Below are 115,343 nucleotides of genomic sequence, written 5' to 3'. Positions count from 1 at the left end.
GCGGTCGCCGCCGGGCTGGTGCCCGCCGCGCTGGGCTCGGACGGGGCCGGTTCGGTGCGGATCCCGGCAGCCTGGACCCATCTGGTGGGCATCAAGCCGCAGCGCGGCCGCATCTCCACCTGGCCGCGCGGCGAGTCCTTCCAGGGCATCACCGTCAACGGCACCCTGGCCCGCACCGTGGCCGACGCGGCCCTGCTGCTGGACGCCGCGAGCGGCAACCACGACCTGGACCCGCACCGGCCCCCGGCGATCGATCTGTCGGCAGCCGTCGGACGCGACCCCGGGCGGCTGCGCGTCGCGCTCTCCCTCAAGCCGCCCTTCACCGCCGTCCCCGCCCGGCTGCTGCCCGAGGTGCGCACCCGGGTCACCGAACTCGCCGAGCGGCTCGCCCGCCTGGGGCACACGGTGGAGGAGGCCGACCCGCCGTACGGGCAGATCGGGCTGACGTTCGTGCCGCGTGCCACGGCCGGGATCGCCGAGCGGGTGGGCGAGGCGCCCTTCCCGGCGCTGCTGGACCGGCGCACCCGGGAGGCGGCCCGGCTGGGCCGGCTGCTCGGCGGGGCGCCGCTGCGCGTGGCACGCCGGGCGGAGGCCGTGCTGCACCGCCGTATCGGCTCCTTCTTCGACGCCTACGACGTGGTCCTGGCGCCCACGACGGCCGCTCCTCCGCCCCGTATCGGAGCCCTGCTGGAACTCAGCGGCTTCGCCACCGACCGGGCTATGATCGCGGCCTGTCCCTATGCCTGGCCGTGGAACGTGCTGGGCTGGCCGGGGATCAACGTCCCCGCCGGGTTCACGCCGGACGGACTGCCCGTCGGGGCGCAGTTGCTGGGCCCGGCGCACAGCGAACCGCTCCTGGCGCAGGTGGCCGCGCAGTTGGAGGCGGAGCTGCGCTGGCAGGACCGGTGGCCCTCGCCGCCCGTCACGGCGGACGCCGCGGCCGCGTAGCCGTATCGAAGATGCTGGTCTCAGCCTTTCGCTGCGGACGGCCACGAGGACAGTCGCCCCGAAGCGGACCGCGGCGTCGACGACCGGCAGCCCCGGGGGCCGCGGTTCTTCCAGGGCGTGCCGCGGGCGCCGGCCCACCGTCGCCGACCTCGATGTGTACGAGGCTCACGCGGCGCGTCCGGCCCTGAGATGGAGACCGGTCTCCGACCGGGGTCGTACGGCTCCGGCGGTGGTCGGGACCGTGGAAGGACGCGGGGTCCGGGGCCGCGACCGTAGCGTCCCGGGCATGAAGAAGCTGACACGGGCGGCCGCCGCCGCCCTTCTCGCCGGCGCGGTCACGTTACCGGCCGCCACCACCGTCATGGCCGCGCCGCCCCTTCCGCGCACCGCCGCGACCGTCCCGGACCGGCCGGCCGAACGCGTGCGGCTGCCGACCCCCACCGGCCCTCGAGCGGTGGGGAGTTCCGTCCTCCATCTCGTGGACCACGCGCGCCCCGATCCCTGGGTGCCCGAGGCCGACGGCCGGGAACTCATGGTCACCCTGCACTATCCCGCCTCCGTCCGGCACGCGCGGGGACGCCCCGCCCCGTACGCCACCCGGGAGGAGGCCCGGCTGCTGCTGAAGGACCTGCCGGTCGAAGGGCCGGTGGTGCGGCAGGTGGCGCGGGCCCGTACGCACAGCGAGGTGAACGTACGCCCTGCTCCGGGACGGCACCCGCTGGTGGTGCTCTCGCCCGGCTTCGGCCTGCCGCGGTTCACCCTCACCAGCCTCGCCGTGGACCTCGCCTCCCGCGGCTACGTCGTCGCCTCTGTCGACCACGCCTACGAGTCGTCCGGTACGTCGGTGCCGGGCGGACGCACCCTGACCTGCGTCGCCTGCGCCGTTCTGGAGGAGGACGACGGGGCCGACGGCAGCCTGGTCACCCGGGCGCGGGCCGCCGACACCCGCTTCGTCCTGGACCGGCTGACCGGCTCCCGGCCCGCCTGGCGGTACGCGTCCTCCATCGACCGGACACGGATCGGCATGGCCGGCCACTCGATCGGCGGTGCGAGCGCCCTCGGCGCCATGTCCGCCGACCGGCGCATCGACGCCGGAGTGAACATGGACGGCACCTTCTGGGACACCGTGCCCGCCGACGGACTCGACGGACGCCCCTTCCTCCTGCTGGGCACCGACGAGTTCCACCGGCCGGGCGGTGAGGACACCTCCTGGGACACCACCTGGACGGCTCTGCACGGTGAGAAGCACTGGCTGACCGTCGACGGCGCCGACCACCTCGGCTTCTCCGACGCGCCCGTGCTCCTCCACCACCTGGGCCTGCCCGGTGGTGACCTCCCGGCCGACCGCGCGGTGGCCGTCACCCGCGCGTACGTCGCCGCCTTCTTCGACGAGCACCTACGAGGCAGGAACCAGCCGCTCCTCGACGGCCCGGACCCGGCCCACCCGGAGGTGCGGTTCCACCGTCCCTGAGGGGCGGGCCTGTTCACCAGCTCCCGGTGAAGAAACGGGCGAGTGCCTGGGGCGAGTTCGCCGCGTTGGCAGCGTTGGAGAAGGCGAGGACGAGCGCGACGGCCGCCCAGAGTGCTGAGACGGCGGCGCCCGTCCTCGGCGCGTGCTTCGACTGCCCGTCCGAGGCCCTCGACCGTTTCCACAGCACGATGCTCGTGCCGACCAGGACGCAGGTGATCACGCCGGCCATCACGGCCAGGACGGCGTGGTAGACGGCGAACTCCCTGACCATGAAGGCGAGAACCGGAGACTCCCCCGAATGCGGTGGGGCGTCTGCCTGTTGCCGGACCTCGGCGAGGGTGGCGGCGAGTTCGCCCTCCGCGCCACCGGTCGTCAGCATGGGGAGCAACGAGGCGTAAGGGGCCACCGCGCCCTGCACGTTGGCCATCAGCGCCACCAGGGCGAAGAGTCCGAGCATCCCCACCGCGCCGTGGCACAGCCCTCGGCGGAGGCGGGCGGACCGCTTACCGGGCCGCTGCCGGAAGTGCCGCCACAGGACGACACCCAACGCCACGGTCACCACGAGGAGCAGTGCGGAGATCCCGGCCTTGACCAGGTGGAAGCGGAACCAGAAGGCGACCGTGGTCTCCAGTCGAGGCGGCAGGTCCTGGCTGCCGGACTGCCAGTGGAGGACGAATCCGCGGCGGAAGGAGTCACCGACGTTCGCCGTGCTGACGGACGTCCGGGCCAGGGCGTCGGGGACGAGGAAGAAGGAGACGAGGACCGCCCCGGCCGCAGCGACCAGGGAGCTGACCTGTCGCCGGGGTGAAGCAGTCATCCGGGTGACGGGGGCGAGGCGTCTCATGCAGGGCTCTCAAGTCTGTCGGAAGGCAGCGTCTTCCCGCGGTGGTCGCGGACCGGGTTCTCACCCGGAAGTCTGTCTCCCGATGCCCCGGCTGTCGCTGCGGCCGGCCTCAGTCCGGAAGGTGGGGATGTCCCCACCACCGTCCTGTCCCCGTGCGGTGGAGGTGGCGTGTGGCCGGGGTCGTGCGGAGCAGGCGTCCTCGCGGTTGGCGGGTACCCGGGTGACCAGGTGATCGGGCGGCCTCTAGGGTGCCCCTGTGAGCATGTTCACCGACGACAACGTCCCCGGCCGCCACGGCCCTTCCGCCACCGTCCGGGCCGACCCGCGCAGGAGCGGCCCGGTGCGCACGGAGTACTCCCCCGCCCACGACGGTGACCCGGACCCCGGCGAGATCGTCTGGACGTGGGTGCCGTACGAGGAGAACGACGGCCGCGGCAAGGACCGCCCGGTCCTGGTCGTCGCGCGGGAGGCGGCGGGGACGTTCCTCGCCGTGCAGCTGTCCAGCAAGCGGCACGACGACGACCGGGAGTGGGTGCCGATCGGCAGCGGCCCCTGGGACCGGTCCGGCCGGGACTCGTGGGTGGACGTCGACCGGGTGCTGCGCCTGCACGAGGAGGGGATGCGCCGGGAGGCCTGCGCCCTGGACCGCATGCGCTTCAACCTCGTCAGACGCCGCCTGCAGGAGCGCTACGGCTGGAGCTGACCTCCTGCCGCCCGCCTGACGCCCTGTCGTGCGACGAGAGCTGCCGTGGCTCCCTGAAGCACGGGCTCTGCGCAGCACGGGCTCCCCGCGCTTCAGGCGCCGGCTGTGGGAACGGCGAGGCCGAACTCCCGCTCGAAGGCGGTCCGGACCGCGGCGCCGGGGGTGCGGTCGAGGATGCCGAGGACGACGTGGTCGAAGGTGGCCGCGAAGCGGCCGCCGGGGCCCAGGAGGCCGTGGAACGCCGCCGCCACCCGCGCCGGGTCGTTGCGGAACACGCCGCAGCCCCAGGCGCCGAGGACGAGCCGCGGGTAGCCGTGTGCGGCGGCCGTCTCCAGGACGCGTTCCGCCCGCACCGCCAGCGCGTGCGGCAGCTCGGCCGCCCGCTGCGGTGCCGTGCGCAGCACCACGCCCGCGTTGGGCGCGGGAGAGGTCAGGAAGCCGGCTGTGTACGGCTCCTCCAGCAGCCGGCCCCGGTCGTCGCGGAAGACCGGCACACCGGGTGAGTGGATGACCCGGTCGGTGTAGAAGGGGTCGCGGTGGGCGCGGTGGTGGTCGTAGAAGCCGCGGGCCCGCAGCAGGCAGGTGTACAGGGCCGAGGCCCGGCACAGCGCCTCCTCCTGCGCCTGGGCGCCGTTCAGATAGCCGCCGCCCGGGTTGCGGGCCGAGGCGAAGTTCAGGACCGCCACGGGCCCGCCCAGCCGGCGGGCGGCCTCCAGGCTGCTCTCCCCGGTGACCTCGATGCGCGTCCGCGTCACCCGGACGGCGGGTACGGGAACGGGTTCCGGCCCGTACAGGCGCGTGCCCTCCCGGGCCGCCGCCACCTGCTCGGCGATCCGCACCTCGCGTCCGCCGGGCGTCCGGTAGCCGCCCGCCGCGACGATCCGCTCGGTCTCCTGGGCCACACCGCGCAGGCGCGCGCTCACGCCGCGACCCCCGTACGCGGCGTGACCGCGCGCCGCGCGGCCGTTCTTGTCGTGCTCACGCAGGCATGGTGGTCGATGCCCGGACCGCCGCGCAACGGAGTTTTCCCCGGCCGGAGAACCCCGGAGGAAGCGCGGGGGATCGCCGGACCGCCGGTGGTGACCGATCACTGACGTCCCGGTTTGCCCCCTTGTGGTGAGCGGGACGACCGTCTTGGGTGGGACGAGCCGTCCGGTCCGGGCGCCGAAGTACCCGGACCGGTGGCATGGTGGAATCTCAGGAGGATCCCGACATGTCCGATTCGGTAAGTGGCTGTACCCGGCCACGCACCTCATTGTCCGAAGCCGAGGTCGAGGCACTGGTCCGCGGCATCTGCTTCAAGACCGGCCCGCCCCGCCGCCTCGGCGTCGAGGTGGAATGGCTCGTCCACGAGCTGCGCGACCCGCAGCTCCCCGTCACCCACGAACGACTCGCGGCGGCCCACGCGGCCGTACGGACCCTGCCGCTGCGATCGGCGCTCACGGTCGAACCCGGCGGCCAGCTGGAGCTCAGCTCGCCGCCCGCCACCTCGTTGACCGAGTGCGTCGACACCGTCTCCGCCGATCTGGACGCCGTCCGCGCGGTCCTGCGGCAGGACAGCCTCACCCTCGTCGGCCTCGGCCAGGACCCCTGGCACGCACCCCGCCGGTTCCTGCGCGAACCGCGCTACGACGCCATGGAGACCAGCCTGGACCGCACCGGCCCGGCCGGCCGGGACATGATGTGCAGCTCCGCCTCCGTACAGGTGTGCCTGGACGCCGGCCACGAGGAGCCGGGGCCCCTCGGCCACGTGCGGCGCTGGTGGCTGGCCCACCACCTGGGCGCGGTCCTGGTGGCGGCGTTCGCCAACTCCCCGCTCGCCGGTCACCGCCCGACCGGCTGGCTGTCCACGCGCCAGCTCACCTGGACGCGGATCGGTGCCGGCCGGGCGGGCGGACCGCCCCTGGACGCCGACCCGCGCGGCGCCTGGACGCGCCACGTCCTGGACTCCCCCGTGATGTGCGTACGCGGCGACCGGACGCCCTGGGAGGTCCCCGAGGGGCTCACGTTCCGTGAGTGGCTGCGCAACCGCGCCCCCAGGCCGCCCACCCGGGAGGACCTCGACTACCACCTGACGACGCTGTTCCCGCCGGTCAGGCCACGCGGCCACCTGGAACTGCGCATGATCGACGCCCAGCCGGGCGACGACGGCTGGATCGTTCCGCTGGCCGTGACGGCGGCGCTGTTCGACGACCCGGAGGCCGCCGAGACCGCCTACCGGGCGGTGAAGCCGCTGGCCGAGCGCACCCTGGGGCTGGCCGCGCCGGACAATCCGCTCTGGCGCGAGGCGGCTCGCTCCGCCCTGGCCGATCCGGAGCTGCGCGAGACGGCCGTGGTCTGCTTCACGGCCGCGCTGGAGGCCCTGCCCCGCCTCGGCGCCTCCCCGGAGGTCGTCGAGGCCGTCACGGCCTTCCTGGACCGTTACGTCGTCCTGGGCCGCTGCCCCGCCGACGACCTGCTCGACCGACAGCGCGCCGCGGACGGCCGCACCCACGGGAAGGACCCGCGCTCATGACCGACACCCGTCCCGAGGCCGCTGCGGACGCCCCGGCCGCGGACCCGGAGGCGCTGCGCGAGCGCGCCGTCGCCGCGCTCGTCCTGGCCCGTGACCGCACGACCCTGCTGACCAGTTGCGTCGAGGAGCCCGACCTGACCGCGCAGCACTCCCCGCTGATGTCGCCGCTGGTGTGGGACCTCGCGCACATCGGCAACCAGGAGGAGCAGTGGCTGCTGCGGGCCGTCGCCGGGCAGGAGGCGATACGCCCGGAGATCGACAGCCTCTACGACGCCTTCGAGCACCCGCGGGCCGAACGGCCCAAGCTGCCCCTGCTGGCGCCCGCCGAGGCCCGTGCCTACGCGGCGGACGTACGCGGCCGGGCCCTGGACGTGCTGGAGCGGGCCGCCTTCGACGGGACCCGGCTGACGGAGGCCGGTTTCGCCTTCGGAATGATCGCCCAGCACGAACAGCAGCACGACGAGACCATGCTGATCACCCATCAGCTCAGGAAGGGCCCGCAGGCGCTGACGGCGCCCGACCCGGAACCGGTGCCGCTGTTCACCGGGCCGCCCGAAGTCCTGGTGCCCGGCGGCCCGTTCACCATGGGCACCTCCGGCGAACCGTGGGCCCTGGACAACGAACGCCCCGCGCACCGGCGCGAGGTGGCCGCCTTCCACATCGACACCACCCCCGTGACGAACGCCGCATACCGGGCGTTCATCGAGGACGGCGGGTACGACGACCCGCGCTGGTGGACGCCCGAGGGCTGGGCGCACATCCGCGGGCAGGGCATCCGCGCCCCGCTGTACTGGCGGCGCGACGGCGCTCAGTGGCTGCGGCGCCGCTTCGGCGTCACCGAGGTGGTCCCGCCGGACGAGCCCGTGCTGCACGTGTGCTGGTACGAGGCCGACGCCTACGCGCGCTGGGCGGGACGCCGGCTGCCCACGGAGGCCGAGTGGGAGAAGGCCGCCCGGCACGACCCGGCCGGCGACCGCTCGATGCGCTACCCGTGGGGCGACGCCGACCCCGGCCCCGAGCACGCCAACCTCGGCCAGCGGCACCTGCGCCCGGCACCCGCCGGGAGCTACCCGGCCGGTGAGTCGCCGCTCGGCGTACGGCAGTTGATCGGCGACGTGTGGGAGTGGACGGCGAGCGACTTCCTGCCGTACCCCGGGTTCCGGGCGTTCCCCTACAAGGAGTACTCCGAGGTCTTCTTCGGCCCGGGCCACAAGGTGCTGCGCGGCGGTTCGTTCGCCGTGGACCCGGTGGCCTGCCGGGGCACGTTCCGCAACTGGGACTACCCGATCCGGCGGCAGATCTTCTCCGGCTTCCGCACCGCCCGCTCCGCGGAGGGGAACTGATGTGCCGTCACCTGGCCTACGTGGGGCCGGGCGAGCCGCTGGGCCGGCTGCTGGTGGAGCCCCCGCACGGGCTGTACCGGCAGTCGTGGGCGCCCCGGCACCAACGCCACGGGACGGTCAACGCCGACGGCTTCGGCGTCGGCTGGTACGCCCAGGGCGACCCGGTGCCGGCCCGGTACCGCCGCGCCGGGCCGATCTGGGCGGATCTGTCGTTCGCTGACCTGGCCCGGGTCGTGACGACCGAGGGGCTGCTCGCGGCGGTGCGCGACGCGACGCTGTCCGGCGCGGACGCCGAGGCCGCGGCGGCGCCGTTCGCGGCGGGGACCTGGCTGTTCAGCCACAACGGGGCGGTCAGGGGCTGGCCCGGCACGCTGGCGGCCCTGTCCCGGACGCTGCCGGACGAGGACCTGCTGTCCCTGGAGGCCCGCAACGACTCGGCTCTCGTCTGGGCGCTGGTGCTGGCCCGGCTGCGCGGCGGCGACGAGGACGGACAGGCCCTGGCCGACACCGTCCTGGAGGTCGCCGCCGCGGCCCCCGGCTCCCGGCTCAACCTGCTGATGACCAACGGCGACACCATCACGGCGACCGCCTGGGGCGACACGCTGTGGTATCTCACCCTGCCCGGCGGCGGCACGGTCGTGGCCTCCGAGCCCTACGACGACGATCCGCACTGGCAGGAGGTCCCCGACCGCACCCTGCTCGCGGCGAGCCGCACGGACGTGCTGCTCACGCCGCTGAAAGAACCGGCCGACACCTTCGCGCCCACTCCCGAGGAGTCCCGCACGTGAGCCCGTTCCACCTGACCCGCACCCTGCCCGAGGACGCCACCGACGCCGCGTTGCGCGCCGACGTCCGGCGGGGGCTGACCGGTTCCCCCAAGACGCTGCCGCCGAAGTGGTTCTACGACGCCCACGGCAGCGACCTGTTCGAGGAGATCACCGCACTGCCCGAGTACTACCCGACCCGCGCCGAACGGGAGATCCTCCTGGCACGCTCCGGCGACATCGCCGCGGCGAGCGGGGCCCGCACGCTGGTCGAGCTGGGGTCCGGTTCCTCCGAGAAGACCCGGCACCTGCTCGACTCCCTGACGGAGCTGCGCAGTTACGTACCCGTCGACGTCAGCGGCAGTGCGCTCGACCAGGCCGGGCGGGCGCTCGCCGCCGAGCGGCCGGACCTGGACGTGCACGCGCTGATCGCCGACTTCACCGGAGAGCTGACCCTGCCGGACACGCCGGGGCCGCGGCTGGTGGCGTTCCTCGGCGGCACGATCGGCAACCTCCTGCCCGCCGAGCGCGCCGCGTTCCTGGCGTCCGTGCGGGCCATGCTCGCGCCGGGCGACGCCCTGCTGCTCGGCACGGACCTGGTCAAGGACGAGGAGGTGCTGGTCCGGGCGTACGACGACGCGGCCGGGGTGACGGCGGCGTTCAACAAGAACGTCCTGACGGTGATCAACCGGGAGCTCGGCGCCGACTTCGACCTCGCCGGGTTCGACCACGTGGCCCGGTGGGACCCCGGGCGGGAGTGGATCGAGATGCGGCTGCGGTCCCGTTCGGAGCAGACCGTGAAGGTGCCGGCGCTCGGCCTCGCGGTGGACTTCGCGGCGGGCGAGGAGCTGCGTACCGAGGTGTCCGCGAAGTTCCGGCAGGAGGGCGTGCGCGGCGAACTGTCCGCCGCCGGGCTGGACCTGACCCACTGGTGGACCGACGGCGAGGGGCGGTTCGCGCTGTCCCTGAGCACGGCCCGCTGACCCCACCGATGCTCCGGGGCGGCGGCGACGGCGCGGGACGACGTCTCGCGCTTCGCCGCCGCGTGGGGCACGGTGGAGTGACGCGTGGCACATCCGTCACTGGAAGAGGAGCAGCGGCATGTCGCACCACACCTACCGGGTCACCGAGATCGTCGGCACCTCGCACGAAGGCGTCGACCAGGCCATCCGCAACGGCGTCGAGCGGGCGTCGCAGACCCTGCGCAACCTGGACTGGTTCGAGGTGACCCAGGTGCGCGGTCAGCTCGAGGACGGGCAGATCGCGCACTGGCAGGTGGGCCTCAAGGTGGGCTTCCGCCTGGAGGGCGCGGAGTAGGCCGCCGTCCGGGCGGGCACGGGCGCTCCCGCGGCTGCCGTCAGGTGCGCCCCTCCCGCTCCTGGGCCGCCTTCATCTCGGCGGAGCGGGCCGCCCAGTCGGCCCGCAGGACGGTGAAGCCGGCTCGCCGGGCGTCCTCGCAGACCAGTTCGTCGTCGTCGACGAGTACGCGGACCTCGCGGGTGCGGGCCAGCCGTCGCAGGGTCTGCAGCTTGGTGAACCGGGCCGGCCTGCGGTCGGCGTCCCCGCGCATGTGGAGCCGCCCCTCGGGCAGCCCCTGGGCGGCCAGCCAGTCGAGCGTGTCCTGCCGGCAGCGCTCGGGCCGCCCGGTGAGGTAGACGATCTCGCACTGGCGCACGTACTCCGCGACCAGCGCGATGCCCTCCATGAGCGGCCCGTCCTGCGGCGCCGCCGAGAAGAAGCCGTCCCAGTCCTTGGGGCGGCTCTCCAGGAAGTGCTGCCGGTGCGCGGTGTCGGCGAGGGTGTTGTCCAGGTCGAACACGGCCAGGGGGGCCTTGCGGGGGTCGTCGCTCACACGCCCACCTTAGGACTCCGGTCGGCGGGCGCACACCGGGACCCGCTTCGGGCCCCTTCTGCCGGGGAGACGGCTTCCAGGTGGCGTCCCGGCCGCCCGTCCGGCCGGGCGGGCCACGAGGAGGGGGCCCGCAGCCGGGAATGCCGGGGGCCCGGCTGCGTTGACACCGGTGTGAGCTCCCTGATCGCCTCGGCCCGCTTCTCCGTCCTGGACCGCTCCCGCACCCGGGAGGGGCACACCCACCCCGAGGCGCTGCGGGACACCGTGCGGTTCGCGCGCGAGCTGGAACGGCTCGGTTACCACCGGTTCTGGGTGTCGGAGCACCACGGCGTGCCCGGGGTCGCCGGATCGGCGCCGACCGTCCTGGCCGCGGCCGTCGCGGGCGCCACCCGGACCATCCGGGTCGGCACCGGCGGGGTGATGCTGCCCAACCACCGGCCCCTGGTCGTCGCCGAGCAGTTCGGGGTGCTGGAATCGCTGTACCCCGGGCGGATCGACATGGGCCTCGGCCGCTCCGTCGGCTTCACGGACGGGGTGCGCAGGGCACTGGGCCGCGACAAGGGCGACGCCGAGGACTTCGAAGCGCAGGTGCGGGAGCTGCTCGGCTGGTTCGAGGGCACCTCCCCGACGGGGGTGCACGCCCGCCCGGCCGAAGGGCTGGCCGTGCCGCCGTTCGTCCTGGCCATGGGTGAGGGCGCCGCCGTCGCCGCCCGGCTCGGACTGCCCCTGGTGATCGGGGACCTGCGCAACCGGGACAAGATGCGGCGCGGCATCGACCACTACCGCACCCACTTCCGCCCCTCCCGCTGGGCGGCGGAGCCCTACGTGGTCGTCTCCGGGACGGTGGCCGTGGCCGCGACCCCCGAGGAGGCCCGGCGGCTGCTGGTGCCCGAGGCCTGGTCGATGGCGTACTCCCGCACGCACGGCACCTTCCCGCCCCTGCCGCCCGCCGAGCGCGTCGAGGCGCTCACCATGACCGCCAAGGAGCGCGGCCTGTACGAGTCCGGCCTGACCGGTCAGCTCGCCGGCACGCAGGAGCAGGTCGCGGACGGACTGGAGTCGGTGCTGAAGGAGACCGGCGCCCAGGAGGTCCTGGTCACCACCAGCACCCACGACCGCGACGCCCTGCTGGACTCCTACCGGCGGCTGGCCGCGATCACCTCGGGCTAGAGTCGCGAGCATGCACGACCCCGACCGCCCCCACGTCCCCCACGACCCGTACGTCCGTGTGCGGGGAGCACGCGAGCACAATCTGCGGGGGGTGGACGTGGACATCCCGCGGGACGTGCTGGCCGTGTTCACCGGTGTGTCCGGCTCGGGGAAGTCGTCGCTGGCGTTCGGCACGATCTACGCGGAGGCGCAGCGCCGGTACTTCGAGTCGGTCGCCCCGTACGCGCGCCGGCTGATCCACCAGGTGGGCGCGCCGAAGGTCGCGGAGATCACCGGCCTGCCGCCGGCCGTCTCGCTCCAGCAGCGCCGCGCCGCCCCCACCTCGCGCTCCTCGGTCGGCACCGTCACCAACCTCTCCAACTCCCTGCGCATGCTGTTCTCCCGCGCCGGCACCTACCCGCCCGGGGCCGAGCGGCTCGACTCCGACGCGTTCTCGCCCAACACGGCCGCCGGCGCCTGCCCGGAGTGCCACGGCCTGGGGCGGGTGCACCGGACGAGCGAGGACCTGCTCGTCCCCGACCCGTCGCTGTCGATCCGTGAGGGCGCGATCGCCGCCTGGCCGGGCGCCTGGCAGGGCAAGAACTTGCGGGACATCCTCGACGCGCTCGGCCACGACGTGGACCGGCCGTGGCGGGAGCTGCCCGCGCAGGCCCGGCGGTGGATCCTGTTCACGGACGAGCAGCCGGTGGTGACGGTGCACCCGGTCCGGGACGCCGACCGCATCCAACGGCCGTACCAGGGCACGTACATGAGCGCCCACCGGTACGTGATGAAGACCTTCTCGGACTCCAGGAGCCAGGCCCTGCGGGCGAAGGCCGAGCGGTTCCTGACCAGTGCGCCCTGCCCGGCCTGCGGCGGGAGCCGGCTGCGGCCCGAGGCGCTGGCGGTGACGGTCGGCGGGCGGACCATCGCCGATTTGGCGGCCCTGCCCCTGGTGGAACTGGCCGCCGGACTCGACGCGCGTTCCGAGGCGGGCAAGGTCCTCACCGACGACCTGCGCTCCCGGATCGCGCCGGTCGTCGAACTCGGCCTCGGCTACCTCAGCCTCGACCGGGCCACCCCGACCCTGTCCGCCGGCGAGCTGCAACGCCTGCGCCTGGCCACCCAGTTGCGCTCCGGCCTGTTCGGTGTCGTGTACGTCCTCGACGAGCCGTCGGCCGGGCTGCACCCGGCCGACACCGAGGCGCTGATCACCGTGCTGGAACGGCTGAAGGCCGCCGGGAACTCGGTGTTCGTGGTGGAGCACCACCTCGACGTCGTACGGGGCGCCGACTGGCTGGTGGACGTCGGCCCGCAGGCGGGCGAGCACGGCGGGCGGGTCCTGCACAGCGGTCCCGTCGCCGGTCTGGCCGCCGTGGCGGAGTCGGCGACGGCCCGCTACCTCTTCGACCGCTCCCCCGTTCCCACCCGGCCGGCCCGCACCCCGAACGGCCGGCTGACGGTCGGGCCGGTCACCCGGCACAACCTGCGCGGCGTGACCGCCGAGTTCCCCCTCGGCGCGTTCACCGCCGTCACCGGTGTGTCCGGCTCGGGCAAGTCCACCCTCATCGGTGAGATCACCGAGGACACCGAGGGAGTGGGCCGGCTGGTGTCGGTCGACCAGAAGCCGATCGGGCGCACCCCGCGCTCCAACCTCGCCACCTACACCGGCCTGTTCGACGTGGTGCGCAAGGTGTTCGCGGCCACCGACGAGGCGCGGGCACGGGGGTACGGCGTCGGCCGGTTCTCCTTCAACGTCGCGGGCGGGCGCTGCGAGACCTGCCAGGGCGAGGGGTTCGTCAGCGTGGAACTGCTCTTCCTGCCCAGCACGTACGCGCCCTGCCCGGACTGCGGCGGCGCCCGGTACAACCCGTCGACCCTCGACGTGACGTACCGGGGACGGAACATCGCGCAGGTGCTGGATCTGACGGTGGAGAGCGCCGCGGAGTTCTTCGCGGACACCCCGGCCGTGGCCAGGAGTCTGGGCACCCTGCTCGACGTGGGGCTGGGCTATCTGCGCCTCGGGCAGCCCGCGACCGAGCTGTCCGGCGGCGAGGCGCAGCGCATCAAGCTGGCGAGCGAACTCCAGCGCGGCAGGCGCGGCCACACGCTCTACCTGCTCGACGAGCCCACGACGGGTCTGCACCCGGCCGATGTGGACGTCCTGATGCGCCAGTTGCACGGTCTGGTCGACGCCGGGAACACCGTGATCGTCGTGGAGCACGACATGTCCGTCGTGGCGGGCGCGGACTGGGTGGTCGACCTGGGGCCGGGCGGCGGCGACGCGGGCGGCCGGGTGGTGGCGGCCGGACCGCCGTCGCAGGTGGCGGCCGCGCCGGACAGCCGGACCGCCCCGTACCTGTCCCGCACGCTGTCGGGCACCCCCTAGCCGGGGTGGTGCTCACCCCCTGCGCGACAGCCGGGGTGGTGCTCACCCCCTACGCGACGAGCACCGCGTGTGTCCCGGCCGGTGCCGGCGCGGGGCGCTGTTGCGCCGCGCGGGCGAGTGCGCGGCGGTCGGGGGCGCCGCCCGGGGGGATCACGGGCCGCACCTCGACCTCCGCGACCAGGCCGCGGGAGGTCAGCACCCGCCACACGGAGGCGATCAGCGTGTCGTCGCCGACGAACGCCGGGGCGGTGCACGCCGTTGCGGGGCCGAGCCGGTAGGCGATCCGTACCGGCTGGACGGGCACCCCGGCGTCCAGGGCCGCCTGGAAGACGGCCCGGCGGAAGGGGCCCTGGGCCCGGCCGCACCAGGTGCTGCCCTCGGGGAAGGCCGCGACCGCGGCGCCCTCGCGCAGCGCGCCGGCGATGCGGGCGACGGTGTCCGGCAGGGCGCGCAGCCGGTCCCGGTCGATGAACAGGGTGCCGCCGCGCGCGGCCAGCGCACCGGCGAGGGGCCAGCGGCGCACCTCCGTCTTGGCCAGCATCCGGGCGGGGCGGACCGCGGCCAGCAGCGGGACGTCCAGCCAGGAGATGTGGTTGGCGACCAGCAACAGCCCTCCGGCGGGCGCGGGGCCGCCGGTGATACGGACCCGTACCCCCGCGGCCCGCACGATCCACCGGCACCACCGCCGCACGGCGGACCCCGGCACCCGCGCGCCGAGCGGGGACAGCGCGAGACCGGCCAGGAGCAGCAGGACGACGCCGGTCAGCCGCAGCACGGCGCGCGGGACGGCCCGGACGGCCGCCGGCGTGCTCTCCACACAGGCCCGGGGCGAGCAGGGCGCGGTGGGCAGCCAGGCGCTCGTCACGCGGGGACGAGGGACAGGAAGTGCTTCAGATACCGGGGGTTGACCCGGCTCATCGGCAGCAGCACGTACAGGTCGGCCACGCCGAAGTCCGGGTCGTGGGCGGGCGCGCCGCACACCCAGGCGCCCAGACGCAGGTATCCGCGCAGCAGGGCGGGGAGTTCGACCCGGGCGGCCGGGGCGGGACCGGGTGTCCAGGGCAGCAGCGGACGGACCCGCAGCTCGGGCGGCGACAGGTGCCCGTTGCTCACCCGGTCCCAGGCGGCGGAGGCGAGGGCGCCGCCGTCGGCCAGCGGGACGGAGCAGCACCCGGCGAGCCACTCGTGGCCCCGGTCGGCCATGTAGCGGGCGATGCCGGCCCAGATGAGCCCGATGACGGCGCCGTCGCGGTGGTCCGGGTGGACGCAGGAGCGGCCCACCTCGACGAGCTGCGCCCGTATGCCGTCCAGTGCGGAGAGGTCGAACTCGCCCTCGGAGTACAGCCGCCCGGCGACGGCCGCGCGCTCCGGCGGCAGCAGCCGGTAGGTGCCGACGACCTGCCCGGTGGCCTCCTCGCGCACGAGCAGATGGTCGCAGTAGGCGTCGAACGCGTCGGCGTCCAGGCCGGGTTGCGGGCCGGAGAGCAGCGCGCCCAGCTCCCCGGCGAAGACGTCGTGCCGCAGCCGCTGGGCGGCGCGCACGTCGTCCTCGGTCCGGGCGAGACGGACGGTGTAGCGGGCGGGGGCCGTGGGCTGGGCGGGGCGTTCGACGGTCAGTGCGCCGGTCATGGCTTCTCCTGGTCACGGGCCGGGGGGCGGCGGGCGGTGCCGCCGTTCCCTGTTGTCCCGAGGCAGGCTGACCGCCGCGTGTCGCGGGCGGGGAGCGGGGATGTGGGGTTGCTGAACGGCTCACCTCCGCGGGCGGGGCCCGGATGGCCCAGCCGGACACGCGCGCGCCCGCCGCCGGGGCGAGAGTGGGGCACATGACCGAACCCGATGGCCGGAAGCGGCGCGGCCGTTCGGAGCCGCCCGCCGGGCGCCGGCCGGCCGTGCGCGGTGCCGGGGACGCCGCCCGGCGTGCCGCCGCGGCGCTGACCGAGCTGATCGGCCGGCCTCTCGAAGGAGTATCCGCCGTGCGTCCCGGCGAGGACGACGGCTGGATCGTCGACGTCGACGTGCTGGAACTGGCGCGCGTTCCGGACACCACCAGTCTGCTGGCGACGTACCGGGTGGAGCTGAACCGGGCGGGTGAGCTGGTGCAGTACCGCCGGGTCGCGCGCTACTGGCGCGGCGCCCAGAGCCGGTGACGGTCGGTGACCGTGCGTCGCGCACGGGGGCCGCAAGGACCGCCGCACGACCGTCCCCGGTAGCGAGACGGGACCGGGATGAGCACCCTTCCCGGTCCCGCCCGTCCGCACCTGCCGGCGAACGTTCACTGTGCCCCTGGTCGGGGGCGCGGGGACCGCGCGACCGGCCGCGGCCCACCCGCGGCCGGTCGCGCGGTTCCCCGCCACGGCCCTACCGCTTCACCTTCCGCGCGGCCCGCAGCCACTCCTTGTTCATGCTGGTGATGGACATGAGCGGAATGCCCTTGGGACAGGCGGTGGCGCACTCCCCGGCGAGGGTGCAGCCCCCGAACCCCTCCTCGTCCATCTGCTCCACCATGTCCAGCACCCGCGTCTCCCGCTCGGGCGCCCCCTGCGGCAGCACGTTGAGATGGTTGATCTTGGCGGAGGTGAACAGCATGGCCGCGCCGTTGGGGCAGGCCGCCACGCACGCCCCGCAGCCGATGCACTCGGCGTGCTCGAAGGCGAGGTCGGCGTCGGGCTTGGGCACGGGCGTGGCGTGCGCCTCGGGTGCCGAGCCGGTCGGCGCGGTGATGTAGCCGCCGGCCTGGATGACGCGGTCGAGGGCCGACCGGTCCACGACCAGGTCCTTGATCACCGGGAAGGCGGAGGCCCGCCACGGCTCGACGTCGATGGTGTCGCCGTCCCGGAAGGACCGCATGTGCAGCTGGCAGGTGGTGGTCCGCTCGGGTCCGTGCGCGTCGCCGTTGATGACGAGCGAGCACGCGCCGCAGATGCCCTCGCGGCAGTCGTGGTCGAAGGCGACGGGGTCCTCGCCCTCGACGATGAGCTGCTCGTTGAGCGTGTCGAGCATCTCCAGGAAGGACATGTCAGGTGAGATGCCGTCCACCTCGTACGTGGACATCGTGCCGTCGGCGTCGGCGTTCTTCTGCCGCCAGACGCGCAGGGTGAGCTTCATGCGTAGCTCCGCTGGGTGGGGTGGACGTACTCGAAGACCAGGTCTTCCTTGTGCAGGACCGGTGCCTCGCCGGTGCCGGTGAACTCCCAGGCGGCCGCGTACGCGAACTCCTCGTCCCGGCGGGCGGCCTCGCCGTCCGGTGTCTGGGACTCCTCGCGGAAGTGGCCGCCGCAGGACTCCGCGCGGTGCAGGGCGTCGAGGCACATCAGCTCGGCCAGTTCCAGGTAGTCGACGATGCGGTTGGCCTTCTCCAGCGACTGGTTGAACTCCTCGCCGGTGCCGGGGACCGTGATGCGCCGCCAGAACTCCTCGCGGATCTGCGGAATGCGCTCCAGGGCCTTGCGCAGGCCCGCGTCGCTGCGCGCCATGCCGCAGAACTCCCACATGAGTTCGCCCAGTTCGCGGTGGAAGGAGTCGGGGGTGCGGTCGCCGCCGACGGACAGCAGCAGGTTCAGCCGGTCCTGGGTCTCGGCCAGTGCCTCCTGGACGACGGGGTGTTCGTCGTCCACCGCGTCGTGGTGGGGGTTGCGGGCCAGGTAGTCGTTGATGGTCGCCGGCAGCACGAAGTAGCCGTCGGCCAGGCCCTGCATCAGGGCGGAGGCGCCGAGCCGGTTGGCCCCGTGGTCGGAGAAGTTGGCCTCGCCGATGGCGAACAGCCCGGGGACCGTGGTCTGCAGGTCGTAGTCGACCCACAGTCCGCCCATCGTGTAGTGCACGGCCGGGTAGATCCGCATGGGCACCCGGTACGGATCCTCGTCGGTGATCCGCTGGTACATGTCGAAGAGGTTGCCGTACTTGGCCTCGACGGCCTTGCGGCCCATGCGGGCGATGGCGTCGGCGAAGTCGAGGTAGACGCCCTGCCCGCCGGGGCCGACGCCGCGTCCCTCGTCGCACACGTTCTTCGCGGCGCGGGAGGCGATGTCGCGCGGTACGAGGTTGCCGAAGGACGGGTAGATGCGCTCCAGGTAGTAGTCGCGCTCGTCCTCGGGGATCTCGGCCGGGGGCCGGTCGTCGCCCTTGGCCTTCGGCACCCAGATGCGGCCGTCGTTGCGCAGCGACTCGCTCATCAGCGTCAGCTTGGACTGGTGGTCGCCGGTGCGCGGGATGCAGGTGGGGTGGATCTGCGTGAAGCAGGGGTTGGCGAAGAGGGCGCCGCGGCGGTGGGCCCGCCAGATGGCGGTGGCGTTGGAGTTCATGGCGTTCGTCGACAGGTAGAAGACGTTGCCGTAGCCGCCGGAGGCCAGCACCACCGCGTCCGCGAAGTAGGTGTCGATCTTCCCGGTGATCAGGTCCCGGGCCACGATGCCGCGCGCCCGCCCGTCGACGACGATCAGGTCGAGCATCTCGGTGCGGGGGTGCATCTCGACGTTGCCGGCGGCGATCTGCCGGCTGAGGGCCTGGTACGCGCCGAGGAGGAGCTGCTGGCCCGTCTGGCCGCGGGCGTAGAAGGTGCGGGACACCTGCACACCGCCGAAGGAGCGGGTGTCGAGCAGTCCGCCGTACTCGCGGGCGAAGGGCACGCCCTGGGCGACGCACTGGTCGATGATCTCGACCGAGATCTGGGCGAGGCGGTGCACGTTGGACTCGCGGGCCCGGAAGTCGCCGCCCTTGACGGTGTCGTAGAACAGCCGGTGGACGGAGTCGCCGTCGTTGCGGTAGTTCTTCGCGGCGTTGATGCCGCCCTGCGCGGCGATGGAGTGGGCGCGGCGGGGCGAGTCCTGGTAGCAGAACTGGACGACGTGGTAGCCCTGTTCGGCGAGGGTGGCCCCGGCGGAGCCGCCGGCGAGACCGGTGCCCACGACGATCACGGTGTGCTTGCGCCGGTTGGCGGGGTTGACCAGCCGGGCCTCGAAGCGGCGCTTGTCCCAGCGTTCGTGGACGGGGCCGGACGGGGCCTTGGTGTCGGTGACCGGCTCCCCGGTCGTGTAGTCGGCGTAGGAAGTCATGTTCAGCTCACCACTCCGGTCATGACGCCCACGGGGACGGCGACGAAGCCGGCCGTGAGCAGCAGCGCGAGGACGTTGGCAGCGGTCTTCAGGGCGCGGTCGCGGGTGCGGCTGCCGGCACCGAGGGTCTGTGCGGCGCTCCAGAAGCCGTGCCGGACGTGCAGGCCGAGCGCGAGCATCGCGACGATGTAGACGACGTTGCCGTACCAGGTGGAGAAGGTGTCCACGACGTTCTGGTACGGGCGGCCCTCCTGGAAACCGCCGGTGTGCACGGTGCCGGTGGTCAGGTCGAGGATGTGCCAGACGATGAACAGGCCGAGGATGACGCCGCCCCAGCGCATGGTCCTGGTCGCGTAGCTCGCCCGCGCCTTCTTGTGCACGTACTTGCTGGGCCGTGCCCTGATGTCGCGGCGGCTGAGCTGGTATGCCGCGGTGGCGTGGGCGAAGACGGCGATCACCAGCACGATCCGCACGAGCCACAGCGTCCACTCGTAGTGCATGAACGGCTCCCCCACGACGCGCAGCCAGTGCGCGTAGTGGTTGAACTCTCCCGCCCCGAAGAAGATCTTCAGGTTCCCGATCATGTGGACGACCAGGTAGAGGAGCATGATCAGACCACTGACCGCCATCACGGTCTTCTTGCCGACGGTGGAGTCCCACACCGTGCGTGCGAAGGACGGCCGTCGGTCCGTCCGCGTTGCCAGAGCCATGGAACAGCACGCTACGGACCCGCGGGCGATCGGTCCAAGACATGGTCCGCCTTGAATCCATAGCGTGGGTCTATCGTAGGAGCATGCAGTTCCAGCAGCTCCAGTACTTCGTGGCCGTCGCGGAGACCCGGCACTTCACGCGCGCGGCCGATCTGGTCCACGTGGCGCAGCCGTCGCTGTCGCAGCAGATCAAGGCCCTGGAGCGGGAGCTGGGCGCGGATCTGTTCCTGCGGGCGCGGGGCAACATCACGCTGACGGACGCCGGTGAGGCGCTGCTGCCGCTGGCCCGGCGCATCCTCGCCGACGCGGACACGGCCCGGCACGAGGTGCAGGAGCTGGTGCAGCTGCGCCGGGGCCGGGTCCGGCTCGGGGCCACGCCGAGCCTGTGCACGGGTCTGCTCCCGGACGTGCTGCGGGCCTTCCACGACCGCTACCCCGGCATCCGGCTGCTGATCGAGGAGGGCGGCTCGCACGACCTGGTGCGGGAGCTGGCCCGGGGCGCGCTGGACCTGGCGCTGGTCGTGCTGCCCCTGCCCACGCCCTCCCCCGCCCTGACCACGGTGGAACTGCTGCGCGAGGACCTGGTGGTGGTCTCCTCACCGGACACGCCCGGGCCCGCGCGGGGCCGGCGCACCGTGCGCATCGCCGACCTGGAGGGCGAGCGTCTTGTGATGTTCCGGCACGGCTACGACCTGCGCGAACTGACCGTGGCCGCGTGCCGCGCCGAGGGCTTCGAGCCGGACTTCGCGGTGGAGGGCGGCGAGATGGACGCGGTCCTGGGCTTCGTCCGGGCCGGGCTCGGCGCCGCGGTGGTGCCCCGGATGGTGGCGGCCCGCTCCGGTGGCGGCCTCAGGGTGACCCCGCTGGCCCGGCCGGGCCTGCACCGGACGATCGCGCTCGCCCACCGCAGCGACGTGGCCCCGCCGCGGGCGGCACGGGAACTGCAGCGGATGCTCCTGGAACGCTGAGCCGGGGGTGCCCGGGAGCGCCGTGGTGCCGAACGCCGTGAGGGGGTGCGGGACCGTCGTGGTCGTGCGCGCGGTTCCCCGCGCCTCCGACGCGCGGTGCCCGCGCCCCCCCGGGGGCGTTCAGCCCGTCGCGTCCACCAGAGCCAGCTGGTGCAGCCGCTCCGGCGGGCCCGGGCGGGCGTAGTACCAGCCCTGGGCCGTGTCGCAGCCGAGGACGCGGAGCTGCTCGGCCTGGGCTCCCGTCTCCACCCCCTCCACCGTCACCGCGAGGTCCAGGCTGTGCGCCAGCGAGACGATCCCCTCGACGATCTTGAGGTCGACGGGGTCCGCGGGGAACTGCTGCATGCTCTGCGTGAAGGACCGGTCCAGCTTCAGGATGCTGACCGGCAGGCGGCGGAGGTTGGCGAGGTTGGAGTACCCCGTACCGAAGTCGTCCAGGGCGATGTCGACGCCCATCTCGGCCAGCCGCCGCAGCGGCTTCAGCAGGTCGTCGTCCGCCCCGATGAGCGCCGACTCGGTGACCTCCAGGCAGAGCGCGTCCGGGGCGACACCGGTGCGCTCCAGGATGTCGACGGTGTCCTGCACCAGCGCCGGGTGGGTCAGCTGGCACGGCGAGAGGTTGACGTTGATCCGCAGCGGCCCGGCGTCCTCGCCGCCGTGCAGCTCCCGCCACTCCCGAGCCTGCCGCACCGACTGCTCCAGCACCCAGCGCCCCAGCGGCACGATCAGCCCGGTGTGCTCGGCGAGCGGGATGAACCGGTCCGGCCCGAGCACCCCGTGCTGCGGGTGCAGCCAGCGCACCAGCGCCTCCGCGCCCCGCACGCTGCCGTCGCCGAGGTGCACCAGCGGCTGGTACTCGATGAAGAACTCGCCGCGCTCCAGCGCCGTCGGGAGTGCCGTGGTCAGCCCGTGCCGGGTGATGGCACGGGCATCGGCCTCCGGGTCGGCCAGCTCCCAGCGGTTGCCGCCCGCCGACTTGGCCCGGTACATGGTGATGTCCGCGCTGCGCAGCACCTCCGCCGGGCTGCGCTCGCCGGCCGGGCCCTCGACGACGCCGATGCTGCCCCGCACGGTCAGCTCGCGGCCGTCGACACTGATCGGCGCGAGGAGCGCGTTCATGATGCGCCCGGCGAGTTCGTCGACCTCGCGCTGGGTGTCGGGGCCGGTGGTGAGGGCGACGAACTCGTCTCCGCCGAGCCGCGCCACCATCTCGCCGGGAGCCGTGACGCAGGACTGCAGCCGGTCGGCGACCTCCACCAGGAGCCGGTCGCCCGCGGCGTGCCCGAGGCTGTCGTTGACGGTCTTGAACCCGTCCAGGTCGAGGTAGCACAGCCCGAACCGCTGGCCCGCCCCGGCGCCCAGTGCCTTCTCCAGGCGCTCGAAGAAGAACGTGCGGTTCGGCAGCCCGGTCAGCGCGTCGTGCGTCGCCTCGTAGCGCAGCCGCAGGTTCAGCAGCCGGCGCTCGGTGGTGTCCTCCATGAGGGCGAGCTGGTACTGAGGGCTGCCGTCGGCGTCGCGCAGCAGGGAGACCGTCAGGTTGGTCCACAGCACCGTGCCGTCGGGGCGGTAGAACGCCTTCTCCAGGTGGTAGTGCTCCCGTTCGCCGCGGACGAGTTCGTCGTACAGGCGCCAGGTCTGCGGGGCGTCGTCGGGGTGGGTCCACTCCTTGACGCTGCGGGTGCGCAGGGCGTGCTCGGAGACGCCGAACATGCGCAGCAGCGCGCCGTTGACCTGGAGGATGTTCCCGTCGAGGTCGGCGATGCCGATGCCTATGGCCGCGCCCTCGAACACGGCGCGGAACCGTGCCTCGCTCGCGTGCAGGGCCTGCGCCACCACGCCCTGCGCCTCCAGGGCCGCCTGGGCGATGGACTCCTGCTCGGCCAGGGTCCGTTCGCGCAGGGCCCGCGCGAAGCCCGCCGCCATCGCGTGCTGCAGCCGGGAGCACCGGGCCCGCAGGTCCTCCTGGTCGCCGTCGCCGCCGCAGTACAGGACCAGGTAGGCGTCCACGCAGTCCAGGGTGCGACTGAGCGCCTCGGGGTCGGTGCAGTGCGCGTGCACGAGCTCCGCGCCGACGTTGCGGCCCGCCTCCGCGTTGAAGGCCCGGGCCCGCAGGGCCTCGCTCAACGTCCGCGCCAGCGGCAGCAGGTGCGCCTCGAACTCGGTCCGGGTCGACGACGTCGAGGTGACGGGAAAGACCGCTCGGCTCCAGATCGTCGCGAACCGGCGGAGTCTGTCCTCCGGCCCGTCCGGTTCCGCGGTCACGCCGTACGCCCCACGCCCGCGAACCCGGAGAACGCGTACGGATCCTCGTCCTCCGGTGCGGTGTCGGGCCGCCAGCGCGGCATCGCCACCAGTCCGGGTTCCACCATGTCGTACCCCTCGAAGAACCGCGCGATCTCCTCGCGCGAGCGCATGATCAGCGGGTTGCGGATGTCCTCGTACACGTCCACCGCGCCCCCGGCCCGCTCCGGCGGCAACGGGACCCCCTCGTAGGAGGCGTGGGTGAGCACGAGCATGCTGCCGGGCGCGAGCGCCTCGGTCAGTTCGCGCACCGACCCGTACGGGTCGTCCTCGTCCTCCACGAAGTGCAGTATGGCAACGAGGAGCAGTGCCACTGGCCGATTCAGGTCGATCAGCCGCTCCACCTCGGTACTGCGCAGGATCTCCTGCGGCTTGAGGAGGTCCGCGGCGACGACGCCCGCGTCCTCGTTGCCCTCCAGGACCGCCTGGCTGTGCGCCACGGCCACCGGGTCGTGGTCGACGTACACCACGCGGGCGCCCGGGCGGGCGGCCTGTGCCACCTCGTGCACGTTGCCGAAGGTGGGGATGCCGGAGCCGATGTCCAGGAACTGGTCGATGCCCTCGGCGGCCGCGTGGCGCACGGCACGGCGCATGAACGCCCGGTTCGCCTGCATGATCTTGGGGAGCCCCGGCATGAACTCCATGGCCCTGCGGGCCGCTTCCCGGTCGACCTCGAAGTTGTGTGATCCGCCCAGGTAGTAGTCGTACATCCGGGAGACGCTGGGCACCGAGATGTCGATGCTCCGTGGGGCCCAGGCGGGACGCTCCATCTATCTCTCCAAGGCGTAGGCGATCCGGTGTTCGAGCAGAGGCTACTGATCGCCCGCCAATGGAGCGACCCGAAACGGAAATTGACCATCCGTTCCCGGTCACTGCCTGCGGCACGTGCCGAATTGATACCCGTCCGCATGCCCCGCGAACATATGACGCTCCGCGCCCGGAGGATCCCCCGGCACGGCAAAAGGGTCCGCCTCTCCGTGGGGTACGGAGAGGCGGACCGGGTCGGCGCTCCGGGTGGACGACGAGCAACCCTGGGGAGGTCTCGCTACTTCGCCGGGGCGCCGACCGGCTTTCCGTCGGGCCGGACGGCGTACCAGGTGCCGCCCACGCCCTGGCCGTTGGTGTCACCGGGTGCCTTGTCCCCGGCGAAGGTGTAGATCGGCGAGCAGTTGATCGTCTGCTGCTCGCCCTTGCCGTCGGCCCGGTCGAAGATCATGTAGCCCTTCTTCTGGATGCCCTTGGTGTCGGCGAAGTCGACGGGCTCCACGAGCGGCCACTTCTCCAGGCACGCGCCCTCGCAGTTCGACACGGGCTTGGGCCAGGCCTCGTCCTTCATGAAGCGGTAGACGGTCATGCCGTTCTTGTCGACGACGATCTCGCCGAGCTTGGTGTCCTTGCGGGTGGACAGGCCGGCCAGGTCGCTGCCCCCGGTCCCGCCGCCCTGCGCCTTCTTGCCGTCGGGCGCGAGGGCGTACCACTTGCCGCCCACGCCCTGGCCCTTGACGTCACCCGCGTTGACGTCCTTGGCGTAGCGGTAGGCGGGCCAGCCGCCGACCGTGAGCTGCTTGGTGCCGTCGGCCCGGGTGACCGAGCCCAGCAGCGACTTGGCGATGCCCTCGCCGGCCTCGGCGTCGTCCGCCGGGACGGGCGGCCACGTCTTGGCGCAGTCGCCGTCGCAGTTCGACTTGGGCGGCTGGTCGGCGTCCTGGTCGAAGCGGTACAGGGTGAGGCCGAGGCTGTCGGTGACGACCTTGCCGATCTCGTCGGCGGTGGAGACCGACAGCTTGCCGGCGGGGTTCGACAGGCCGGACGGGCTCGGCGCGGCGGGCTGAGGGCTCGCACTGCCGCCCGCACCGGCGCCGATGCTCCCGTAGTCTCCGGGCGCGGCCGTGGCGCCCACGTTCTGGCTGGCCGCCGGTGGGCTGTCCTGACCGCACGCCGTCGTCAGCGCCAGGACCGCCGCGGCGCTCGCCACGAGTGAGGCGCTCCGCCAGGAGGTCTTCATCGTCAACTCCCCATTATCACAAGGGTGTTGCAGCGCCCTGCTGCGCCGCCGCACGGCCATGAATACGCACGGGGGCAGCGGGTGTGTTCAACGCGGGGCGGAAAATCTTTCCCCGGCCCGCGGAAGCCCCCGCGCACGCACACCTGTGCGCTCGGGACGCCGAACGGGCGACGGCCGATCAAACCGATGCCCCGCGGATGTCCTCCTTTCGGGGCAATCCCCTTGCGCCCCGGCGCGTCCCGGCGGCACAGGGCTCATGATCTTCGACGTGCATGGATCCCTCTCGAACCAACCCGCCCTCGCCGCACGGGCCTTGGCGGTGGTGACGCTGACCTGGACGCTCGTGGGCGCACCGGCCGGCGTGGCGGAGGCAGACGCCTGCGCGTACGCCTCGACGGGACCGGACGGCGTCGAGGCGGTGGCGATCGCCGGCAGCTGGACCTGGCCGTGTCCCCCACCGACCCCGCCCCCGCCGCCTCCTCCCCCTCCCACCTGCGAACCGACGCCCACACCCACGCCGACGCCCCCTCCGCCGAAGCCGACCCCCACCCCGACGCCGAGCCCCACCCCGCCGCCGTCGCCGAAGCCGCCCCCGCCGCCGCCTCCCCCGCCCCCGAAGCCCACGGCGAAGCCAAAACCGCCGCCCGCGCCCGCGCCGCGCCCGGAGGCGCCACCGCCCCGGCCGGCCCCGCGACCGGTGCCGCCACCACCCGCTCCCCCGGCGCCGGCCCCGTCGGCCACCCCGGCCCCGGCTCCGTCCGCGGCGCCGGTGCACTACCCGCGCTACCGCGCCGCCCCGCCGCGGCCCCGGCCCGCGAACGGCGCCATGTCGCCGCTCACCTTCGTCCTGCTCGTCACGGTGCCCGCGGTGGTCGCCGTCGCCGCGCTCCGCGCGCGCTGATCCCGAACCCTGGAGGCACCCCTTGCCGGAATGGCTTGTTCTCACCCTCGCGATGCTGGCCGCCGGTGCCGTGGTGGTCGTCATCACCCTCGTACGGCACCGCAGGGTTGCCGAGGACGAGGATCCCAACGAGACCCCGGACGTCATCGAGTACATGACGATGTGGATCGGCGTGGTCTACGCCATCGTCCTGGGACTGGCGATCGCCGGTGTCTGGGAGGGCCGCAGTGCCGCCCAGGACCACGTCCAGGCCGAGGCGACCGCACTGCACGAGATCTCGGAGCGCGTGCGGGTCTACCCGCCCGACGAGCGCGACCGCATCCGGGAGGACGTCCAGGCCTATGTCAGCCACGTCGTCACCACGGAGTGGGACGCCATGGCCGACCGGGGCGAGGTCACCGAGCGCGGCGACGAGCTCTTCGCGCGGATCCGCCAGGACGTCACGGACTACGAACCGGCGACGGACTTCGAGGCGCAGGCCTACCAGCCGCTGGTCGACCAGGTGACCGCGGCCAGCCAGGCCCGGATCTCCCGGGCGGAGTCGACCGGGGAGACGATGCCGGGCGTGGTGTGGTTCGGGCTGGTCGCCGGAGCCGTCGTCACCATCGGGATGATCTTCGTCCTGCAGATCCGCAGAACGGCGCGCGAGCTGATCCTCGCCGGGCTGTTCTCGGCGCTGATCGCCTTCCTGCTGTTCCTGATCTGGGACTTCGACAGCCCGTACAGCAGGGGCGTCGCGGCCTCGGCGGAACCCTTCCTCAACCTCTTCCCGGGGGCGGGGGGCTGACGGCTCCTCCCCCACCACGGGCACCGGCCGGGGGGCGCGCGACACGCCGCCGCCGTCCCCCGGCCGTACGCGCGCAGTTCCCCCGTGCGGCCCACACCGTTCCCCCGTTCGCACTACGGGGATCGCGCACCCGTCCGTGTCTTCCTAGCGTTTCGGGCATCGAGGTGCAGGTGTGACGTGAGCGGAACCGGTCCGCGGCTGCGCTTCGAGGACCCGGAGGGAACACCATGCGCGCGATACACGTCGCTTCGGCCGTACTGCTGGGCGCCGGCGCCCTGACCTCCTGCATGCCTCCCGCGGACGCGGCCATGCGGCCCGACTTCCGCTTCGGCGTGGAGCCGTCGGTGGTCGAACCCGGCGGCCGGGTCACCGTCTACGTCGAGCGCAACCACGCCTGCCGGGGGGAGGCGGCGGTCAACTCGCCGGTCTTCGACCTGGTGACCATCCCGCGGCACGAGTCGCGGGCCAGGGCCGTGGTCGACCGGGACGCCAGGCCCGGCGCGATCTACGACGTGGAGTTCGCGTGCGACGAGTCGAGCGGTACGGCGCGCCTGACCATCGCCGGGGGCCGTCCGACGCACCACCCCACCGATCACCCGACCCACCACACACGCCACCCGAAGGGTGTGCACGCGGGTGAGGGCGGCACCATCGCCGGGGTCGACGTCGGGAACATCGGCCTGGGGGCGGCGCTCATCGCCGGATCGCTGGGTGTCGCCCACCACTTCTCGCGCCGGCGCACGGACGAGGACGCGGGCTGAGCGAGGTGCGCGTGCCGCGCAGATCGCCGCCCCGGGGCCTCCCGGCGAGGGGGGCCCGGGGCGGCGACCGTTCACGTGCGCGCCTCGTGGCGGGGACGGACGCCGAGGCGTCAGGCGTGCCGCTCGGCCCGGCGGCGCATCCAGAAGACACCGCCGCCGACGACCGCCGCGGCCACCAGGCCGCCGCCGATGGCCATGTCGGTCGGGGTGGCACCGGTGGTGCTGCTGCCGCCGATGCCGCCGCGGACGCCGCCGATGACGGTGAAGGCCTGCGGCTTGGTCAGCGTCCGGCCGTTGCAGGTGACGGTGATGTCGTACGAGCCGGGGCGGGCGTTGCTGTTGATGATGGCGGTGCCCCGCGCGGTGTCGCTGCCGCCGCCGGTGCCCCGTCCGTCCCCGTTGCCGCCGGTGCCCCGTCCGTCCCCGTTGCCGCCGGTGCCCCGCCCGTCCCCGTTGCCGCCGGTGCCGTGCCCGTCCCCGTTGCCGCCGGTGCCCCGCCCGTCCCCGTTGCCGCCGGTGCCCCGCCCGTCCTCGTTGCCACCGCCGCTCCGGTCGCTCTCGCTGCCCTTGCCGCCGTGGTGGACGGGCGACAGCCGGGTCGGTGCGAACGCGTTGGACGTCGCCGTACCGCCGTTGCGGCAGCCGTCGACGGTGATGGTCAGCTGCCCGCCCCGGGCGATGACGCCGGGCAGGGCGACGATGTTGCTGGGGGTGTCCCACGCCATGGCCGCGGGAGCCGACAGACCGAGGGCGGCCACTGCCGCGCCGGCCACCGCCAGAGCACGAGTGTTACGCATGTGATCCTCCGCGGAAGACGCCCCGGGACCCGTTCCCCGGTAGATCGGCGAGAAAGCGCCTCCCAGAAAGACAGTCAGTTGCCGCGCCCCGAGCCGCATTTCGGGAATGGTCCGTCCTGGTGAGCGAAGGTGCGGCCGGACCACCGCGCCGGGGGACATCACCGCAGGTCACAGCCGGTCGGAAATTATCTCGCCGCGGCAACTCGGATGGCTCACCTCAGCGTGCCGAGGCGCCTGCCGCGCCGCGGGGCCACCCGTTCGCCGTCGCCCCGTCGCCGGTTTCCGGCGCGGCACTTAGCGTGCTGGATATGCGCGATTGACCCGGCGACGGCCGCGTCGAGAGGGGATGGCCCATGTCTGCGTCCGAGCTGGCCGCGGCGGAAGAGGAGGCCCGGCGGAAGAAGCGCGCCCCGTGGGGCGTGATAGCGCTTGTTCTGCTCACCGGCCTCGCGCTCATTCGGAATGGTTCGGGAGAGTTCGACCAGGGGCCGCCCCAGCCGGCCACGGCGGCCGCCGCCGACACCCGGGTGCCCGGTGACACCTTCGCCGGGACCGTGAAGCCCCTGCCCTACGCCGTCCCGGCCCGGGTCGCGATCCCGGCCATCCAGGTCGACGCGCCGATCATCCCGGTGGGTCTGGACGCCGACGGCTGGGTCGGCGCGCCCCCGCCCGAGGACCCCAACCTGGCCGGCTGGTTCACCGGCGCCGTCACCCCCGGCGAGAAGGGCACGGCGGTCGTCGTCGGCCATGTCGACAACCAGCAGGGTCCCGCCGTGTTCTACGGGCTGGGGGCGCTGAAGCAGGGCAACCGCGTCGAGATCGCCCGGCAGGACGGCAGGACGGCCGTGTTCGAGATCTACGGCGTCGAGGTGTTCGCCAAGGACGACTTCCCCGGCGACCGGGTCTACGGCTCCAAGGGCGCCGCCGAACTGCGGGTCATCACCTGCGGGGGCGGCTTCACCGAGCAGGACGGCTACGCGGGCAACGTCGTGGCCTTCGCCCGCATGGTCGAGGTGCGCTGAGCGCACCCGGCCGGGCGGGAGAAGGCCCCGTGGTGTCAGGCGTAGTGCCGCCGCGGCACGGTGACGTGGTAGCCGGAGTCGAGCAGTTCGGGCAGGTAGCGCCGCAGGGCGCGGACGCTCTGGGAACGGTCGCCCCCGGCGTCGTGGGAGAGCACCACGACGCCGGGGGCGGCGCCCTTCTCGACGCGCTCGACGATGGAGGGGGTGCCGGGGGTGGTCCAGTCGAGCGTGTCGACGGTCCAGGCGAGCGGTTCCATGCCGAGGTCGGCGCCGAGCTGGAAGGCGGCGCGGTTCCAGGCGCCGTAGGGGGCGCGGAACCACTCGGGGCGGTCCCCGCAGGCGTTCGCGATGACGTCGCTGGTGCGTTCCATCTCGGAGCGGATCTGCCGGCGGGTGAGTCCGGTCAGCAGGGGGTGGGACCAGGTGTGGTTGCCGACGACGTGCCCCTCGTCGCTCATCCGCGCGAGCAGCTTCTTGTTGTCCACGGCCATCTCGCCGCACACGAAGAACATCGCGCGCACGTCGTACTCGGCGAGGGTGTCCAGGATGTGGGGGGTGTAGCGCGGGTCGGGGCCGTCGTCGAAGGTCAGCACCATGGTGCGGCCGCGTCCGGACACGCGGAGCATCGGTTCGCGGCGTACCAGGGTCCGGCGGGGCGCGGCGCGCGGGGGGCCGTAGCCGGTGAGCGGCTGGAGGCGGTACGCGGAGGAGTTGGGGGGACGGCGGGCCGGGGGCCCCGCGGCCGGGGCGGCCCCGGTGGGCGGGTCCCCGGTGACCGCCGTGAACACCCCGGCGGTGGCGGCCGCTCCCACGGCTCCGGCGCCCGCGATCAACGCCCGGCGCCGGGTGAGCAGCCGGGAGAGCAACTGATCCTTCTTCATGACGTATCAGTCGCCCGGGCGAAGGCCGACGCACCTGCGCAACACCGGTGTGGCGGCACGGTTTCACCCGTCCGGCCCACGCAGTCGGGTCAGCGCCGGCGCACCAGGGGGAAGGGCAGGGTCTCGCGGATCGTGAGGCCGGTGAGGAACATGACGAGCCGGTCGACGCCGATGCCGAGTCCGCCGGTGGGCGGCATCGCGTACTCCAGGGCGTCGAGGAAGTCCTCGTCGAGCTCCATGGCCTCGGGGTCGCCGCCGGCGGCGAGCAGCGACTGGGCGGTGAGCCGGCGGCGCTGTTCGACCGGGTCGGTGAGTTCCGAGTAGGCGGTGCCGAGTTCCGTGCCGAAGGCGACCAGGTCCCAGCGTTCGGCCAGGCGCGGGTCGGTGCGGTGCTGCCGCGTCAGCGGGGAGACCTCGGTCGGGAAGTCCTTGTAGAAGGTGGGCAGCCCGGTCCGCTCCTCCACCAGCCGCTCGTACATCTCCAGGACGATGTCGCCGTGGCCGTCGTCGGCGACGTACGGCACCCCGGCGCCGTCGCACAGGCGCTTGAGGGACTCGACGCCGGTGCCGGGGTGGATCTCCTCGCCGAGGGCCTCGCTGACGGCGCCGTAGACGGTCTTGACGGGCCAGGGGCCGGAGATGTCGTACTCCTGGCCGTCCTTGCGGGCGACGGGTCGGCCGAAGGCGGCGGTGGCGGCCTCCTGGATCAGCTCGCGCACGAGGTCGAGCATCACGTCGTAGTCGGCGTACGCCTGGTAGGCCTCCAGGATGGTGAACTCGGGGTTGTGCTTGTAGTCCGTGCCCTCGTTGCGGAAGGTGCGGCCCATCTCGAAGACCTTCTCCATGCCGCCCACGCACAGCCGCTTGAGGTACAGCTCGGGGGCGATGCGCAGGTAGAGGTCGAGGTCGTAGGCGTTGATGTGGGTGGTGAAGGGGCGGGCGTTGGCGCCGCCGTGGATCTGCTGGAGCACCGGTGTCTCGACCTCGAGGTAGCCGCGTGCCAGCAGGCCCTGGCGCACGGCCTGGACGGCGGTGGAGCGGGCGCGGACCACGTCGCGGGCGGCGGGGCTGGCGGCGAGGTCCAAGTAGCGCATGCGGACCTTGGCCTCGGGGTCGGCCAGGCCCCGGCGCTTGTCGGGCAGCGGGCGCAGGCACTTGCCGGTGAGCTGCCAGGAGGTGACGAAGACGGTCGGTTCGCCGCGGTCGCTGACGCCGGCGTGGCCGGTGGCGGTGATGTGGTCGCCGATGTCGGTGTCGGCGGTGAAGCGGTCCAGCGCGGGGCCGGAGCGGTCGCGGGTGAGGGCGAGCTGGTGGTCGCCGGACCAGTCGCGCAGGACGGCGAAGACGATGCCGCCGAAGTCGCGGACCAGCATGATGCGCCCGGCGACGGTGACGTCCCGGCCCGGCTCCACCTCGGCGAGGGTGTGGGTGCGGGCGGGGATGTCCACCGGGTAGGGGTCGGTGCCGTCGGCGCGCAGCCGGTCGAGCTTGCGGTGGCGGACGCGGACCTGGTCGGGCAGGGCGTCCTGGGGGTCGGCGGGCCCGGTCCCGTCCCCTCCGTCGAGACCGAGCGCCGCCAGCGACGGCAGCCCTTCGGTCGTGGAGGGCCGCTGCCCGTTCCTCGGGTGCCCCTTTCCCCACAGCTTGCGCATCGACGGTACGGAGACGAACCCCTCGGCGATGCCGGAGGCGAGGCCGACCTTCGCGAGGGAGGCGGCCTCCGCGTAGCACAGGAAGCGGGGGTACCACTCGGGGCGGTACTTGGCGTTGGAGCGGTACAGGGCCTCCAGCTGCCACCACTTGGAGAAGAACAGCAGCAGTCTGCGCCACAGGCGGAGCACCGGTCCGGCCCCGATGCGGGCGCCCTCCTCGAACACCGAGCGGAACACGGCGAAGTTCAGGGAGACCTTGCGCACGCCCAGCTTGGGGGCGGCGGCGCACAGTTCGGCCACCATGAACTCCATGACCCCGTTGGGGGCCTCCCGGTCACGGCGCATCAGGTCCAGGGAGACCCCGTCCCTGCCCCAGGGGACGAAGGACTGGATGGCGAGGAGGCGCCCGTGCTCGTCCATCGCCTCGGCGAGCAGGCAGTCGCCGTCGGCGGGGTCGCCGAGGCGGTCCAGGGCCATGGAGAAGCCGCGCTCGGTCTCGGTGTCGCGCCAGGCGTCGGCCCGTTCGACGAGCTGCCGCATCTCCTCCTCGGTGAGGGTGGAGTGGCGGCGCACGCGGCAGGTGACGCCGAGGCGGCGGACGCGGTTGACGGCCTGGCGGGTGACGCGCATGTCGCGGCCGTCGAGGTCGAAGTCGAGGACGTGCAGGATCGCCTCGTCACCGAGTTGCAGGGCGCCGAGCCCGGCGCGGACGAAGGCCCGGGCGCCCTCCTCGGAGGCGCCCATGACGGCCGGGACCCAGGCGTGGCGGCGGGCCACGTCCTGCCAGGCGGCGATCGCGTGCGGCCAGGCCTCCCGGTCGCCCACCGGGTCGCCGCTGGCCAGGCACACGCCGGCCTCGACCCGGTAGGTGACGGCGGCCTTGCCGCTGGGTGAGAAGACGACGGCCTTGTCGCGGCGGGTGGCGAAGTAACCGAGGGAGTCCTGGTCGCCGTAGCGGGCGAGGAGGGCGCGGATGCGGGCCTCCTCGTCGTCGTGCAGGGCGGCTTCCAGGCGCTGGGAGCGGAACAGGGTGGCGGCCGCGTTCAGCAGGGCGAGCGCGCCGAACAGGCCGAGGAAGAAGTACAGGGCGTGCGGTGGGCGGCCGTCGAAGCTCCCGGCGGGGACGAGTCCGCCGCAGACGCGGTTCGCGGCCCACGCCAGCCGCTGCCCGCTGGGCAGGGTCCCGGGGAAGGCCTCCACCAGGCCCCAGCCGACGAGGATCGCCACGACGAGGCCGGCGACCAGGACGGCGAGGGCCCGGCGGACGGCGGCGCGGCGGGAGGCGGCGTAGAACTCGCGGCGGGCGACGATCAGCAGGACGAGGGCCAGGCCGCACACCACGAAGGAGGGGACGGACTCGGCGAACTCGCCGACGGCCATGCCGAGGACGTCGGTGAGGACCAGCAGGCCGAGGTAGACCACCACCAGCCACCAGGCGACCTTCTTGCGCGCCCCGGTGGCGGCGGCGAGCAGGAAGAGGAAGACCGCGTAGGCGAGGTTGGCGCTGACCGGGACGAGCAGCAGGTCCAAGAAGTGCACCAGGGGGCGCAGCGCGGTGCGCAGCGGCGGGATGACGGCGAGCAGGGCGCACAGCAGGCCGAGTGCGCCGAAGCAGACCGCGAAGCCCTGGGGTACCCGGGTGAGGAAGCCGTGGGCCCGGTGGGGCGGGCGTATCGGACCGGTGGTGTCCTCGGCCGTCCCGGTGTCCGCGATGACGCTCATGCCTTCGACTGTAGGAACACCCGGGCGACCTCGCCCCTCGAGAGCGGTGCGTGCCTCGGCGCGGCTCCCGCCTGCCGGTGCCGGGTACGCCCTTCGATAGCCTCCCCCCGTGACGGAACAGCAGCACTTCTCTCGGTTCGAGCGGGGCACGGACGGGCCGAAGGTGATCGTGGTCGGGGTGGACGGCTCCGACTCCTCCCTGCGGGCCGCCGCCTACGCCGGTGGTCTGGCGCGGCGGCAGAACGCGCTGCTCGCGGTGGTGTACGTGCAGCCGGTGCTGGCGGCGGGGGCCGCGCTCGGCGCGCCGGTGGCGGAGACGACCGACGAGATCGCCGAGGAGCTGGTGGCGCACATCCGGGAGGCCGCCGAACGACTCAAGGGGATATTCGAGGTCCGGTGGGAGTTCCACACCTTCCGCGGCGATCCGTACAACGGTCTGGTGAAGGCGGCCGACGAGCTGAAGGCGGACGCCGTGGTGGTGGGCGCCTCGGAGCAGGCGGGCCACCGCATCGTGGGCTCGGTGGCGGTCCGCCTGGTGAAGGCGGGACGCTGGCCGGTGACGGTGGTGCCGTAGAACCCGCTCGGGGGATCCGCCCGTGCGTGGTGTCTTCCGTCGGGCGTCGTGCTGGGCCATCATGATCCGCCGTCAGCCGATTGCCACGCGCGAAGAGGTGAGGCACATGGCCGGGATCCGGATGGGTGAAGGGATTCTCCGCCGCAAACCGATCGAGCGGATCGAGGAGACGGAGGCCGGCGCGGGGCCGCAACTGGAGCGGTCGCTGGGGCTGTGGCAGCTGACCGCCATCGGGGTCGGCGGGATCATCGGCGCGGGCATCTTCACGCTGGCCGGCACGGTGGCCAACGGCACGGCGGGCCCGGCCGTCCTGGTGTCGTTCCTCATCGCGGGCGTCGCCAGCGCGGCGGCCGCCCTGTCCTACGCGGAGTTCGCCGGGCTGATCCCGAAGGCCGGTTCGGCGTACACCTACGGTTACGCGGTGCTCGGCGAGCTGGCGGGCTGGTTCATCGGGTGGGACCTGCTGCTGGAGTACACGGCGATCGTGGCGGTGGTCGCCATCGGCATCTCCGGCTACTTCAGCTTCCTGGTGGGCGAGATGGGCGCGGACCTGCCCGCGTGGATGCTGGGGGCGCCCGGGACCGGGGACGGGCACCGGGTCGACCTGTTCGCGGCGCTGCTGTGCCTGCTGATCGCGTACCTCCTCACGCTCGGCATCCGGAACGCGGCCCGGTTCGAGACGGTCGTGGTGGTGCTGAAGGTCCTGGTGGTCCTGCTGGTGATCGGGGTCGGCGTCTTCCACATCGACACGGCCAACTACGACCCGTTCTTCCCCTACGGCGTGGGCGGGGCGTTCACCGGCGCGGCCACGGTGTTCTTCGCGGTGTTCGGCTACGACGCGATGTCGACGGCGGCGGAGGAGTCCAAGGACGCGCAGCGGCACATGCCGAAGGCGATCATCTACTCGCTGGTGATCTCGATGGTGCTGTACGTGGCGGCGTGCCTGGTCCTGACCGGCATGCAGAACTACCAGGACATCGACCCGGAGAGCGGCTTCTCGACGGCGTTCAAGTCGGTCGGGCTGAGCGGGCTGGCGGACGTCATCGCGGTGGGCGCGATCATCGGCATCCTCACGGTGATGTTCACGTTCATGCTGGGCGTCACCCGGGTCTGGTTCTCGATGTCGCGGGACGGGCTGCTGCCGAAGTGGTTCGCGAAGACGGACCCCAAGCGCCACGTGCCCACGCGCGTCACCTGGATCGTCGGGGTCGCCTCGGCCGCCATCGCCGGGTTCCTGCCGATCGGCGAGGCGGCCGAGCTGACCAACATCGGCATCCTGCTGGCGTTCGTGGTGGTGTGCGCGGCGGTGATCGTGCTGCGGTACCGGCAGCCCGAGCTGCCGCGCAGCTTCCGCACGCCGTGGATGCCGGTCGTGCCGGCGGTGGGCATCGTGTTCTCGATCTGGCTGATCACGTTCCTGCAGTGGCAGACCTGGGTGCGGTTCGCCGTCTGGTTCGCGGTCGGTCTGGTGATCTACTTCGGCTACTCCTACCGGCGCTCCGAGCTGGCGAGGACGGCGGCGGACCGGACGGAAGGCTCCTAGGCGGCCTCAGCCGCCCATCACCAGTCCGTCCCCGGCGGCGCCGCGGCTGAGGGCGACGTCCCGGATGCGGTCGCGGACGGCGCGGACGTCGGCGCCCTGGGCCAGTGCCCGGTTGAGGTTCACGACCCGGCCGGCGTCGACGTCGAAGAGCTGCGGGACGAACTCCGCCTTGGTCACCTCCCAGCGGCCGCCGGGGGTGGCGGGCGGGGCGAAGGTGAAGCGGCCGAGGGTGGACTGGTTGCCGCGGGGGTCGGGGGTGCCGTCGGGCCCGGTCATCTCGCCGGCGATCTGGTCGCCCATGCCGTAGACCACCCAGGTGCCGTTGACCTTCTCGTAGGCCTGCGGGACGTGGGCGTGGGTGCCGAGGATCAGGTCGATGGCGGGGCGGTTCCCGCTGCGGGCCGCGGTGAGGCTCCGGGCGAGGGCCACCTGCCGCTCGTCGGGCGCGTCCTGCCACTCGGTGCCCCAGTGCATCGACACGACGACCACGTCGGCGCCCGCGGACCGCGCGGCCCGGGCGTCCTCGATGATCTTCGCCTCGTCGATGAGGTTCACGGCCCAGGGCTGCCCGGGCGGCAGGGGCCGGCCGTTGGTGTCGTAGCTGTAGGCGAGGTGGGCGACCTCGGCCGGGCCGGCCTGCAGGACGGTGACCGTGCCGGCCTCCTGCTCGGAGCGGGCGGATCCGGCGTGCCGCACGCCCGCGCTGTCGAGGGCGTCGAGGGTGCGCCGGATGCCGTCGGCACCGTCGTCGAGGCTGTGGTTGGAGGCGGTGGAGCAGCCGTCGTAGCCCGTGGCGGCGAGGGCCGGGGCCACCTCGGGCGGCGACTTGAAGGCCGGGTAGCCGGTGTAGGCGCCGTTCTCGCCGTAGACCGTCTCCATGTGGCACAGGGCGAGGTCGGCGCGGGAGACGACGGGGCGGATGCCGGACAGCATCGGCCGGAAGTCGTAGCCGGTGCCGCCCGCGTCGAAGCGGGCCCGGTCGATGATCGAGTCGTGCGGCAGGACGTCGCCGGAGGCGACGAGGGTGAAGCCGCGGGGTCCGGCGGCCGGGGCCGGGCGCCCGGAACGGGGCGGTTCGTGGTCGCGGGCCTGGCAGGCGGCGCCTGCGGCGAGGACGACGGTCAGGAGGAGGGCCACCTGTCTACTGCGTGCGAGCATCCATTCACCCCACTGTGGGCGTTGTGGTCGTATTTACACACCATCAGGAAAGAAGGCCCGGGGCGTCCCAGGTGGCTGCGACACGCTCACCGGCCCCTCGGGCACCCGCATGGCCGGGCGGCCCGACCGTTCGTCGAACCGTTCGTCGACGCGATCGACCGTCCGCCGCACAGCGCGGTACGTGCCCTGTGCCCCTGCCGCGCCCTGCGGTGGCATACGGCCATGACGGCCGGAACCACGCTCACGAACGGGACGACGACCGCCGAGCACGAGCTCGCCGCACTCCAGCGCGAGCACGGCAGGCCCCTCTTCGCACTCCTGCTCCGGCTCTGCGACGGGGACCGCCAGCGCGCGGAGGACCTGCTCCAGGAGACGCTGGTGCGCGCCTGGCAGCACCCCGAGGCCCTGCGCGCCGACGACTTCGACTCCGTGCGGCCCTGGCTGATGACCGTCGGGCGGCGGCTCGCGATCGACGCCCGGCGCGCCCGGCAGGCCCGCCCGCCCGAGGTCGGCGACGCGGTGCTGGAGCACGCGCGGGTCGGCTCCGACCACGCCGAGCGGGCCGCCGCGACGCTCGACGTCCGGCGCGCTGTGAAGACCCTCACTCCCGAGCACCGTGAAGTCCTGGTGCTCGTGTACTTCCAGGGGGCGAGTGTGGCGGAAGCGGCGGCGGCCCTAGGCATCCCGCCCGGTACCGTGAAGTCCCGCGCGTACTACGCGCTGCGCGCCCTTCGCCGGGTGCTTCCGGGATACGCCGCCGACCTGCGGTGAAACCGGCCGCTGAGTCAAACCTCCGTAAAGCGCCTTGCTGAGGACCCCGGTTGAGCAGTCGGGTGTTCTCATCCGTGTTCCGGACGGGGCCGACCGCGCCCCGGGATCCCGGTGTCGGGCGACGCGCAGGTACCGGAGGAAGGCAGGAAGGGATGCTGGACAGAGGTCACGAGAGCACGGACGGCGGCGAGGACGAACTGACCGTCCCCATGGCGTGGTTGTACGCCGAGTACATCGCCGACGAGCTGCTGCGGACGGGCGACCTGATGCCGCCGACGTCCTTCGAGTTCCGCGCCGGACGCGACGCCCTGGCGCTGACCGTCTTCCTCTCCGACACCGACGGGGAGCTGTCCGGCATCCGGGTCGTCACCCAGCTGGAGACGTGGCTGTCCCTGACCGCCTACGACCAGCCGTGGCAGGAGTGGGTGCGCGAGCGTCTGGACGAGCTGGCCGCCGGCGCCGCCCGCACGGGGCGGCCCGCGCCGGACCTGGAACTGGCGCAGGAGGCCTGGCGCTGGCTGCAGGAGACGGAGCTGCTCGCTCCCGATCTGAACGCCGTGCCGGGCGGTGCTCCGGTGACCGGGGAGGACGACGGACCGAAGGTCTGGACGCCCGCCTGGCAGCTCGGGCTGCCCCTGGGGCACCTGGCGATCCACCTGTTCTGAGAATTCCGCGGCCCGGACCAATCCGCGGGCCCCAGGGCTCCGAATCCTTTGGTTGCGATTGTGTCACCGGCTTGAGTGATTCCGCCGCCTGGTCCGTACCGGTGGGAGCAAGGAGTAACCCCACCCGCACCCAACGGCACGAGGATTCGGCATGAGGTCCCTGGAAAGGCATCGCGACGTCGGCGCCTACGCGCTCGGCGTGCTGGACGAGGCGGAGGCCTTCCGCTTCGAGGACCACCTCATGGAGTGCCCTCGGTGCGCCGCAGAGGTGACGGAATTCGGCCCGGTCACACGGCAGATGATGCTGTACCGGCGGGCCACGCCGCGGTTCGTGCACCCGATGGCCCAGCCCGGCCCGCAGCTGCTGGACCGGCTGCTGGCCGAGGTGGCGACCCGCCGCCGGACCGGCCGCAGGCGCGTGCTGTTCGCGCTGGCCGCGTCGGTGGCGTTCGCGGTGTCGGTGCCGGGCGTCGCGATGATGGCCCAGGGCAGCGACGAGGGCCCCCGGACGGTGGCGGCCACCGACACGCGCACGGGGGTGTGGGCGCAGGTCACGACGGAGGACGGGGCCTCGGGCAGCCAGGTCGAGCTGAAGGTGCGGGACGGCGCGGGCTCACGCGCCTGCCACCTGGTCATCGTGGGCCACGACGGCACCGAGGAGACCGCGGCCAGCTGGCACGCCCCCGGGCACGACGACCGGCCCAGCACCATGATGGCGAGCTCGTCGATGCACGCCTCCCAGATCGCCCGCTACGAGATCCGCTCGGCGGCCGGGGAGGTCCTGGTCCGGCTCCGGCCGGGCTGACCGGCCGGGGGTCCGTCGTCCGTCCGCCCTCGTCGCCGGGCGGGGCGCGCGTGCCGGTGTGAGACTGCTCGACAGACACACCCGGCAGTGCGGTGAGGGGAGACGACGTGGCGACGGCGGACACCGGCGACGGCCGCCTGGAGGAGTTCCTCGCCGACCCGGAGACGGCGACGCTGGACCTGTTCACCGCCGCGGCCCGGTGCACCACGGCCCTCGGGATCCCGCACTCCGTGGTCTACCTGACCGACATCCAGCAGCGCCGGCTCGTGCCGCTCACGGACGCCACCCCGGCCCTCCCCGTCGACGACTCCCTCGCCGGCTGGACCTACCGCACCCAGTCGCTGCGTGTCGCGGAGTCCCACACCGGCGGCATGACGGCCTGGCTGCCCCTGGTGGACGGGGCGGAACGCCTCGGCGTGCTGGCCGTGCACGCGCCCGCGCTGACCCCGGCCGTGCTGCGCAGCGCCCGGGCCCTGGCCACCCTCGTCGCCATGATGATCACGACGAGCAGGGCGTACGAGGACTCCTACGTCCGGCGTACCCGCACCGACCGGATGCGCCTGCCCGCCGAGATGCTGCGCGCGTTCCTGCCGCCCCGCACGATCGGCACCGCGCGCGTGGTGTCCACGGCCGTGCTGGAACCCGCCTACGAGATCGGCGGGGACGCCTTCGACCACTCCCTGACCGAGACGGCCCTGCACGTCACCGTGCTCGACGCCATGGGACACGACCTGGCCTCCGGGCTCACCACGGCCGTGTCGCTGGCCGCGTGCCGCAACTCCCGGCGCACCGGGGCCGATCTGCCGGACCTCGTGCAATGCGTGGACGACGCGCTCGCGCGGTGGCTCCCCGACCAGTTCTGCACCGGGGTCCTGGCCCAGCTGGACCTGGCCTCGGGGGTGCTGCGGTGGATCAACTGCGGCCACCCCACCCCGCTGCTGATCCGCGACCGGCGGCTGCTCGTCGACGCGATGCTCCGCGAGCCCGATCCGCCGATGGGGCTGCCCTCCCTGCTCGCCGGGCGGAAGCGGGCGGTGCACGAGATGGCGCTGAAGCCCGGGGACCGGGTGCTGATGTACACCGACGGGGTCACCGAGGCGCGGTCGGCGGACGGCGGCGAGTTCGGTCTGGAGCAGTTCGCCGACTACATCATCCGGGCCACGGCCGCGGGCGAGCTGGCGTCCGAGACGCTGCGCCGGCTCATCCACTCCATCCTCGACTCCTCCGCGAGCCGGCTGCGGGACGACGCGACCATCCTCATGTTCGAGTGGTGGCCGCCGTCCGGGTGAGGCCGCCGGGTCACTTCAGCAGCCGCGACATCCTGCGGTCCGCGAGCGGCTTGCCACCGGTCTGGCAGGTCGGGCAGTACTGGAGCGAGGAGTCGCTGAAGGACACCTCGCGGATGGTGTCGCCGCACACCGGGCACGCCTCGCCGGTGCGCCCGTGGACGCGCAGCCCGCTCTTCTTCTCCGCCTTCAGCCGGCCCGCCGCCACGCCCCGGGAGCGCTCGACGGCCTCGGTGAGCGTCTCGCGCAGGGACGCGTGGAGCCGGTCGGTCTCCTCCTCCGTCAGGGAGGCCGCCAGCTTGAACGGGGACATCTTCGCCGCGTGCAGGATCTCGTCGCTGTAGGCGTTGCCCACCCCGGCGATCAGGCTCTGGTCGCGCAGCGCGCCCTTGAGCTGCCGCCGCTCCCCGGCCAGGAGCCCGGCCAGCCGGTCCCGGTCGAAGTCGTCGGCCAGGGGGTCGGGGCCCAGCCGGGCCACGCCCGGCACCTCCTGCGGATCGGCCACCACGTACACGGCGAGCCGCTTCTGCGTGCCGGCTTCGGTCAGGTCGAACCCGGCTCCGGTCTCCAGCGCCACCCGCAGCGCGAGGGGACCCTTGCCCGGGCGGGGCGGACCGTCGGGGAGGCGGTCCTTCCAGTGCAGCCAGCCGGCCCGGGCCAGGTGCGTCACCAGATGGGGTCCGTCCCCGGTCGCCAGGTCGAGGAACTTGCCGTACCGGTGCACGGCGGTGACCTCGTGGCCCTCCAGCGCGGACAGCGGCGGCTCGTACGTCTTCAGGACGCTGATCGCGACGGGCAGCACGCGTACGATCTCGCGGCCGACGAGGTGCTCGGTCAGGAAGTCCCTGAGCGCCTCGACCTCGGGAAGTTCCGGCATGGCTCCAGGGTGCCACGCGCGGTCAGTCGCGGCCCGGCACCACGAACTCGCACCACACGGCCTTGCCGCCGCCGCGGGCCTCCACGCCCCACACGTCGGTGAGCAGCTCGACCAGCAGCAGGCCACGCCCGGAGACACCCGACTCGCCCGCTTCCCGGCGGCGCGGCAGGGCGCTGGAGGAGTCCTCGACCTCGACGCGCAGGCGGCGCTCGGCGCCGGTGAGGACCCGCAGGGTGACCGTCGCGGAGCCCTCGGTGTGCATCAGGGCGTTGGTGATCAGCTCGTCGGCGGCCAGCTCGATCTCGTCGGCCCGGTCCTGGGCTCCCCACGCGGCGACCGCGGTACGGATCATGTGCCGGGCCTCCTTCAGGGCCGCCGGGTCGCCCGGGGTCACGTGGCGCTGGATGCGGCGGCCGGACCGGTACCCCTCGGGGCCGCGCCGGCGCAGCAGGAGCAGTGCCACGTCGTCGTCCCCGCCCCGCTCGTCGGCCACCTCGATGAGCCGGTCGGCCAGGTCCCGTACGTCGTCGGGGCCGGTCTCGACGAGGGCGGTGAGGGTGCGCATGCCGTCGTCGAGGTCGGCGCCGGGCTGCTCGACGAGGCCGTCGGTGCACAGCAGCAGGGTGTCGCCGGCGTCGAGCTCGACGGTGCCCACCGGGTAGTCGAGGCGGCCGAACTCGGCGGACAGGCCGAGCGGCAGCCCGCCGGCCACGGTGATCCGGCGGCACGCTCCGCCGGTGTGGCGGATCAGCGGGTCGATGTGGCCGGCGCGCACGATCTGCAGCACGCCCGTGGTCAGGTCCGCCTCGGCGTACAGGCAGGTGGCGGAGCGGTCGGTGTCCAGTTCGTGCAGGAAGACGGAGGCGCGTGCCATGACCGTGGCCGGGGGGTGCCCCTCGGCGGCGTAGGCCCGCAGCACGATGCGCAGCTGGCCCATGACGGCGGCCGCGTGCGTGTCGTGGCCCTGGACGTCGCCGATCACGGCGCCGACCCGGCCGCCCGGCAGCGGGATCAGGTCGTACCAGTCGCCGCCGATGTCCCGGCCGACGGCGCCGCCGAGGGTCGCGGCCCGGTAGCGCACGGCCACGTCGGCGCCGGGCACGCTCGGGATGGTGCGTGGCAGCATCGCCTGCTGCAGACCCTGGGCCAGGTCCATCTCCTGCTCGTAGAACATGGCCCGTTGCAGGCTCTGGGCGATGCTGCTGCCGAGGGCGACGAGGACGTTGCGCTCCTCGGAGGTGAAGCCGCGCCGGTCGCTGTAGAGCAGGCCCATGGCGCCGATGGGCCGGGCCTGGACGATGAGCGGCAGGTAGGCGGCCGAGGTGATGTTCAGGCCGGTGATGTGCGGCCACAGGATCGGGTAGCGCTCGGCGAACTCCTCGGGCGACTCGATGAACCGCGGCCCGAGGGTCCGTACGGCCTCGCTCATCGGGTACGGGTCGTCGATGCGGGTGACGCGGGTGCCGGGTACGGAGCTCTCCGTGGGCCCCTCGGCGATCAGCCGGATCCGGCCGGCCTCGACCAGGCCCATGACGAGGCTGGTGGCGCCCAGGTGGACGAGGCCGTGGGTGTCCGTGAGGACGTCGATGACGTCCTGGACGGTGCGGGCGTGGGCGAGGGCGGCCGTGGTGAGTTCGACGACGCTGGTCTGCTGGCGGCGCGCCTCGTCCTGGGCGGCCTGCTCGCGGCGGACGTCGATCTCGCCGAGCTCCTGGGTGGCGTCGCGGACGATGCCGATGATGCGGCGGGGCCGCCCGGTCCCGTCGCGGCGGATGTAACCCTGGGTGTGGGTCCAGCGCAGGGTGCCGTCGCGGCGGCGCAGGCGGAAGTAGGCGCCGTAGTTCTCGCTGCCGTCCTTCAGGGCCTGGGACACGACCGTGTCCAGGCGCAGCGCCTCGGCGGGCGGGACGCGTGCGGACAGGGTGGCGGGGTCGCCGGCGTACTCGTCGGGGCGCACGTCGAAGACTTCGTGGGCCTGGGCGTCCATCTGCATCAGGCCGGTGTCCAGATCCCAGTCGAAGCTGCCCATCCGGTTGAGCGCGAGGATCGGATCCGGGTGGGCGGGCCAGTCGTCCGGGAGAGACAGGGCGGCGCTCGCTCCCCGATCAGCCATGCGCCCACCTTGCCAGCATTTGCCCGATTCTTCGACCGGATGGGTCGAACGCGTTCGACCGGACGGGTCAGGGCGGGCCCCGCACCGGGCCGGTGTTCGCCGGGCGGGCGGCGGGGTAGCCGCATAGTGTTCTTCACCGAGCGTGACGGTGGGACCGGGCGCGGCACGGGAGGAGCGCACGGCTGTGGACTGGTTCACCGCATCCGATTACTGGCTGACCCGCCTGGTCTTCCAGCGGGCACTGGCCGCCGTGTACCTGGTGGCATTCCTGACGGCGGCGCTGCAGTTCCGCGCACTGATCGGACGGCGGGGCATACTGCCGGTGCCGCGGTTCGTGGCGCGGGTGCCGTTCGGGCGGGCGCCGAGCCTGTTCCAGCTGCACTACTCCGACCGCTTCTTCGCCCTGTGCGCGTGGGCGGGCTGCGCGGTGTCGGCGGGCCTGCTGGCCGGGCTGGACTCCCTGCTGCCGCTGTGGGGCGGCATGCTGCTGTGGCTGGTGCCGTGGGCGCTGTACCTGTCGATCGTCAACGTGGGGCAGACCTGGTACTCGTTCGGCTGGGAGTCGCTGCTGCTGGAGGTGGGCTTCCTCGCCGTGTTCCTCGGCAACGACGAGGTGGCGCCGCCGCTCGTGGTGCTGTTCCTGCTGCGGTGGATCCTGTTCCGGGTGGAGTTCGGCGCCGGGCTGATCAAGATGCGCGGCGACGAGTGCTGGCGCCGGCTCACCTGTCTGGAGCACCACCACGAGACCCAGCCGATGCCGGGCCCGCTGAGCTGGTTCTTCCACCGGCTGCCCCGGCCGCTGCACAAGGCGGAGGCCGCCGCGAACCACGTCACCCAACTCGTGGTTCCCTTCCTGCTGTTCACTCCGCAGCCGGTCGCCACGGTCGCCGCGGCGCTGATGATCGTCACCCAGCTGTGGCTGGTGCTGTCGGGCAACTTCTCCTGGCTGAACTGGATCACGATCGTGCTGGCGCTGTCGGCGGTGCGGTTCCCGGCCGACCCGCCCGCCGTACCGGACGCCCCGCTGTGGTTCGCCGTCGTCGTGCTGACGGTGTGCGCCGTGCTGCTGGCCCTGAGCGTGCGGCCGGTGCGCAACATGCTGTCCCGGCGGCAGGTGATGAACCGCTCCTTCGACCCGCTGCACCTGGTGAACACCTACGGGGCGTTCGGCAGCGTGAGCCGGGTGCGCTACGAGGTGGTGGTGGAGGGCACCGCGGACAGCGCGCCGCGGCCGGACTCCGGCTGGCGGGAGTACGAGTTCCGCGGCAAGCCGGGGGATCCGCGGCGCTGGCCGCGGCAGTTCGCGCCCTACCATCTGCGCCTGGACTGGCTGATGTGGTTCGCGGCCCTCTCCCCCGCCTACGCCGAGTCCTGGTTCGGGACGTTCGTGGAGCGGCTGCTGGAGGGCGACCGGGACACCTTGAGGCTGCTGCGCCGCTCCCCGTTCCCGCCGGACGCGCCCCCGCGGTACGTGCGCGCCCGGCTGTTCCGCTACCGCTTCACGACGTGGCGGGAGCTGCGGGAGACGGGCGCGTGCTGGGAACGCACGTATGTGCGGGAGTTCCTGCCTCCGACGCGGCTGACGAAGCCGGTGCACCGGCCGTAGTCCCGCCCGCCGGGACGCCGGTCAGGACGGCTGCCGCGACGGGTCCTCGCCCGGCACGGGGGCCTCGCCCGGTACGAGGGCCTCGGCGGGCAGGAGGCCCTCGGTGCGCAGGTCCTGCCAGAACGCCCGCGGCACCCGGGCGGCGAACTGGTCGGCGCAGTCGCGCACTTCGTGAGCCGAGCGGGCCCCGACGAGGACGGTGGCGACGGCCGGGTGCGCGGCGCAGAACGCCAGGGCGGCGGCGCGCAGCGTGGTGCCGTGGCGATCGGCGAGCGCCTTCAGCCGCAGCGCTCGCCGCACCAGCTCCGCCGGCGCGACGGCGTAGTCGTACCGCGCGCCCGGCTCCGGGCCGGCCAGCAGGCCGGAGTTGAAGGCGCCGCCGATGACGACGGACCTGCCGCGCGCCTGGGCCGTGGGCAGCAGGTCGCGCAGCGCGCTCTGGTCGAGCAGGGTGTAGCGGCCGGCGCACAGCACCACGTCGACGTCGGTGTCGCGGACGAAGCGGGTGAGCATCTCCGCCTGGTTCATGCCCGCCCCGATCGCACGGATCACGCCCTGCGAGCGGAGCTCCTCCAGCGCCGGATACCCCTCGCGGAACGCCCACTCGGCGTGCTCGTCCGGGTCGTGGAGGTAGACGACGTCGACGCGGTCGAGACCGAGCCGTTCGAGGCTGGACTCCAGTGTGCGGCGGATCCCGTCGGCGCTGAAGTCCCACACCCGGCGATGGGTGGCGGGCACGGCGAAGCCGCCCGCGAGGTCGTCACCGCCGCCGTCGGCGCTCTCCAGGCGGCGGCCCACCTTGGTGGAGATCGTGTACTGGTCGCGGGGCCTCGCGCGCAGGGCCGCGCCCAGGCGGCGCTCGGACAGGCCGAGGCCGTAGTGCGGGGCGGTGTCGAAGTAGCGGATGCCCCGTTGCCAGGCGGCGTCCACGGCCTCGTACGCCTCGGCCTCGCCGACCTCGGTGTACAGGTTGCCGATGGCGGCGGCGCCGAAGGACAGGGCGCCGACCCGGACGCCGCTGCCGCCGAGCCGGTTCACCGGGCCACCCGGCGCGTCCCCGGGCCCCCGCCCGTCCCGCGGCAGGCCCGCACGGCCCTCGTGCTCGCTCATCCCCTCGGCTCCTTCCACGTCCGGCTCCGGCCCCGGCGGCGCCGGCGGCCCGGGAGGTCCCGTGCCCCGGGTGCCCGGTGGTGACCCTCCCGGATCACCACCGGGCCGGGGAAGTGCCGCACGCGGGACCGCGCGTGCGACGGGCCGGTCCGGCCCGTCAGGTGAACCGACCCGGCCGGTAGTCACCCGCCGGCTGCCGCAGGATGACGTTCAGCCGGTTCGCGGTGTTCATGAAGGCGATCAGGGTGACGAGCGCGACGAGCTGCTCCTCGTCGTAGTGCTTCACGGCCCGCTCCCACACCTCGTCCGGGACACCGCCCGCGCCGTCCGCGATGCGGGTGCCCTCCTCGGCCAGCTCCAGCGCGGCGCGTTCGGCCTCGGTGAACACCGTGGCCTCCCGCCAGCCCGCGACCAGGTGGAGGCGTACGGCGGTCTCGCCCGCCGCCGCGGCCTCCTTGGTGTGCATGTCGATGCAGACGGCACACCCGTTGATCTGGCTCACCCGCAGCGAGACCAGCTCCCGGGTGGCGGCCGGCAGTGGTGACTCCACGACCAGCCGCCCCACGGAGGTGAACTGCTTGACGAGCCTGCCCCCGCCCGGGGTGGCGAAGACGTCCAGACGTGCGCTCATGCCGAGCTCCTTCGTCGCTGTCGGTGCCTACGCCCTCATGAGCCGACGGCTCACCCCGATGTGACATCCGAGGGACGTGACCCGCGTCTCCCCGCGACCGTCAGGCGCGCCGCAGCCGCAGCGTCACCAACTCGAACGGGCGCAGCCGCACCGCGATCCGCCCGCCGTCCGCCTCCGCTGCCGGCGCCCCGGCCAGCGGGCGTTCCAGCAGGTCCGTCATCGCGACGCCCGCCACCTCGAATCCGGCGGTGAGCGTGGCGCGCGCCCGGCCGCCGAACGCCTCGTGGAAGCGGACCACGACGTCACCGCTGCCGTCGTCGGCCAGCTTGACCGCCGTGACGACCACGGCGTCCTGGTCCGACGTCACCAGCGGCGCGACCTCGCCGGCGCCGGACAGCCGCCGCTCGGGCTGGTTGATCCGCCAGCCCTCGCGGACCGCGTCGCCGATGCCGGCGCCGGGCACCAGCGCGTGCCGGAAGCGGTGCACGCCCTGGTCGGTCTCCGGGTCGGGGAAGCGGGGAGCACGCAGCAGGGACACGCGCACGGTGGTGGTCGTGCCGCCGTCGCCGTCGGTGCGGACGGTGCGCGTCACGTCGTGGCCGTAGGTGGAGTCGTTGACGACCGCGACGCCCCAGCCCGGTTCCTCCAGGTGGACGAACCGGTGGTTGCACGCCTCGAACTTGGCCGCCTCCCAGGAGGTGTTGGTGTGGGTGGGCCGGTGGAAGTGCCCGAACTGGGTCTCGGACGCGTACCGTTCGGCGTGCACGTCGAGCGGGAAGGCGAGCTTGAGGAACTTCTCCGTCTCGTGCCAGTCGACCTCCGTGTCCACGACCAGCCGCCGCTCCCCCGGAGCCAGGGACAGCAGCTGGGTGACGCGGGAGGCGCCGAAGGACCGGACGACCCGTACGCCCTCGCCGTCGGGGGCGACCTCCTCGGCATCGGTGAGGTCGGTGACCGTGTTGCGGTAGAACTCGTCGACGTCCCAGGCGTCCCACATGTTCGGGAAGTCGGGGTGCAGCTGGAGCAGGTTCGCGGCCCGGCCCGGGGCGACGGTCTCCCGGTCGGCCTCGACGTCGTACGCGGACACGACGAGTCCCCGGGCGTCGATCTCGACCCGGAGCAGGCCGTTGTCCAGGACGTGCCCCCCTCCGGGCCGGTCGGTGCGGGCCGTGCGCGCCGGCTCGGCCGGGATGCCCGCACCGCCGGCCGGGACACCGGCCCGGGTGTGCGGGGCGGCGTTGAAGACCAGCGGGGTCCGCCCCTCGCCCGCGAGGGCGCGCTGGGCGGCGTCGATGATCCGCTCCAGTTCCTCGGCCACCCGCTCGTAGGTCCGGCGGGCCTCGCGGTGCACCCAGGCGATGGACGAGCCGGGCAGGATGTCGTGGAACTGGTGCAGCAGCACCGTCTTCCAGATGCGGTCCAGGTCCTCGTACGGGTAGGGGAACCCGGTGCGCACGGCCGCCGTTGCGGCCCACAGTTCGGCCTCCCTGAGCAGGTGCTCGCTGCGGCGGTTGCCCTGCTTGGTCTTCGCCTGGCTGGTGAGGGTGGCGCGGTGCAGCTCCAGGTACAGCTCACCGACCCAGACGGGCGGTTCGGGGTACTCGGCGGCGGCCTTCTCGAAGAAGGCCTGCGGGGTCTCCCAGGTGACCGTGGCCGAACCCTCGAGGTCGCGCAGCCGGGCCGCCTTGGCGACCATCTCGCGGGTGGTGCCGCCGCCGCCGTCGCCCCAGCCGGTCGGGGCGAGGGAGTGACGCGCGACGCCCTTGTCCTTGAAGTTGCGGGCCGCGTGGGCGATCTCGCTGCCCCTCATGGAGCAGTTGTAGGTGTCGACGGGCGGGAAGTGGGTGAAGATCCGTGTGCCGTCGATGCCCTCCCACCGGAAGGTGTGGTGGGGGAACTTGTTCGTCTGCGACCAGGAGATCTTCTGGGTCAGCAGGTACTTCGCGCCGGCGGCCTTGATGATCTGCGGCAGGCCCGCGGCGAAGCCGAAGGTGTCCGGCAGCCACGCCTCGTCGTTCTCGATGCCGAACTCGTCGAGGAAGAACCGCTTGCCGTGCACGAACTGCCGGGCCATCGCCTCGGAGCCGGGCATGTTGGTGTCGGACTCCACCCACATGCCGCCGGCCGGCACGAACCGCCCGTCGGCCACGGCCTTCTTCACCCTGGCCCACACCTCGGGCCGGTGGTCGCGCACCCACGCCCACTGCTGGGCCTGCGACATGGCGAAGACGAACTCCGGCTCGTCGTCGAGCAGCGCGGTCATGTTGGCGGTGGTGCGGGCCACCTTGCGCACGGTCTCGCGCAGCGGCCACAGCCACGCCGAGTCGATGTGGGCGTGCCCGACGGCGCTGATGCGGTGGGCGGAGGGGGCGGCGGGCGTGGCGAGAACCTCGGCGAGACGCGAACGGGCGGCTGCGGCGGTGGCGTTGACGTCCTGGAGGTCGAGGGCGTCGAGTGCCTTGTCGACCGCCCGGAGGATCTCCCAGCGGCGCGCCGACTCCACGGGGAGCTCGGCCATCAGCTCGCCCAGGACCTCCAGGTCGATCACGAGCTGCCACACCGTCTCGTCGAAGACGGCGAGGTCCATGCGGGCGAGGGTGTACTGCGGTTCGCTGCCGGCGGTCTCCTTGTCGCCGAGCTGCGTGGGGAGGAAGGGGTGGTAGTCGAGGATGACGGGGTTGGACGCGGCCTCGACGTGCAGGCACACCTGCTCACCGCCCTCGGCGGGGGCGCCGACGCGTACCCACTGGTTGCGCGGGTTGAGGCCCTTCACGGGCGTGCCGTCGGGCCGGTACACCAGGCCCTCGCACTGGAAGCCGGGCATGTTCTCGTCGAAGCCGAGGTCCAGGATCGCCTCGACGGTCCGGCCGGCCCAGGCCTCGGGGACCGTGCCGGTGACACGGAACCAGCTGGTGCCCCAGGGAGCACCCCAGCGGGCGCCCACCTCGATCGGCTCGGGTGCGGCCGCGAGGCCCTCGGCGACGGGGACGGGCTCGCCCGGCGCGTGCCACACGGCGACCTGGAGCGGCACGGACTCGGGGTACACGGCGGGGCGGACGCGCTCGTCGAGGACACGCTTGAGGCGGGCTTCGACCAGGCTGCGGTCGTCATGCATACGGGATGCTCCCTAGGGGGGTGGTGACCAGGGCTGGTTACCAGGGGTGGGTCAGGGTCACGGGTGCCGACGAGGTGTAGAGCTCCCCCACGGCCCGCAGTTCGAACCGTGCGGCCCGCTCGCCCTGCTCGGGTTCCAGCCCCGCGACGAAGAACGCCCGCTGGCAGGTGCCGCCGAGGAAGCGGCGGGTGCCGTCGGGGAGCCGGCGGTGCAGGGTGTAGTGGCGGACGGCGCCGCGGGCCGGGTTCCACAGCAGGCGCAGGTCCCCGCCGGACGCGGCGCCGACGCGCAGGCCCGTGGGGGCGGCCGGGGTGGCCCGCGAGGCGGTCCGCACGGCGAGTGCGCCGAGCCGCCACCGTACGGGGCCGCCGGCGCCCAGGGGGGTGAGCCGGACGCCGAGCACCCGAACGGTCCCGGGCGGACCGGTGAGCCGCACGGTCGAGGTGTGCCAGGTGTCCGAGGCCCGTACGGGGACGTACCGGTACGGCGGTGCGGCGCCCGGGGTGTGCGGTTCGCCGGTGGCGACGGCCAGTTCCACGCCGACCCGGCCGGCGTCCGTGCGGTGGGTCAGCTCGACGACCGTGTCCGGCGTGAAGGGCAGCCGGGTGGCGTACAGGTCGAGGACGGCCGGTTCGGTCAGGTCGCCGTCGACGAGGACACTGCTGCCGCCGCGCCAGGCGTCCTCGAAGTCGAAGGAGACCGCGGGGCGGCTGCCCTCGGTGTGCACCACCCAGCGCCGGGAGGGCAGCCGGTCCTGCAGCCCGAGGTGGTTCCAGGGGGTGTCGGACGTGATCGCGCCGTCCTCGTACCAGCGCAGCCCGTGCCCGGTGTTGAAGGAGCTGGCGAACGGCACCGAGGTGACGGTCGAGCGGTCGGCGACGGTCACGGCGGGTGCCCGCCAGGGGTCCGTGCCGTCGGGGCGCGAGGGATCGAGGGAGCGGCCGGTCCAGAAGCGGTCGTCCGCGGTGTGGAAGGAGGCCGGGTCCCGCCGGTCGGCGGGCAGGTGGTTGCGGGTCCACTCGGGCCGGTAGAGGCCGACGGAGGCGAGGTGGGCCCGGTCCTGCGGCACGATCGCGTCCCACCGCACCGAGGTGTTCCAGCCGCCGGCCTCGACGTCGACGCCGGCCCACAGGTCGTAGCGGCTGCGGCCCAGTTGCTCAGCGCGGCCGGCGGAGGAGACCAGACCGTCCGGGGTCCAGCGGAAGTCGACGAACATGTCGTCGGAGGTCCGGAAGAACGGCTCGTTCTGCCCGTTGAGGGCGCCCTGCCAGCTGACCGAGCCGTTCACGGTCATCGCGTCGTACCAGGTGACGCGCTGCCCCGCGGCCGCGGCGAGGGACTTCAGTTCCCGGACGAAGCTCAGCATGTCCGCGCCGAGGGCGGCGTCCCCTCCCCCGGTCTCGGCGTTGACGAACCAGCCGTCGAACCCGTGGGCCCGCGCGACCGCGACCAGTTGCGCGGCGAGCGGGTGCCGCCCGGCGGCGTCCTTCTGCACCAGGTCGCGGGTCCAGCGCAGTTGCCCGCCGTAGGCGACGGGCGGCAGGAAGACGTTGCCGAGGACGGGGACGCCGTGCCGGTGGGCGGCGTCCACGACCGGTGCGTTGGGCGCCAGGACGAGTCCTTCGCCCGAGGAGCCGCCCCAGAAGACCAGCTCGTCGATGTAGGCCCAGTGGGAGAGGGCGTAGAAGTCGGCGGTGGGTGCGCCCTGGGAGGGGTTGCCGGCCGTGGGGCCGAAGGAGACGAGCGACTGGACGCGGGCCTGCCCGGCGCGGGCGGTGGGGTTGGCGGGTGCCGGGGTGAAGCGCCGGGCCAGGGGGACGGAGGCGGCGTTGAAGGGGAGGTCGGGATCGGTCTCGGCGCGCCAGGACTTCAGGCTGCGCCAGGTGATGCCGGGACCGGGGGTGCCCTCGGGGAGGGAGTCGGGGTACCAGTAGGACGCGAGGGGCGGGGTGGCGGCCCGCGGGGCGGCGGTCGCGGGCAGGGCGGGGACGAGGGCGGCAGCGGCGGCGGTGAGCAGCACGGTGCGTCTGGTGGGGGTCACGGGCGGGTGCCTCCTTCGAGGACCTGGTCGGCGGTGACGGTCTCGGTGATGCCGCGTGCGGACAGGTGCTTCCGGTCGGTGGTCCGGGTGTCGAGGACGGTGGTGGGGCGTGCCCCGTCGGCGACCAGCCGGAAGAAGGCCTCGAAGACGGGCCCGCCGGGCGCGCACAGGGAACGGGCGGAGGGGTCGGCGGGCACCGTGAGCGCGGTGGTGCGGGCCGCCGGCGCGGGCGGCGCCGAGCGTGCGGCCCGTTCCAGCACCAGGGCGGTGTCCTTCGGCTTGCGGTCGTTGGTCAGCAGGCCCAGTCCGTACTCCAGGTCGGGGAAGTCGGCGAGGCCGCGGGAGACGTCGTGGGAGCACCACCAGGTGACGCCCCACAGGTCCGGGCAGTCCAGGGCGTGCGCGACGGTGGCCTCGGTGAAGGCGGCGGCGTGCTCGGGCGGGACCAGGGGCGCGGGGGCGCCGACCTCCTGGAGCCACACCGGCCGGTGCGGGTCGCCGGCCCAGGCCTTGCTCAGCTCGACCAGGTAGGCGGCGTGGTGCTCGCTCGGCACGGAGGTGCGGCCGTAGCGCTGGGCGGTGCCGTTGAACACCCAGGAGTGCACGGCCGTGACGGCGCCGTGCCGGGCGGCCTGGCCCGGGGTGAAGGGCTGGTCGTCCTGGTACCAGGTGGCGTCGTACTCGGCGTGCAGGTGCAGCCGGCCCGGGGCGCCCTCCTCGCAGGCGGCGAGCATCCGGGTGAGCCAGGTGTCGATCTCGCCGGGCGTGGCCCGGTCCGGGTCGGGGTGGGGTCCGGCGGAGAACTGGTTGACCTCGTTGCCGAGGGTCATGCCGATGAAGTTGGGCCGGTCGGCGAGGGCGGCGGCGAGGGTGCGCAGCAGGTTCGCCTGGCCGTCGAGCACGTCGGGGTCGGTGAACAGGTTGCGCCGGTGCCAGGTCCGCGTCCAGGCGGGCAGGAAGTCGAAGCTGCTCAAGTGCCCTTGCAGACCGTCCACGTTGACGTCCAGCCCGCGTTCGGCGGCGGCGTCGGCGAGCGCGACCAGCTGCTCCACGGCCCGCGGGCGGATGAGGGTGCGGTTGGGCTGGAAGTACGGCCACAGCGGGAAGACGCGGACGTGGTCGAGGCCGAGCGCGGCGATCGAGTCGAGGTCGGCGCGCACGGAGTCGAGGTCGAAGTCGAGCCAGTGGTGGAACCACCCTTCGCTGGGCGTGTAGTTGACGCCGAAGCGCACGGCAGGAGGCATGCGGGTCCTTGTGACGGAGGTACGGGGTCGGCGGGGTCAGCCCTTGACGGCGCCCTCGCCGACGCCGCGGAAGAAGTAGCGCTGGAGGCAGGCGAACAGGGCGATCAGCGGCGCGACGGCGATGATCGTGCCCGCGGCGACGAGGCGTTCGTCGTTGGCGAAGGTGCCGTGCAGGTAGTTGAGGCCGATGGTGAGGGTGAACTTGGAGGGGTCGCTGAGCACGATGAGCGGCCACAGGAAGTCGTCCCAGGCACCCATGAAGGCGAAGATCGCGACGACGGCGAGGGTGCCCTTGACCGAGGGCAGGGCGATGCGCAGGAACCGCTGCCACACGTTGGCTCCGTCGACGAAGGCCGCTTCCTCGATCTCGTAGGGCAGGTTGAGGAAGGCGTTGCGCATCAGCAGGACGTTCATGGCGCCGATGCAGCCCGGCAGGACCACGCCGACCAGGGTGTTGTTGAGGCCGAGCTCCCGCATGGTGGTGAACTGGGCGATGATGATGCCCTCGACGGGGACGAGCATCGCCAGGACGAAGGCCAGGGTGGCGGCGCGGCGGCCGCGGTAGCGCAGGCGGGCCAGGGCGTAGCCGGCGAGGGCCGAGCCGGCGCAGTTGGTGACGACGTTGGCGGTGGCGACCTTCAGGGAGTTGAGGGCGTAGTCCCACACGGGAATGGTGGCGGCGACCCGCTCGTAGTTGTGCAGGGTGGGGTCGCCCGGGAGGAACGTCGGCGGGGAGCTGTAGATGTCCTCGGTGGGGCCCTTGAGGGAGGTGGACAGCTGCCACAGGAACGGGCCGATGGTCAGGGCGAGGACGGCGAGCAGCAGGACGTAGCGCAGGGCGAGTTCCCACACCCGGACGCGGCGGCCGTGCTCGTCGGTGATCCGTGGTTCGCGGGCCGTGACGGGCGCCTTCCGCTCGTCGGGTGCCTTCTCCAGGACGCTCACGAGTCCTCCTTGCGGTCGGCGCGCAGCACGAGCAGCATCAGGGCGACGGTCACAGCGAAGACGACGACGGAGAGCGCGGAGGCGTAGCCGACCCGGCCGCTCAGGCCGGTGCCGGTGCGCTGCACGAGCATGACGAGGGTGGTGTCCTCACCGGCCGGACCGCCGCTCGGGCCGGCCAGCAGGTACACCTCGGAGAACACCTTGAACGCGGCGACCGAGGAGAGCGCCCCGACGAGCACCATGGTGGATCGGACGGCGGGGACGGTCACGGTCAGGAACCGGCGCACGGCGCCCGCCCCGTCGACGGCGGCGGCCTCGTGCAGTTCGCGCGGTACGTTCCCGAGCGCCGCCAGATAGATGATCATGTAGTAGCCGAGGCCCTTCCACACCGTGACGGCCATGGCGCTGAGCAACAGCAGCCACTGGTCGCTGAGGAAGGCGACCTTGTCCGCACCGGCCGCCTCCAGCACCGCGTTGACCAGTCCACGGTCGTCGAGGAGCCACACCCAGATCAGGCCGACCACGACGATCGAGGCGACGACGGGGGTGTAGAACGCGGACCGGAAGAACGTGATGCCGGGGATGTTCTTCTGCACCAGCAGCGCGAGCAGCAGCGGCAGGACGACCAGCAGGGGCACGACTCCGACGACGTAGAGGGTGCTGTTGCGCAGGCCGATCCAGAACATGTCGTCGTGCAGCAGCTCACGGAAGTTGGCGAGCCCCACGAACGTCCCGGGGATCAGGGTGCGGCGGTCGGTGAAGGAATTGACCAGCGTGGAGAGGAACGGGTAGAGCACGAACGCGCCGGTGACGAGCAGCCCGGGTGCGGCGAACAGCCATGGGCTGGACGGCAGTTGACGCCGCACCCGGGGGATGCCGGAGGAAGCCATGGTGGGTCAGCCCTGCTGCGTCAGGAGCCGGTCGCACTCCTTGACAGCGTTGTCGAGAGCTTCCTTCGGGCTCTGCTTGCCCTGGAGCGCCTTGGCGACCTGGTTGCGCAGCGCGATCTTCATCTGCTCGCTGAACAGCACCGGCGTGTAGTTCACCGCCGTCTTCAGCGACTTGGCGGCGGCGACGCGGACGCGGGTCTCGTCGGTGCCGTCCTCCTTCGTGAAGTACGGGTCGTCCAGGGAACCGGCGGTGCTGGGGAAGATGGCGACCTTCTTGGCGAAGGACATCTGGTGCGCCGCGTCGGTCACGAAGTGCGCGAAGGCGACCGCCGCGGGCTTGCGCTCGGACCGGGAGTTCACCATCACGCCCATCACGTACATGTTGACGTGCCCGGTGCTGGTGATCTGGTCGGTGATGCCGATGTTCTTGTACAGGCTCGGCGCCTGCTTCTTGAAGTTCCCGAGGTCGAGGGCGCTGCCGGGGTTCATGGCGACGGCCCCGGTGAGGAACTTCTTGCCGGAGGACTCGGGCGTGGCGGTCAGGGCCTGCCGGTCGAGGGCCTTGGCGTCGTACAACTCCTTGTACTTGGTGAGGAGTTCCACGCCCTTGGCGTCGTTGAAGGTGAAGGCGGTGCCCTCCTTGTTCATCAGCGGGACACCGTAGCGGCCGAAGTCCTCGATGGTGGGCACGTTGGCGAGGGTGGCGACCTTCCCGTCGCTCCTGTCCGCCATCCGCAGGGCGTCGGCGAAGAGGTCGTCGTACGTCCTCGGCGGCTTCTCCGGGTCGAGCCCGGCCTGCGCGAAGAGGGTCTTGTTGTAGAACAGCGGGCCGGTGTTGAGGTACCAGGGGAAGGCGTACGTGCCGGTCATGCCCGGTATCCGGTGGCCGGACCAGGCGCCGGGCAGGTACTCCTTCTCGTACTGCGGCGCGGCCTTGTCCAGGTCGAGGGCCAGTCCGGCCTTGGCGAGGGGCGCCACGAGGTCGGGCGAGACGTTGACGACGTCGGGCAGGGTGCCGCCGGCGGCGTCGGCGCTGATCTTGTCGGCGTAGCCCTCGGCGGGCTGGTCGACCCACTTCACGTCGGTGCCCGGGTGCTTCTTCTCGAACTCGGCGATCAGGCCCTCGAAGTAGGGCTTGAAGTTGGCGCGCAGGTTCCAGGTCTGGAAGGTGATGTCGCCCTCGACCTTGCCGGAGGCGTCGCCCGAACCGCCCCCGTCGTCCCCCGAACCGCAGGCACTGAGGGGCAGCAGGACGGCGACGGCAGCGGCGGCGAAGGCTCTGCGGGGGATGCGCACGGGGACCGGCTCCTTCGGGGGAACGGGGGCGGGGAACGGGGCGGGGACGGCGGAATTTAGTGCCGGGGCAGACCTTGCATCGCCACCTCCGGGGAAGTCAATGGATTCCGCTCAGCTAAAGTCATTAGTTGGACATCTGAGCAGGTCAAAGCGGTTTTATTGCGTCTCTTGCGCTCGATCACTAATGCGCTTTAGGGTGCTGGCACTCAAGCGCATTAGTGCACATGCCGTGGCACGCCGAATGGAGAGCAAGGGTGACGGGAAAGCGCTCGCCGGCCCGCCGGCCGACGATGAAGGACATCGCCCGGCGGGCCGGGGTCTCCGAGAGCGCGGTCTCCTTCGCGCTGAACGGCAGGCCCGGTGTCTCCGAGGTCACCCGGGACCGGGTGCGCCGGGTCGCCGAGCAACTGGGCTGGCGGCCCAGCACGGCGGCGCGCGCCCTGTCCGGCGAGGGCGCCGCGACCGTCGGCTTCGTCCTGGCCCGTGCGGCGGGGACACTGGGCGTGGACTCGTTCTTCCTGCAGCTCGTCTCCGGCATCCAGGAGGTCCTCGCGGAGCGGCATCTGGGGCTGCTGTTCCAGATCGCCGAGGACATCGACGACGAGTGCGCGGTGTACCGGCGGTGGTGGGCCGAGCACCGGGTCGACGGGGTCCTCGTGGTCGACCCCCGCACCGACGACCCCCGGCCCGCCCTGCTCGACGAACTCGGGCTGCCGGGCGTGGTGATCGGCGGTGACCCCGAGGAGCGGCACCCGGGGCTGTCGACGGTGTGGGCGGACGACGCGGGCGCGATGGCGGCGGTGGTGGACGGGTTGTACGCGCTCGGCCACCGGCGGATCGCGCACATCGCGGGGCTGCCCGGACTGGCCCACACCGAGCGCCGGATCCGCACGCTGCGGGCCGAGGCGGAGCGGCGGGGCCTGTCCGCGGTGCAGTCGGTCCCGACCGACTACTCGGACGAAGCGGGTGCGGCGGTCACCCGCCGGGTGCTGAGCGGACCGGCCGCCCCGACGGCCCTGATCTACGACAACGACGTGATGGCCGTCGCGGGCGTCGCCGCCGCGGCCGACCTGGGCTTCGCCGTTCCGGCCGACGTGTCCGTGGTGGCCTGGGAGGACTCCGCACTGTGCCGTCTGGTCAAGCCGTGGTTGTCGGCGCTGTCCCGGGACAGCGTGGAATTCGGCCGCACGGCGGCACGCGAGCTGACCGCCCTCCTGGACGGCGGCCCGGCCCGGACCGTACGGGTACCGGTGCCGGAACTGATCGAACGGAACAGCACGGGGCCGTCCCGGGTCATGCCGTAGGGCCCGCCCGACAGCACCAGGGCCCACGCCCTGGCCGCCCGCCCGGCCGAACCCCCCACGCTCCCGCGACGGACCGGCCCGACGGGCCCGCGAACCAGGACCGGCACCCGGCGGCGGGCCCCGGCGGCACCACCGCAGATCACGCCCCGGCGCCCCGGTGCCCCCTGCCACTCACCGGCGACACCGCGCCCCCGCGCACCGACCGCCTGACCCCGCCCCCCAACTCCCCGGGCCCGCCGGGCAGCGCCGCGGCACAATGGACGGTATGCGCCCACGCGGCACCGCCTGTGCCGCCGCCGGGCTGCTGCTGGCCGTCGCGGGCGGCTGCACCGGCGGTGACGGGTCCGCCGCGCCCGCGACCGGCACCGTGACCACGCGTGCGGCCGGTGAGCAGAGCCCGAGCAGCGCCTCCCCCTCCCCCGGGCCGGTCGACCCGGTCTCCCTCCCGGCGCTGATGCGGCGCGAGCACACCGGCTCGGATCTCCGGCTCGGCGACGTACTCGACCGGACCTCCGCCTACACCCGCCGCGCGGTCACGTACGAGGCGAACGGCCTGACCATCTCGGGCGTCATGAACGTCCCCGAGGGCGAGGGGCCGTTCCCGGCGCTGGTGCTGGCCCACGGCTACATCGACCCGGACGTCTACGTCAGCGGCCAGGGCATGCCGCGCGAGCAGGACCGCCTGGCCCGCGAGGGCTACGTCGTCCTGCACACCGACTACCGCAACCACGCCCGCTCCGACGACGACCCGGACAACGACGTCGACCTGCGCCTCGGCTACACCGAGGACGTCATCGGGGCCGCACTGGCCCTGCGCGACTCCGGGCGCCCGGAGATCGACGGCGACCGCATCGGGCTGTTCGGCCGGTCCATGGGCGGCGGGGTCGTGTACAACACGCTGGTCGTGGCGCCCGGCCTGTTCGACGCCGCCGTGGCGTACGCCCCGGTGAGCGCCCGCCCGGAGGAGAACCTCGACCACTTCCAGCGGCCCGACGGCGACCCGGTCGTCGCCGAGATCGAGGACGAGCACGGCACTCCCGAGGAGAACCCGGCGTTCTGGCGCGGCGTCTCCCCCCTCACCTACGCCGACCGCGTGACCGAGCCGCTGCTGATCCAGCACGGCACCGCGGACGAGACCTGCCCGCCGGCCTGGTCCCGGGAGGCGGCCGCCGTGTTCGACGCGGCGGGCAAGGACGTCGAGCTGCGCAGGGTCCCCGGCGAGGGCCACACCTTCGGTCCCCGATGGGCCGCCGAGATGGATGTCACCGAGGCCTTCTTCGCCCGCCATCTGCGCTGATGGTGCTCCCCTGCGAGGTCCGGCCCCGCCGTACCGGCCGCCCCCGGCCCGCCCGGTGGCCTCGACGCGCACGGACCACCGGGTGCACAGTTCTCCTTGCGTACTCGTCAGTAAGTCCGTGTCGATCCTTCCGAGGAGCCGCTGTGACCACCTGGGCCGGCCGCACCGCCGCCGAGATATCCGCCGCCGTCCGCGACAAGCGGGTCACGCCCCGCGATGTGGTGGCCGAGCACCTCGCCCGGATCGAGCGGCTCGACGGCCGGGTGGGCGCGTTCCGTGCCGTGCGCGCCCGTGCGGCGCTGGCGGAGGCGGACGAGGTGGCGGCCCGCGGCGACTTCGCGGAGCTGCCGCTGGCCGGGGTGCCCGTCGCCGTCAAGGACAACCTGCCGGTGCGCGGTGAGTCCACCCGCATCGGCTCGGCCGCGACGCCGGACACACCGGCCGAACGGGACCACGTGACGGTCGCCCGGCTGCGGGCGGCCGGGGCGGTGGTCGTGGGGCTGACGCACGTGCCGGAACTGTGCGTCTTCGGGACGACGGACGGCGTGCTGGGCGTGACCCGCAACCCCTGGGACCCCTCGCGCTCCGCCGGTGGTTCGTCGGGCGGCAGCGCCGCCGCCGTCGCCGCCGGGATGGTTCCCGTCGCGCTCGGCAACGACGGCATGGGCTCCCTGCGTATACCGGCCGCCAACTGCGGCCTCGTCACCGTGAAGCCCGGCCGCGGCGTGGTGCCGACGGGCGACGGCAGCACCTGGTTCGGCATGGCCGAGCACGGCCCGCTCGCCACCACCGTCGAGGACGCCCGGCTGGTGCTGTCGGTCCTCGCCGGAACGGAGTTCGGGCCCGGCTCCGGAACGCTCCGGGTGGCGGTGTCGCTGCGCAGCCCGCTGGCCGGGACCACCGTCAGCCGCCCCTACGCGGCGGCCGCCCGGGACGCGGCCGGCGTGCTGATGCGGGCGGGCCACCAGGTCCGCCGCGCCGACCCGCCCTACCCCCTGTCCCTGGCGACGACCTCGCTGGTCCACTGGACGGCGGGCACGGCCGCCGACGCCCGGGCCCTCGATCCGGACCGGCTGACCCGGCGCACCCGCGTCCATGCGCGCATCGGCCGCCCCTTCGTCACGTCGGTGGCCTCCGGTGCGGGACGCGAGAAGCTGCGGCAGCGGCTGGAGCCGTTCTTCGCGGAGCACGACGTGCTGCTCACCCCCGCGCTCGCCCGCCGTTCCCCCCAGGCCGGCCCGTGGCACGAACGCGGCTGGCTGCGCAACCTGCTGGCCAACACCGCCTACTCGCCTCTGACCCCGCCGTGGAACCTGACCGGCTGGCCTGCGATGGCGGTTCCCTTCGGCACCCTCCCCTCCGGCGCCCCCTGCTCGGTGCAGCTGGTCGGACTGCCGGGCTCGGAGTCCCGACTCCTCGCGCTCGCCGAACAGTTGGAGGCCCGAAAGCCGTGGCCGCGCACCGCGCCGGTCGGCTAGAGTCGGCCGGGTGACTGCCGGGTCGGCCGTAGGCCAAGCACGAGTGAGGCGCCCGGCCTCGGAGTGAGCCCGGCGGGGACGGCCCCGCCCCGGCCCCTCCGAGCGCCGGCAAGGGCACGCGCCCCGCCTCACGTCTGCGCGTCCTCGCTCCCGCGCCCCTCAGCGGCGCCTCGTCACCGACCCGACACCCGGAGAGCAGCCACCCTTGTCCCCCCTTTCCCGCACCGAGTCGCCGACCACGGTCGCCCGCCTCGACCACACCGCCGTCTACGCCTCCGACCGCCGCCTGTCGGCGGAGTTCCTGGCGGCCGTCCTGGGTCTGGAGGTCGGCGCCCCGTTCGGCCCCTTCCTCCCGGTCGACCTGGGCAACGGCGTGACCCTCGACTACTACGAGAAGCGCGACGAGCCCGTCCAGCCGCAGCACTACGCGTTCCTGGTGCCCGAGGAGCAGTTCGGCACGATGATCGCCCGGCTGGAAGCGCTCGGCGTCACCTACTACGCCGACCCGGGGCACACCGAACCGGGCCGCGTGAACGACCTGTTCGGCGGCCGGGGCGCCTATTTCGACGACCCAGACGGCCACAACATGGAGATCATGACCCGGCCGTACGCCCGGCCCTGACGGCCGCGGCCGGGCCCTCGCGGACCGGTCCGGCACCCGCCGCCTACAGCGCCCGGTACATGATGTGCAGTCCGACGAGGCCGTGCCGGGGATGCTCGAAGGCGTCCGGAACCGTGCCGAGCACGGTGAAACCGAGCGAGGTCCACAGGCGCACGGCCGGGTTGGTCTCGACGACGGCGTTGAACACCATGCCCCGGTACCCGGCGGCCCGGGCCTCGGTCAGCAGGTGCTCCGCAAGGGCCCTGCCGTGGCCCCGGCCGCCCCGGTCGGGGTCGACCATGAAGCCGGCGTTGGCGATCCGGGCGGCGGGGCCGCCGTAGTTGGGGGTGAGGTAGGCGGAGGCGACGACGGCGCCGCCGTCGTCCTCGACGACCCAGACGCGTTTCGCCGGGTTCATCCACAGGACCCGGGCCTCCTGCTCGGAGGTTCCCGGGTCCCATGCGTAGGTCTCGCCCGCGGCGACGATGCGGTGCCAGAACGGCCAGATGCGAGGCCAGTCGTCAGCCGTTGCTTCCCTGACAGCATGGGCGCGAGTGTGGCACGCCCATGCGCTCGGAGATCGCGGTGGGGGCCCGCCCGTGTCAGTCGACGCTGGGCAGGATGTGGGGCTCGGCGAGGTCGTCCTCGTAGCCCGCGAGGCGGATCGGGGCCGAACGGGCCCACACGTCGAGGCTGCCGAGCTCGTCGGCCCGTCGGCCGGCGCGCTCGCCGAGTTCCTTGGGGCGCTGATCGCGCTTCGTCTTCTCCGGTGTCACCGCGCACTCCTTATGTGTCGGTCACCCTGGGGACGTACGCGCCGGTCCAGCTGCGCCTGACGCCCCCTCGGGGTTGCGTGTCATGTGCAGTTCGGACGCGGTGGCGCCGGTCGACTCACGGGAGAGCAGCCGTGGTGAACCGGCTTGTCCCAGACGGACCGTGGGTGTGGGTAGGACCCGTGCTGCTGTCCGTCCGCCTCAGGTTAACCACATGAGCGGACCCCCGCTCGATGGGGCTGAAAACAACCGGTAACGATCGCGCGTCATCTGCCGTTCACCGGGGGTTTTCGCCCCGTTTTGGCGCCCAATAAGCGTTTCACAAATCACTCGTTCGGCGTAGGTGAGCGACGGCCCTTTCGAGACACGCCGCCGTGCTCGCGCCGTTCCGGGTCCCCTGGCGCGGCCGGGCGGCAACCGGCGGTCCGTCACCGGCCCGCCGCCCGGGGCGCCCTACCACTTCCCGGGGGCGTAGTCCTTCAGGAAGACCCCGTACAGGTCCTCGCCGGCCTCGCCCCGCACGATCGGGTCGTAGACCCGGGCCGCGCCGTCGACCAGGTCGAGCGGCGCGTGGAAACCGGCCTCGGCGAGCCGCAGCTTGTCGTAGTGCGGCCGCTCGTCGGTGATCCAGCCCGTGTCGACCGAGGTCATCAGGATGCCGTCGGTCTGGAACATCTCCTGGGCGCTGGTGCGCGTGACCATGTTCATCGCGGCCTTGGCGGCGTTGGTGTTGGGGTGGCCCGCACCCTTGTAGCCGCGGCCGAACACCCCCTCCATCGCCGAGACGTTGACGACGTACGCGCGCCCGCTCTCCGCCTTCTTCGCCGCCTCGGCCATCGCGGGGCGCAGCTTGCTGATGAGGATGAACGGCGCCGTGTAGTTGCACAGCTGGGTCTCCAGCAGCTCCACCGGGGAGATCTGCTCGATGGTCTGCACCCAGGTGTTGGTGTCGACGACGTCGGGGACCAGGCCCCCCGCGTCGATCGCGGTGCCGTCCAGATGCCGTTCCACGCTGGCGTTGCCCGCGACCAGGGCGAGGTCGGCGACCTTCTGCGCGTCCAGGCCGCTGGTGCCGAGCGGCAGCGCGGCGAGGCCGTCGACCGCGCCGGAGTTGAACGCGCCGATGACGTGGTGGGCGGGCAGTTCACCGGCGGGCAGCGGCGCGCTCTCGCCCTCGACGAGGGCGGCGTAGGCCGACGGCAGCCGGCGGACCGTCTGGGTCGCGTTGTTGACGAGGATGTCGAGCGGGCCCGCCTCGGCGACCTGCTCGGCGAGGGCCACCGCCTGGGCCGGGTCGCGCAGGTCGATCCCGACGACCTCCAGCCGGTGCATCCAGTCCGCGGAGTCGTCCATGGCCTTGAAACGGCGGATGGCGTCCTTGGGGAAGCGCGTGGTGATCGTGGTGTGGGCGCCGTCGCGCAGCAGCCTGAGCGCGATGTACATGCCGATCTTGGCCCGGCCGCCGGTGAGCAGGGCGCGCTTGCCGGAGAGGTCGGCCCGCACGTCGCGCTTCTCGCGGTTCACGCGGGCGCAGTCCGGACAGAGCTGGTGGTAGAAGTAGTCGACTTCCACGTAGCGCGCCTTGCAGGTGTAGCAGGAGCGCGGGCGCTGGAGTATCCCCGCGATCCGGCCCTCCTCGGTGCGCGAGGAGGGCAGCAGGCCCTCGGTCTCGTCGTCGATGCGCTGGGCCGAGCCGGTCGCCGTGGCCTCGGTGACCGCCTTGTCGTGGGCGGTCTTGGCCGCCCGGCGCTCCTGGCGGCGGCGCTGCTTGACCGTGCGGTAGACGCCCGCGGTGGCCCGGCGCACGGCGATCGCGTCCGGATGGTCGACCTCGAGCTTGTCGAGTTCCTCGAGCACGCTGAGGCAGACGGCCAGGCGCTCGGGGTCGATACCGGGTCCGTACGGGAGCCCGCTCGCCTCGTTGATGGCCTGCGGGCCGTCCTCTGTCACCGTCATCGCCGCTGCGTTCCCTGCTCTGCCGTCGTGGCGCGCCGGTCGCGCCCGCATTCGAACGGCGAATTTTACTTCAGCGCCGGGCCGCTCCGCCAAACCCGTGCCCGCTCAGGGCCGGCACACCTCGGTCAGCTCCGCCACCTCCCGGGAGACGGCCGCCGCGAACAGGTCGAGGTCGGGTACCGCCTCGCCGTCCGCGACGAGCCCGTAGTGGACGCTGCCCCGGTAGGTGGAGACGGCGACCGCCAGGGAGTGGCCGGGGGCCAGCGGGGCCAGCGGGAAGACGGCGGTGAGCGGGTGGCCGCCGAGCTTCAGGCCGAGGCTGGGCAGCGGCACGCTGGTCACGAGCAGGTCGAACCAGAGCCGTGCCGCCTGCCCGACGACGGGTCCGCCGAGCCGGTGGACCAGGGCCGGGACGTGGTCGGCGAGCAGGGCGACGGCGCCCGCGCCCCGGTGGGGGCCGGCGTCCTTGTTGCGGTCCATGGCCTCCCGGACCGAGGCCAGGCGGGCCAGCGGGGCCGGGTCGTCCACGGGAAGCCGTATCAGGTACCCGGAGAGCCGGTTGCCCTGCGGGTGCGCGGTGCGCGGACGGCGCCGGGAGACGGGGATCAGGGCCCGGGGGGCGACGCCCTCGCTGCCGTCGCCGCGGTCGTCGAGCCAGCGGCGCAGGGCGCCGGCGACGACGGCGATCAGCACGTCGTTGACCGTGCCGCCGACGGTCTTGCGGATCCGGTGCACGTCGTCGAGGTCCAGCACCACCCCGGCGGTACGACGGGTGCCGCTCGGCTCGCAGCCGAGCGCCGGGGTGGAGCGCACGTCGAGGGAGGAGCGGGCGACGGCGGAGCCGATGTCCAGGGCGCGGCCCACGTCGGACAGGGCGCCGCGCACCATCCCGGGCACGTCGCGCACGTCCGGGAGGAGGGGGCGCGGGGGCGCGGCGGGGCGGGGGCGGGAGGCGGGCAGGTCCATCGGGTCCATGACGCCCGCGGCGAGGGTCAGCGCCCGCAGCCCGTCGGCCAGGGCGTGGTGGAACTTGAACAGCACCGCGAAGCAGTCGCCGTCCGCACCCGGCAGCACATGGGCCTCCCAGGGCGGCCGGCCCCGCTCCAGCGGGCGTCCCATGAGGGGTCCCGCCGCCGCGTGGAAGTCGGTGGCGGGGGCGTGCAGCCGGACGTGGTGCACGGGGTCGAAGTCCGGGTCCGGTTCGCGGGCGGCGCCGCCGAAGGAGAAGGGGCTGCGCAGGGCGGCGGGCAGCGGCTGCCACACGTCGCGGATCCGCATGCGCAGCCCGGGGACGCCGGCGGCGCGGGCCGCGAGGAGGTCCGCCGCGTGGGCGCCCGCGGTGGGCGAGTGCGCGGTGAAGATCCCGAGGGCGCCGAGGTGCATCGGGTGGTCCGCGGACTCGAGGTTCCAGAACGCCAGGTCCAGAGGAGCGAGCAGATCAGCAGTCAAGGGCTTGCCTCGGTCGACGATGGATGAGCCGGCAGTCAATCGCTCCCAGCCGATTACGGTCAAGCATGATCAGACTACGTACAGTACACAGCGGGTCGAGTCCCGCCCCGGTGAGGGGGCGGGACTCATGGTGCATGTGCCGCTAGTCCAGCACAGGTTGCGGCGCCGGGCACCCCGTGGGAGTCACCCGGGAGGCGTCACGGATCAGCGCCTCGTGCGCGGCCCTCAGCTTGGCCGTGTCGGGCTTGAGCACCGCACGGTCGTAGGTGAGCAGACCGTTCAGCTCGCCCTCGACGTCCGCGATCTGGGTGTACACGGCACCGTTGCCGCCCTTGCAGGCCAGTGCCCGGACCTCGTCCAGCTTCTCGAGGTAGTCCTCGGTGTAGCTGGCCGGGTCGACGTCGACGTACGACTGCTGCACGGACCAGGCGTGGCCGGGCACCGCGAGGCCCAGTCCGCCGTACTCACCGCTGACCAGGGCGCGCTCCCCGTCGGGGCGGGGCGGCAGGGCGGGGCTCGGGTAACCGTGCTCGTCCATGATGTCGCCGGCGTTGCCGTCGGCACCGAGGTTCAGGCCGGACTGGTTGTTGACGAGGCGGGTGGGGTCCCAGGCCTTGGCCTGCTCGGCGACCCGGCCCACGTCGTACTGGCCCCAGCCCTCGTTGAAGGTCACCCACATGACGACCGACGGGCTGCTGACGTGCTCGTCGATCATCTCCTTCAGCTCCCGCTCGTAGCGGGCGCGGGCGGAGGCGCTCGGGTTCACCCCGGCGGTCATCGCCGGCATGTCCTGCCAGACCAGCAGTCCGAGCCGGTCGGCCCAGTAGAACCAGCGGTCGGGCTCCACCTTGATGTGCTTGCGCACCGAGTTGTAGCCGAGCTGCTTGTGCACCTTCAGGTCGTAGGCCAGGGCCTCGTCGGTGGGCGCGGTGTGCAGGCCGTCCGGCCAGAAGCCCTGGTCGAGGGTGGCCATCATGAAGACGGGCTCGCCGTTGAGGAGCGTGCGGGGCACGCCGTTCACCTTCTCGACGGCGATCGAGCGCATCCCGAAGTAGCTGCCGACCCGGTCGGCGCCGGCCTTCACCTCCAGCTTGTAGAGGAAGGGGTCGTCCGGCGACCACAGGTGCGGGTCGTGGACGGTCAGGGTCAGGGGGGCGCCGGTGCGGCCGCGGGCCGTGGCCACCTTGCGCCGGCCTTCGTACGCCGTCGCTGTGAGGGGTACGCCGTCGCGGACGCCCCGGGCCTCCACGGTGACCTTCTCCCCGGCCACGTCGGGTGTGATCTTGAGGGAGTCGACGTGGTCGCGGGCCACCGGCTCCAGCCACACCGTCTGCCAGATGCCGGAGGACGGGGTGTACCAGATGCCGCTGGGGTCCAGGCGCTGCTTGCCGAGCGGCGGGTTCTCGCCGGAGGCGGCGTCGGTCGGGTCGTACACGCCGACGATCAGCTCCTGGGTGCGGCCGGGCTGCAGCGCGTCGGTGACGTCGGCGGCGAACTTGTCGTAGCCGCCCTCGTGCGTGGCGACCTTCGTGCCGTTGACGTAGACCTCGGAGCGCCAGTCGACGGCCCCGAAGTTGAGCTTGAGCCGCTGGGCCGAGCCGATGTGCCAGTCGCGCGGGACGGTGAAGGTGCGGCGGTACCACATGCGGTCCTCGTGGCGTTCGATCCCGGAGAGCTGGGACTCCACCGGGTAGGGCACGAGGATGCGCTCCTTCAGCGTCCTGCCGACGGGCGGCTGCTCGCCCGGCTCGGCGGCGGCGAACTGCCAGCGGCCGTTGAGGTTGCGCCAGTCGTCCCGGGTCAGCTGCGGCCGCGGGTACTCGGGCAGGGCGTTGTCCGGTCCGACGTCGTCGGCCCAGCGGGTCCGCAGCTGGTACGTCGAGTGGTTGGGGCCGCTCGTCCAGAAGGCGCTGACAACGTTGCCGTCGGCGTCGGAGAGGCCGCCCTCGCCGTCGTAGCGGACGTCGGCGGAGCCCTTGGCCGTGCCGGTCCTGTTGCCGACGACGGGCTCGTCGAGGGCCACGAGGAGGGCGGTGGGGTCGGACGGGTCGGGCCGGACGTCGCCCAGCGGCCAGGTGGCGCCGCCGATCACCGCCGTGAGGTGCTCGGCGAACCCGGCCGGGGGTGCGGCGAGGGGCCGGGCGAAGTCGAGCTTCAGGGTGCGGCCGCTGCTCTGGACGGTGGCGGCGAGGGCTCCGTCGTAGTCGAACCCCTCGGGCAGGCGGAAGGCCGACTGCGGGACGGGCTGCTTGGCGGCTCCGGGCTGCGTCCACCGCAGGTGGAAGTTGGAGCCGCCGTAGTGCTCGAAGTACTCGACCTTGATGTCGTACGGCGTTCCGGCGGTCAGCTCGACCGGCGCCGAGGTCTGCTCACGGTCCCAGTCGTCGACCCAGTGGTCGATGGCGAGGGAGCCGTCGATCCAGAGGCGGAAGCCGTTGTCGGCGGAGACGGAGAAGGTGTGCGCACCGGTCCGCTCCGGGACGATCCTCCCGGTCCAGCGGACGCTGACGTCGTCGGAGCGGCCGGTGGTGAAGTTCAGGCGCGGTTCGAGGTTGTCGAAGTCGAGGTTCTTCTCGAAGGTCGTCGCCTTGAGGGTGTCGAAGTCGAAGGCGCCGGGGGCGGAGTGGGTGTAGTACTCGCCCTTGAGGCCGTGGATCCCGGCGGGGTCGTCCGCGAGCGCGGGGACGGCGCTCAGGCCGGTGAGGGCCAGGAGCGCGGCGAGCAGTAACGTGAGGCGGTTTCTGAGGCGTCGGGGACGCACGGAACCTCCATGCCAACGTTGTCATGTACAAGACGTTGGCATGACAACACGGATCGGGGGCTTCGTCCAGAGGCAGGACAAAGTCCCGTCCGCCGTCCCGTCAGGTGACCAGCTGCCCCTTGCCCAGGGCGATGACGCCGCCCTTGGAGACCGTGTACAGCTCCGCGTCCCGCTCGGGGTTGACGCCGATGGTCGCGCCCGGAGGGACCTCCACGTTCTTGTCGAGGACGGCGCCGCGCACCACCGCACCGCGCCCCACGTGCACGTTGTCGTGCAGCACCGAGCCCTGCACCACCGCCCCCGGGTCGACCACCACGCCCGGCGACAGCACCGACCGCGTCACCTGGCCGCGGACCAGGCAGCCCGCGCTGATGATGGACTCGCTGGCGATGCCGCCGGCGTTGAACCGGGCCGGCGAGAGCTGGTACGAGTGCGTGTAGATGGGCCAGCTGCGGTTGTACAGGTTGAAGGCGGGCCGCTCCGCGATCAGGTCCATGTGCGCCTCGTAGTAGGCGTCCAGCGTGCCGACGTCCCGCCAGTAGCCCCGGTCGCGGCTCGTCTCGCCGGGGACGTGGTTGGCGCTGAAGTCGTAGAGGGCGGCCTCGCCCCGGTCGGTGAGCTGGGGCAGGATCGAGCCGCCCATGTCGTGCACGGAGGACTCGTCCTCCGCGTCCCGCTTGAGCGCCTCGATGAGGGCCTTGGTGGTGAAGATGTAGTTGCCCATGGAGGCGAACACGCAGTTCGGGTCGTCCGCCAGGCCGGGCGGGGCCGTGGGCTTCTCCAGGAAGCGCTCCACCGTCTGCCCGTCCGAGCCGGGCGTGATCACGCCGAACGACGAGGACTCGGTGCGCGGCACCCGGATGCCGGCCACCGTCACGCCCGCCCCGCTGTCGATGTGCTGGGTGAGCATCTGGCGCGGGTCCATGCGGTAGACGTGGTCGGCGCCGAACACGGCCACGTACTCGGGGCGCTCGTCGTAGATCAGGTTCAGCGACTGCAGGATCGCGTCGGCGCTGCCCAGGTACCAGTGGGGGCCGAGGCGCTGCTGGGCGGGGACGGGCGTGACGTAGTTGCCCAGCAGGTTGGACATCCGCCAGGTGGTGGTGATGTGCCGGTCCAGCGAGTGCGACTTGTACTGCGTCAGGACGCAGATGCGCAGGATGCCGGCGTTGACGAGGTTGGACAGCACGAAGTCCACCAGGCGGTACGTGCCGCCGAAGGTCACCGCGGGTTTGGCGCGGTCCGTGGTCAGGGGCATCAGCCGCTTGCCCTCACCGCCCGCCAGCACGATCCCCAGGACCGAAGGACCACCACCACCACGCATGGCCGCTCCCCTATCGCCGATTTCCCCGATGCCTGCCCCTGACCAGTACCCACTAAGCCTGTTTGACGATCTCCTCGTACAGCCGCACCGTGCGGCGGGCCACCGCGTCCCAGCCGAACTCCCCGACCGCCCGCTCCCGCCCGGCCTCGCCCATGCGCCGCGCCGCCCGCGGGTCGGCCAGGACGGTGTCCATGGCCCGGGTGAGCCCGGCCTCGAAACCGTCGCCGGCCGGGACGAGCAGACCGGTCCCGCCGTCGTCCACGACCTCCGGGATGCCGCCGACCGCCGAGGCCACCACCGGCGTGCCGCAGGCCATCGCCTCCAGGTTCACGATGCCGAGCGGCTCGTAGACCGAGGGGCAGACGAACAGCGCCGCGTGCGTCAGGAGCTGGATCACCTCCGGGCGGGGCAGCATCTTCGGGATCCAGAACACACCGTCGCGGACCTCGCTCAGCTCCGCGAACAGCTCACGGAACTCCTGGTCGATCTCCGGGGTGTCCGGGGCGCCCGCGCACAGCACGACCTGCGCGGCCGGGTCGATGCCGCGCACCGCGCGCAGCAGGTGCGGTACGCCCTTCTGCCGGGTGATGCGCCCGACGAACAGCACGTACGGGCGGGAGCGGTCCAGCCCGATCCGGTCGAGGGCGTCCGTGCCGGGGTCCGGCCGGTACAGGGTGGTGTCGATGCCGTTGTGCACCACGTGCACGCGCCGCGGGTCCAGCGCCGGGTAGCAGTTCAGGATGTCCTCGCGCATGGCCCCCGAGACGGCGACGACCGCGTCGGCGGCCTCGATCGCCGTGCGCTCGGCCCAGCTGGACAGCTCGTAACCGCCGCCGAGCTGCTCGGCCTTCCAGGGGCGCAGGGGCTCCAGGGAGTGGGCGGTCATCACGTGCGGGATGCCGTGGAGCATCTTGGCGAGGTGGCCGCCGAGGTTGGCGTACCAGGTGTGCGAGTGGACCAGCTCGCGGCCTTCGAGCGCGGCGGCCATCGCGAGGTCGACGGAGAAGGTGCGCAGCGCGTCGTTCGCCCCGTCCAGCGCGGACCAGGACCGGTGGCGCCGTACGCCGTCGGTGCGGCCCTCGCCCCAGCAGTGCACGTCGAGATCGACCAGCGGTCTCAGTTCCCGGGCGAGGAACTCCACATGGACGCCCGCACCGCCGTACACATCCGGCGGGTACTCCCGGGTCAGCAGTCCCACTCGCACCCGCAACTCCCTGCTCTCAGCGGCCGTTCCCTTTCATGGTCACCCACGAGCGCCGCGTGCGGAAGAGCGGGGCGGCCGCGGGAAACAGCAGTCGCCGCAGACGCCCCCGCCGGGGACCCGGTAGTACAGGCAGCAGCTGCGCCGCCGGAAGGCCGTGCCGGTGAGCGTTCCGGCTCCCGCGAGCGAGGGACGGCCGAGGAGTTCGGCGGTCAGCGAGCCGGCCCGGGCGGACACGTCGGTACGGCCGTGCCGCCGGGCCCAGCGGTCGAGTTCGCGGGCCGCTCCGGCCAGCGCGGAGGCGGCGTTGCCGCGCAGCAGGCCCGGGGCGAGGCGCCCGTGGGCGGCGAGGGCCCTCGCCAAGGGGTCCAGATGCCCGCGCAGGACGACGTCCGCGACCGTCGCCGCGTCCGCGGGCAGCGCCCGTACGCCGGCCAGCCGCAGGTCGTCGGGGGCGCCGGCGCCGGGGTCCCAGCGCAGGGTCCCGGCGTCGAGGCCGGGCACGGCGCCGTAGAGCACGGCGCTGCCGAGGGCGATGGACCAGAGCCGGGCGGCCAGTCCCTGGTGGGTCACGGACGCCGCGACCCGCATCTCGCGGGTGCCCAGGGCGGCGGCGACCTTCCGCAGACGGAAAACCAGGGGATTTCCGGGCAGATCGGGTGCCGCGACGGCGTAGGCCTGTGCCAGAGTGGGAAGGGAGTCCGCTCGTGCTCCGTCCGTGCGCAGCACGAAGAAGCCGCCGAGCGGGCGGAGCGCGGCGAGGTCGGGGTCGAGGTCCACGAAGAGCAGTAGTACCAAGACCCCTCAGGGGCGCTGCCCGGGGACCCCCTACCCGGGGTGCCCACCCAGGGGATGACGGGGCCAGGCCCCTACTCCATCGGCAGTAGGACCCAATGAGTGCTCAGGGACGACGACGGGAAGACCCGGACACGGCAGGGTGTTGGACATGAAAGCCGACCATTCGCCGCGCCGGGCCGAGCGCCCCCGCCTCACGCAGAGGAGCAGCCGATGAGCGCCCTCGCGTTGTCCGTCCTGCTGTCGCTGGTGTCCGCGTTCGCCTACGCGGGCGGGGCGATCGTGCAGGAGCGGGTGGCGGAGTCCTCGCCGGGCGAGCAGTACGCTCCGCTGCGCCGGCCGGGATGGTGGGCGGCGGTCGCGCTGAACGGCCTGGGCGGTCTGCTGCACGTGGTGGCGCTGGCGTACGGTCCGCTGAGCCTGGTGCAGCCGCTGGGCGCGCTGACCATCGTCGTGGCGCTGCCGATGGCGGCGCTGTTCGTCGGCCGCAGGGCGGGGGCCACGGCGTGGCGGGGCGCGATCATGGCGACGGTCGGGCTCGCCGGTCTGCTGTCCCTGGTCGCCGCGTCCGACGCGCGGTCGCTGAGCGGGGCGGAGCGGGTGGGCGTCGCCCTCGTGACCGCGGGCGTGGTGGTGGGGCTGATGGTCGCGGCCCGGACCGCCCACCGGCATCCGGCGGTGCGGAGCATGCTGCTGGCGACCGCGTCGGGCATCGCCTTCGGCATGTCCTCGGTGTTCACCAAGACCGTCGCGGTCGACTGGACGGGCGGCGTCTCGGCGGCGGACGTGCCGTCCCTCGCGGTGATCGGCGTCCTGGCGACAGCCGGCATGCTGCTCTCCCAGGCTGCCTACCGGGGCGCCGGGCTCGCGGCCCCGCTGGCCACCCTGACGGTCGTCAACCCGGTGGTGGCGGCCGTGGTCGGCATCACGATGTTCGGCGAGAGCTTCCGCTACGGCACGACCGGCACGGCGCTCGCGCTGAGCTGCGGTGTGGTGGCGGCGGGCGGCCTGATCCTGCTGACGACCGAGCGGCTGGCGCAGGAGCAGCCGGAGCGGGTCGCCGGCCGGCGCGCACCCGACAGCCCCGCCGAGCCGGTCGCCGTGGGCGGCGTGCCCGACAGCCCCGCCGAGCTGCCCGAGCCGGTCGCCGTGAGCGGCGTACCCGACAGCCCCGCCGACCTGCCCGAGCCGGTCGCCGCGGGCAGCGTGCCCGACAGCCCAGCGGACCTGCCCGAGCCGGTCGCCGTGAGCGGCGTGCCCGACAGCCCAGCGGACCTGCCCGAGGCGGTCGCCGTGGGCGGCGTGCCCGAGCATGCCGGTGGTGGCGGGGTGAGCGGGAGCGGGGCGGCCGGGGCGGCCGGGGTGGAGAGCCGGCGCGTGGCTGGGCCGTTGCTCGTCGAGGACGTGCTGGTGCCGGGCCCCGCGGCCCCGCGCGCCTCCCCCGAGGCGGCGTCCGGGAGCGGGCAGCCGCCGGCGGTGCCCGACGACGAACGCCCGCTGCCCTACGCCCCGTTCTACGGCATCCCGTACGTCCCGCTGCCGGTGCTCGACCGGCACCGCACACGCGTCAGATCGTGACGCCGCCGGCCCTGAGGTACGCCACGGGGTCGACGTCCGAACCGAAACCGGGCCCCGTCCGCACCTCGAAGTGCAGATGCGGGCCCGAGCTGTTGCCCGTGGAACCGGAGCGGCCGATGCGCTGGCCGGCGCCCACCGACTGCCCGTCGCGCACGGAGATCGCCGACAGGTGCGCGTACTGGCTGTAGCGGCCGTCGGAGTGCCGGATCACGACCTGGTAGCCGTACGAGCCGCCCCACCCGGCGCTGACCACGCTGCCCGCCGCGACGGACTTGACGGTCGTGCCCGTGGGGACGGGGAAGTCGACACCGGTGTGGTAGCCCTTCGACCAGGCGGAACCCGCCTTGCGGTAGGGCGTGCCCGGGGAGGCGCCGACCGGGGCGACGAGGCCGTGGCGGGTGCCGGTGGACCGTGCGGCGCGCTCCTTGCCCGCCTCCTTGTGCCGGCCCTGGGCCTTGTCCTGCTTCGCCCCGTCCCGTGCCCGCTCCTTCGCCGGCTCCTCCGGTGCGGGGCGCGCCTTCTCGGCCGGCCGGGGCACGGGGCGCGTCCTCGTCGCGCCTTCACCGCGCAGCGCGAGCCGCTGACCCGGCACGATCAGGTCGGGGTCGTCGCCTATGGTCGCGCGGTTGGCGGTGTACAGCCCGCGCCAGCCGCCCCTGACCTCGTGCTCGCCGGCGATGCCGGAGAGGGTGTCGCCGCGGACCACGGTGTACATCTCGGCGTTGCCCGCGCGGGACTGCGGCGTCGACTGCGGCCTCACGTCCTCGATGGACGTCTTCTTCCGCGTGTCCTTCCGCCGGGCGTCCTCGTGCCGGGCGTGCCCGGCGGCCGGGCGGATGTCCGGCTCGCCTCCGCCCCGGGTCAGTCCGGCCCGGACCGAACAGGCCGGCCAGGCACCCGGCCCCTGCCCGTCCAGCACCTTCTCCGCGACGGCGATCTGCTGGTCCTTGGAGGCCAGGTCCGCGCGGGCCGCGTAGGCCCGGCCGCCGTAGGCCTCCCACGTGGACTGTGTGAACTGCAGTCCGCCGTAGAAGCCGTTGCCGGTGTTGATGCTCCAGTTGCCGCTGGACTCGCAGGCGGCGACCTTGTTCCAGGTGCCCACGTCCGCCGCCTGGGCTGCCGACGCACCCATGAACGGCAGCGCCATGCCGGCGCCGCCTGCCGTGACGGTGAGCGAGGCGCGGTTGATCCTGTTCGGCTGATACCGGCGGTGCCGGCCGCGTACGGCCATCGGGAGCCCCCCTAGACATGCGTCAGGAGGGGCAAAAGTAAGCGCTGCGAACCGGCCGGAACAAGACGCCAATCGGCCGCGCGGAGGCCCGAATGGCCGATATGAGGCCCCAGTTGCGCGACGCGCGCCCCGGCCGTGCACCCCCTGCGGCACGCGGTGCGCGGGTGCGGCGCGCGCGGGTGCGCGTACGACCGCTGAGTACCGCGGGGCCCCTCGTGCGTATCAGCCTGCGCGGCGTCGTGCGACCCGCGCGTGCGGACGGCACAGCGGCGCGTCAGGATGGTCGGACGGACCAGGCCGCGGGCACCACCGGCGGCACCGACACCTAGGTCTTCAGGAGCGAACCGAATGAGCAGTACAGCGCAGATCGGCGTCACGGGCCTCGCGGTCATGGGCCGCAACCTCGCCCGCAACTTCGCCCGCAATGGTTACACGGTCGCGGTGCACAACCGGACGCCCTCGCGCACCCACGCCCTGGTCGAGGAGTTCGGCGGTGAGGGCGAGTTCGTCGCGTGCGAGAGCGCGAAGGACTTCGTGGCGGCGCTGGAGCGGCCCCGGCGGCTGGTCGTCATGGTCAAGGCCGGTGACCCCACGGACGCGGTGATCCAGGAGTTCGCGCCACTGCTGGAGCCCGGCGACATGATCATCGACGGGGGCAACGCGCACTTCGCGGACACCCGGCGCCGTGAGCGTGACCTGCGCGAGCAGGGCATCCACTTCGTCGGCATGGGCGTCTCCGGCGGCGAGGAGGGCGCGCTGAACGGCCCGAGCATCATGCCGGGCGGCCCGAAGGAGTCCTACGACTCGCTCGGGCCGATGCTGGAGAAGATCTCGGCCAAGGCGGCCGACGGCACGCCGTGCGTCTCCCACGTCGGCCCGGACGGTGCCGGGCACTTCGTGAAGATGGTGCACAACGGCATCGAGTACGCGGACATGCAGCTCATCGGCGAGGCCTACCAGCTGCTGCGCGACGTCGCCGGATACTCCCCCGCCGAGATCGCGGACATCTTCCGCACCTGGAACACCGGCCGCCTCGACTCCTACCTCATCGAGATCACCGCCGAGGTCCTGTCGCACGTCGACGCGGAGACGGGCAAGCCGTTCGTGGACGTCGTGGTGGACCAGGCCGAGCAGAAGGGCACCGGCCGCTGGACCGTGCAGATCGCGCTGGACCTGGGCGTGCCGGTGTCGGGCATCGCCGAGGCGGTGTTCGCCCGGTCGCTGTCGGGCCACGCGGCGCTGCGCGAGGCCTCGCGCGGACTGGCCGGCCCGCAGGCGCAGCCGATGGCCGAGGCGGAGGCGCGGGCGTTCGCGGACCGGGTCGAGCAGGCGCTGTACGCCTCGAAGATCGTCTCGTACACGCAGGGCTTCCACGAGATCGCCGCCGGCAGCCATGAGTACGACTGGGACATCGACCTCGGCGCGGTGTCCGCGCTGTGGCGGGGCGGCTGCATCATCCGCGCGGCGTTCCTGGACCGGATCCGCGCGGCGTACGACGCGCGGCCGGACCTGCCGAGCCTGCTGTCGGACGAGACCTTCGCCCGGGAGATCGCGGATGCCCAGGACGACTGGCGCGAGGTGCTGGTCGCCGCGACCCGCCAGGGCGTGCCCACGCCCGGCTTCGCGGCGGCGCTCGCCTACTACGACGCGCTGCGCGCGGAGCGGCTGCCGGCGGCGCTGACGCAGGGCCAGCGGGACTTCTTCGGCGCGCACACGTACCGCAGGGTGGACCGGGACGGGTCGTTCCACACGCTGTGGGGCGGGGACCGGTCGGAGGTCACGGCGTAGCGGCCGGAGCCGCCGCACCGGGACCGGCGAGGGGCCGGTGGACCGCCCTGCCGACGGGCGTCCACCGGCCCCTCGCCGGTGCCCTGATGCGTCACGTGCCGATGTGCCGCGTGCCGTGCCTCAGGACAGGGGCGGGCCGGGCTCGGGGCTCGGTACGGGTTCCGGTCCCGGGGGGATCGGGGACGGGCCGGGCCCCGGCACCGGGTCGGGCCCCGGAGGGCCCGGCGGTGTCGGCCCCGGTGGCGGGGTGGGCGACGGTGGCGGGGTGGGCGACGGCGGGGGCGGCGTCGGCTCGGGGCCGGGCGGCGGCTGCGGGTTGGGAACGGGGTCGGGGCCCGGGGGGTCCGGTTGCTGCGGATCCGGGCCCGGTGTCGGTGCGGGGGGCACCGGATCGGGATACGGGTTCGTCATCTGGTCCTCCAGCCACTGGCTCGACTCCGGCTCTGGACTACTCCCCCGCCTACCCGGCACCGCTGTGCGCAGTCACTCCCCCGCGCGACGGGGAGGCGACCAGGTGGGGTAGCGGCGGGGGGCGAGCGCGGTCGCCGGAGGCGGCGTGAGCACCAGGCCGGTGAGAGCGGCCGGGGCGACGGGCACGACTGCGGCGCCGGACACGACCGCGGCGCCGGGTGCTCACCCCCCCCCCCGGCAGTGCCTCCGGTGGCCGGTGAGGGTGCTCGAGCCGGCGACCGCTCCGGTGGCCGGTGACTGGTGAGGCCCTGCCGGGACTCCTCGGGACACCGGCGGGGCGGCCACCGTGCTCGTCAGAAGCGGTCCGGGTGGGCGCGCAGCCAGTCCTTCGCGGCGGTGAGGAGGCCGGGGCCGGCGGCGGGGGCCTCGTCGGGGTGGCGTTCGGCCCACTTGACGACGTAGGAGCACAGCGGGGCGACCGCGCGGTGCTCCCGCCCGGCGACGGCGTAGAGCTCGCGGGCCAGTGCGCCCGCGATGCCCTGGCCCTCGTGCGCCGGCTCCACGACGGTGTGCACGGGCACGAGGGCGCGCTCGGGGCGGTCCAGCTCGAAGTACTCGATGCGGCCCACGACTTCGCCGTCGGCGAGGGCCTCCAGCCGGCCCGCCGGGCGGTCGTCGCGGATCTCCGGCTCGCTCATGGACACGCCTCTCCTTCGGGTGCCGCTCAGGCGCCGACCGCGTGCGGGCTGCGCCGCTGGTCCGAGTCCGGCACGGGCGCGGAGGGGTCGGCCCCGAGGGCCACGATCCGGTTCCGGTCGTCCACGTGGACGACCTTGGGGACGAGTGCCCGCGCCTCGGCGTCCGTCACCTGGGCGTAGCTGATGAGGATGACCAGATCGCCCGGGTGCACGAGGTGGGCGGCGGCCCCGTTGATCCCGATGACCCCGGATCCGCGCTCGCCCTCGATGACGTAGGTCTCCAGCCGGGCGCCGTTGGTGATGTCGACGATGTGCACGAGCTCGCCGGGCAGCAGGTCGGCGGCGTCGAGCAGATCGGCGTCGATGGTCACGGACCCGACGTAGTGCAGGTCGGCCTGGGTGACGGTGGCGCGGTGGATCTTGGACTTGAACATGGTGCGCAGCATGGAGGTACTCCCGGGTTGTCTGCTCCCTGCTTGCTGTCTGCAAGTCAAGGGCGGTCGTCGAACAGTACTCACGACTCGCTTGTTCGACCAGCTCTCCCAGCCGTAGGCGGAGGTCTCACCGGAGGGGCTCCCTCTCCCCGGGCCTACACCTCGGCGGGCAGCGCCGGGAAGACGACCACCGAGCCGTCCCGGTCGCGGGCGATCTCGATCGCCACGTCCGTCGGGCGGCCGTTGAGCGTGGCGCCGTCGCCCAGCCGACGGATCTGGTGCGCCGCACGCATCAGCCGGTCGACCTCACCTGTCGTGAAGACGGGACGCTTGCTGTTCGGGCGGGCCAGCTCCAGCGCCGACAGGCGCACCAGGACACCGGTGACGCCCGACTCCAGCTCGTCGAGGCGCTGCTCGTCGTCCCTGAGCGCGCGGGTGAAATTCCCGAACAGGTTGTCCGGCTCGCTCTGGGCCCGCTCGACCGCCTGGAGGACGTTGACCCGCCGCTTCAACGCGATCGCCAGGGAGGCCAGTTCGAGGTGGGTGCGGAAGGTACCGCCGTGGTCGTCCACGCCGGGGAACGACTCGGTCAAGGTGCCGATTCCGACGGGCTCGCCGTCGGGAAGCCTGTCCAGCGCGCTCCGCCACCTGGCAAGGCGGATGTCGGCCTTGCTCAGTGCCGTGTCGATGGTGTGCACCGCCGAGTCGAGTCCCAGCGAGACACCGAGCTTGCCCTGGTCAAGCAGGATGGCCGTGGCCTTGTCGATGGCGGGGCGGCAGCCGTCGAGTGCGCTGTGCTCGTCGTCGAGCTTGTCCTGCTGCAGCTGTTCCAGCAGCTCCGTGATGTGGGCGATGGCCTGCTGCCGCACGCGGTCGGCATGCGCGCTCACTCCGACGGCCACCGCCATGAGCACGAGCGGGGCGGCCACGGTGAGCACCGTGCCGCCGGCCGCCGCGGCGCCGGCGGTCGCACCGGCGCCACCCGCCGTGCCCGCCGCTGCCGCTCCCCCGACCGGCACGAACTTCGCCTGGCCGGCGATCCGGCCCGTCGACCGCACGAGGGTGCCGTAGAGCTCACCGGTCGCCGCCTTCGGCACCATCGGGCGGACGAGGCCCTGCCCGAACTCGGCTGCGACCTTCGCCGGAATCACCATGCGGTACAGGGTTTCTCCGGCGGCCGTCGCCCTGGCCGCCGTGGCGGAATCGCGCGCCGACTGCGAGATGAGCTGCGACAGGTGCTGCGCCAGCGGACTGGCGGCACCGAGCGAGATGCCTTGGCTGCGGTCCAGCCTGTCGGGCAGCGGATGCGCCTCGAGTGTGGCGATCGGCTGATCAGCCAACGCGGCCAGCACACCGCGCAGTTCGGCCAGGCGCTCGGTCGTCATCGGCCCGTCCCCGATCACCGGCGGCACTCGGGTGTCACCGGTCGCCAGCGTCCACACCGGAACGGTCGCCTTGCGATAGTCGATCATCGTCCCCCCTGGCCATCCCCATGTCAGCCCATGACTGCCATCCCAGCAGAACGGTACAACCGCATCACCACACCCGGAGGTCACTCGATCCAGTCCGCCACCTTCCGGCGCAGCTCTCGCGGCCGACCGTGCCGGGAGTACCGGTCACGCGAAGCCGGGAGTACCGGTCACGCGAAGCCGGGAGTACCGGTCACGCGAAGCCGGGAGTACCGGTCACGCGAACGGGCAATTCCGGCCGCCTCCGGGCGGAAAGCCGCATAGGCTCGCGTCGCACAGGTCGTGGGGGCGGGGAGGGACCGCTGTGCGGCGGGACGGGGGTCGTGCCGGCGTCAAGGGCCGTGCAGCACAGACCGTTTGCCCGGTCCGCGCCCCACGTCGTCGGCTTCCGGGCCGGCCCGGATCGTCTCTTCGTCGCAAGGAAGTGTTCGTGAGCGCAATCGGCTCCGGTGGAAGGGTTCAGCCGGCTCGTCCGGGTGATCCGGTCCGTATCGGCCCCTATCGCATCGTCGGCCGTCTCGGCGCGGGCGGTATGGGTACCGTCCACGCCGGCGTCGCCCCGGACGGGTTGCGCGTCGCGGTCAAGGTGATCCACCCGGAGCAGGCGCAGGATCCGGAGTTCCGGGCCCGGTTCCGGCGCGAGGTCGAGCTGTCCTCCCGTGTCACCGGACCGCACGTGGTCCCCCTGCTCGCCGCCGATCCGGACGCGCCGACGCCGTGGCTCGCGACCGCCTACGTCCCGGGGCCGACCCTGACCGAGTACGTGCACGCGCACGGGCCGCTGACGGACGGAGGCCCGTACGCCTTCGCGGCGGCCACCGCGCAGGCGCTCGCCGCCATTCACGCCGCAGGGGTGGTGCACCGCGACGTGAAACCGCAGAACGTCCTGCTCACACCCGCCGGGCCCCGGCTGCTGGACTTCGGTATCGCGCACGCCGCGGACGGGACCAGTCTCACCCGGACGGGGGTGATGACCGGCACCCCCGGCTGGATCAGCCCCGAGCAGTACCGCCAGGGCACCGCGGGTCCGGCGGGTGACGTGTTCGCGTGGGGGGCGCTGGTGGCCTATGCGGCCACCGGGCGGCTGCCGTTCGGGGCCGGTGCGCCCGATGTGGTCGCCTTCCGGGTGATGTCCGGCGAGGCCGACCTCGACGGTGTCCCCGTGCTGCTGCGCCGGGTCGTGGAGAAGGCGCTGATCCAGGAGCCCGGTGACCGTCCCTCCGCGGTCGAGGCCGCCGAGGAGTGTGCGGCGTTGCTGGCCTCCCAGGTCACCCAGGCGGCGGGCACGGGTGCAGCCCCGGCGACCGGGGACATGATCACGGCCGCGTGGGAGATACCCGCCGCCGACGACCCCACCTGGCAGGTTCCGTCGGACCCGCGCCGGTCACGGAAGCGGATGCTGGCCACCGTCGCCCTCGCGGCGGGTGTCGTCGGCGGCCTGGCCGGCGGAGTGGCGGCGCTGCTGCCCGGCGACAGCAGCGGCGACCGTCGGGCGTCCGCGGCGTCGGCCTCACCGCTGACGACGGCCGGGGCCGGGCAGGCCACGGCGAACACCGCGCAGGGGAACGGCAAGGCGGAACGGCAGGACGAGGGCACCGGTTCGGCGAGTGCGGCGAGCTGGGACCGGGCGCGGGCGGCCCAGGGCGCGGCGGAACACGACGTGGCCCGCGCGGTGCTGCACGACCAAGAGGTCGAGGCGGAACGACTCGGTGAAGGCGTCGACTTCGCTCCCGGGGCCGTGCGCTTCCACGCGTCGCGCCGTGAGGTCTATCTCTCCTACCGGCTCTCCTCCGACGAGCAGGGGACGCTGCACGCGGAGACGGAGATCGCCGGATCGCTCTGCCTGACCCTGCGGGACGTCGTCCTGCGGCAGCACCCGGACCTTTCGTACCGCACGTACGTCATGGTCGAGGAGGAGCAGGGCCGTGAGCCGCGGGTGACCTGGCAGGACGGCTTCGGCACCGGCACGGAGTGTCCCTCGGCCGACGGCGACGGGGCGGGCGGGGGCGGTGACGGTGACGGTGCGCAGGACTGGCAGCCCGGCGAGGAAGGGCTCGGGCAGGCGATGATCCCCAGCAGCGACAGCGCGGAGATCCGGGTCGCGGACGCCACCGCCAAGGCGATCATCGCGGGGACCAACAGGAGGCGCGGGACGCTGGGCACGGACCGGGTGCTGGGCCACGACCACATCAAGGTGGGCTTCGATCCCGGGAACTCGGCGATGTACGTCTGGTCCGAGTACCTGCAGTGGAACCAGGGTCAGGTCGAGTCCTGGGCGGCACTGGCCGCCGGAGAGGCGTGCCGGGCCCTGGTGGGCGAACGGGAGAGGGCGGGGGCCGCCTGGCCGTACTCCCGTTACGCCGTCGCCGAGATCGGCGGGTCCGGGTACCTGATGGTCCGCTGGGGCACGGCCACCACCCGGGGTGACTGCCCGTCCTGAGTGGACCTCCTCGTTCAGAGGAGCCGGATGAGAGCCCTCGCGAAGGGCTCCCCCGTGCGCGCGGCGTGGGTCATCCGCTCCCGCACCTCCCTCGGCGTGCGGGGCCGGTAGCCGGGCCCTCCGCAGCAGCTCTTGTGGAAGCGGACGCCTGCGTGCAGCAGCACGGAGAGCGTGCGCCAGGCCGCGGTGTCCCGGCGGCGGGGTGCGGCGAAGGCCGAGCCCACGTGGACCAGGAGCCGCGCGCAGCGCGGGCACACCCGTGCCCTGTCCGGGTCGTACGGCTGCTTGTACGACGCCCGGCAGGGGAGGCAGACGTAGGAGGTCTTCGCGTGGCCCATGGCGGCACCGTAGTCAGGGAGAACGGCGGGGTTCGAGTTCTTTTCGAACGACATGCTCGGCCCGGAGGCGAGGGGGACCGGCGTCCATGATGAGGAAACAGGCGTTGGTCAGCCGCGTGCAGAGCACGGGCGGGGTCAGGCGTCCTGCGACGCGGCGAGGGAACGGGGGCGCAGATCCGTCCAGTGCGTCTGGACGTAGGCGAGACACGCGTCGCGGGTGTTCTCGGCGAAGGCGACCGTCCAGCCGCCGGGTACCTCGGCGAAGGCCGGCCAGAGGGAGTGCTGACCCTCGTCGTTCACCAGGACCAGGAACCGGCCTTCGGTGTCGTCGAAGGGGTTGGTGCTCATCGCGGGTGCCTCCTCGAAAGGCCAACGTTAGGTTAGGCTCGCCTAATTGACGGAGCCTAGCCTGTGCCCCTCCCGCTCACAAGGAGACGTTCCATGCGCGTGGCCGCGATCGACGGGAAGGACGCCTTTGCCGCGTTCGGGTTGCCGGGCACACCCGGCAGTGCGGCCTTCTGGGCGGCGGCGGGCGCGCCCGCGGCGGTGCCGGACGGGTCCGGCGGCTGGGTGACCCTGTTCCTGTGGCGCGGCTCCGGTCCGGTGACGGTGGAGTTCGAGAGCTGGTCGGATCCCGTCCCGCTGCAGCGGTGGGAGGACTCGGACTGCTGGTACGCCGAGGTGCGGATGCCGGCGCGCCTGCGGGTGACCTACCGGTTCGTGACGCCGGACGCGCCGTACGCCGACCCCCTCAACCCGGCCGGTGCGGGCGGTGAACGGTCCGTCACGGCGACGCCCGACACTCCGGAACAGCCGCACTGGCCCGTCGTCGCGGCCGACGCGGTGCTGCCCGTGCCGCGCACGCGGATCCGCTGGGCGAGCGAACGGCTCGGGGGGCGGCGGACCGTCCGGGTCCATCCGGCGGGCGGGGGCGGGCCGTTGGTGCTGCTGCTCGACGGGGACGACTGGCTGTATCTGCATCCGGCCGTGACCGCGTTCGATTCGGCCGTGGCAGCGGGTGAACTGCCGCCGGTCACCCTGGGGTTCCTGCCGGCCAAGGACAGGGTGGCCGAGTTCGGCTGCCGACCCGAGCTGTGGGAGGCGGTGCGCGACGAACTGCTGCCGCTTGTCGCCGAGTCGGGTGTGCCCGCCGAGGCGGAGCGTCTGGTGGTCGCCGGGCAGAGCCTCGGCGGGCTGTGCGCGCTGTACGCGGCCATGGAGTTCCCCGAGTTGGTGTCGCGGGTCGCGTGTCAGTCCGGGTCGTTCTGGTGGACGGCCGACGCGTCGCGGCGGGCCGATCCGCTGGCCGGCCCGGACGGCGGTGCGGTCGCCGAACGACTGCGGCGGGGTGCCGACCTGTCGGGGCTGCGGGTGGCGTTCGACGTCGGGGAGCACGAGACGCGGATGCTGCCCCACTGCGCGGTGGTGGAGGAACTCGCCGAACGGGCGGGGGCGACCGTGCGGGTGTCCCGGTCTCCGTCGGGCCACGACCGGGCCGGGTGGCGCCACGCACTGCTCCGGGACGTCGGCTGGGCCCTCGGTACGTAGGGGACGCGGGCTGCCGTGTCATCCCCCGTCCGGCCAGGACGCGAGTCCGGCCAGGACGCGAGTCCGGAGCGCCCGCGCCCGGACCGCTGCGCCGGGCACCCGGCCACCGCGCCGCGGGTCGTGCGGGGCGTCGGCGTCACGCAGTGCGGCGGTGAGCGGGCGGGCGCCCGGCGGCAGGCCGCCGCAGGGGACGGCGTCGCGGAGGCGGCCGACGCCGCGGCCCCGCACCCGGCACCCGGCACCCGGCACCCGGCACCCGGCACCCGGCACCCGCGCCGTCCATGCCGACGTGCGGCGGCGGGACGCCCCCGTCGCGCCCAAGGCGCGAACGCACAGAGCGGTCCCCCACGCGCCGGGTCAGCGTGCCACCGCCGGGCCGCCACAACCCCGGTCGCGCCCAAGGCGAAGACACCGTAGGCCGTCCGTCACGCGCCGGGGCCGGCCTGCCACCGCCCAGCCGCCGAAACCCCCGTCGCACCCAACGCGACGACCACCCGTCCGCCACGCACCGCCTCAGCGTGCCACCGCCATGCGGTAACTCCGGTCGTTCGCCAGCAGGTTGCGGTGGGTGTCCTCCGCCGTGACGACCCCGCCGTCCAGGACCAGCACCCGGTCCGCCGCGTCGAGGAACGCCGGGCTGCTGGTGACGACGATCGTCGTGCGGCCCCTGCGCAGCTCGGACACGTTGCGGGCGATGAGCTGCTCCGTGACCGCGTCCACCGCCGTCGTCGGGTCGTGCAGCACCAGGATCTCCGTGTCGGCGGCCAGCGCGCGGGCCAGGGACAGCCGTTGGCGCTGGCCGCCGGAGAGATTGGCGCCCCGGTCGCGGACGGGGTGGTCGAGGCCCTCCGGGTGCAGGGCGACGACGTCGGTGAGCAGCGAGGCCTCGACGGCGTCGGCGACCGTGCCGCTCGTCCCCGAGGGGTCGATGTTGGTGCGCAGGGTGCCGGCGAAGATCTCGCCGTCGTACGGGTTCACCAGCAGGTGTGCGCGGACCGCCTCGACGGACAGCTCCGCCAGGTCCTGGCCGCCGATGCGGACCGTCCCCGCGTAGGCGGCGGGCGCGACGCCGACCGCCAGTACGGCCGCGAGATCGGCCGCGGCGCGCGGCTGGTAGGGGGCGACGGCCACGAACTCGCCCGCCTTCACCTTGAAGGTGAGGCCGTCGAGCGTGCCGTGGCGGACGCCGTCGATCTCCAGGCCACCGCCCGGAGCGGGGCGGCCGGTGCCGGGGGTCATGACCGGCGGCGCCGCCAGAACCAGTGCCATGCGCTCCGCCGACGCCCGGGCGATCATCACGTACTTGGGCATCTCCGAGAACAGCTTCAGCGGCTCCATGATGAACTGCGCGAGGCCGACGGCCATGACGAGTTCCCCGATGGTGATGCGTCCCTCGAAGGCCAGCAGGCCCGCCAGCAGGGTGACGGCTCCGGCGAGGACCGCGTTCAGGGCGAGCGCGGTGCCCGCGTAGACGCCGTTCACCCTGGCGACGGTGATCGACTGCCGGCGCGCCTCGGTGCTGATCTCGCGGTAGGACCGGAACGCGGCGTGGTTGCCGCCGAAGCCGTGCAGCGGGCGCAGGCCCGTGATCAGGTCGGCGACCTTGGCCCCCGCCCGGGCCACGCGTGCCTGCTGCTCCTGGGTGCTGGAACCGATGCGCCGGGACATCACGCTGAGCACCGACAGGATCGCCACGGTGCCGACGATCACCAGCAGCCCGAGCCGCAGGTCGGCCAGCCCCAGCGCGACCGCGGCGACGAGCACCGCGACGAGCGAGCTGACCAGCAGCGGCACCACCTCGATGATGTCGGCGGTCTGGTCGGCGTCCTCGGTGGCGATGGTCAGCACCTCGCCCGACTTGAGGTCGACGTCCCGTGCCACCGGTTGCAGTCCGCAGCCGGCGACCTGCACCCGCCAGCGGTGCGCCTCGGTGGTGTTGGCCTTCTGCAGGATCCGCATACCGAACCGCCACGACAGCGACACCGTCGTGATGATCACGGCCAGGGCGCCGATCGACAGGGCGAGCGCGCCGAGGCCGCGCTCGCCGCGCAGCGCGTGCTCGACGATCAGGCCGAGCGCGATGGGGAAGGCGGTCTCACCGGCCTGGTACAGGCCCATGAGAAGGGTGCCCCAGGCCATCGCGCCGAGGTTGCGGCGCAGGGCGGTGCGGAGGATGGCGGCCCCTCGGCGGGGCCGCTGCGCGTCAGTGGTCATCGAGGTGGCGGGCAATCGCTTCCGGGGTGCGCAGGGTGAACAGATCACGGATGGTGATCACGGGACCGTACTCGCGGCGGAGCAGCCCGGCCAGCCGCACCGCCAGCATGGAGTGTCCGCCCAGGGACACGAAGTCGCTCACCGCGCTCACCTCGTCGTCGTCCAGGTCCAGTGCCTCGGCGAACATCTCGCACACCGTGGTCTCGGTCTCCGTCCGCGGGCCCCGCTCCCCCGCCGTGGTCAGGGCGCCCAGCGGCTTGGCCTCCGGGAGGGCCTTGGTGTCGGCCTTCCCGTTCACCGTCAGCGGGAGGGCGTCGACCCGCGCGTAGTGGGTGGGGCGCAGGAAGTCCGGCAGGGCGGCGCCGACCTCGGTGGCGACGTCCGCCAGCTCCGCCCCGTCCAGCACCAGGTAGGCGGCCAGCCGGTGGGCGCCGTCGACCTGGGGGTCGGGCTGGGCGACGGCCGCCACGAACCGCACCGCCGGGTGCGCCGCGAACGCGGCCTCGACCTCCCCGGGTTCGACCCGGTGGCCGCGGATCTTGACCTGCTGGTCGGTGCGGCCGAGGTAGGCCAGGTTGCCGTCGGGCCGGCGCACGACCAGGTCGCCGGTGCGGTACATGCGCTCCCCGGGTGCCGCGAAGGGGCAGGCGACGAACCGGTGCGCGGTCTGGCCGGGCTGCCCGAGGTAACCGCGTGCGATGCCGACGCCCGCTACGTACAACTCGCCGGGCACCCCGTCGGGCAGGGGCCGCAGCCACGGGTCGAGGACGTACACGTCGGTGTTGTCGATGGGCACGCCCACCACGGGGTCGGCGCATTCGAAGGTGCCGACGCCGAGGGTGTTGATGGTGTATTCGGTGGGCCCGTACAGGTTGTAGCCGACCGTGCCCTCGGTGCGTGCCAGGCGCTGCCACAGCGCCGGGGTGACGGCCTCACCGCCGAGCAGCACCAGCGCCGGCCGCCTCGCGGGGTCGTCGAGCAGTCCCTCGGCGAGGAGTTGCTGCGCGTAGGTCGGGGTCACGTTGACGACGTCGATGCCGTGCTCCAGGCAGTAGGCGACCAGCCGCGGGGCGTCGCGCCGCAACTCCTCGTCGCAGATGTGCACTTCGTGTCCGTCGGCGAGCCACAGCAGCTCTTCCCAGGACATGTCGAACGCGAACGACACGGTGTGCGCGATGCGGAAGACCCGGTGTCCGTGCCGGGCCAGCACCGGCTCGAAGATGCGGCGCTGATGGTTGATCAGCATGTTGGTCAGGCCGGCGTACTCGGTCACGACGCCCTTGGGTCTCCCGGTCGAGCCGGAGGTGTAGATGGTGTAGGCGGGGTGCCGCAGCCGGCCGGGGTCGTCCGGGGCGAACGTCGTGTACGGCTCGGCCTCGGGAAGCGGCCGGTCCAGTTCGATCAGGTCGCCGGTCAGCCGGTGCGCGACCGCGCTGACGGTGAGGGTCACCTCGGGCCGGGCGTCGCCCATGACGGCGGCGATCCGCTCGTCCGGGTGGTCCAGTTCCAGCGGGACGTAGGCGGCGCCGGTGCGCAGGACGGCGAACAGCGCCACGATGGAGTCGAGGGAGCGCGGGAGCGCGAGCCCGACGGTGGTCTCGGGGCCGATGCCGCGCGCCACGAGCACTCCGGCGACCTCGCGGCTGCGGTCCCGGAGTTCGGCGAAGGTCAGCGTCGCACCGTGGGCGACGAGGGCCACCCGTGCGGGGGTCCGGTCGGCGGCCCGGTCGAACCGGTCGACGACGGTGTCGGTGCCGAGGGCGGTCCGCTCCCCCGCTCCCGGTACCGGTGCCAGGCCCGGCAGGGCGCCGACCGGGCCGGTCGCGCGGGACAGGTGCTCCAGGACGCCCAGGTAGTCGTCGAGGAGGCGGCGGGCACCGGCCGTGTCGCCGTCGCGGTACTCCAGCTTGACGGTGAGCCGGTCGCCGGGAGTGACCACCCAGGTGAACGGATAGTGGGTGGAGTCGTCGGCCCGCACCGAGGTGATGCCGTGCCGGGCGTTCATCCGGGCGAACGCGTCCATGTCCAGGAAGTTCTGCAGCACGAACAGGTTGTCGAACAGGGTGTCGTGCCCACTGGCCCGCTGGATCTCGCCGAGCCCCAGGTGCTCGTGCTCCATCGCATCGACGCGGGCCGCCTGCACGGCCGTCAGGTAGGCGCGGACCGAGTCGTCCGGGCGGGCCCGGGTCCACATCGGCACGGTGTTGAGCAGCACCCCGACGACGCCGGACAGTCCCTCGCCCTCGCGACCGGAGACCGTGACGCCGAACACGGCGTCGCCGCGGCCGGTACGGGCCCCGAGCAGCAGGCCGAACGCGCCGGTCAGCACCGAGTTGAGGGTGACGCCGTGGGCCCTGGCCGCCTCCCGGACGAGGGCGGACCCCTCGGCGGACAGCGTGTGCACGAGGGCCTTCGGCAGGTCGTCCGGGAAGGAGGGCGCGGGTCCGGCCAGCAGGGTCGGGCCGGGCAGACCGGCGAGGTGGTCCGCCCAGAAGCGCTCGGCCGGGCCGGGGTCGCAGGCGGCGAGGGCCCGGGCGTGCTCCTCGAAGCCCGGCACGGCCGGGGCCGGGTCGAGGGGCTCGCCCGCGAGGACGGCACGGTAGGCGTCGAACAGGTCCCGCAGGACGATCTCGCGGGACCAGCCGTCCCACAGGATCAGGTGGTAGCTCAGGAGCAGTCCGTCGCGGTCGCCGGGCAGGCGCACCACGGTCATGCGGATCAGCGGCGGCTCGCCCGGGTCGAACCCGTTGGCGCGGTCCCGGGCGCGCAGCTCGTCGGCCTCCGCCTCCGTGGCGAGCTCGACCGTGCGGACGCCGACCCGGCGGCCGGCCCTGAGGACCTGGACCGGGTTGCCGTCGTCGTCGGTGGTGAACCCGGCGCCCACCACCGGGTGCCGTGCCATCACGTGCGCCATCGCCTCGGCCAGCGCGTCGGCGTCCAGGCGCCGGTCGAAGGTGAACCAGTTCTGTGCGACGTAGTGGCCGGCCGGACCGGCCAGCTGGGCCTGGAAGTACAGGCCGCGCTGGAGCGGGGTGACCGGCGCCGTGCGCTCGGCGGTCACGGCCGCTTCCGTGACGCGGTGCAGGGCGTCGCGCCAGTGTTCGGTGATCTCGTCCGGCACTCCGTCGGCCAGGACGAACTCGGCCAGCAGGCTGCCGGTGGCGTCGTCGGTCCAGGCGTTCACCTCGACGGCGTACGGGCTGGGCTGCTCCCCCGCGGTCAGGTGCAGGGCGCGGGACTCGCCGCCTCTGCCGAGGTAGTTGAACAGGACCTGCGGGCGGCCGGTGAGCAGGGGCGCGGTCTGCGGGTTGAGGTACCTGAGCCGGCCGTAGGCGAGGTGCCCGGACTCGTCGGGCTGGCGTGTGGCGAGTTCGCGGGCGGCGGCGACGGGGTCGGTGTGCGGGGTGAGCCGTACCGGCGCGATGGCGGTGAACCAGCCGACGGTGCGGGAGTAGTCGTGCTGCGGGAGTGCCGGGATCCGGCCGTGCCGCTCCAGGTCGACGGCGAGGTCGGTGGGCTCGGGCTGGACACGGGTCAGGGCGGTGCGCAGGGCGCCGCAGAGCAGCTCGGTGAGGCCGACGCCGAGCGCGGCGGGGGCGGTCCGGGTGAGGCGGTCGCTCACGTCGGGGGCGACGACGACGGTCGTCTCGCGCAACGGCCCGCCGCAGGGCAGCGGTTGGGGGGCCCGCAGGGTGCTCACCCAGTGGTCCAGGCTGTCGGCGTCGGTGGCCGACCGGAGGGCGAGGGCCTCGGCGTACTCGGCGTAGGAGGTGGTCGGCGGGGCGAGGGGCTCGCCGCGCAGGGCCGCGGTGAGGTCGTCGAGCAGGATCAGCCAGGAGACCGCGTCGACGGCGAGGTGGTGCACGGTCACGACCAGGGTCCCGCTCGCCTCCAGCCAGGCGAAGGCGATCAGGTCGCCGGTCGTGGGGTCGAGCCGTCCGGCCGCCTCGTCGGCGACGGCCGTCGCGTCGGTGGTGTCCGGGCGGGCGACGGTGATCTCGCGCGCGGGCTCGGTGCGCAGGGTCCACACGCCGTGTGCGGTGCCGAGGCGCAGCCGGAGGGCCGGGTGTGCGGCGACGACGGCCCGTGCGGCCCGTACGGCGTCGCCGTGTGCGGTGCCGTCGGGCGCCCGGAGGGCGCGGGCCTGGGCGAAGCGGGCCAGGGAGCCGCCGAGTTCGCGCCGGCGGAGGATGATCGGGGTGGGGGGCAGCGGTCCGTCCTCGCGGGGGGCCGTCTCGGGTGCGGGGGCGGCGGCCGTGCCGCTGCGCAGGTGTCCGGCCAGGGCGCGGGGCGTCTTGAGCAGGAAGACGTCCCGCGGGGTGAGGGGCAGGCCCTGCGCCCGGGCCCGGTTCACGACCGTGATGGCGACGATGCTGTCGCCTCCGGCGCGGAAGAAGTCGGTGTCCGCGGTCACGTCCGCACCGGGCAGTGCCCCGGCGAAGACGTCCACCAGCGCGGTGACGGCCGCGTGTTCGTCCGCGGCCGTTCCGTGGTCCGCCGCCTGGGTCCCGGGGCCCGTGAGGGGGCGTTCGGCCAGGGCGCGCCGGTCGAGCTTGCCGTTGACCGTCAGCGGCAGGGTGTCGATCGGGAGCACCCGGCGCGGGACCATGTGGACGGGCAGCTTCTCCGCCAGCCGGTCCTGAAGGTCGCCGGGTACGTCGCCCACCACGTGCGCGACCAGGTGGTCACCGTCCTCCGACACCGTCACGGCCGCGTCCCGCACGCCGTCCAGGTCCCTGATCGCGGCCTCGACCTCGCCCGGCTCGATCCGGAAGCCGTTCAGTTGCACTTGGTCGTCGGCGCGGCCGATGAACCGCAGTTCGCCGTCGAGGGTGCGCACGGCGAGGTCGCCCGTGTGGTACATGCGCGAGCCGTCGCCCGCGAACGGGTCGGCGACGAACCGTCCGGCGGTGAGCCCGGGCCTGCCCAGGTAGCCGAGGGACAGCTGGTCGCCGGCGACGTAGATCGCGCCCACCCGGCCGGGCGGGACGGGCCGGAGCCGCTCGTCGAGGAGACGGGTGACCAGGCCGGGGATCGGGCCGCCGATCGGGCTCACACCCCCCTCGCCGGCGAAGTCCCCCTCGCGGGCGAAGTCCTCCTCGCGCAGCACCCGTCGGGTGACGTGGACGGTGGTCTCGGTGATGCCGTACATGTTGACCAGCTCCGGCGCGGCCGTGCCGTGCCGTTCGACCCAGCCGCGCAGCCGGTCCGGGTCCAGGGCCTCCCCGCCGAAGATCACTCTGCGCAGCGCGGGCAGCGGTTCGCCGGCGGCCCGGTCGGCCTCGACGAACCGGTGGAAGGCGGACGGCGTCTGGTTCAGCACGGTGACGCCTCGTTCGAGCACCAGCCGGTGGAAGTCGACCGGTGAGCGGGTCAGCGCGTAGTCGGGGACCAGCAGTTCACCGCCGTGGGCCAGTGCGCCCCACAGCTCCCAGACGGCGAAGTCGAAGGAGAAGGAGTGGAACTGGACCCAGACGTCGTCCGGGCCGAAGCCCATGTCCGGCCGGGTGCGGGTCAGCAGCGTCACCACGCTGGAGTGCGGGACGACGACGCCCTTGGGCCGGCCGGTCGACCCGGACGTGTAGATCACGTACGCCGGGTCGCGCCAGTCCGGCGCGGGTCCCGGCCCGGAGGGGGCGGCCGGGGGCGTCTCGCCCTGCACGAGGACGCGTGCCGGCACGTCGGCCCGGCGCGTCAGGGCCGTGAGACGGTCCAGGTGCTCGCGGTCGACGAGGACGACCTGGGGGGCCGCGTCGGCGAGGATGTACTCCAGCCGCTCGTCCGGGTAGGCCACGTCCAGCGGTACGTAGGCCCCGCCGGCGCCGACGACCGCGACCAGGGCGACGACCTGCTCGACCGAACGCGGGACGGCGACGGCCACCCGTTTGCCCGGTCCCACCCCGGCGGCGCGCAGGGTGGACGCCAACGCGTCCTTGAGGCGGGCGAGTTCGCCGTAGGTGACGGATCGCGTGGTGCCGTCGAGGCCGCACTGGGTGACGGCGGTCGCGGCCGGGTCGCGGCGGGCGGCCGCGTCGAAGAGGGCGTCCAGGGTGGCCGGGACGACCGGGGCGGGCCGTGGGTCGCCGTCCCGGGTCAGGTCGGCGGCCGGGGTGGCGGGGCGGGTGAGCAGGCCGGTCAGGATCCGGGTGAAGGTGTGCAGCAGGGTCCGGGCCGTGGCCCGGTGCAGGAACGCGCCGTCGTGGACCAGGTTGAAGCGGGGGCGGCCGTCGGGGTCGCGTTCGGCCACGAGGGTCAACGGGTAGTGCGGGGCGCCCTCGTTGACGATGCCGGTGACCTTCACGGTGTCGCCGGGGCGTCCCAGGGCGGTGACGTCGGTGGCGACGTCGAACACCACCAGGGTGTCGAAGAGGGGCCCGGTGCCGGCCTGGCGGCCGATCCTGGCCAGGGAGACGTGCTGGTGCGGCCGGACGCGGGCCTGGTGGTCGCGGACGGCGGCGAGCAGCTCGGCCGCCGTGGTGCCCGCCGTCCAGCTCACCCGCACGGGAACGGTGTTGATGAACAGGCCCACCATGTCCTGGATGCCGGGCACGTCGGCGTCGCGGCCGGAGACCGTGGAGCCGAACACCACGTCGTCGCGGTGCAGGACGGTGCCCAGGGTGAGGGCCCAGGCGCTGTGCACGGCCGCGCTCAGCGGGACACCGGCCTCGCGCGCGGCGGCGTCGAGGTCGTCCTGCGGGTACACCACGCAGTCGGCGAACCGGTCGGACGGCGTGTGGCCCTCGGCGACCAGGGAGGGGCCGGGCAGCCCGGCCAGTTCCCCGCGCCAGACCCGGTCGCTCTCCTCGGCGTCACGGCGGGCGAGCCAGTGCAGGTAGTCGGTGAAGCCGCCGGCCGGGTACACCGTCCCCGGTGCGTGGTACTCGGCCAGCAGCGCGCGGAGCATCGGCGGGACGGACCAGCCGTCGGCGATGACGTGGTGGACGGTCTGCACCAGGACGGTGCGGCCCGCTCCGCCCCGGATCAGGGTGTAGCGCATCAACGGGCCGGTCGCGAGGTCGAAGCCGGTCCGTCGGTCGCGCTCGGCGAGGTCGCGTATGTCCTCGTCGGTGATGCCGGGGCGGTCGAGCGTGGTGAAGGGTGCCGGCACGCCGTCCTCCAGCACCGACACCACCCGGCCGTCGGCCAGGGACGTGAACCGGGCCGCCAGGTTGGGGAAGAGCGTGAGCAGCCGGGTCGCCGCGGCGGCGAGCCGATCGGCGTCCACCTCGCCGTCCAGGGTGAGCAGTTGCTGCTCCACGTAGGCCCCGGCGGAGTCGTCGTCGAAGACGGAGTGGAAGTACAGGCCCTCCTGGAGCGGGGTGAGCGGCAGGACGTCCCGCAGGGCCGGCCCGTCCAGGGCGTCCACGTCGGCCTGGGTGAGCGGCACCAGGGGGAAGTCGCCGGGGGTGTGCCCGCCCCGTTCGAGCGCGGCCAGTCCGTTCAGTGCCGCGGCGAAGTGGCCGGCGAGGGCGGTGATGTCCGCGTCGGTGAACATGCCGTCGGGCCAGGAGACGGTCGTGACCAGTTCGTACGCGCCGGAGGCGGCGGGTTCGGCGATCGCGTTGAACTCCAGGGCGCGCGGCAGGCGCATGGCCGGGTCGCGCCTCTCGCCCAGGTGCCCGGTGGCGCCCGCGAGTTGCCAGTCACCGGGGGCGCCGGCGGCGAAACGGCCGAGGTAGTTGAACAGGACCTGCGGCGCGGGTACGTCGAACTCCACGTCGGCGAGGTAGCGCAGGGCGCCGTAGGAGACGCCGTGGTCGGGCACCCGGGCGAGGTCCTCCTTGACCGTCTTGAGCGCGGCGGTCAGGTAGGCGGGATCGGTGAGGTCGGTCGCGGGGCCGGGATCGACGGTGACCGGGAAGAGGGTGGTGAACCAGCCGACGGTCCGCGACAGGTCCGGCTCGAACCCGGCCGGGCCGGCGACGCACTGCGGTTCGCGGCCGTGGCCCTCGAGCTCGATGTGCGCGAACGTCTGGTCCTGGCCGAGGTCGCGGCGCCACCGGGCGAGGGCGACGGCGAGGGCGGTGAGCAGCACGTCGTCGACCCCGGCGTGGAACTTCGCGGGGATCTCGCCCAGCAGTGCGGCGGTGACCTCGGGGCCGACCGAGACGGTGCGCAGGCGTTCGCGTGCGACGGTGTCCGTCGCGGCCAGGGGGCGCCGGCCCAGCGGCAGGTCCTCCCCCGGCAGGGGACGGCGGTAGTAGGAGCTGTCGGCGTCGAACGCGGCGCGTTCCAGCAGCTGGGTCCAGCGCCGGAACGAGGTGCCCTCCGGCGGCAGTTCGACGGGGGCTTTCGAGCCGTACCGGTGCCACGCGGTGGCCAGGTCCTCCATCAGCACGCGCCAGGACACGCCGTCGATCACCACGTGGTGGGCGACGAGCACGAGTTGGCGTGCCGCGCGGCGCAGGACGGCGCTCAGCATGACACCGCCCGTGGGGTCCAGTTCCTCGGTGGCGAGGGCGACGCAGGCGTCGAGCGGCAGGTCGCTCTCGCGCCACCGGGCCGTGCCCCGGCCGGCGTCGGGGATGTCGAAGCCCCAGCGCTCGCCGCGCACCAGGCGGGCGCGCAGCATGGGGTGCGTGTCGAGGAGGGCGGTGAGCAGCGTGCCGAGGGCGTCCGCGGTGAGCTCGGCGGGGGCGTTCAGCACGACCGACTGGACGAATCCGTCGACGGCGCCGGTGGTCTCGCCGAGCCACCGCACGATGGGCGAGCCCACGACGGTGCCCGTGGCGACGTCGGCGTGGTCCACGGTCCGGACGGCCTCCCGGCTCGCGACCGCCGCGAGCGCGCCCGCCGTGGGGTGCGCGAAGATCTGCCGTGCCGTGACGTGCAGCCCCCGCTCGCGCAACGCGCTCAGCAGGGAGATGGCGAGGATGCTGTCGCCGCCGAGCTGGAAGAAGTCCTGGTCGACGCCGGCCTCGTCGAGCCGCAGCACCTCCGCGACGGCGGCGCACACGGCGCGTTCGTCGTCGGTGACGGGCCGCACGAAAGAGCCCGCGCCGACGGCGGGCTCGGGCAGGGCGTTGCGGTCGAGCTTGCCGTTGGCGGTGAGCGGGAACTCCTCCAGGACGACGACGTGGGCGGGCACCATGTACTCGACCATGTGCGCGGCGGCCCAGGCCTTGACGTCCTCCGCCCGCAGGTCCCCGCTCCCCGCGGCCGGGATGACGTAGCCGACGAGGTACGTGCCGCCCGCGGCGTTCTTCTTCGCGACGACGCAGGTGTGCCGGACGGCGGGGTGTTCCGCGAGGCCGATCTCGACGTCCTCGATCTCCAGCCGCATGCCACGGATCTTGATCTGGTTGTCGGCGCGGCCGAGGAAGTCCAGGGAGCCGTCCGGGGCGTAGCGGGCGAGGTCGCCGGTGCGGTAGAGGCGGGAGCCGTCGGCCGCGAAGGGGTTGGCGACGAACCGGGAGGCCGTCAGGCCGGGGGCGCCCACGTAGCCGCGGCCGAGGAGGAACCCGCCGACGTACAGTTCGCCGCCGACGCCGACCGGGACGGGGCGCAGTTCCTCGTCCAGGACGTACAGCTGGGTGTTGGGGTTGGCCTTGCCGATGGAGGTCGACAGGCGTTCGGCGGCGCCGCGGTAGACGACGTGGGAGACGCCGATGGTCGTCTCCGCCGGGCCGTATCCGTGGTACAGGGGGATGTCGAGCTTGGTGCGGAACCGCTCGTACAGCTCGGGGGTGAGGACCTCGCCGCCGCACCACACGTGCCGCAGGCTGTCCAGGCTCCCGGAGTCGCCGGCCATCTCCAGCAGCACGTCCAGCATGGACGACACCAGGTACGTAAAGGTGACGCGCTGTGCGGCGATGACGCCCAGCAGATGCTGCGGGTCGCGTTCGCCGCCGGGCCGCAGGACGACGAGCCGGCCGCCCGAGACCAGGGGCAGGAAGATCTCGTTGACGGAGATGTCGAACGACAGCGGCGCCTTGAACAGGGAGGCGTCGTCGTGGCCGAAGCCCAGGATCTCGTTCACCTGCCACAGCAGGCGCTCGCTGATGGCCTCGTGCCGGATCATCGCGCCCTTGGGGCGCCCGGTGGAGCCGGACGTGAAGATCACGTAGGCCAGGGCGTCGCCGGGGACCATGACGCCGGTGCCGTCCACGGGGTACGCGTCGTACCGCCAGTCGCCGAGGTCGACGGCGACGGCGTCCGGTTCGGCCGGGTCGTGCTCGCCGGTGGCGTTGAGCTGCAGGGCGACCCGGGCGTCCTCGACGACGACGGCCCGGCGCGCCGCGGGCCACTGCGGATCGAGCGGGACGAAGGCGCACCCGGCCTGGAGGACGGCGAGCAGACCGATCACCATGTCGGCGGAGCGGTCCAGGGAGATCCCGACGACCTGTTCGGGCCGCAGCCCGCGCTCCAGCAGATGGTGGGCCAACTGGGCCGATGTGGCCGCCAGCTGACGGTACGTCAGTGAGCGGTGTTCGTCGACGACGGCGACCGCGTCCGGCCGGGCCAGCGCCTGGGCCCGGAACATCTCGACGACGCCGGGGCGGTCCCGGTCGGCCCGGTTGTCGTTCCACTCGGCCAGGGTGGCGAGCCGGGCGGCCACGCTGGACGGGCCGACGGATCCCAGGGGACGGTCGGGGAAGTCGGCCAGGTCGTCCAGGGCGAGCTGGGCGTCGGCGGGGTCGACGCCGTCGGGAAGGGTGATGCCGAGGCCGTCGGCGGTGACGTCCCAATCCGCGGGCCCGGCGCCGCCGTTGTCGGCCCAGCCGAGGACGTCGGCGAAGAGGGTGCCGGGCGTGAGGTCGAGGCCCTGCGGACTGCGGCCGGTCGCCCAGTAGGCCAGGGAGATCGCGCAGGCCTCGGCGATGGTCCGGTCCGGGTAGTGGCCGATCCGGCGGCGGACGCCGGCCAGGTGCGGGGAGGAAAGACGTACGAGGCGAGCGCCCGATTGCATCATGCGTGACTACCCTCTCTCCAGGCCCGCCACAGCCGTGCGTACCGGCCGCCCCGAGCCACCAGTTCCTCGTGCGTGCCCTGCTCCACGACCCGTCCCGCGTCCAGCACGGCGATCCGGCCGGCGGCCATGGCCTGGGAGAGCCGGTGCGCCACGAACAGCGTGGTCCGGCCCTGGCACGCGGCCCGCACGGCCCGTTCCAGCTCGGCGGCGCCCTCGCTGCCGGCCTCCGCGGTCGACTCGTCGAGCACCACCACCGGGGCCCGGCCCAGCACCAGCCGGGCCAGGGCGATCTGGGCGACCTTCGTGCCGTCCAGCCGCTCACCGCCCTCGCCGACCGGCGTGTACAGCCCCTCGGGCAGGGCGTCGGCCCACTCGCCGGCCCCCACGGTGCGCAGGGCGTCGCGCAGTTCATCGTCGCCGGCGCCGGGCGCGGACAGGCGCAGGTCGTCGGCGAGCGGGCCGGAGAAGACGTGGGTCTCCTGGGTGAGGATGCTCACCAGGGCCCGCGCCCCGGCCTCGTCCAGGTCGGCGAGGTCCGTGGTGCCGATGCGGACCGTGCCGGCCTGCGGGGTGCCGATGCCGGCGATCAGCGCGGCCAGGGTCGTCTTGCCGGCACCGGTCGCGCCCACCAGCGCGAGCGACGTCCCGGCGGGAATGGACAGGTCCACGTCCCGCAGCACCGGTTCGGCGGAGCCCGGGTAGCGGAACGTCAGCCCCCGCACCGTCACCGCGTACGCCCCGGCCTCCGCGACGGGGACGGACGCGTCGCCGACCAGCCGCTCCCCGGACGACTCCCCGAGCACCCCGACCAGGCGGGTCAGACTGGCGCCCGACTTCTGCGCCTCGTCGAAGGTGAACATGATGGCGCCGAGCGGCGTGAACAGCCGGTGGAACAGCAGAGGAGCCGCCGCCACCTCGCCCAGGGAGGCGGCGCCCGCCTCCAGCAGGGCGTACCCGACCAGGAGGATCAGGACCAGCCCGATGAACTCGGCGCGGTTCTCGCGGCCGACGAACCGGCCGAAGAACCGGAAGACCTCGACGCCGAGGTCGCGCACCCGCCACGACTCGTCGGTGACCTTCTGCCGGAAGGCCCCTTCCAGGCGGTACGCCCGGACGGTGTCGATGCCGTTCAGGCCGCTGATGAACGCCTGGGCGCGGTCGGCCTGGGCCGTCCTCTGCCGCCGGTACAGGGGCGCGGACCGGGGCAGGTACCAGCGCAGGGCGAGCGCGTAGGCGGGAAGGGCGCCCGCGCCGGCCAGGCCGAGGCGCCAGTCCAGCCCGAACATGCCGAGGGTGGCGATGACCACCAGCACACCCGCCGAGAACACCGTGGGGACGGCGGTGCGGATCCCCCTGGAGATGACGGCCACGTCGTCACCGACGCGGGAGAGCACATCGCCCCGGCCGACCTGCTCGACGCGTGCGCTGGGCATGCCGAGGACGGCGCGGACGGCGCCCTCGCGCAGGCGCGCGAGCAGGTCGGCGCCCAGCCGGCCGATGAGGTAGGTCGACACGGCGGTGACCACCGCGCCGAGCAGTGCGGCGGCGCCGATCAGGAGCCCCACGGTGATGAGGACGGACCGGTCCTCGCCGGCGACGACCCCGTCGACCACGCGTCCGAGCAGGAGCACCGGCAGGATCTGCAGCGCCGCACCCGTGACGGTGGTGAGCACGGTCGCGGCGGTCAGCCAGGGCGTCTCGCGGCAGTGTGCGGCGACCCAGCGGCCGGCTTCCCGGCCGGTCGTCGTGCGCAGCGCCGCCGGGGCGACGCGCGTGGCGGTGGCGCTCACTCCTGCCCGACCGGGTCGGCGGGTCCGGCGACCGCGTACGGCAGCGGCGACGGCCCTCGCCGGCGCCTCCCGGCCTTCGTTCGGTGCAGGAGCATCAACGTCCCTTTGCTCTCGTGCCGGTACGCCGCACCCTCGGCTCAAGGGCAGGCAGAACCATAGCGTGCGGAAGTGAGGCAAGCCTTAGTCGCTTGGGCGGGGTGGTGCGTCCCCGCCTGTCGTCAGCGGGTCGTGCTGCCCGTGCCGTCGGTGAGGGTCCGCCTCCGGCCGGCTTCGGATCCGGGTCCGTGGCCCAGGAGGGAGTCGAGGATCTCGCCCACTCTGACGGCCGTGTTGGACAGCAGGGAGGAGGTGATGCCGTGCGTGTGCTCCGTGCCGCCCTGCAGGTAGATGCCGCACCGCAGGGCGGGATCGGTGGCGATGCGGTAGTCCCGCTCGACGCGGACCCGGCCCTCGTCGTCGCGCAGGCAGCGGTCGGCGACCTCGCCGAGGAGGCCGGTGGGGTCGGCCGGGGCGTAGCCGGTGGCCAGGACCACGACGTCCGCGTCCAGGTCGGTCTCCTCTCCGGTGACCAGGGACTGCACCGTGCACCGGACGCCGGACGGCGACTCCTTGACGCCGGTGAGCCGGGAGACGTTGAGGAAGCGCAGCCGTTCGGCTCCGAGGACCTTCTCCTGGTACGACTGCCGGTAGAGGTCGTCGATGAGGTCGATGTCCACCACGGAGTAGTTGGTGTTGCCGTGGTAGTCCATCAGGCGGCGTTTGACGTCCTCCGGGGCCGCGAAGTACGCGTCGACCGCCTGCGGGTCGAAGATGCGGTTGGCGAAGGCGCTGTCGTCGGCGGGGCTGTAGCCGTAGCGGGAGAACACCGCGCAGACCTCGGCGCCGGGGAAGCGGCGGTGCAGGTAGGCGACGTTCTCGGCGGCGCTCTGCCCGGCGCCCACGACGACGAAGCGTGCGGGCGAGGTGCCCTCCAGCCCGTCGACCTTGGCCAGCAGTTCGGAGTTGTGCCAGACGCGGTCGCCGCGCTCGACGCCGTCCGGCAGCAGGGGGCGCAGCCCGGTGCCGATGACGAGATTGCGGGCCCGGTGGATCTCCAGGCCGCCGCCGGAGCGGACGGTCACCTCCAGGTGCTCCACGACACCGTCACGGCCGACGGGCGCGACCCCGACGACCTCGTGGCCGTAGGAGACCATGTCGTCGACCCGGGACGCCGCCCACTCGAAGTAGTCGTGGAACTCCACGCGCAGCGGGAACAGGTTCTTGTGGTTGATGAAGTCGATCAGCCGGCCCCGGCTCTGCAGGTAGCACAGGAAGCTGTACTCGCTGGCCGGGTTGCGCAGCGTCACCAGGTCCTTGAGGAAGGAGACCTGCATGGTGGCGTCGTCGATGAGCATGCCGCGGTGCCAGCCGAAGCGGGGTTGCTGCTCGAAGAAGTGAGCGGTGACCGCCTCCTGCCCGCCGGCGTGTGCGTTGTGCTCGCGGAGCGCGATGGCCATGGCCACGTTGGACGGCCCGAAGCCGATTCCGATGAGGTCGTGGACCGGTGGTGCGTCATCAGGAGGAACCTGCGACATGTCACTCCCATCGTGCGGGGCGGCCGCGTGTCGGGTGGGGAGGGAACGGGGAGACGGGCATGCCGGTGGAACGGCACCCCCGATGAAACTTAGGTGAGCCTAAGCTAAACCGTCAGGACGTGTCGACAGGGCAAAACAGACAGCCCGCCACCTGACGGCTCGCCAACTCCCGGCACTGGACGCCCCGTTGTGAACTAAGGCAAGCCTTGCTTTACTTGCCTCGGCCATCGCCCTGCCCCTGAGGAGGAACCCCATGCGGGTCGTCATGTTCGGTTACCAGACCTGGGGCCACCGCACCCTCCGAGCCCTCCTGGAGTCCGAGCACGACGTCGTGCTGGTCGTCACCCACCCCAAGAGCGAGCACGCCTACGAGAAGATCTGGAGCGACTCCGTCGCCGACCTCGCCGAGGAGCACGGCGTCCCGGTGCTCATCCGCAACCGCCCCGACGACGAGGAGCTGTTCGCACGCCTGCAGGCGGCCGATCCGGACATCATCGTGGCCAACAACTGGCGTACGTGGATCCCGCCGCGCATCTTCGCCCTGCCGCGCCACGGCACACTGAACGTGCACGACTCGCTGCTGCCGAAGTACGCCGGCTTCTCGCCCCTGATCTGGGCCCTGATCAACGGCGAGTCCGAGGTGGGCGTCACGGCGCACATGATGAACGACGAACTGGACGCCGGTGACATCGTCCGGCAGGAAGCGGTGCCCGTCGGGCCGGCGGACACGGCGACCGACCTGTTCCACAAGACGGTCGAGCTCATCGCCCCGGTCACCATCGGCGCCCTCGCCCTGATCGCCTCCGGGCGCACGGAGTTCACCCCGCAGGACCGCACGCAGGCGTCCTTCTTCCACAAGCGCTCCGACGAGGACAGCCGCATCGACTGGTCCTGGCCCGCGGAGGACCTGGAGCGTCTGGTGCGCGCCCAGTCCGAGCCGTACCCGAGCGCCTACACCTTCCACAAGGGCCGGCGCCTGGACGTCCTGGCCTCGTTCGTGTCCGAGGGCCGCTACGGCGGCACCCCCGGCCGCATCTTCTACCGCGAGGGCGAGGGCGTGGTGATCGTCGCCGGGGCCGACGCCCGCACCGGGCGCAACCACGGCCTGGCCCTCACCCGGGTGCGCACCGCGGACGGCCGGGAACTGCCCGCGACCGAGTACTTCACCTCCATGGGCGGCTACCTCACCGACCGCCCCTGATCCGCCCGGCCGGACGGTCCCCGCTGCTCAGGCCCGCCAGGCGTACCGGCGTTCGGGCCGCCCGGCGGCTCCGTAGCGCAACGTCACGTCCGCGCTCGCGGTGCTGTGGAAGTACTCCAGGTAGCGGCGGGCGCTCACGCGGGAGAGACCGGTGAGGGCGGCGCACTCGGTGGCGGACAGGGTGCCGTCCGCGTCGCGCAGGGCGCGCTCCACCAGACCGGCGGTCTCCACGCTCATGCCCTTGGGCAGCGTGGGGGCCGGAGCCGGCGCGAACGCGCCGGCCAGGACGCGGTCCACGTCCGCCTGGCCCCGGACGACCGTGCTCAGCAGCCGGCCCCGCTGGGCGGCGTAGCGCTCCAGGCGGGACCGCAGGTCCGCGAACCCGAAGGGCTTCAGCAGGTAGTCCACCACTCCCCGGCGCACCGCGCCGCGCACCGTCTCGGCCTCCTGCGCCGCGCTGATGACCATGACGTCGCAGTCGTGCCCGGCGGTGCGCAGCCGGGGGATGACGTCGAGACCGAACAGGTCGGGCAGGTACAGATCGAGCAGGACGAGGTCGGGACGCAGCGCCCCGACGGCCTCGATGGCCTGGCCGCCGCTGTGGGCCTCGCCGACGACGCGGAACGGCTCGACGCGTTCGACGTACCGGCGGTGGACGCGGGCCACCATGAAGTCGTCGTCGACCACGAGGACGTCGATGGTCCCCGGCTTGTCGCCGTCCGCGCTCATGGCGCCGCTCCTTCTCGCCTCCGTGCCGGTGAGGTGGCCGACGGCCGTGCGTCCGGTGCAGGCGGCCCCGATGCCGAGTCGTCCCATCATGACGCCCACCAGCGGAAATCGGAAGTGAGGTGTCGGGAGGCGCTCGGGCGCGGCCCGGCACGCGGGGGCGCGGCGGGGTGTCCACGGCCCTACGCGACGGCGGGCTGTTCCGGGTTCTGCTCCGAGGTGGGGCGCGCGTCCTCGAACTGGGTGCGGTACAGCTCGGCGTACCGCCCGTGCGCGGCGAGCAGTTCCTCGTGGGTGCCCTGCTCCACGATCCGCCCGGCCTCGACCACCAGGATCCGGTCGGCGGAGCGGACCGTGGACAGGCGGTGGGCGATCACGACCGCCGTACGGTCGGTGAGGGCCTCGGCGAGGGCCTCCTGCACGGCGGCCTCGGAGGTGTTGTCGAGGTGGGCGGTGGCCTCGTCCAGGATGACGACGCGCTGGCGGGCCAGCAGCAATCGGGCGATGGTCATGCGCTGCCGCTCCCCGCCGGACAGACGGTACCCGCGCTCGCCCACGACGGTGTCCAGTCCGTCGGGCAGGGACCGCACGAGTTCCTCCAGGCGGGCCCGGCGCAGGGCGTCCCACAGCTCGTCCTCGCCGGCCCCCGGCCGGGCCATCAGGAGGTTGGCGCGGACGGTGTCGTGGAAGAGGTGCCCGTCCTGGGTGACCATGCCGACGGTCTCGCGCAGGGACCGCGCCGACAGGTCGCGGACGTCGACGCCGCCGACGCGTACGGCTCCCCCGTCGGCGTCGTACAGGCGCGGTAGCAGCTGGGCGATGGTGGACTTGCCGGCGCCCGATGACCCCACGAGCGCCACGGTGTGGCCGGGTTCCGCGCGGAACGAGACGCCGTGCAGCACCTGTTCGCCGCCCCGGTCGTCCAGCGAGGCGACCTCCTCGAGGGAGGCCAGGGAGACCTTGCCAGCGGCCGGGTAGCCGAAGCGCACGTCGTCGAACTCGACCGCCACGGGCCCCTCGGGCACCGGACGGGCGCCGGGCCGGTCCTCGATGAGCGGCTTCAGATCGAGCACCTCGAAGACCCGCTCGAAACTGACCAGGGCGCTCATCACCTCGACCCGGGCCCCGGCGAGCGCGGTCAGCGGTGCGTACAGCCGCGTCAGCAGCAGCGCCAGCGACACGACCGCACCGGGCTCCAGGGTGCCGCGCAGGGCCAGGTAGCCGCCGAGGCCGTAGACCAGGGCCAGGGCGAGGGCGGAGACGAGGGTCAGGGCGGTGATGAACGCCGCCTGGGCCGTGGCCGTGCGCACCCCGACGTCCGCCACCAGGCGGGCACGCTCGGCGAACTCCCGGGACTCCTCCTCGGGCCGCCCGAAGAGCTTGACCAGGGTGGCGCCGGGGGCCGAGAACCGCTCGGTCATACGGGTTCCCATCGCCGCGTTCAGGGTGGCCGCCTCGCGCTGCATCCGGGCCATACGGCTGCCCATGCGGCGTGCCGGGAGCACGAACACCGGCAGCAGCACCAGCGCGAGCAGGGTGATCTGCCAGGAGAGGGTCAGCATCACCGCCAGGGTGAGCAGGAGGGTGACGAGGTTGCTGACCACTCCGGACAGGGTGTTGCTGAACGCGCGCTGGGCGCCGATGACGTCGTTGTTGAGTCGGGAGACCAGGGCGCCCGTACGAGTGCGCGTGAAGAACGCCACCGGCATGCGCTGCACGTGGTCGAAGACGGCCGTGCGCAGATCCAGGATGAGGTGCTCGCCGAGCGTCGCCGAGAGCCTGCGCCCGAGGACGCCCAGCACCGCCTCGGCGACGGCGATCACCGCGATGAGCAGGGCCAGACGCACGACGGCCGCCTCGTCGCCGTCCGACACGATGGTGTCGACGACACTGCCGGCCAGCACGGGCGTGGCCACCGCGAGCAGCGCGGTGCCGACGCCCAGCAGGACGAACAGGACGATCCGGCGACGGTGCGGACGGGCGAAGGCGCCGACGCGGCGCAGCGTCGCCAGGGCGAAGGGGCGGCGCTCCTGCTGGGCGTTCATGACGCTGTACAGCTGCGTCCACGCCGTGGTCTCCATGCTCATGGATGGGAACGTAGAACCTCAAGGGGCGTTGAGGTCAAGGAGCTCGCGCAACAGCCCCGACATCCCGCACAATCAGCCCGATCCCCCTCTTCCCCGACCCACCGCGCAAAGGTCCCGATGACGCTTCCCACGCAGCCGCTTCCCGCGCGCCATCCGCAGGCTCCGCTCCCGCAACCCGCCGTTGGCGGGGGGTGGGAAGCCTCGTGCGATGTGACAGCGGTTCACCTCCCCGACGTCCGGCCGGCCCGGCTCCCCCGTCGCGTCCCGGCCCGCCGCGTGCGGCAACTCCTGTGCCTGCTGCCGCTCCTGCTGGTCACCGTGGTCGCGGTGCGCCACCGCTCGGTGCTCGCCGAGGGTTTCGCGCACCTGCGCACCGCCGAGTGGCCGTGGCTGCTGGCCGCGGCCGGGACGACCTGTCTGACCTGGGTCGCCGCCTCCTGCACCCGGCAGGGCGCGGTCGTCGAGCGACTGCCCCGACGGCGTCTGCTGGCCACGCAGTTCGCGGCCGGCGCCGCCAACCACATGCTGCCGACCGGGCTGGGCGCGAGCGCCGTCAACCTGCGTTTCATGACGGTGTGCGGGCTGCCGCTGGCCCGTTCCTCGGCCGCCCTCGCGCTGTACCTGCTGGCGGAGAGCGTCGGCCGGGTGGCCCTGCTGGGCGCCCTGCTCCTGGCGTTCCCCGGCGCGTTGCGGCCGGGCGCGCTGGTGCCGGAGACGGCGTTCGGGCCGCTGCTGGTTGGGGCGGGCGCGGTGCTGGTGATCGCCGTGCTGGTCCTCGTCCTGGTGCGGCGGCTGCGTGCGGCACTGGTGTCCTTCCTGCGCACGGCGCTCGGTGAGGCGCGCAGGGTGCACACCCGCCCGGCGCGGGTGCTGGCGCTGTGGGGCGGCGCGCTGGCGTTCCCGGCGCTGCAGGCGTCCGTACTGGTGCTGGTGGGGCGGGCGTTGGGGCTGGACGTGCCGGCGGGCCACATGGCGGTGGCCTATCTGGCGGCGACGGTCGCGGTGGCGCTGGTGCCGACCCCGGGCGGGATCGGGTCGGTGGAGGCGGCGCTGGTCGTCGCCCTGGTGGCGGCGGGCGGCCCGGCCGCGGTGGCCACGGCCGTGGTGCTGGCGTTCCGGGTCGTCACCGTGTGGCTGCCGCTGGCGCCCGGGGCGCTGACGCTGGCGGCGCTGGTGCGGACGAAGGTGATCTGACCCGGCGCATCCGGCGTACGTGACGGAGCGTCATGTGCCTCGACTCACCCTCCGCTCACCCCCGCCCGCGGTACGGACCCCCGTGCGGGATGCGGCAGGATGAACGACCGTGCCGACCGCCGGCCCGGGTGGTCGGACACCATCGGACATCACGCAGAACGAGCAGGTGACGACGTGACGACACTTCACATCCGACCGCCGCGGACGGCGTTCGCGGCGCTTCGCGTCCCCGGAGGTGACCGGTGAACCGGACCCTCACCCTGGACGATCTGCTGTTCGGAGGCATCGCCCTCGCCTCGGGCCTGCTGGCGGCGTTCGCGCTGCGGGTGCTGCTGCGCTGGCTGGGCGGGCACGCGGACCGGACCCGCTGGAGCGGCGACGACGTCATCGTGCACGCGCTGCGGGCCGTGGTGCCGTGGGCCGCGGTGGTCGGCGGCGTGGCGGGCGCGGCGGCGGTGCTTCCGCTGACGCGGGCGGTGCAGCACACCGTCAACCAGGTGCTCACCGTGCTGCTGATCTTCGTCGCGACGGTGTCGGCGGCCCGGGTGGTGACCGGGCTGGTGCGCTCGGTCACCCAGTCCCGTTCCGGGGTCGCGGGTTCCGCCACGATCTTCGTGAACATCACCCGGATCCTGGTCCTGGCGATCGGCTTCCTGGTGGTGCTCCAGACCCTGGGCATCTCCATAGCGCCCCTGCTCACCGCCCTCGGCGTCGGCGGGCTCGCGGTGGCGCTGGCCCTGCAGGACACCCTGGCCAACCTGTTCGCGGGCATCCACATCCTCGCCTCCAGGACGGTCCAGCCCGGCGACTACATCCGGCTCAGCAGCGGCGAGGAAGGCTACGTCGAGGACATCAACTGGCGGCAGACCACCGTCCGGAACCTGTCCAACAACCTCGTCGTGATCCCCAACGGCCAGCTCGCCAAGGCGAACATGACGAACTTCATGCGCCCCGAGGAGCAGCTGACCATCCTGGTCCAGGTCGGGGTCGCCTACGACAGTGACCTGGAGCACGTGGAGCGGGTGACGAACGAGGTCGTCGCCGAGACCATGGCGGAGGTCGAGGGGGCCGTGCCGGACCACGAGCCGATCATCCGGTTCCACACCTTCGGCGACTCCCGCATCGGCTTCACGGTGATCCTGGGCGTGGGCGAGTTCAGCGACCAGTACCGGATCAAGCACGAGTTCATCAAGCGGCTGCACCGGCGCTACCGCGCGGAGGGCATCCGCATCCCCGCCCCGGCCCGGACCGTGGCGCTCCAGCAGGGCGCGGTGGTCATCCCCCAGCAGCGCACCGGCGAGATGGAGCCGGGCGCCCTGCCGATCGCCGGCTTCGACTGAGCCCGGTCACGGCCTCGCGGCGGCCGGGTCCCCGACGGCCGCGGACGTGGTCCGCGGCCGTCCGGTAACCCACCGTCACCGCGCCGGACCCGGGGGGGATGGGCGAGGGGCCGGGGGCAGCGCACCGGCCCGGATCCCCCTCCGCGGGACGGTGCGCCCGGCCCCGCGCCGACCTGGGTCTTCTCGGGTGGCGGAGCGGATGGCGCGAAAGTGGGCGTGGACCCCTGTCGAGACCGGGTCGATCACGAGATATCTTGATGTCGAGCAATGTTGCAGACGTGGAGCGGAGCACCCGGTGACTGACTCGACCATCATCTATACGCACACTGACGAGGCCCCCGCCCTGGCGACGTATTCCTTCCTGCCGGTGGTCCGGGCGTACGCCTCGCAGGCGGGTGTCCCGGTGGAGACCCGCGACATCTCGCTGGCCGGGCGCATCATCGCCGTGTTCCCGGAGTACCTGGCCGAGGACCAGCGCATCCCGGACGCCCTGGCGGAGCTGGGCGAGCTGGCCAAGACGCCCGCCGCCAACATCATCAAGCTGCCGAACATCTCGGCGTCCATCCCGCAGCTCAAGGCCGCGATCGCCGAGCTGCAGGGCCAGGGCTACGCGCTGCCGGACTACCCGGACGACCCCAAGAGCGACGAGGAGCGCGAGATCCGCGCCCGCTACGACAAGGTCAAGGGTTCCGCCGTGAACCCGGTCCTGCGTGAGGGCAACTCGGACCGCCGCGCCCCCGCCTCGGTCAAGAACTACGCCAAGTCCCACCCGCACCGCATGGGCGCCTGGACCTCCGAGTCCAAGACCAACGTGGCGACCATGGGCGAGAACGACTTCCGCTCCACCGAGAAGTCCGTGGTGATCGCCGAGGACGGCACGCTGCGCATCGAGCTCGTCGGCGACGACGGCTCCACCACGGTGCTGCGCGAGTCCGTCCCCGTCCTGGCCGGCGAGGTCGTCGACGCCTCCGTGATGCGCGTCGCCGCCCTGCGCGAGTTCCTGACCGCGCAGGTCGCCCGCGCCAAGGCCGAGGGCATCCTGTACTCGGTGCACCTGAAGGCCACGATGATGAAGGTCTCCGACCCCATCGTCTTCGGCCACGTGGTGCGCGCCTTCTTCCCGAAGACCTTCGCGCAGTACGGCGAGAAGCTGGCCGCGGCCGGCCTGAGCCCCAACGACGGCCTGGGCGGCATCTACAAGGGCCTGGAGGCCCTGCCGGAGGGCGCCGAGATCAAGGCCTCCTTCGACGCCGAGCTCGCCGAGGGCCCGGAGCTGGCGATGGTCGACTCCGACAAGGGCATCACCAACCTGCACGTGCCCTCGGACGTCATCATCGACGCGTCCATGCCCGCCATGATCCGCACCTCCGGCCACATGTGGGGCCCGGACGGCCAGGAGCACGACGCCCTCGCGGTCATCCCCGACTCCTCCTACGCGGGCGTCTACCAGGCCGTGATCGACGACTGCCGCGCCAACGGCGCCTTCGACCCGTCCACCATGGGCACGGTCCCGAACGTCGGCCTCATGGCGCAGAAGGCCGAGGAGTACGGCAGCCACGACAAGACCTTCGAGATCCCGGTCACCGGCACGGTCCGCCTGGTCGACGCCGACGGCACCGCGCTCATCGAGCAGGCCGTCTCTGCCGGCGACATCTTCCGCGCCTGCCAGACCAAGGACGCGCCGATCAAGGACTGGGTGAAGCTGGCCGTCACCCGCGCCCGCGCCACCGGTGACCCGGCGGTGTTCTGGCTGGACGAGACCCGCGCCCACGACGCCAACCTGATCGCCAAGGTCAACACCTACCTGGCGGAGCACGACACCGAGGGCCTGGACATCCGCATCCTGTCCCCGGTCGACGCGACGAAGCTGTCGGTGGAGCGCATCCGCCGCGGTGAGAACACCATCTCCGTCACCGGCAACGTGCTGCGCGACTACCTGACCGACCTCTTCCCGATCCTGGAGCTGGGCACCAGCGCCAAGATGCTGTCGGTCGTCCCGCTGATGGCGGGCGGCGGCCTGTTCGAAACGGGCGCGGGCGGCTCCGCCCCGAAGCACGTGCAGCAGCTGGTCAAGGAGAACTACCTGCGCTGGGACTCCCTCGGCGAGTTCTTCGCCCTCGTGCCCTCCTTCGAGCAGTACGCCAAGGTGACGGGCAACGCCCGCGCCCAGGTGCTGGCCGACACCCTGGACCGCGCCACGGCGACCTTCCTCAACGAGGACAAGTCCCCGACCCGTCGCGTCGGCGGCATCGACAACCGCGGCAGCCACTTCTACCTGTCCCTGTACTGGGCGCAGGAGCTGGCGCGGCAGACCGAGGACGCCGACCTGGCGAAGGCGTTCGCGCCGCTGGCCGAGACGCTCGCCGAGAACGAGCAGAAGATCATCGACGAGCTGGTATCCGCCCAGGGCAAGCCCGTCGAGATCGGCGGCTACTACCAGCCCGACCCGGCGAAGGCCGCCGAGGCCATGCGCCCGTCCACCACGTGGAACGAGGTTCTGGCGTCCCTGAGCTGACGCCCCGGACCGACCGGTCCACCCCCTCCGCCCCGGCCGCGCACCGCCCGGCCGGGGCGGAGCCCTTGCTCGACCGTGCCCGGCACGACGGGCGACGCCGCACGACGGACAACGCCCTGGGAGCCGCACCGTGACCGACGCCCCGCCGCCCTTCGCACTGCTGCCGGGGGCCGCCGCCTCCCCCGTGATCCTCCATGTGCCGCACGCCGCCCGCGCCGTCCCGGCCGCCGTCCGGGCCGGTATCGCGCTCGGCGACGAGGAGCTGGCGCGCGAGCTGGACCACATCACGGACGCGCACACGGACCGGATCGCCGAGACGGCGGCCGGACTGGCCGGTGTCACTCCGTGGCGGTTCGTCAACCGCCTGTCGCGCCTGGTCGTCGACCCGGAGCGGTTCCCCGACGAGCGGGAGGAGATGCTGGCCGTCGGCATGGGCGCGGTGTACACGCGCACCACGCACGGGGAGGTGCTGCGGCCCACGGACGCCGAGACCGGGCCGCTGGTCGAGCGGTACTTCCTGCCGTACGCGCGGGCCATGACCCGGGCCGTGGCGGACCGGCTGGCGGCCTGCGGCCGGGCCGTGATCATCGACGTGCACTCGTACCCGAGCCGGCGGCTGCCCTACGAGCTGCACGGGGACGGGCCCCGCCCGCCCGTCTGCCTGGGCACCGACCCCTTCCACACCCCGGCGGCGCTCCTGGACGCCGCGCGGCGGGCGTTCGGGGAGACCGGGCTCGACACCCCGTTCAGCGGCACCTACGTGCCCCTCGAGTTCCACGGGACCCGGCCCGAGGTGAGCGCGCTGATGGTGGAGATCCGCCGCGACACCTACATGAGCGAGCCGGGCGGCCCCGCCGGACCCGGACTGGAACGGCTCGCGGGCGCGCTGGCCCGCCTCACCGACGCCGTGTCCGGCCCGGCCGCCACCGGCTGAGGCACGCCCGACGCAGGCCGGGAGGCGCGCCCGTCAGGCCCGCAGCCACTCGGTCACCACCACGTCCCCGCCCGTCCGCAACCGCAGGGCGAAGGGGCCGGACGGCGGCAGGTCGCCCGAGAAGCGTCCGAGGTCGTCGGCGGTCAGCGGGGTGCCCGGCCGCGGGCCGCCCAGGACCTCGACCCGCGCCGGCTGCGGCGGCAACACCTGCCCCATCAGGCCGTGCGCGCCGACCTCGACGTCGACGGTCACCTCGCCCGCCTGGAAGGTCAGCATCCGGGGCGCGTCGGTGACGCCCCGCACGGGGAGGGCGTCGACCAGCGAGTCGAAGGTCAGCTCGGCCACCCGCGCGCCGAGGTCGTGCAACGCGTAGGCGTCCAGGGCGATCTGCTGCAGCTCCGACGGCACGGGGTCGAGGACGGCGGCGGCCTGCCGCAGCTCCTCCTCCAGCAGCGCGTCGTCGAACTCCCGGTCGTCGAAGTCCTCTTCGCCGAAGAGGTCGTCGTCCCGCATGCCGCTCATACCGCCCCCCGTGCCTCGAGCCGGGCCCGCAGGCGCCGCAGGCAGCGCTGGCGCAGTGGTCCGATGCTGCCGACCGCGATCCCGAGCGCGGCGGACACGTCCTGGTAGCTCGGCGGCGGCGTGGCCATCAGCACGCGCAGCAACTGCCTGCACCGCTCGCCCAGTTGCTCGAACTCCTGCCACAGGCTGCGCACGCGCTCGCTCTGCGCGGCGGCCTCCTCGGCGTCGAGCAGCGACTGCTCCGGCGTACCGTCCTCGCTGGGCCGGTCCAGCAGGCCCGGATCGTCGGTCAGGGTCAGCCGCTGCGCGCTCTTGATCACCTTGAGGCACTCGTGGCGCGCGGTGCTGGCCAGCCAGGCGCCCGCCTTGCCGGGTTCACGGATCCGCCCGAGGTGCTGGGCGAAGCGGAACCAGGTGGTCTGGAAGACCTCGTGGGCATCGGCGTCGGAGAGCCGGTGGGCCCGTGCGACGGACCAGACCAGGGGGCCGAGCCCTTCCACGAGCGCCTTCCAGGCAGCCGCGTCACCGTCGGCCGCGGCCTGGACGAGCGCGCCGGCATCAGTACGGTCCACGGCAGCCCCACCCCTCGAGTACGGCACGTCATCGTACGCCGTGGAGGGGGCTGTTCCGGTCCTCACGGAGCCGGGGCCGGGTGCGCGACCGGGACCGGGCGCCAGGTCGGCGGACGCAGGGCCGGCACGGCCGCCCCGCGCACCCGCGCCGAACCCGCCTCGGAGGCCAGCAGGTCCCGTCGGGCGGCACGCGGGTCGCGCTCCTTGTGCGCGGTCATGCGGGCGGCGACGAGTCCGGCGGTGACGGGGGTGGCGAAGGAGGTGCCGCTCCACTGCGCGTACCCCTCGAACATCACCTGGTCCGGCTTGGCCGCGCCGCCCTCGTCGCTCAGGACCCCGCTGTGGCTGGGGCTCTGACAGGTGCAGCCGTATCCGGAGCCGTAGCGGCACGCGTCGTACGTGGAGTGCTGGTACACGTACGGAACGGGCGAGTCGAAGCCGGTGAGGGGGGCGGTGAGGCGCTCGCCGGGGGCGTAGACCTTCACCCAGGGGCCGTGGTTGGTGAAGCAGGCGCCGCACTCGCCGTCGCTGCGCAGGGCGCCGACCGACAGCACGGAGTCCTCCCAGCCGGGCAGGCCGGCGTAGGCGGCGGGCCAGAAGGGGTTGCCGCTGCCGTTGTTACCGGCGGCGGCGACCAGCAGGGTGCGCTGTTCGCGCAGTTCCCGCATGAAGTTCTCGACGCCGAGCAGGCCGTCGGTGCGGCCGTTGGAGGTGCCCGCGGACAGACTGAGGATGTCGGGCCAGCCGCTCGCGTCGACGGCCTCGAAGAGCTTGTCGCCGAACTCCGACTCCAGCACGGCGCCGGCGTCGTTGAGGCTGCCGCGGACGGTGATGTCGGTGTTGGGCGCGACGGCGGCGACGAGCCCGGCGATGAACGTGCCGTGCCCGACGTACTGCTGGAGGATCCCCCGGTCGTCGCGCTCGCGCACCTGCGCGTCGCCGACGGTGTGCGCGAGCAGGCCGCAGGAGCGGTGGTCGTGCATGAGGCCGGTGTCGACGACGAGGACGCCGACGGCGGTGGCCGGGTCGTAGGGGGTGTCCGCGGCGGCCGGGTTGGGCGGCTCGCTGAGCGGGGCGGGGACCGGCTCGTCGCCGGGGCAGGCGTTGACCGCGATGTGCACCACGTGGTTGCGGGCGGCCATCCGGCGTCCCGCCCGGGACTCGTGTTCCCGCACCGAGCGCAGGGCGTGGGCGACCGTGCGGTCGGCGTCCCGGCCGCCCTCGCCCGGGTCACCGACGCGGATCCGGGTGATGCCGCTGCGGTTGCCGGGCGGGCCCGCCCGGCGCACCTGCTCCTGGTCGAGATCGGGTGCCGCCGTGAAATGGGCCCGCACGGCGTCCTCGACGACCCGGGCCTCCTCGCCGTCGCGCACGAGGACGACGCCCTTCTCGTACATGAACTCCGCCGAGTCGTCCGGGCCCATCGCCAGCGGGACGTCCGGCATCGAGCGCTGGATCTGGTCGAACTGCTCGTGGAAGCGCTGAGGTGCCATGCGGGTCCTCTCGGGGGCGACGGCGCCGGTCGGTGCCGCGGAGCGGTCGTCGATTCTCTTCGACTGGAGCCGCCGTGCGCCTTCTTGATACACCGCCGCCCTGTGGGGCGCGGGCCTGCGGCCACTACCATCCGAGGAGTGACGGCGGGAAGCGAGTCGGTTGCGGAGCTGCTGCCCCTGGTGTTCGCCGACCCGGGCGGGGCCCTGGCGAGGGCGCGGGCGCTGCTGGACACCGGTCCGGGCCCGCTGGAGGCGTCCGTCGCCCATCAGGTGATCGGCATCTGGCAGCGGGACTTCGGCGATCTGCGGCTCGCCATCGGCCACCTGCGGCGGGCCCGGGCGTGCGCCGCGCGCGCCGGCTCGGCCGACCGGGAGGCGGACGTGCTGGCCACCCTGGGCGTGGCCCTGGTGCACGCCGGGCGCACCCGGGACGGGCTGGCCGCGTTCGAGCGCGGGGTGGCGCGGGGCACCGGGCACACCCGGGCGCGGGTGCTGTTCCGGCGGGCGTACGTGTGGTGGGTGCTCGGGCACCACCGTGAGGCGCTGGAGGACGTGCGCCGGGCCGTGCCCGTGCTGCGGCAGGCGCGGGACGTGATCTGGACGGCGCGGGCGCTGACCCTGCGGGCGACGGTGCACCTGGCGCTCGGCGCGGTGGAGCGGGCCGAGGCGGACTTCACCGCGGCCGAGGCGCTGTGGGAGACCACCGGCCAGGAGCACGACAAGGCGGACGCCGTGGAGAGCCGCGGGCTGGCCGCGTTCCGTTCCGGGGACGTGCCGGCGGCACTGCGGCTGCTGGACGAGGCCGAGGAGCGCTACGCCCGGCTCGGCACCCCGACGTTCATGCTGGTCATCCGGCGGTGCGAGGTGCTGATGGCGGCCGGGCTGGCACCCGAGGCGCTGGCCGAGGCGGACGCGGCCATCGGCCGGCTCGACGGCATCGGCGGGCAGTCCACCCGCAAGGCGGAGCTGCTCCTGGTCGCCGCGCGGGCCGCCCGCCTGGCCGGGGACCCGCAGACGGCGATCGCCCGCGCCGCCGTCGCGGTCCGGCTGTTCGCGGGGCAGCGGCGCACCTGGTGGGAGACGCACGCCCGGCTGGTGCTGACCGAGGCGCGGCACGCGGCCGGGCGCGGTTCGGGCCGGCTCGTCGCCGACGCGGCGGCGCTGGCCCAGCGGCTGGCGGCCCTCGGCGCACCCGCGGCGCCGGAGGCCTCACTGCTCGCGGGCCGGATCGCGCTGGACCTGGGGCGGACGGCCGACGCCGAGCGGCATCTGGCGCTGGCCGCGCGCAGCCGGCGCAGCGGCCCACCGCTGGCGCGACTGACGGGCTGGGCCGCGCAGGCGCTGCGGGCGCGGGCCGCCGGGTCGGCGCGGGGGGTGCTGGAGGCGTGCCGACGCGGTCTGGACGTCCTCGACGACCACCGGACGACGCTGGGCGCCTCGGAGTTGCGGGCCCGGGCCACCGCACAGGGCGCCGAGCTCGCCGCGCTGGCCCAGCGGGCCAGTCTGGTGTCCGGCGGGCCGCGGCGGCTGCTCGTGTGGAGCGAGCGCTGGCGGGCCACCGTGCTGTCGGCCCCGCCGACCCGGCCGCCCGCCGACCCCGTGCTGCTGAGCGGTATGACGGCGTTCCGGGAGATCGCGGCGCGCGCGGAGGCCGCCCGGATGGAGGGCCGGCCGGTGGTGGCGCTGGAGCGCGAACAGCGGCGCCTGGAACGGGAGATCCGCTCCCGCACCCTGCACATCCGGGGTGCGGCACCGGGTGAGGGGAACCGGTTCGACGTGGGGCGGCTGCTGGAGCGGCTGGGCGACGAGGTGGTGCTGGTCGAGCTGGCCGTGCTCGACGGACGCGTGCAGGTGCTGCTGTGTGGGCGGGGCCGGGTGCGGAGGTTCGAGGCGGGGTCGCCTGCCGCGGCGGAGACGGAGGCCGAGCACGTGCAGGCGGGGCTGCGGCGGCTGGCCCACCCGGGGGCGGACGCCCGGCTGCCGGTGGTGGAGGCGGCGGGGCGGCGGCTGGAGGAGCTGCTGCTGGGCCCGGCGGCGGCACAGCTGGGCCGGGGGCCGGTGGTGATCGTGCCGCCGGGGCGGCTGCACCGGGTGCCGTGGGCGCTGCTGCCGTCGCTGCGGGAGCGGGTGCTCAGCGTCTCGCCGTCGGCGGCCAGTTGGCTGCGGGCCCGGGACACCGCGCCGCCGGCGGACGGCCGGGCCGTCCTGGTCCGCGGTCCGGGTCTGGCCGGCGCGGGCGCGGAGGTGACGGAGCTGGCCGGGCGGTACGGCGGGGCGACGGTGCTGGAGGGCGGCGCGGCGCGGGTGCCGCGGGTGCTTCGCGAGCTGGACGGGGCGGGGCTGGCGCACATCGCCGCGCACGGCACGTTCCGCGCGGACAGCCCGCTGTTCTCCTCCTTGCGGATGGCCGACGGCCCGATCGTCGTGCACGACTTCGAGCGGCTGGACCGCAGCCCGTACCGGATCATCCTGTCCTGCTGCGACACCGCGCGCCTCGCGTCGGTCGGGGCGGACGAACTGCTGGGCCTGGTCACGGCGTTGCTGCCGCTCGGCACGGCCGGGGTGGTGGCGTGCAGCGCCCCCGTGAACGACGCCGCGGTCGTGCCGCTGATGCTCGCGCTGCACAAGGGCCTGGACTCCGGGCTGTCCCTGGCGGAGGCACTCCGCGACGCCCGCGCGGCCCTGCCCGGCGACGCCCTGCACCAGGCCACGGGCTGGGCGTTCTCGGCCTTCGGCGCGGCCTGACCGGTCCCCTGCGCGGGTCAGACCGCGGTCGGCGGGCGGACCGGGCTGCGGGCGCGGCCGACCGGCCCGCGAAGACCGACGGGACGGCGAGGGCCGACGGGACGGCGAGCACCGACGCAACCCGAGCCCGCACAGCCGGGCCAGGGCCGATCCGGGCCACGGACTGAACTCCCGGCGTTCGGCGCGGCCTGACCCGTCCCCTGCGCGGGTCAGACCGCGACCGTCGGGCGACCGGGACCCGCGCGTGCGGCCTACCGGCCCGCGGGCCGACAGCACGGCGAGCACCGACGCAACCCGAGCCCACGCAGCCGAGCCAGGGCCGATCCGGGCCACGGACTGAACTCCCGCCGTTCGGCGCGGCCTGACCCGTCCCCTGCGCGGGTCAGACCGCGACCGTCGGGCGACCGGGACCCGCGCGTGCGGCCTACCGGCCCGCGGGCCGAC

The 115,343-nt window shown here is 73.5% G+C and carries 84 protein-coding genes and 2 pseudogenes (1 of these 86 cut by a window edge); 37 read left to right on the top strand and 49 right to left on the bottom strand.

What is annotated here, in order from left to right:
- Positions 1–948 carry the 3' portion of an amidase gene (locus tag ACZ4M5_RS03360; protein ID WP_467732539.1) on the top strand. 477 nt of this gene lie to the left of the window's left edge, so the window shows 948 of its 1,425 coding nt (coding positions 478–1,425); the start codon falls outside the window, past its left edge; the stop codon is at positions 946–948.
- A 286-nt stretch (positions 949–1,234) separates the two neighbouring features.
- The gene (locus tag ACZ4M5_RS03355) at positions 1,235–2,419 is read left to right on the top strand and encodes an alpha/beta hydrolase family protein (RefSeq protein WP_467732537.1); all 1,185 of its coding nucleotides are present in this window, start codon (positions 1,235–1,237) and stop codon (positions 2,417–2,419) included.
- A 13-nt stretch (positions 2,420–2,432) separates the two neighbouring features.
- Here ACZ4M5_RS03355 and ACZ4M5_RS03350 read toward each other — a convergent pair whose 3' ends face one another.
- Positions 2,433–3,236, bottom strand: coding sequence for a tat (twin-arginine translocation) pathway signal sequence (locus ACZ4M5_RS03350; protein WP_467732535.1), 804 nt, complete (start codon positions 3,234–3,236; stop codon positions 2,433–2,435).
- A gap of 283 nt (positions 3,237–3,519) precedes the next feature.
- Here ACZ4M5_RS03350 and ACZ4M5_RS03345 point away from each other — a divergent pair, with 283 nt between their 5' ends.
- A complete protein-coding gene (locus ACZ4M5_RS03345; protein WP_467732533.1) occupies positions 3,520–3,966 on the top strand; it encodes a type II toxin-antitoxin system PemK/MazF family toxin in 447 nt (148 codons plus the stop codon).
- A 92-nt stretch (positions 3,967–4,058) separates the two neighbouring features.
- Here ACZ4M5_RS03345 and ACZ4M5_RS03340 read toward each other — a convergent pair whose 3' ends face one another.
- On the bottom strand, positions 4,059–4,889 hold the full coding sequence (locus ACZ4M5_RS03340) for a TIGR02452 family protein (protein WP_467732531.1): 831 nt from the start codon (positions 4,887–4,889) through the stop codon (positions 4,059–4,061).
- Between the two features lie 290 nt (positions 4,890–5,179).
- On the opposite strand from ACZ4M5_RS03340, the gene egtA reads away from it, so the two are divergent.
- From egtA to ACZ4M5_RS03315, 5 genes are all read left to right on the top strand, one after another.
- Positions 5,180–6,481, top strand: coding sequence for an ergothioneine biosynthesis glutamate--cysteine ligase EgtA (gene egtA, locus ACZ4M5_RS03335; RefSeq protein ID WP_467732529.1), 1,302 nt, complete (start codon positions 5,180–5,182; stop codon positions 6,479–6,481).
- The gene (gene egtB, locus ACZ4M5_RS03330) at positions 6,478–7,824 is read left to right on the top strand and encodes an ergothioneine biosynthesis protein EgtB (RefSeq protein ID WP_467732527.1); all 1,347 of its coding nucleotides are present in this window, start codon (positions 6,478–6,480) and stop codon (positions 7,822–7,824) included. Before egtA ends, egtB begins: the two co-directional genes overlap by 4 nt.
- Positions 7,824–8,612: an ergothioneine biosynthesis protein EgtC gene (gene egtC, locus ACZ4M5_RS03325; RefSeq protein WP_467732525.1), complete on the top strand. Its 789-nt coding sequence runs from the start codon at positions 7,824–7,826 to the stop codon at positions 8,610–8,612. The genes egtB and egtC overlap by 1 nt, the downstream gene beginning before the upstream one ends.
- The gene (egtD, locus tag ACZ4M5_RS03320) at positions 8,609–9,571 is read left to right on the top strand and encodes an L-histidine N(alpha)-methyltransferase (RefSeq protein ID WP_467732523.1); all 963 of its coding nucleotides are present in this window, start codon (positions 8,609–8,611) and stop codon (positions 9,569–9,571) included. Before egtC ends, egtD begins: the two co-directional genes overlap by 4 nt.
- 118 nt (positions 9,572–9,689) lie before the next feature.
- Positions 9,690–9,905: a dodecin gene (locus tag ACZ4M5_RS03315; protein WP_467732521.1), complete on the top strand. Its 216-nt coding sequence runs from the start codon at positions 9,690–9,692 to the stop codon at positions 9,903–9,905.
- Between the two features lie 40 nt (positions 9,906–9,945).
- Here ACZ4M5_RS03315 and ACZ4M5_RS03310 read toward each other — a convergent pair whose 3' ends face one another.
- Positions 9,946–10,440 (bottom strand): phosphatase domain-containing protein, encoded by a 495-nt coding sequence (locus ACZ4M5_RS03310; protein ID WP_467732519.1) that lies wholly within the window; start codon positions 10,438–10,440, stop codon positions 9,946–9,948.
- 171 nt (positions 10,441–10,611) lie between these two features.
- Here ACZ4M5_RS03310 and ACZ4M5_RS03305 point away from each other — a divergent pair, with 171 nt between their 5' ends.
- Both ACZ4M5_RS03305 and ACZ4M5_RS03300 read left to right on the top strand, forming a co-directional pair.
- The gene (locus ACZ4M5_RS03305; RefSeq protein ID WP_467732517.1) at positions 10,612–11,610 is read left to right on the top strand and encodes an LLM class flavin-dependent oxidoreductase; all 999 of its coding nucleotides are present in this window, start codon (positions 10,612–10,614) and stop codon (positions 11,608–11,610) included.
- Positions 11,611–11,620: 10 nt separating this feature from the next.
- A complete protein-coding gene (locus ACZ4M5_RS03300) occupies positions 11,621–13,978 on the top strand; it encodes an ATP-binding cassette domain-containing protein (protein ID WP_467732515.1) in 2,358 nt (785 codons plus the stop codon).
- 49 nt (positions 13,979–14,027) lie between these two features.
- Here ACZ4M5_RS03300 and ACZ4M5_RS03295 read toward each other — a convergent pair whose 3' ends face one another.
- Together ACZ4M5_RS03295 and ACZ4M5_RS03290 are read right to left on the bottom strand one after the other, a co-directional pair.
- Positions 14,028–14,843, bottom strand: coding sequence for a lysophospholipid acyltransferase family protein (locus ACZ4M5_RS03295; RefSeq protein ID WP_467732513.1), 816 nt, complete (start codon positions 14,841–14,843; stop codon positions 14,028–14,030).
- On the bottom strand, positions 14,840–15,607 hold the full coding sequence (locus ACZ4M5_RS03290) for a GNAT family N-acetyltransferase (RefSeq protein WP_467732511.1): 768 nt from the start codon (positions 15,605–15,607) through the stop codon (positions 14,840–14,842). Before ACZ4M5_RS03290 ends, ACZ4M5_RS03295 begins: the two co-directional genes overlap by 4 nt.
- A gap of 194 nt (positions 15,608–15,801) precedes the next feature.
- Between ACZ4M5_RS03290 and ACZ4M5_RS03285 the strand changes: the two genes are divergently transcribed.
- Positions 15,802–16,125, top strand: a complete 324-nt coding sequence (locus ACZ4M5_RS03285; protein ID WP_467732509.1) for a gas vesicle protein GvpO — start codon at positions 15,802–15,804, stop codon at positions 16,123–16,125.
- Positions 16,126–16,336: 211 nt separating this feature from the next.
- Here ACZ4M5_RS03285 and ACZ4M5_RS03280 read toward each other — a convergent pair whose 3' ends face one another.
- From ACZ4M5_RS03280 to ACZ4M5_RS03270, 3 genes are read right to left on the bottom strand one after another with little or no spacing between them, the layout of a single operon-like run.
- A complete protein-coding gene (locus ACZ4M5_RS03280; RefSeq protein WP_467732507.1) occupies positions 16,337–17,083 on the bottom strand; it encodes a succinate dehydrogenase/fumarate reductase iron-sulfur subunit in 747 nt (248 codons plus the stop codon).
- Complete coding sequence (locus tag ACZ4M5_RS03275; protein ID WP_467732505.1) at positions 17,080–19,029, bottom strand: fumarate reductase/succinate dehydrogenase flavoprotein subunit; 1,950 nt, start codon at positions 19,027–19,029, stop codon at positions 17,080–17,082. The genes ACZ4M5_RS03280 and ACZ4M5_RS03275 overlap by 4 nt, the downstream gene beginning before the upstream one ends.
- A 2-nt stretch (positions 19,030–19,031) precedes the next feature.
- Positions 19,032–19,739: a succinate dehydrogenase gene (locus tag ACZ4M5_RS03270; RefSeq protein WP_467732503.1), complete on the bottom strand. Its 708-nt coding sequence runs from the start codon at positions 19,737–19,739 to the stop codon at positions 19,032–19,034.
- A gap of 83 nt (positions 19,740–19,822) precedes the next feature.
- Here ACZ4M5_RS03270 and ACZ4M5_RS03265 point away from each other — a divergent pair, with 83 nt between their 5' ends.
- Complete coding sequence (locus ACZ4M5_RS03265) at positions 19,823–20,707, top strand: LysR family transcriptional regulator (protein WP_451879717.1); 885 nt, start codon at positions 19,823–19,825, stop codon at positions 20,705–20,707.
- A 120-nt stretch (positions 20,708–20,827) separates the two neighbouring features.
- Here the strand turns inward: ACZ4M5_RS03265 and ACZ4M5_RS03260 are convergent, their stop codons facing one another.
- The 3 genes from ACZ4M5_RS03260 to ACZ4M5_RS03250 all read right to left on the bottom strand — a co-directional run bounded on the left by ACZ4M5_RS03260 (position 20,828) and on the right by ACZ4M5_RS03250 (position 25,013).
- On the bottom strand, positions 20,828–22,969 hold the full coding sequence (locus ACZ4M5_RS03260) for a putative bifunctional diguanylate cyclase/phosphodiesterase (RefSeq protein ID WP_467732501.1): 2,142 nt from the start codon (positions 22,967–22,969) through the stop codon (positions 20,828–20,830).
- A complete protein-coding gene (locus ACZ4M5_RS03255; protein WP_467732499.1) occupies positions 22,966–23,778 on the bottom strand; it encodes an SAM-dependent methyltransferase in 813 nt (270 codons plus the stop codon). The genes ACZ4M5_RS03260 and ACZ4M5_RS03255 overlap by 4 nt, the downstream gene beginning before the upstream one ends.
- Positions 23,779–24,053: 275 nt before the next feature.
- Positions 24,054–25,013, bottom strand: a complete 960-nt coding sequence (locus tag ACZ4M5_RS03250) for an SCO0930 family lipoprotein (protein WP_467732857.1) — start codon at positions 25,011–25,013, stop codon at positions 24,054–24,056.
- A gap of 769 nt (positions 25,014–25,782) precedes the next feature.
- Between ACZ4M5_RS03250 and ACZ4M5_RS03245 the strand changes: the two genes are divergently transcribed.
- From ACZ4M5_RS03245 to ACZ4M5_RS03235, 3 genes are all read left to right on the top strand, one after another.
- Positions 25,783–25,914 carry a hypothetical protein gene (locus ACZ4M5_RS03245; protein WP_333936356.1) on the top strand — a complete coding sequence of 44 codons (132 nt, stop codon included), beginning with the start codon at positions 25,783–25,785 and terminating at the stop codon, positions 25,912–25,914.
- Positions 25,915–25,936: 22 nt separating this feature from the next.
- Positions 25,937–26,701, top strand: a complete 765-nt coding sequence (locus tag ACZ4M5_RS03240) for a bestrophin-like domain (protein WP_467732496.1) — start codon at positions 25,937–25,939, stop codon at positions 26,699–26,701.
- A gap of 227 nt (positions 26,702–26,928) precedes the next feature.
- Positions 26,929–27,462, top strand: coding sequence for a hypothetical protein (locus ACZ4M5_RS03235; RefSeq protein ID WP_467732494.1), 534 nt, complete (start codon positions 26,929–26,931; stop codon positions 27,460–27,462).
- Positions 27,463–27,572: 110 nt separating this feature from the next.
- On the opposite strand, the pseudogene ACZ4M5_RS03230 reads toward ACZ4M5_RS03235, so the two are convergent.
- Positions 27,573–28,003 (bottom strand): annotated as a pseudogene (locus tag ACZ4M5_RS03230) (hypothetical protein).
- Between the two features lie 37 nt (positions 28,004–28,040).
- Positions 28,041–28,259: pseudogene (locus ACZ4M5_RS03225) on the bottom strand (hypothetical protein); the annotation flags it as partial.
- A gap of 353 nt (positions 28,260–28,612) precedes the next feature.
- On the opposite strand from ACZ4M5_RS03225, the gene ACZ4M5_RS03220 reads away from it, so the two are divergent.
- On the top strand, positions 28,613–29,281 hold the full coding sequence (locus tag ACZ4M5_RS03220; RefSeq protein ID WP_467732492.1) for a class F sortase: 669 nt from the start codon (positions 28,613–28,615) through the stop codon (positions 29,279–29,281).
- Positions 29,282–29,316: 35 nt separating this feature from the next.
- Here the strand turns inward: ACZ4M5_RS03220 and ACZ4M5_RS03215 are convergent, their stop codons facing one another.
- Together ACZ4M5_RS03215 and lysX are read right to left on the bottom strand one after the other, a co-directional pair.
- Positions 29,317–30,162, bottom strand: coding sequence for a polysaccharide deacetylase family protein (locus tag ACZ4M5_RS03215; RefSeq protein WP_467732490.1), 846 nt, complete (start codon positions 30,160–30,162; stop codon positions 29,317–29,319).
- An 89-nt stretch (positions 30,163–30,251) separates the two neighbouring features.
- Positions 30,252–33,536 carry a bifunctional lysylphosphatidylglycerol synthetase/lysine--tRNA ligase LysX gene (lysX, locus tag ACZ4M5_RS03210; protein ID WP_467732488.1) on the bottom strand — a complete coding sequence of 1,095 codons (3,285 nt, stop codon included), beginning with the start codon at positions 33,534–33,536 and terminating at the stop codon, positions 30,252–30,254.
- Between the two features lie 109 nt (positions 33,537–33,645).
- On the opposite strand from lysX, the gene ACZ4M5_RS03205 reads away from it, so the two are divergent.
- Both ACZ4M5_RS03205 and ACZ4M5_RS03200 read left to right on the top strand, forming a co-directional pair.
- Complete coding sequence (locus ACZ4M5_RS03205) at positions 33,646–34,110, top strand: universal stress protein (protein ID WP_467732486.1); 465 nt, start codon at positions 33,646–33,648, stop codon at positions 34,108–34,110.
- A gap of 106 nt (positions 34,111–34,216) precedes the next feature.
- Positions 34,217–35,653 carry an amino acid permease gene (locus ACZ4M5_RS03200; RefSeq protein ID WP_467732484.1) on the top strand — a complete coding sequence of 479 codons (1,437 nt, stop codon included), beginning with the start codon at positions 34,217–34,219 and terminating at the stop codon, positions 35,651–35,653.
- 6 nt (positions 35,654–35,659) lie between these two features.
- Here ACZ4M5_RS03200 and ACZ4M5_RS03195 read toward each other — a convergent pair whose 3' ends face one another.
- Positions 35,660–36,811: a CapA family protein gene (locus ACZ4M5_RS03195; RefSeq protein ID WP_467732482.1), complete on the bottom strand. Its 1,152-nt coding sequence runs from the start codon at positions 36,809–36,811 to the stop codon at positions 35,660–35,662.
- Positions 36,812–37,033: 222 nt separating this feature from the next.
- Between ACZ4M5_RS03195 and ACZ4M5_RS03190 the strand changes: the two genes are divergently transcribed.
- The 4 genes from ACZ4M5_RS03190 to ACZ4M5_RS03175 all read left to right on the top strand — a co-directional run bounded on the left by ACZ4M5_RS03190 (position 37,034) and on the right by ACZ4M5_RS03175 (position 40,341).
- Positions 37,034–37,582 carry a sigma-70 family RNA polymerase sigma factor gene (locus tag ACZ4M5_RS03190; protein WP_467732480.1) on the top strand — a complete coding sequence of 183 codons (549 nt, stop codon included), beginning with the start codon at positions 37,034–37,036 and terminating at the stop codon, positions 37,580–37,582.
- 152 nt (positions 37,583–37,734) lie between these two features.
- Positions 37,735–38,247, top strand: coding sequence for a hypothetical protein (locus ACZ4M5_RS03185; RefSeq protein WP_467732478.1), 513 nt, complete (start codon positions 37,735–37,737; stop codon positions 38,245–38,247).
- A 151-nt stretch (positions 38,248–38,398) separates the two neighbouring features.
- Positions 38,399–39,052 carry a zf-HC2 domain-containing protein gene (locus ACZ4M5_RS03180; protein WP_467732476.1) on the top strand — a complete coding sequence of 218 codons (654 nt, stop codon included), beginning with the start codon at positions 38,399–38,401 and terminating at the stop codon, positions 39,050–39,052.
- 107 nt (positions 39,053–39,159) lie between these two features.
- The gene (locus ACZ4M5_RS03175) at positions 39,160–40,341 is read left to right on the top strand and encodes a PP2C family protein-serine/threonine phosphatase (protein WP_467732474.1); all 1,182 of its coding nucleotides are present in this window, start codon (positions 39,160–39,162) and stop codon (positions 40,339–40,341) included.
- Positions 40,342–40,351: 10 nt separating this feature from the next.
- Here ACZ4M5_RS03175 and ACZ4M5_RS03170 read toward each other — a convergent pair whose 3' ends face one another.
- Together ACZ4M5_RS03170 and ACZ4M5_RS03165 are read right to left on the bottom strand one after the other, a co-directional pair.
- A complete protein-coding gene (locus tag ACZ4M5_RS03170; protein ID WP_467732472.1) occupies positions 40,352–41,215 on the bottom strand; it encodes an Fpg/Nei family DNA glycosylase in 864 nt (287 codons plus the stop codon).
- Between the two features lie 22 nt (positions 41,216–41,237).
- Positions 41,238–43,328, bottom strand: coding sequence for a SpoIIE family protein phosphatase (locus tag ACZ4M5_RS03165; protein ID WP_467732470.1), 2,091 nt, complete (start codon positions 43,326–43,328; stop codon positions 41,238–41,240).
- A 184-nt stretch (positions 43,329–43,512) separates the two neighbouring features.
- Between ACZ4M5_RS03165 and ACZ4M5_RS03160 the strand changes: the two genes are divergently transcribed.
- On the top strand, positions 43,513–44,934 hold the full coding sequence (locus ACZ4M5_RS03160; protein ID WP_467732468.1) for a lipase maturation factor family protein: 1,422 nt from the start codon (positions 43,513–43,515) through the stop codon (positions 44,932–44,934).
- A gap of 21 nt (positions 44,935–44,955) precedes the next feature.
- On the opposite strand, the gene ACZ4M5_RS03155 is transcribed toward ACZ4M5_RS03160, so the two are convergent.
- The 8 genes from ACZ4M5_RS03155 to ACZ4M5_RS03120 form a co-directional block, all read right to left on the bottom strand.
- Positions 44,956–45,972 carry an aldo/keto reductase gene (locus tag ACZ4M5_RS03155; protein ID WP_467732855.1) on the bottom strand — a complete coding sequence of 339 codons (1,017 nt, stop codon included), beginning with the start codon at positions 45,970–45,972 and terminating at the stop codon, positions 44,956–44,958.
- Between the two features lie 229 nt (positions 45,973–46,201).
- Complete coding sequence (locus ACZ4M5_RS03150; protein ID WP_467732466.1) at positions 46,202–46,675, bottom strand: carboxymuconolactone decarboxylase family protein; 474 nt, start codon at positions 46,673–46,675, stop codon at positions 46,202–46,204.
- 100 nt (positions 46,676–46,775) lie between these two features.
- Positions 46,776–49,790 (bottom strand): alpha-mannosidase, encoded by a 3,015-nt coding sequence (locus tag ACZ4M5_RS03145; RefSeq protein ID WP_467732464.1) that lies wholly within the window; start codon positions 49,788–49,790, stop codon positions 46,776–46,778.
- 37 nt (positions 49,791–49,827) lie between these two features.
- Positions 49,828–51,831 carry an endo-beta-N-acetylglucosaminidase gene (locus tag ACZ4M5_RS03140; RefSeq protein WP_467732462.1) on the bottom strand — a complete coding sequence of 668 codons (2,004 nt, stop codon included), beginning with the start codon at positions 51,829–51,831 and terminating at the stop codon, positions 49,828–49,830.
- A complete protein-coding gene (locus ACZ4M5_RS03135; RefSeq protein ID WP_467732460.1) occupies positions 51,828–53,075 on the bottom strand; it encodes a glycoside hydrolase 5 family protein in 1,248 nt (415 codons plus the stop codon). Before ACZ4M5_RS03135 ends, ACZ4M5_RS03140 begins: the two co-directional genes overlap by 4 nt.
- A 36-nt stretch (positions 53,076–53,111) precedes the next feature.
- The gene (locus tag ACZ4M5_RS03130) at positions 53,112–54,020 is read right to left on the bottom strand and encodes a carbohydrate ABC transporter permease (protein WP_467732458.1); all 909 of its coding nucleotides are present in this window, start codon (positions 54,018–54,020) and stop codon (positions 53,112–53,114) included.
- Positions 54,017–54,910 (bottom strand): carbohydrate ABC transporter permease, encoded by an 894-nt coding sequence (locus ACZ4M5_RS03125; protein WP_467732456.1) that lies wholly within the window; start codon positions 54,908–54,910, stop codon positions 54,017–54,019. Before ACZ4M5_RS03125 ends, ACZ4M5_RS03130 begins: the two co-directional genes overlap by 4 nt.
- A 6-nt stretch (positions 54,911–54,916) precedes the next feature.
- The gene (locus ACZ4M5_RS03120) at positions 54,917–56,206 is read right to left on the bottom strand and encodes an ABC transporter substrate-binding protein (protein WP_467732454.1); all 1,290 of its coding nucleotides are present in this window, start codon (positions 56,204–56,206) and stop codon (positions 54,917–54,919) included.
- A 290-nt stretch (positions 56,207–56,496) separates the two neighbouring features.
- On the opposite strand from ACZ4M5_RS03120, the gene ACZ4M5_RS03115 reads away from it, so the two are divergent.
- The 4 genes from ACZ4M5_RS03115 (at position 56,497) to ACZ4M5_RS03100 (ending at position 60,907) form a co-directional block, all read left to right on the top strand.
- Positions 56,497–57,510, top strand: coding sequence for a LacI family DNA-binding transcriptional regulator (locus ACZ4M5_RS03115; protein WP_467732853.1), 1,014 nt, complete (start codon positions 56,497–56,499; stop codon positions 57,508–57,510).
- Positions 57,511–57,775: 265 nt separating this feature from the next.
- The gene (locus ACZ4M5_RS03110) at positions 57,776–58,807 is read left to right on the top strand and encodes an alpha/beta hydrolase family protein (protein WP_467732452.1); all 1,032 of its coding nucleotides are present in this window, start codon (positions 57,776–57,778) and stop codon (positions 58,805–58,807) included.
- Positions 58,808–58,950: 143 nt separating this feature from the next.
- Entirely contained in the window at positions 58,951–60,285 is a 1,335-nt protein-coding gene (locus tag ACZ4M5_RS03105) for an amidase (protein WP_467732450.1), read from the top strand.
- A 205-nt stretch (positions 60,286–60,490) separates the two neighbouring features.
- Positions 60,491–60,907, top strand: a complete 417-nt coding sequence (locus ACZ4M5_RS03100) for a VOC family protein (protein ID WP_467732448.1) — start codon at positions 60,491–60,493, stop codon at positions 60,905–60,907.
- A gap of 43 nt (positions 60,908–60,950) precedes the next feature.
- Here the strand turns inward: ACZ4M5_RS03100 and ACZ4M5_RS03095 are convergent, their stop codons facing one another.
- The 8 genes from ACZ4M5_RS03095 to ACZ4M5_RS03060 all read right to left on the bottom strand — a co-directional run bounded on the left by ACZ4M5_RS03095 (position 60,951) and on the right by ACZ4M5_RS03060 (position 71,130).
- Positions 60,951–61,394, bottom strand: a complete 444-nt coding sequence (locus tag ACZ4M5_RS03095) for a GNAT family N-acetyltransferase (RefSeq protein WP_467732851.1) — start codon at positions 61,392–61,394, stop codon at positions 60,951–60,953.
- Between the two features lie 94 nt (positions 61,395–61,488).
- Complete coding sequence (locus tag ACZ4M5_RS03090) at positions 61,489–61,662, bottom strand: hypothetical protein (RefSeq protein ID WP_333936385.1); 174 nt, start codon at positions 61,660–61,662, stop codon at positions 61,489–61,491.
- Positions 61,663–62,112: 450 nt separating this feature from the next.
- Positions 62,113–63,615 (bottom strand): SDR family NAD(P)-dependent oxidoreductase, encoded by a 1,503-nt coding sequence (locus ACZ4M5_RS03085; RefSeq protein ID WP_467732446.1) that lies wholly within the window; start codon positions 63,613–63,615, stop codon positions 62,113–62,115.
- A gap of 105 nt (positions 63,616–63,720) precedes the next feature.
- Positions 63,721–65,064, bottom strand: coding sequence for a wax ester/triacylglycerol synthase family O-acyltransferase (locus ACZ4M5_RS03080; protein ID WP_467732444.1), 1,344 nt, complete (start codon positions 65,062–65,064; stop codon positions 63,721–63,723).
- 142 nt (positions 65,065–65,206) lie between these two features.
- Positions 65,207–67,825: a PA14 domain-containing protein gene (locus tag ACZ4M5_RS03075; protein ID WP_467732442.1), complete on the bottom strand. Its 2,619-nt coding sequence runs from the start codon at positions 67,823–67,825 to the stop codon at positions 65,207–65,209.
- A gap of 100 nt (positions 67,826–67,925) precedes the next feature.
- The gene (gene glgC / locus ACZ4M5_RS03070; RefSeq protein WP_467732440.1) at positions 67,926–69,149 is read right to left on the bottom strand and encodes a glucose-1-phosphate adenylyltransferase; all 1,224 of its coding nucleotides are present in this window, start codon (positions 69,147–69,149) and stop codon (positions 67,926–67,928) included.
- A gap of 52 nt (positions 69,150–69,201) precedes the next feature.
- Entirely contained in the window at positions 69,202–70,353 is a 1,152-nt protein-coding gene (glgA, locus tag ACZ4M5_RS03065; protein WP_467732438.1) for a glycogen synthase, read from the bottom strand.
- 39 nt (positions 70,354–70,392) lie between these two features.
- Complete coding sequence (locus ACZ4M5_RS03060) at positions 70,393–71,130, bottom strand: (2Fe-2S)-binding protein (protein WP_467732849.1); 738 nt, start codon at positions 71,128–71,130, stop codon at positions 70,393–70,395.
- A 228-nt stretch (positions 71,131–71,358) separates the two neighbouring features.
- Between ACZ4M5_RS03060 and ACZ4M5_RS03055 the strand changes: the two genes are divergently transcribed.
- Positions 71,359–72,723, top strand: a complete 1,365-nt coding sequence (locus tag ACZ4M5_RS03055; protein ID WP_467732436.1) for a DMT family transporter — start codon at positions 71,359–71,361, stop codon at positions 72,721–72,723.
- On the opposite strand, the gene ACZ4M5_RS03050 is transcribed toward ACZ4M5_RS03055, so the two are convergent.
- Positions 72,713–73,954, bottom strand: coding sequence for a transglycosylase family protein (locus ACZ4M5_RS03050; protein WP_467732435.1), 1,242 nt, complete (start codon positions 73,952–73,954; stop codon positions 72,713–72,715). The two genes, ACZ4M5_RS03055 and ACZ4M5_RS03050, sit on opposite strands and share 11 nt — an antisense overlap.
- A 348-nt stretch (positions 73,955–74,302) precedes the next feature.
- Here ACZ4M5_RS03050 and gndA point away from each other — a divergent pair, with 348 nt between their 5' ends.
- Positions 74,303–75,742, top strand: coding sequence for an NADP-dependent phosphogluconate dehydrogenase (gene gndA / locus ACZ4M5_RS03045; protein WP_467732433.1), 1,440 nt, complete (start codon positions 74,303–74,305; stop codon positions 75,740–75,742).
- Between the two features lie 764 nt (positions 75,743–76,506).
- On the opposite strand, the gene ACZ4M5_RS03040 is transcribed toward gndA, so the two are convergent.
- The 3 genes from ACZ4M5_RS03040 to ACZ4M5_RS03030 form a co-directional block, all read right to left on the bottom strand.
- Positions 76,507–76,851 carry a GNAT family N-acetyltransferase gene (locus tag ACZ4M5_RS03040; RefSeq protein ID WP_467732431.1) on the bottom strand — a complete coding sequence of 115 codons (345 nt, stop codon included), beginning with the start codon at positions 76,849–76,851 and terminating at the stop codon, positions 76,507–76,509.
- A 26-nt stretch (positions 76,852–76,877) separates the two neighbouring features.
- Positions 76,878–77,297 carry an aspartate 1-decarboxylase gene (gene panD, locus ACZ4M5_RS03035; protein ID WP_467732429.1) on the bottom strand — a complete coding sequence of 140 codons (420 nt, stop codon included), beginning with the start codon at positions 77,295–77,297 and terminating at the stop codon, positions 76,878–76,880.
- A gap of 143 nt (positions 77,298–77,440) precedes the next feature.
- A complete protein-coding gene (locus tag ACZ4M5_RS03030; protein WP_467732427.1) occupies positions 77,441–78,757 on the bottom strand; it encodes a hypothetical protein in 1,317 nt (438 codons plus the stop codon).
- A gap of 427 nt (positions 78,758–79,184) precedes the next feature.
- On the opposite strand from ACZ4M5_RS03030, the gene ACZ4M5_RS03025 reads away from it, so the two are divergent.
- Positions 79,185–81,194 (top strand): serine/threonine-protein kinase, encoded by a 2,010-nt coding sequence (locus ACZ4M5_RS03025; protein ID WP_467732425.1) that lies wholly within the window; start codon positions 79,185–79,187, stop codon positions 81,192–81,194.
- A gap of 14 nt (positions 81,195–81,208) precedes the next feature.
- Here ACZ4M5_RS03025 and ACZ4M5_RS03020 read toward each other — a convergent pair whose 3' ends face one another.
- Positions 81,209–81,532 carry a deoxyxylulose-5-phosphate synthase gene (locus tag ACZ4M5_RS03020; protein ID WP_467732423.1) on the bottom strand — a complete coding sequence of 108 codons (324 nt, stop codon included), beginning with the start codon at positions 81,530–81,532 and terminating at the stop codon, positions 81,209–81,211.
- Between the two features lie 135 nt (positions 81,533–81,667).
- Complete coding sequence (locus ACZ4M5_RS03015) at positions 81,668–81,880, bottom strand: MbtH family protein (protein WP_467732421.1); 213 nt, start codon at positions 81,878–81,880, stop codon at positions 81,668–81,670.
- A gap of 93 nt (positions 81,881–81,973) precedes the next feature.
- Here ACZ4M5_RS03015 and ACZ4M5_RS03010 point away from each other — a divergent pair, with 93 nt between their 5' ends.
- Positions 81,974–83,080 (top strand): alpha/beta hydrolase-fold protein, encoded by a 1,107-nt coding sequence (locus ACZ4M5_RS03010; RefSeq protein WP_467732419.1) that lies wholly within the window; start codon positions 81,974–81,976, stop codon positions 83,078–83,080.
- 513 nt (positions 83,081–83,593) lie between these two features.
- Here ACZ4M5_RS03010 and ACZ4M5_RS03005 read toward each other — a convergent pair.
- The 4 genes from ACZ4M5_RS03005 to ACZ4M5_RS02990 all read right to left on the bottom strand — a co-directional run bounded on the left by ACZ4M5_RS03005 (position 83,594) and on the right by ACZ4M5_RS02990 (position 99,570).
- A complete protein-coding gene (locus tag ACZ4M5_RS03005) occupies positions 83,594–85,294 on the bottom strand; it encodes an ABC transporter ATP-binding protein (protein ID WP_467732417.1) in 1,701 nt (566 codons plus the stop codon).
- Positions 85,284–96,206: an amino acid adenylation domain-containing protein gene (locus ACZ4M5_RS03000; protein ID WP_467732415.1), complete on the bottom strand. Its 10,923-nt coding sequence runs from the start codon at positions 96,204–96,206 to the stop codon at positions 85,284–85,286. Before ACZ4M5_RS03000 ends, ACZ4M5_RS03005 begins: the two co-directional genes overlap by 11 nt.
- Positions 96,203–97,996 (bottom strand): ABC transporter ATP-binding protein, encoded by a 1,794-nt coding sequence (locus ACZ4M5_RS02995; protein WP_467732413.1) that lies wholly within the window; start codon positions 97,994–97,996, stop codon positions 96,203–96,205. Before ACZ4M5_RS02995 ends, ACZ4M5_RS03000 begins: the two co-directional genes overlap by 4 nt.
- Positions 97,997–98,214: 218 nt before the next feature.
- Positions 98,215–99,570 carry a lysine N(6)-hydroxylase/L-ornithine N(5)-oxygenase family protein gene (locus tag ACZ4M5_RS02990; protein WP_467732411.1) on the bottom strand — a complete coding sequence of 452 codons (1,356 nt, stop codon included), beginning with the start codon at positions 99,568–99,570 and terminating at the stop codon, positions 98,215–98,217.
- A gap of 253 nt (positions 99,571–99,823) precedes the next feature.
- Between ACZ4M5_RS02990 and ACZ4M5_RS02985 the strand changes: the two genes are divergently transcribed.
- Positions 99,824–100,771, top strand: coding sequence for a methionyl-tRNA formyltransferase (locus tag ACZ4M5_RS02985; RefSeq protein ID WP_467732409.1), 948 nt, complete (start codon positions 99,824–99,826; stop codon positions 100,769–100,771).
- Between the two features lie 27 nt (positions 100,772–100,798).
- Here the strand turns inward: ACZ4M5_RS02985 and ACZ4M5_RS02980 are convergent, their stop codons facing one another.
- Both ACZ4M5_RS02980 and ACZ4M5_RS02975 read right to left on the bottom strand, forming a co-directional pair.
- Positions 100,799–101,500 (bottom strand): response regulator, encoded by a 702-nt coding sequence (locus tag ACZ4M5_RS02980; protein WP_467732847.1) that lies wholly within the window; start codon positions 101,498–101,500, stop codon positions 100,799–100,801.
- A gap of 179 nt (positions 101,501–101,679) precedes the next feature.
- Positions 101,680–103,578: an ABC transporter ATP-binding protein gene (locus ACZ4M5_RS02975; RefSeq protein ID WP_467732845.1), complete on the bottom strand. Its 1,899-nt coding sequence runs from the start codon at positions 103,576–103,578 to the stop codon at positions 101,680–101,682.
- A 216-nt stretch (positions 103,579–103,794) separates the two neighbouring features.
- Here ACZ4M5_RS02975 and ACZ4M5_RS02970 point away from each other — a divergent pair, with 216 nt between their 5' ends.
- The 4 genes from ACZ4M5_RS02970 to ACZ4M5_RS02955 all read left to right on the top strand — a co-directional run bounded on the left by ACZ4M5_RS02970 (position 103,795) and on the right by ACZ4M5_RS02955 (position 109,567).
- Complete coding sequence (locus ACZ4M5_RS02970; protein ID WP_467732407.1) at positions 103,795–104,778, top strand: lysylphosphatidylglycerol synthase transmembrane domain-containing protein; 984 nt, start codon at positions 103,795–103,797, stop codon at positions 104,776–104,778.
- Positions 104,779–105,020: 242 nt separating this feature from the next.
- A complete protein-coding gene (locus ACZ4M5_RS02965) occupies positions 105,021–106,118 on the top strand; it encodes a mechanosensitive ion channel family protein (protein ID WP_467732405.1) in 1,098 nt (365 codons plus the stop codon).
- Positions 106,119–106,413: 295 nt separating this feature from the next.
- Complete coding sequence (locus ACZ4M5_RS02960; RefSeq protein WP_467732403.1) at positions 106,414–108,633, top strand: NADP-dependent isocitrate dehydrogenase; 2,220 nt, start codon at positions 106,414–106,416, stop codon at positions 108,631–108,633.
- Between the two features lie 130 nt (positions 108,634–108,763).
- Positions 108,764–109,567, top strand: a complete 804-nt coding sequence (locus ACZ4M5_RS02955) for an N-formylglutamate amidohydrolase (RefSeq protein WP_467732401.1) — start codon at positions 108,764–108,766, stop codon at positions 109,565–109,567.
- A gap of 33 nt (positions 109,568–109,600) precedes the next feature.
- On the opposite strand, the gene ACZ4M5_RS02950 is transcribed toward ACZ4M5_RS02955, so the two are convergent.
- The 3 genes from ACZ4M5_RS02950 to ACZ4M5_RS02940 form a co-directional block, all read right to left on the bottom strand.
- Entirely contained in the window at positions 109,601–110,080 is a 480-nt protein-coding gene (locus ACZ4M5_RS02950) for a hypothetical protein (protein ID WP_467732843.1), read from the bottom strand.
- 5 nt (positions 110,081–110,085) lie between these two features.
- Positions 110,086–110,661 (bottom strand): RNA polymerase sigma factor, encoded by a 576-nt coding sequence (locus ACZ4M5_RS02945; protein ID WP_467732399.1) that lies wholly within the window; start codon positions 110,659–110,661, stop codon positions 110,086–110,088.
- A gap of 62 nt (positions 110,662–110,723) precedes the next feature.
- Entirely contained in the window at positions 110,724–112,154 is a 1,431-nt protein-coding gene (locus ACZ4M5_RS02940; RefSeq protein ID WP_467732397.1) for a S8/S53 family peptidase, read from the bottom strand.
- A gap of 138 nt (positions 112,155–112,292) precedes the next feature.
- On the opposite strand from ACZ4M5_RS02940, the gene ACZ4M5_RS02935 reads away from it, so the two are divergent.
- The gene (locus ACZ4M5_RS02935; protein ID WP_467732395.1) at positions 112,293–114,899 is read left to right on the top strand and encodes a CHAT domain-containing protein; all 2,607 of its coding nucleotides are present in this window, start codon (positions 112,293–112,295) and stop codon (positions 114,897–114,899) included.
- The last annotated feature ends 444 nt before the right edge of the window (positions 114,900–115,343 follow it).

The sequence above is a fragment of the Streptomyces sp. NPDC026246 genome, from assembly GCF_055567995.1.
Note: the sequence above shows the minus strand (reverse complement) of the source record. Positions and strands in the feature narration are given on the sequence as shown.

Coding starts and splice junctions, on each gene's coding strand:
- ACZ4M5_RS03355 (WP_467732537.1), top strand. CDS start 1,235: ATGAAGAAGCTGACACGGGCGGCCGCCGCCGCCCTTCTCGCCGGCGCG.
- ACZ4M5_RS03350 (WP_467732535.1), bottom strand. CDS start 3,236: ATGACTGCTTCACCCCGGCGACAGGTCAGCTCCCTGGTCGCTGCGGCC.
- egtA (WP_467732529.1), top strand. CDS start 5,180: ATGTCCGATTCGGTAAGTGGCTGTACCCGGCCACGCACCTCATTGTCC.
- egtB (WP_467732527.1), top strand. CDS start 6,478: ATGACCGACACCCGTCCCGAGGCCGCTGCGGACGCCCCGGCCGCGGAC.
- egtC (WP_467732525.1), top strand. CDS start 7,824: ATGTGCCGTCACCTGGCCTACGTGGGGCCGGGCGAGCCGCTGGGCCGG.
- ACZ4M5_RS03315 (WP_467732521.1), top strand. CDS start 9,690: ATGTCGCACCACACCTACCGGGTCACCGAGATCGTCGGCACCTCGCAC.
- ACZ4M5_RS03300 (WP_467732515.1), top strand. CDS start 11,621: ATGCACGACCCCGACCGCCCCCACGTCCCCCACGACCCGTACGTCCGT.
- ACZ4M5_RS03290 (WP_467732511.1), bottom strand. CDS start 15,607: ATGACCGGCGCACTGACCGTCGAACGCCCCGCCCAGCCCACGGCCCCC.
- ACZ4M5_RS03285 (WP_467732509.1), top strand. CDS start 15,802: ATGACCGAACCCGATGGCCGGAAGCGGCGCGGCCGTTCGGAGCCGCCC.
- ACZ4M5_RS03280 (WP_467732507.1), bottom strand. CDS start 17,083: ATGAAGCTCACCCTGCGCGTCTGGCGGCAGAAGAACGCCGACGCCGAC.
- ACZ4M5_RS03275 (WP_467732505.1), bottom strand. CDS start 19,029: ATGACTTCCTACGCCGACTACACGACCGGGGAGCCGGTCACCGACACC.
- ACZ4M5_RS03270 (WP_467732503.1), bottom strand. CDS start 19,739: ATGGCTCTGGCAACGCGGACGGACCGACGGCCGTCCTTCGCACGCACG.
- ACZ4M5_RS03265 (WP_451879717.1), top strand. CDS start 19,823: ATGCAGTTCCAGCAGCTCCAGTACTTCGTGGCCGTCGCGGAGACCCGG.
- ACZ4M5_RS03255 (WP_467732499.1), bottom strand. CDS start 23,778: ATGGAGCGTCCCGCCTGGGCCCCACGGAGCATCGACATCTCGGTGCCC.
- ACZ4M5_RS03250 (WP_467732857.1), bottom strand. CDS start 25,013: ATGAAGACCTCCTGGCGGAGCGCCTCACTCGTGGCGAGCGCCGCGGCG.
- ACZ4M5_RS03235 (WP_467732494.1), top strand. CDS start 26,929: ATGCGCGCGATACACGTCGCTTCGGCCGTACTGCTGGGCGCCGGCGCC.
- ACZ4M5_RS03220 (WP_467732492.1), top strand. CDS start 28,613: ATGTCTGCGTCCGAGCTGGCCGCGGCGGAAGAGGAGGCCCGGCGGAAG.
- ACZ4M5_RS03215 (WP_467732490.1), bottom strand. CDS start 30,162: ATGAAGAAGGATCAGTTGCTCTCCCGGCTGCTCACCCGGCGCCGGGCG.
- lysX (WP_467732488.1), bottom strand. CDS start 33,536: ATGAGCGTCATCGCGGACACCGGGACGGCCGAGGACACCACCGGTCCG.
- ACZ4M5_RS03200 (WP_467732484.1), top strand. CDS start 34,217: ATGGCCGGGATCCGGATGGGTGAAGGGATTCTCCGCCGCAAACCGATC.
- ACZ4M5_RS03195 (WP_467732482.1), bottom strand. CDS start 36,811: ATGCTCGCACGCAGTAGACAGGTGGCCCTCCTCCTGACCGTCGTCCTC.
- ACZ4M5_RS03190 (WP_467732480.1), top strand. CDS start 37,034: ATGACGGCCGGAACCACGCTCACGAACGGGACGACGACCGCCGAGCAC.
- ACZ4M5_RS03185 (WP_467732478.1), top strand. CDS start 37,735: ATGCTGGACAGAGGTCACGAGAGCACGGACGGCGGCGAGGACGAACTG.
- ACZ4M5_RS03180 (WP_467732476.1), top strand. CDS start 38,399: ATGAGGTCCCTGGAAAGGCATCGCGACGTCGGCGCCTACGCGCTCGGC.
- ACZ4M5_RS03170 (WP_467732472.1), bottom strand. CDS start 41,215: ATGCCGGAACTTCCCGAGGTCGAGGCGCTCAGGGACTTCCTGACCGAG.
- ACZ4M5_RS03165 (WP_467732470.1), bottom strand. CDS start 43,328: ATGGCTGATCGGGGAGCGAGCGCCGCCCTGTCTCTCCCGGACGACTGG.
- ACZ4M5_RS03150 (WP_467732466.1), bottom strand. CDS start 46,675: ATGAGCGCACGTCTGGACGTCTTCGCCACCCCGGGCGGGGGCAGGCTC.
- ACZ4M5_RS03145 (WP_467732464.1), bottom strand. CDS start 49,790: ATGCATGACGACCGCAGCCTGGTCGAAGCCCGCCTCAAGCGTGTCCTC.
- ACZ4M5_RS03135 (WP_467732460.1), bottom strand. CDS start 53,075: ATGCCTCCTGCCGTGCGCTTCGGCGTCAACTACACGCCCAGCGAAGGG.
- ACZ4M5_RS03125 (WP_467732456.1), bottom strand. CDS start 54,910: ATGGCTTCCTCCGGCATCCCCCGGGTGCGGCGTCAACTGCCGTCCAGC.
- ACZ4M5_RS03115 (WP_467732853.1), top strand. CDS start 56,497: ATGAAGGACATCGCCCGGCGGGCCGGGGTCTCCGAGAGCGCGGTCTCC.
- ACZ4M5_RS03110 (WP_467732452.1), top strand. CDS start 57,776: ATGCGCCCACGCGGCACCGCCTGTGCCGCCGCCGGGCTGCTGCTGGCC.
- ACZ4M5_RS03085 (WP_467732446.1), bottom strand. CDS start 63,615: ATGACGGTGACAGAGGACGGCCCGCAGGCCATCAACGAGGCGAGCGGG.
- glgC (WP_467732440.1), bottom strand. CDS start 69,149: ATGCGTGGTGGTGGTGGTCCTTCGGTCCTGGGGATCGTGCTGGCGGGC.
- ACZ4M5_RS03055 (WP_467732436.1), top strand. CDS start 71,359: ATGAGCGCCCTCGCGTTGTCCGTCCTGCTGTCGCTGGTGTCCGCGTTC.
- ACZ4M5_RS03050 (WP_467732435.1), bottom strand. CDS start 73,954: ATGGCCGTACGCGGCCGGCACCGCCGGTATCAGCCGAACAGGATCAAC.
- gndA (WP_467732433.1), top strand. CDS start 74,303: ATGAGCAGTACAGCGCAGATCGGCGTCACGGGCCTCGCGGTCATGGGC.
- ACZ4M5_RS03040 (WP_467732431.1), bottom strand. CDS start 76,851: ATGAGCGAGCCGGAGATCCGCGACGACCGCCCGGCGGGCCGGCTGGAG.
- panD (WP_467732429.1), bottom strand. CDS start 77,297: ATGCTGCGCACCATGTTCAAGTCCAAGATCCACCGCGCCACCGTCACC.
- ACZ4M5_RS03030 (WP_467732427.1), bottom strand. CDS start 78,757: ATGATCGACTATCGCAAGGCGACCGTTCCGGTGTGGACGCTGGCGACC.
- ACZ4M5_RS03020 (WP_467732423.1), bottom strand. CDS start 81,532: ATGGGCCACGCGAAGACCTCCTACGTCTGCCTCCCCTGCCGGGCGTCG.
- ACZ4M5_RS03015 (WP_467732421.1), bottom strand. CDS start 81,880: ATGAGCACCAACCCCTTCGACGACACCGAAGGCCGGTTCCTGGTCCTG.
- ACZ4M5_RS03010 (WP_467732419.1), top strand. CDS start 81,974: ATGCGCGTGGCCGCGATCGACGGGAAGGACGCCTTTGCCGCGTTCGGG.
- ACZ4M5_RS03005 (WP_467732417.1), bottom strand. CDS start 85,294: ATGACCACTGACGCGCAGCGGCCCCGCCGAGGGGCCGCCATCCTCCGC.
- ACZ4M5_RS03000 (WP_467732415.1), bottom strand. CDS start 96,206: ATGATGCAATCGGGCGCTCGCCTCGTACGTCTTTCCTCCCCGCACCTG.
- ACZ4M5_RS02990 (WP_467732411.1), bottom strand. CDS start 99,570: ATGTCGCAGGTTCCTCCTGATGACGCACCACCGGTCCACGACCTCATC.
- ACZ4M5_RS02985 (WP_467732409.1), top strand. CDS start 99,824: ATGCGGGTCGTCATGTTCGGTTACCAGACCTGGGGCCACCGCACCCTC.
- ACZ4M5_RS02980 (WP_467732847.1), bottom strand. CDS start 101,500: ATGAGCGCGGACGGCGACAAGCCGGGGACCATCGACGTCCTCGTGGTC.
- ACZ4M5_RS02975 (WP_467732845.1), bottom strand. CDS start 103,578: ATGGAGACCACGGCGTGGACGCAGCTGTACAGCGTCATGAACGCCCAG.
- ACZ4M5_RS02950 (WP_467732843.1), bottom strand. CDS start 110,080: ATGCGGGACGACGACCTCTTCGGCGAAGAGGACTTCGACGACCGGGAG.
- ACZ4M5_RS02940 (WP_467732397.1), bottom strand. CDS start 112,154: ATGGCACCTCAGCGCTTCCACGAGCAGTTCGACCAGATCCAGCGCTCG.